Here is an 89,070-nt window from a genome sequence, read left to right as displayed (position 1 = left end):
ATTCCCGGGCATAGGCATAGATGACGATTTTGGTCATGGTTTGAGGCGGATAAGCCGGCCGTCCCACCGAAGAAGCCTGGGGATCCCAGAACCGCTCGGACAGCCGATCAATGGTGTCGTTGACGATCCGCACCAGATCCCCTTCGGGGATCATGGGTTCCAGGCTCGTTGGTATCGGAAAGCGCTGTGTGTTATCATCGGTAAACATAAGAAATCATCCTTGTCGTATGGAGGTTGTGGTGACTTAACCATATCATCGAAGGATGATTTCTTTCTTTATTTGCGCACAGAAAAGGGGGGCTGTCCTATTTTTGGGACAGCCCCTTCGTATATAATATTCAATTTGGCTTTTTATCTTCCGCCTCATTCTTATTCAGGCAGCGGTTCCCGCGCAGGCATGGCACCTGCCTCAATATATTCAGCCATTCCACGCACGATTTCCTCTGCTCCATATTGCTTCGCCTCTAATGGGTACATCTCCTCGACCGTTTCCAAATAAAAGGAAAGGTCTTTATTACGGAGAAAATGGGAATAGTATTCGCGTTCGCTCTGGAATTCGTGTCTTGATCTCGTTTGAGCAACAGACTGCATTTCAATGTCCGCTAAAGTACGGACCACCTCTTCAAATGTTTTCATGTCTTCACTCCTTTTCATAGGATCAATGACACGTAAAAGTACAATGCATGGATAGAATTATATTATAACATGAACTAGCCTATGAAACATAGCGGGGACTGCATCAAGCGTTGAAATAATTATCTCCACCACTCAGCTTCCGCCTATTTCACGCAGAATATCAAAAGTTGACAAACAAAACTGTAATATTTATAATTACAGTATAAACATTAATAATCCTTTTCACTCGGAGAGATAAGTATGAACAGTCATTTTTCTTTAGCTGTACACAGTTTAACCCTGCTTGCCTTCCAGCCGGACAGGGCCGCTTCAAGCACTTTCATTGCTGAAAGCGCCTCTGTGCATCCGGTACGGATAAGGAAGGTGTTAAGCCTGTTAAAGCAGCATGAGTTGATTCAGTCTAAGGAAGGAGCGGGCGGAGGTTTCGTTCTTTCCCGACCGCCGGAGGCCGTTACCTTGTGGGATGTGTACCAGGTCACGTCAAAAGGGACACTGCAGCCCCGGTGTCCTGATGAAAACCCTGACTGCTCTGTCGGGGCTAACATGAAGCATGTGTTAGGCAGTGTTTTTTCAGACGGGGAAGACGTATTTGGAGAACACCTTGATCAGTTTACTATTGCTGACATGCTGAAAAAATGTATCACAAATTGACTGAGCAATGTTTTTGCATTACAAAACAGGGAAATGTATAGTTATAGATAATTCAGATTACAACACTATTAATTAATAGGTAATCCTTAGGAGGTTACGCGAATGTTACCAACAAACGATATTATTTCGGTAGGAGATTGGGTTCGAGGAACCACCATTTATGGTGAATTGGTTGTAGGTTATGTAGAAGCAATTGAAGAATCTTATCAAACAATTAAAGTTAAAGTTATTTCTTCAGATAATCAGGAAATTATGGAAAAATCAACTGAGCTGCTGCTTCACAAAGTAAGCAAGCTGAATACCGTTCAGCCTGTTTCAGAAGAGGAGTTGTATGACCTGATTGATCTTGCACTGGTTACTAACGACAAACAGTGGTTTCTGGAACTCACTTCCGAATTGAATAATAAAGCAAATGTCCGGTCATCCAATGATTCTTCCTACGCGCTGTCGAATTATAGCGAGTACTAAGAATCTCCGGCATAATTTACTACAAAAGCCCTTTGCAGATTTACTGCGAAGGGCTTTTTTTACTGGGTGCTTGTTATTCCTTAATTTGAATATTCATCTTCTGTTCGAGGGCCTGCTGCAGATGAGCAAAGGTTTTTACCTTACTAAAATCAATGCCGAGCCGAACGGCCGTTTCTGCAATTTCCGGACGAATGCCGGTAATAATAATTTCTGTGCCGATTAAACTGAGGCCATGATGCAGGTTGAATAACTGCTGGGCTACCATTGTATCGATGATTGGCACCCCGGACATATCAATAATCAGTACATCAAGTTCAAGCTTTGCCACCTCGGTTAGAGTTACATCTTCAATCATCTTTGCCCGGTGCGTATCAATATCTCCGACAAGCGGAAGGACACCGATATCCCCTATTAATTTAATGATCGGTACGCTCAGCTCCACCATCATCTGCTGCTGCGCCTCCAGCTGGGCTTCGTTCATCTGATAGTAGTACTGGTTCACAAGCTCCAGTCCCTTTTCAAATACTGACTGAATTTTCTCGGCCCACTCGGCTACCTGCAACGGGGAAATTTCTTCCTCCCGCTCTTTAAAATAGGCAGACAGACGATTCCAGAGATCAACACGTCCGACCCTGAAAAACTCTACCGAGTAAAACCTCGGGCCCTGGTTTTCAAGCCCGTCCATCGCCGTTAGCTGCGCCCAGTCAGTAAGTAACGGTTCTTCATCTATCACTGCTTTTGCCGTTTCCTGAATGAAGCCCTTAAGTCTTCCCCGGAAGGCTTCCCTCCGTTCGGCATCATTTGGGTAAATGGCTTCCGACTGGGCTTCGATGTCTTCCATCCATGTAGTCACGATCTCTTCAGCATGATCTAACATAAAATTGTGCAGTTGTTTACTCAACGCCAATAATCCTTTCTGTCATTTCCTGTATTTAATATATTTTAAAGTACGTAATCAAAAAAATAAAGCGTCTTATTTATTTTCAAGCTTTAATCTATTGCTCCACTCTGCTTCCATCAGTCGTTCAACATTCGTCTGGTCCATGCTCCATTTCCATACCTTTTCCTGGAGCTCCCTGTCGCGGGCATGCGGCGCAGTATCTTCTTCAAAAGAATCAATAAAGTATCTGCCGTGTACACCGTCCACTTCAGCAGAAGCGGCAAGATAAACCGAAGTTTCCGCCCCTTCCGCAGCTGTGCGCAGCATTGGGCGGATAGCCTGGTGGATACGGCGCCCGAAGCCGGTAGACCGGTCCACTCCAAGCATAGTACTTACTCCTCCGGGATGCAGGGCATTAACACGAATATCGGTCCCTTCGAGACGGGAAGCAAGAGCATATGTAAATAAAACGTTCGCCAGTTTGGACTGGGCGTACCCCTTCCATGTGCCATATCCCCTCGTTAAATGAGGATCCGGAAAATGAATGCTTCCATATTTGTGTGCTCCTGACGAAACGTTCACGACCCGTGCTTCTTCTTCAGAGCATTCAAGAAGAGGAAGAAGCTGCAGAGTCAGGGCGAAGTGCCCCAGATGATTCACGCCGATCATACTTTCAAAACCATCTTCGGTCAGTTCTCTTTTGAGCGACACGACGCCGGCATTGTTGACCAGCACATCCACGCATGGAACAATCTGTTCTAGCTGTCGCACAAAGGTATGTATGTCCTGAAGAGAAGACAGATCACAGCGCATCACCCGCACACGCGAGGCCCCAGTACCAGCCTTTATCTGCCTCATGGCTTCTCCCCCCCGCTTTTCGTCCCGGACGGCCATGATGACATTAAATCCTTTCACGGCAAGCTGTTTCGCTGTTTCGAATCCCATTCCGGTATTTGCTCCGGTAATAATGGCTGTTTTCTCCATAATTAATTCTCCTCTGGAATAGTATTGTTGCTTTTCCTATACCCATTGCTGCTGCTGTTCACTCTTTGTGAAGTATATTTTCTGAAAATTATTCTGCTTCCTTTTGCATAAACAGGAATAAAAACTAGAGGGACAAGCGTATACCGCCCAGTAAATCTTTTGTCATATTATCTTCCAACCCTATTGAAGTTTTGTTTATTCCCCGGTACGATGCAGGTATTACCACTTACCCTTCGTATATATTCAACAATTGGGTTGAACGTTTCTACTGGGAACCGTAATTTCCAACTACGAAGAACGTCTCTTAGGGCGTTCTTCGTTTTTTTATGCTTATAAAGGGGTGTTTACAATGACAACAATCTTAATCCGGCAGGCTGAAATTATGACGATGAATGAAAACAATGACATTGTACACGGAGACATACGTATTGAAAATGAATACATTAAAGAAATTCGCCCTTCTTTAACTCCCTATCCGGGAGAAAAAGTGATCGAAGCTTATGGACGAACCATACTTCCCGGCTTTATCCATACCCATATCCACCTGTGCCAGGCGCTGTTTCGCAGCCAGGCGGATGACCTTGAGCTGATGGATTGGCTGAAGGAACGAATATGGCCGATGGAGGCCGCCCACACTCCTGATTCCATCTATGCCTCAGCGATGCTTGGCATTGGAGAACTGATACGAAGCGGCACGACAACAATCGTCGATATGGAAACAGTACATCACACAAATGCTGCCTTTGAAGCCATTGAAGCATCCGGCATCCGGGCTTTGTCTGGGAAAGTAATGATGGACAAAGGGGATGAACTGCCCGCCCCCCTGCTTGAAACCACGAGCCGGTCCGTCCAGGAAAGCGCCGATTTGTATGAAAAATGGAACGGCCGGGATAATGATAGAATACGATACGCGTTTTCCCCCCGGTTTGTTGTTTCATGCTCTGAACCGCTGCTTCGCGAAGTTTCCCGGCTGTCCGGCCATTACGGAGCGTACGTGCACACCCACGCTTCAGAAAGCCAGGGAGAAATAGAAATTGTTGAAGCTGATACCGGTATGCGCAATGTAATGTATCTGGATCACCTTGGCCTTGTGCACCCGCGCCTGATTCTTGCCCACTGCGTCTGGCTCGATGAACGCGAAAAAAAGATTATTAAACAAAAGGGCGCCCATATCAGTCACTGCCCAAGCTCCAACATGAAGCTTGCTTCCGGATTCGCAGATATTCCGGACCTGCTTGATCACCATCACAATGTCAGCCTCGGCGCCGACGGCTCCCCGTGCAACAACACGCTCGACATGTTTCAGGAAATGAGGATGGCTGCCCTCATTCACAAACCCTCCTATGGTCCGACAGCCATGAACGCCAGACAGGTTCTTCGCATGGCGACCATCGAAGGCGCGAGAGCGGTCGGTCTCGACCAGGAAATTGGAAGCATCGAAATTGGCAAAAAAGCGGATTTGTCCATCCTCAATCTTTATGATTTTCATACGTACCCGAGTGAAGGAGCAGATCCATACTCGCGTATCGTGTATGCTGCTTCCAAAGATCAGGTGGAAACCACCATCGTGAATGGCCGGGTTATAATGGAAGACCGCATTATGCAGACCATGAATAAGGACCACGTGCTCAGTGAGGCAAACAAAGAAGCAAAGCAGTTGTTCCGCCGGGCTTCCCGGTATATGTCTAATTCTTTTGCATAAATTATGAGCAATCTCCTCCCTGCCGGCTGGAAATTCTGATATGCTGATGACGGAATAATAGCGCAGAAGAAAGGAAGAGAAAATATGCTTAGTGCAAAACGAGGAGATATTACCACTGTCACCAATGTCGATTATATTTGCAATGCTGCCAACGGGCAGGGAACGATGGGCGGCGGCGTCGCTGCTGCGATCAAAAAAGCTGGCGGCAAAGCCATCGAACAGGAAGCAGCAGCCTACTGTAAAAAGAACGAACCGAAGCGCGGCGAGCTTTACACGACCACGGCTGCCGGTCTTCCGTATGAAGCCATCCTTCATTTAGTGACAATGGATACCCCGGATGAAAAGTTAAACTACGATGTGGTTTATTCCTGTCTGCAGTCGTTAATACGCTACTGCCAGGAAAATCATATCTACCGGGTCGCCCTCCCAGCGCTTGGAACTGCCACCGGCGGCCTTGACCCCGATACAGTCGCAATTTATTACCGGGAGCTGCTGCACAACGTAAGAGAAATTCAATTTATTGCTGTTGATATGGACGAAACGTTCATCCAGGCGCTCGAAGCCGAATAGCACAAACGCAAGCCCCGGGATAAAAACCCCCGGGGCTTTTTATAATTTCCCAGACCTGCAATCTACTTGACTGTTTTCTCTGCTTCCTGCCGGCCTGCCACCTGTACCGCGTGGACGACAGCAATTGCAGCCACAAAAATGGACGGCACATACACCGTAACGAGCAGACTCACATACAGCACAAAAAACACTACAGCCCAGAGATATTTTTTAACATACACCTGTCCCGCCCCTGGAATGAGAAGCGACAGCAGCCCCGCTATCCACATTTTTTTATTTCTCATATTCTATCCTCTCCTTCTAAAAATTTTTAGTTCTCCATGAATATTAATATTTCTTAAGCCGATATAAGAATTACTGTATTACACATACTTTTATTACTTCAGGAGGCTATTAATATGCTGTTTTCAGCAAAACCATCATCTGCACCAGCTTCACAATTTCCAGGGGACGCCCATTCTGGCAGCCGGATCAGGCTTTCCCCCGGGAGCGACCTGCACCGCCAGCTTCAGCTGATACATCTAACCGACCACGACCTCTATATATTGTCCGAACTTCAGCCGGTAATTGCTGAAAACATCGAAGCTATTGTGGAGGCCTTTTACCGTAATCTTAAGAATGAAGCAGATCTGTGTGCGATCATTGAAGAGCACAGCTCCGTCGAACGCTTGAGCCGGACGCTTGCAGTGCACGTGCAGGAAATGTTTCAGGGAACGATGGATGATACTTTTATTCAAAAGCGGCTGAAAATTGCCCAGGTTCATTTACATATCGGCCTTCTGCCAAAATGGTACATGTCCTCATTTCAAGACATGGAGCAGTCTATTCTTTATTTTGTCGACCAGCACCTTACCAGTCGGGCGGACCTCCTGCCGGCTGTCCTCGCAGTTACGAAAATCATTAACCTCGAGCAGCAGCTTGTGCTTGAAGCCTACGAGGAGGCCCACCTTACGCTTCACAAAGAACAGCAGGCTGTGAAGGATCATCTGTACGAGCAGATTTCTGTCACTACCCGCTCGCTCCGGAAGGTTTTTAACCAGACAAATACCTCTGTGGCTTCGCTTACTGCTACGTCCAACAGGGTCGTTACCATTTCAAAAGAAAACGTTCAGAGCAGCACCGGAGCCGCTTCCCATTCTGAGGAAGGCAAGCACGAGCTCGAACAGCACGGAAAGCATATGAAAAGCCTCCAGGAGCTTATGGATTTTATGCGCACCGAAACGGCTGAACTCAAAGCAATTGCTGCTAAAATTGATGATATCACAAACATCGTCACAGGGATTGCCGAGCAGACGAATCTTTTGGCTCTGAACGCCTCCATTGAATCTGCCCGGGCCGGTGAACACGGAAAAGGCTTTGCGGTTGTGGCTACAGAAGTCCGCAAGCTTTCCGCGGAGACAAAAAAATCAGTGGACACCGTATCTGAACTTGTCCGGAAAACAAATGACCAAATTCAGCTTGTGAGCAATCATATCGAAAACGCAGACAACCAGATTAGCGACGGAACAAAAAAAGTCAACGAAATTAACAGTATGTTTGACGGCATCGTGCAGGAGATGGCAAAAAGTCGAAAGCAGAGTAATGATACCGAAGTGGAAGTTCATTCACTTATCCAGGAGCTGCGTGAAGTCGAGCGGGCTATTTCCCAGGTAGGCAGTACTGTTTCCTCCCTCCATGATTTAACACAGGAATAATAGTCTGGGGTTCTCGTGCTATACTTACACTATAGCAAGGCAAAAAGGAGGCCCTCAGATGGCAACTCACGAACAGCTTACAGATATTACAAAACAGTATTTGCACACCTATGAGGCACTAAAGAAAAAATACCCGTGGCATCATTCGGATGCCCGCATGTTCATGCTGATGGCTTCGATGTATTCCCTGCACCAAAAGTCGTTTGACATTGATCGGTTTGACCGTCTCCAGCAGACGATTAAAAAGAAAAACAGCTGGTTTTCACCGCTGCGGTCCCACCAGCGCTTTCCAATTGCTGGTATACTTGACTGTCTGGCTGAGAACCCCGAAGACAGCTGGACCGGTTTTAAGCAGCTGTACAGCCAGCTGGTCCAGGGGCCATGGGGACGCGGTACTTCTACGTACGCTGCCGCTTTATCCTATTACACATTCTTTCGGGACGACTTTTCAGCTGTGCCGGCATTTACTGCCTGGTACGAATTTTTGCAGGAATCCTTTCCGGACTTAACGAGTGCGGATTATTACCCTCTGCACGCGCTTTACATTCATCAGTTCCCTGGCAATAAGGAACAGATGATTGAGCATATGAACAAAGCCCATCATCAGCTGCTGCAGCGTGATTTTAAAAAGGGTCCCCAAACCCAATACCTTTCGTTCTTAGTCGCTTTGAACCTTGAGTCCATGAATGAGTCTGCATACTTTGAACGTTTTGATGAAATTCTCGATCAGTGGCAGTCCAGCCAGTGGCACGTACGCCCGTTCTATTATTCGCTCCTGGGAGTACTCGGGTTTACAGCATCTTTTTCTTCTATTATTGATGACGCCCGGAGTATCCATGACCTATTAGCTGAGCAGAGCGAATTCCGGAGATTTAATTATTTTGCGGTTCATATCTCCATACAAATTGCCGCAGCCCATCAAGCTTCTGTACAAGGCAGCAGCCTGTCTACAGCATTAATTGAAGCGCAACGGGCCATCGCCCTGCAGGCACTAAATTCTTCAACTTCTGCTTCCGCGGCGATAACGCTGTAAAGCAGACTGAAGGCGCACAATATCCGTGCGCCTTCTTCCATATTATAACTGTTGCAATTATTACAATTGTGCTACGATAGTTTCTGCTTATTTACATATGCTCAACGCCTTATCAGTTCACGGGGAGGGATTTACATGCCACGCTTTTATTCAGTTATTATAATGCTTTCTTTATTACTATTCATTAGCGGCTGCGGCATGCTCCCTTTTTCTGCTGATTCCGGCGAGAGCGATGAGGGGATATTTGTTGCCCCGTCAGGAAGTGATGACCAAAACGGCACTATCGATGCGCCTTTTCAATCTGTTCAAAAGGCTGCTGACACTGCGGAAGCTGGAGACACTATTTATTTACGGGAAGGCACCTACCAGGAAAATGTAAAAATGAGTCAGCAGGGCGAAGAACAGCTTCCCATCACTATCCGTCCGTTTGAAAGTGAAGACGTCCATTTAAATACAGCTGGTGAAAAGCCGTTTTTCTCGTTAGAAGATACCGAATACATAACAATTAAAAAATTTACCTTTCACCAGAAGAATACGGCTTCTGTGATCACTTCCTCCGGGGAAACCCGAAACCTTCACATACTTGATAACCGATTTTTATCGTCTCAAAAAGCGGAGGAAGAACCTGGTTCGGCAATCCATATAGCAAGTTCCGACGAAGACAGCATTCATGAGGACACGATCATAAGCGGTAACACTGTCGAAAGATGGAAGCACTCCCCCGCCTTTTCACTGATCGGCAACGTCACATCTTTTACGGTTTCCCACAACCGATTTGAGAAGGCCTTCGGAACGTCGCTCGATTTCCAGGCAGTTCCGGGAAAAGTGAACGGCCGCGTGCCGTCCGGCGGCAACGTAAAAAATAACATTATTAATTCTTCGAGCAGCAGCCCCGCTCCGGGCATCGCTGTCGAGGGCGCTCATACAATCGCTTTTTCACACAATACTATCCGCGGGGGATCGGTTGGCACGTTTATCCGCAATACTTCCTTTGCGGAAACAGAGGACCTTTCGTTCAAAAACAATGTATGGCGGGATCAGACGTCGGCCGGAACAGCGCTGGTTCAAGGTCCGGAGGAACGCCCTATCAGTCGTGTCTCTTTTTCAAAGAACACCTGGAAAAACGAGCACGGCAGCCGGGATTCCGCCCAGCTTCGTATCCAGTCCTCCATACGGCATTTAAGCGTCATTAACAATGATTTTAAAGGAAATTCGTTTAATGGATTTTATATTGATGCCACCGAGGATATCAGCACCTATGTTACCCTGAAGGATAATTCCTTCCCTTCTTCTTCCAAAGCCGAATGGAAATGGGAGGGGCGTAAATTCCGGGATCTTGTTACCTTCCAGCAGTATATCGAACAGGACGCCCCGGCCTCTTCTTCCGCAGAAACTGAGTAGGGGCTGCGCCCGCTTCGGAGTCCAATGATTATAACCTGTGCAGCAGCTGTGCACAGGTTTTTTCCTTTCTATTCCCGCCTCTTGTATAATGACAGAAGGACAGTTCGAAGGAGTGATAGTATCAAAAGCATAACTGCTTTTATTCAAAATCTTTTTTCAGAATTAATGAAGGACAACGCTGCCGGCCTTGCTGCCCAGCAGGCGTTTTATTACCTTTTATCCATTTTCCCGCTGCTTATTTTGTTTCTATCGCTTCTTCCCTACTTTAATATCGATGCTGACCGCGCTGTTTCGCTTTTATACCAGTTCGTTCCTGCAGAGGCTGCCTCCCTGTTTCAGGACACGATTGAGGACACGATAAACAGTTCGAGCAACGGTCTGCTTACCCTCGGGATCATTGGCACAATATGGACAGCGTCTAACGGACTGAATGCTTTCATCAAGGCAGTGAACGGGGCTTATGATGTGCCGGAGACGCGCTCCTTTTTTAAAGTGCGCCTGTTATCTCTCGGCTTAACCTTCGGATTAATGCTTTCCGTCATTATCGCACTCTTTCTTCCCGTCTTCGGCAATTTGATTTTATCAGCGGTACAATCATTTATTTATGTCCCGGAGGATACTGTTTTTCTTGTGCAGCTCCTTCGCTGGCTTATTACTATTTCGATCACTTCCATCATTCTTGCTATGCTCTACCATTTTGCACCAAACAACAATATGCCGTTTTGGTCTGTTTTGCCGGGGGCAATGACAGCGACACTGCTCTGGCAGGTAATTTCCCTGGGTTTTTCCTTTTATGTCAACAACTTTGCCAATTATGCCTCCACGTATGGCAGTCTTGGCGGTGTCATCGTGTTAATGCTGTGGTTGTTTCTGGTTGGACTGATTCTTGTCATTGGCGGAGAAATTAATGCTCTTGTCTTCCGCCGGAGGCAGAAAAAGCATCCGGCTCCCCTGCTTCATGATTACTATTAACCTCTTGTGACTCTGCATTGGTAGAACGCAGATGATTGTAGTATACTAAACGGGCAAAAGTGTAGAAAAGGAGAGCCCATACATGAGTAAAAAAATGATTTTTTTCGATATCGACGGTACGCTGTACGATGAAAACAAACAGCTTCCGGACTCCACCAGAGATGCTATTCAAAAACTCCGGAACAAGGGCCATGAGATCGCTATATCCACCGGGAGAGCCCCTTATTTGTTTGACGATCTCCGCGAAGAGCTGGATATTCACACGTTTATTTCCTTTAACGGCCAATTTGTGAAATTTAATGGAAATGCTATTTATCAAAACACGATTCCTACCGAAAAACTTCAGTCTCTGCAGTCCTTCGCTGCTGAAAAAGAACATCCGATTGTATTTATGGGCAGCAGCGCCATGAAAGCGAATATTGAATTTCACCATGACATTCATGACAGTATCACCACACTCGGCGTAGAGCATCCGGAATTTGATGCTTCGTTTGCAGAACAGAATAATATTTACCAGGCCCTTCTGTTTGCCCGCGAAGATGAGGAAGACCGTTATGTAGATCAGATGCAGGATCTTCGGTTTGTGCGCTGGCATCCGTATTCGCTCGATGTTATCCCTCCAGGCGGGTCCAAAGCAAACGGCATTAAAAACTTAATCGCCGAAGCCGGTATTGAGCTTGAGGACTGCTATGCCTTTGGGGACAATTACAACGATGTGGAAATGCTTCAGTACGTGCCAAACAGTGTTGCCATGGGTAACGCTCCGGACGAGGTTAAAAGCTATGCACGCCATATTACGGCTGACGTGGGCGATGATGGTATTGCGCGCGGTCTTAAAAAAGTAGGACTGCTCTAGCGAACCAGCTGCCTTCGTATAGTATAATGCATTATCAAGAAGCCCCTTTATAAAAAAGGCGGCTTTTTTCTGTCTGATTTAATATATAGGGATACAAATTCGGTAAATGAAATTTAAAACAGATACAAAAAAGGAAGCTTCATTCTTTGGAAGGTTCCTTTTGATTTGATGGTTCTGTCGGTTCTGTCGGTTCTGTTGGTTTTGATGGTTTTATTGATTCTGATGGCTTTGTTTGTTCTGAAGACTTTGGTTCCTCTGGCGGTGCCTGCTCAGGGGGGTACAAATACTGCTGGAGGGCCTTTGGCTTATTAGTAATAATTCCCGTGACGCCGGCATCTATTGCTTTTTTCCACCCACTTTTTTTATCAATAGTGTAAGGAATGACTTCGAGTTCTGCATTAATAGCGTCGTCAATCCAGGATTTATCGATTGTGCGGTAATGAGGATGAAGCTCTGTCGCCCCGACGATTTTAGCGTATTCGCACGGCCGGTACAGGTGTACCGCGTAAAGAATAGCGATATTGACCTCTTCTGACAGCTCGCGGGCATAGGCCATCGACCTGTGGTTAAAGCTTGATACCGTAGCTGATTCTATTTTTTCATAGTCATTCAGCAGGTTAATCACAGCTTCTTCAAGCCCTTTATGAGCAATGTTGGAATTTTTTAGTTCAAGCACAAGCTTTGTCTCTTCCGTGCTTGTCTCCTGCAGCAGACGCTCCAGGCTGACGATTTTTTCCTTGCGGTATCGTTTATGCATCCATGCCCCAGCGCTTAAATCCTGCAGTTCTTTGTATGTATATTCATGAACACTTCCGGAAGCGCCGGTCGTTCTTTTCAACAGCGTATCATGGATTAGTACCGGGACCCCATCCTTTGACAGCTGCACATCTGTTTCAATTGCGTCTGCCCCGTCTGTGACAGCCTGGCGGAAAGCCGACATGGTGTTTTCCGGGCGGCGGTCTGAAGCTCCCCGGTGCGCTATAATTGAAGTCAAAATATCTTTCCTCCCTGCACATGACCGTACAGAACCTACTCTGTGAGAGCGGGTCCCGGTCGATGCCCTGCTGTCGGTTATAATCTTTCTTTTCAGCTCTATCGCCTGCTTTTCATAAACCCATCTGCACTCTAAGCTTCTCTTAATTATATATTCACATTACGGGCTTTGAAAATCAACCATTAACGTTTTTCCCTAAAAAACAGTACGGCGTTTGAACCAACTGCCTTTTCCGGTTATCTCCAGGTGAAGTCAAACAGACAGCTGCAGATACAGCAGATTTATTTTAATTATTCCTCTGCGTTTTTTGAGAGAATATGTCTTTCGCTGACCCCAAAAAAACGCAATTCCCCGCTTTCGTTAGACGAAACGGAAGACGGTTCCGAAGACACATTTGTTTCTTTTGACAAGCTATTTACCTCTTCGTGCATCTGGATTGTCTGAATGCTCGATTCTGTATCATACCAATGGTATCCGAACAGACCGGCAATCCCCAGACCGATCAACGTAATGATTGTATAGAATTTCCCCATGTCCCCCACTCCAATTGCGTTTCATTTGATAAATAATGACAGGCCTGCAGCCCCCTGCCGCAGCTCCATCCATTTATATAATTCTCTAGTGTTCACCCTATATTATACACCTCAAAGATGCTACAGGCTTGACTCATTTTTCGTTTAATTATGAGCTTAGCCCTACAAACTACAAAAAAACTCCGCCAGGGCGAAGTTTTATAAAAGCATAGATGTATTTAACAGCACAAGCGCAAACAGCGAGCTTCCGTATAACAGGGAACACAGCTGCCGGGTTTCTTTTGTATCTGCATTCGTGGTCCACAGTCCATAAAACAGGTAAGTGAGCACGGCAAACAACATCAGGGATAAAACAATAATAATCATTTTAACTCCCTTCCCGCTTTTTGTCAGAATCTTTAATTTAATTTTAAAGTATACGTTCGCGCATTTCAAACCTTTTTCACTTTCAGACACATATTTTCTCTAAGGCAACTTCTATACCGGGCCCGGCTTAAACAACAAACCCCCGGGCCAAGGCCCGGGGGTGACTTATATATTATGGCGCCCTAGGCAGGATTCGAACCTGCGACCTACAGCTTAGGAGGCTGTTGCTCTTCCCCTGAGCTACTAGGGCTTATGTGAACTACTATAAATACACGGATCTTTGCTGTAACGAACAAAGACAAATGTAAGAATACGTGTAAATACGCTTATTGTCAAGATTTCCTTTCGAAAGCGTACATGAAAGAAAGCACCCAACCATCAAGTTGGATGCTTTTTGTTATTTCGTTACTCTATATTCCCGGAGCATGTGAGCGAATACCTGCTCGATATGCTTTTTCTCAAGCTTCGTGCAGTCTTTTGGCTTTTTGCCGGCTTCGGCAATTACCCACTGGTTGCTGCGCGTGTCGATCAGGTACAGTTTATCGTTTGGAAGAAACACCTGGCTGAGCGATTTCTTTTTCGGTTCATCCAGTGTCAAATCGACCATGACGTCGATGTTACGGTCAAAGTGACCACTGACGGAGCCTTTTAATTCAGACTCCAGAAGTTCAATGGTGAACGTTTCATCCCTGAACCTTTTTCTGTAGTCTTCTTTTTCCAGTTCACCCTGTTCTACAATTTCCGTTAATACTTCGTCGAACTCTCCCCAGAGCTTATCAATACATTTGCTGATGCGCTTCATTTTTTCTGCTGTTGTGTCTTCCGTGTCGTTTTTATGAAAATCAAATTCTTTTGACCAATCCATCTAATCCCTCCTAGAACTCTTAACAGTTTTCCTTCCCGTTCCCGGAAAAGCTCACACTAGCATTTTATCTTGTTGACTCCCCCATGACTATAGCTTCATGCAGAATTTGTTAATTTTTTATATCCAGCCCCGGTACTCCATTGCTTCCTGCAGCCGGGTCATGGCAAAAATCATGGCACCGTTTCTGTTGGTTGTATTGTGTTCGTAGGCCGATTTTTCCGTTTGTTCGTACGCTTCTAGTATAAATTCCTTCATCCGTTCATTAATTACATCTTCAGACCAATAGTAGTTCATGTGGTTCTGAACCGATTCCAGATACGACACGATAACGCCACCAGCGTTCACTAAAATATCGGGATAGACTGCCTGTCCCTGATCCTTTAAAATATGATCCGCTTCCGGGGTCGTTGGCCCGTTTGCAAGCTCCATTATTTTCGGGGCTTTCACCCGATTGGCATTATCTTTTGTAATAACGCCCTCCATGGCAGCCGGTATTAAAATATCCGTATCTGTATAAAGGATGTCCATGTTGTTTTCGAGCAGATTATTTTCTCCGTAATCCTGCAGGCCGTTATTTCCTGCTTTTGCCTGCTGGGCTCTCGGAATATCAAGACCGTCTTCTTCATAAAGAGCTGCTTTGGAATCACTGACGCTGACGATTTTACATCCTAAATCGTACAGCAGCCTTGCAGCGATCTGGCCGGCGTTACCAAAACCCTGCACGGCTACTCGTACGTCCTCAGCACGTTTGTTTTCCTGCTCAAGCATTTTTTCAATAATATATACCGCGCCCCGGGCCGTTGCTGACTCTCTTGCTTTTGAACCACCGACAAGAGGCGGCTTGCCGGTAATAATACCGGGCTCGTGACCGCCAGCCATCCGCGAATACGTATCCATCATGACGCTCATGATCTTCGGATCCGTATACACATCGGGAGCCGGCACATCTTTATTGGGTCCAAGAAGATCAAACAGTGCCTCCGTGTACCCTCTGCTTACCTGGCGAAGCTCCCGGTCACTCAGCATGGAAGGGTCACAGACGACACCACCCTTTGCTCCGCCGTGCGGGATCTGCACAAGTGCGCACTTAAATGTCATCCATGCAGCCAGCGCTTCTGTTTCCTCTTCATCTGTCTGTGGATGAAAGCGGAGACCGCCCTTCACCGGACCGAGCACATCATTGTGCTGCGTCCGGTATCCGGTAAACATCTGGGTATGACCGTCGTCCATTTCCACCGGGAACTGAACCTCCACTTTTCTTTTCGGGTATTTCAGTATCGTTTCTACAGTGTCTGGCAGTTGAATAAGCCGGGACGCTTCAGCGATCTGCTGGTGCACAACGCCAAGCGGCCCCTGGTTGTTTTGTCCGGTCATGATGCTCTTCCTTTCTATTGGACTGATGCCCCTAAAATGTTTTCTGCGTGTTTTAGCGCAAACGTGTGTCCTTCCTCGTCAAAGCTTGCTACAGCGTCCTGATGAATGATGATCTCAAAGCCTTTATTGTAGGCATCCACTGCTGTATGAAGAATGCAGATATCGGTACAGACTCCGACAAGATGAAGCTCGATAATGCCCCGTTCTCTTAATTTCAGTTCCAGATTTGTTCCTGCAAATGCACTATACCTTGTTTTGTCCACCTGCCAAACATTTGGCTGGTATCGTATAGATTCATACAGGTTCTGAATGCTCCTATACAGGTCTCTTCCCTTCGTGCCTGCTATGTTATGAGGCGGAAACAGCTTCGTTTCCGGATGATAATCATCTCCTTCTTCGTGGCGGTCGAGAGCGAATACGACAAAATCGCCTGCGGTCTGATACGTTTCGATTAATTGATGAATGGCGCCTTCGATTTTTTGGCCCGGCTCCCCGCAGGTAAGTGCACCTTCCTCTGCCACAAAGTCCATCGTGTAGTCAATCACAATCAAGGCACGCGAATAGCCCATCAGCCTTCCCATTCCTTTTTATGAATGCCGCACCAGCGGATTAAAAAGTCTGCGTACACTTTCGTTACGTTTTTTACACTTTCAAGGTCCACCCACTCATCCGGCTCGTGCATTTTCGCACCTGATGGACCGTAGCATGTAACCGGAGTATTATAATAAAGGCCGTAATATCGGGCGTCTGTCGTTACCGGAATGGCCTGTCTGCCGCATTCTTTCCCGGTCACCATTTCGTGGGCTTCGTCGAGCTTTGCAAAAAGCGGGTCTTCCTCGGGCATCACCATCCCCTCCGCATGAAATCCAAAGGATTCAAAAGAAGGCGGGTGTTCACGAAGCCACTCATCATCTTTCGTTTTATCGAGCACCCAATCGATTAAATCCTGCTTGCCTTCAGCCGGATCCTTGCCCGGGTAAACCGCCGAACGCACTTCAAGGGTGGCTTCTACGGGTATATTGGAGGCAAAGTCCCCGCTGTGCATCGTTCCTACCTCTACGTCGATAGGTTCTTTCATATGGGCAAATTCCGGCGGCTTTTGTTCATCCCGGTTGACGTATTCCCGGTAGCTCTGCAGAGCTTCAATCACGCTCTGTGCTTTTTCGATGGCATTCGCTCCTACACCGGTTTGATCCGACTGGAGGTTGCTGCTTGTATCAATATGAATACGAAGCCAGATGCTTCCGAGCTGGGCGGTGGATGGACACTGCCCAAACGGCTCCGGAATGAGAACAGCATCAGCCAGATGCCCGGCATTTGCTGCCGCGAGCGTTCCATTGCCTGTTGCTTCTTCTTCGATAACCGTTTTGATGGAAAAATCAGCTGCCGGTTCATAGCCTGCCTTCTGTATGGCTTTATAGGCATAAATCATCGCGGCAACTCCGCTTTTCATGTCGAGTACCCCGCGTCCGTACAGACGGTCACCAATACGATGGGCTCCCCACGGATCCACACTCCATTTGTGCTTTGGCTCCGGGCTCACGACGTCCACATGGCCCTGAAAAAGCAGGCTGCTGCCTTTGCTCTCCCGGGAACCGGCACTGCGCGGGGCTTTTGCCACCACTACCGGCCTTCCCGCATAGGACCACTCACTTGGGGCATACCCTGGAAGAGAACTGATTTCTTTTTCATCGACTTCCACTGTCTCGACGTTCATCTGCAGATCGTTCTGAAAAAAATTCTTTAAGTATAATTGAAGTGATCCTTCATATTCGATCGTACTCGGAAACCGGGCGATCGTCTGTAAAAATTCTACTTCCTCCTCCCAAAGCTCATCCACTGAAGCGAATACTTTTTGACTCGGATTGACTGTCTCAGTCACTCGCTCTCCCTCATTTCTAAAAAATCTCTTTTTCTCTTCGCCTTTTCCCATTTTTCTTTAAAAGTATGCTTCCGGTTTCAAAGTACTTGCTCGGCTAAAAGCGGAGCTTTACTAATAATGCCGGCTATTTATGCACATTAAAAAGGAGAAAACGACTGAGCGTTTTCTCCCTGAATCAATACGGAACTGTCCCACTGCAGCCAAAACCCTGCCGAAAACCAGGCAGCTGCAAGTGCCAGTGTAAAAAACAGCACGCCCCACACCTGCGCGGGGATGCGGCTCACCCGTTGCATTCCGGTAGCATCTCCGGCGTCTCCTGGCATCTGCAGACTCCGCTGCAGAATGATCCAGGCCGAGCGGACCGACTGAATAACCAGAAGCACGCCGAGAATGAACATAATCCACATCATAAGCATAGCCATATTTTCAATAAGCAGATACAGGCCCCCGCCCGAAACTGCCAATCCCCAGATTATCCCGGCAGGATTGCGAACCCAGAGAAGCGTGTTCCAAATGAGCAGGCCTGTGAGGCCGATCATGAGTCCGCTGTACCAGCCCGAGGTATATACCCAGCTGTAAAGAAGAGCCATCCCGCTTGCAAACGGGTAGCCGGCAAACGTTGTAAGCGCCTGGCCAAGCCTGCCCTTATGGCCGGTCTCAGCAAGTCCTTCTCTCGTATAAAATAAAGAGATCGAACGTACTCTACCGCCGGTGGCGAGTGCCATAAAGGCATGCCCGTTTTCGTGCACCATTGTTTGAAACAACGATAGATAGGTGCCGAGCACAGGAATGTACGTGAGCGCCGTTAACACCACAGCTGCTGTCAGAAAAAACAGGATCGTTTCTATCATGACTCCTCTTCCCGGGCATGAAGCGGGAGCGGCCGATGACTTGCTACTGCCTGCTTTAACGCCTGCTGCATGTACCCCATCCCACGGTATTCCCGGAGCGGAAAAACGGTTCTTTCCATCGGCAGGATCCTTGTTACGACCGGGTCGTATTTTCTGCCGAGGAGCACGACATACCGGCCGTACTCATTCATCTGCTTTTCCCGCCACCGCCGCGTGCAGAAAGACCGTGAAACCTCCTCCTGCTGTCCTTTTCCAAATGTAACGTCGTAATTTGTATCAATAAGCTCCTGCGGGTACATAAAACCGTGTTTGCCGGAGAGCACGGCCCACTGGTCAGTGAACGCCTCTGCGTAAGCCCGGCACAGCTGATGAAACGTGCTCTGGTACACGTCCTTTACAGGGAGCGGGCCGAGAGCCGGCTCTGTGTCCCAGGCTTTTTTCGCCCCACAGGGAATTATAGCGAGCTGTTTCAATGCCATTCACCTTATTTCTTTGATTTTCGCGCACGCCGTTTTTGGTCGCTTTCCGTTTTCCAGGTGTACAGGGCCGGAACCAGTAAAAGCGTCAGCATTGTGGAAAAGACAAGCCCTGTCACAATGGCTGTTCCGAGCGGCTGAAACAGTGGATTGTCCCCAAGAGCGATCGGAAGAAGGCCGGCAATGGAGGTCAGACTTGTTAAAAGAATCGGCCGGAACCGTTCTTCCCCGGCTGCCACGACGGCTTCTCTTACGCCTTCACCGCTCCTTATGCGCTGTTCCATAAATTCTATCATAACGACCGCGTTTCGTACGACGATACCGGCGAGACTGACTGCCCCCATCATCGACATGAATCCGAGTCCCGTCTGGGTTAAAAACAGCCCGAGAATGACTCCCGCGATGGCTACATACACCGCGCTCAAAACAATAAACGGAATACGAAGCGAGTAGAACTGCAGCGCGAACAATATGAGCAGCAGGAACACTACTACAATAAAGATCTGTCCGATATCAATAAATACATCGTTTCGTTCGGACGTTTCTCCCCCTACCTGGACGTTGACGCCGCCGTATTCATTTTCAATGGAATCAAGAGAATCCCCGGCCGCTTCTAAAATCTCATCCTCGGAAGCGTCTCCCGGATAGGCGCGTACCGTAATGGTCCGCTCTGTGTTTTCATGCGGAATAGCGGAAGTCGTCGCTTCCTCCGCACCTTCACCCAGGTCATTTAAGGTAACTGCTTCTCCGTCTTCGTCTCTGGCCATAACGATTTGGTCCAGATCGCTGTTAGTGACCTGTTCGCCGTTATCATACATTATTTGGACCGGTACGACTTCATTCTCTGCGTTCCACTGCCCAAACGGCACTCCTTCCCCGAGCAGACGGAGCTCTGTACTTATGGCTTCATTGGTTACACCTGTCCCTCCCCGGGCTTCCCTGTCCTGCTCAAACCGCCACTGATTTACGTTCTGATTGGCATTTGAAACCGCTAAGTCCACACCTTCCGTTTCTGCAAACAACGCTTCCACCTCCGCCGCAGCAGAAAACAGTTCATCTGTTTCTTCTCCGGAGAGCTCGACTGCAATCGGGGCTCCTACGGGAGGGCCGGATTCGACGATCGACCCCTGAGCTTCCACGTTATCAAAGGTGCTTCGGATCTCTCCCGGCCATCTTTCGCTTGCTTCTCTCGCCGGAATTTCTTCAGGATTTACATAAACGAGAAAATTCATATCATTCGGGCCGGCAGCGCCGCCTCCCGATCCCCCAGAAAATACGGTAGGAATTTCTGTGCCTGCGTATGAAGATACCGACGTTACGCCCTCTCGTTCCTGAAGCCAGCTGCTGACTTCCTCTGCCTCAGCTTCCGTTTCTTCAAGCGGAGTATTTTCCGGTACAGATGCTTCGATAAATACTTCCTCCCGCTCCGTGTCCGGGAAGAATTCGAGCGGGGTGTAAGGAACGAGCGCAAATGCCGAGGTTCCGAGTATCAGGCCGGCAAGCGACACAAGAACCGGCCGCTTCACCACACGCGTCAGCACCCGTTTGCTGTACCACCTGGCTGAGCGGTCAAGAAATGACCCCAGAAATCCCGGCGACGGGCGCTTGTCCTTCTTTTTTCTTCTTGTTTCTACAATGCCCCGGTAAATAGGGATAAAAAAGATCGCCAGCAGCGTAGATGAAATCAATACTGTAATCAGTACAACAGGCAGCGGACGAATAAATGAACCCGCCGCGCCCGGAAGAAATAAAAGCGGGAAGAAGGTGAATACGACGGCAAGCGTCGACACGATAACGGAAACAAGCACTTCCCGCACCCCGTTGGCGGCTGCTTCAACGGGGCTGTCGCCCATCCGGAGCCGGCGGTCAATGTTGTCATTTACCACAATTGCGTCATCTACAAGAATCCCGAGCGAGATGATAAAAGCAATTAAAGAAATTTGATTCAGGCCAACATCGGTAAATGGAAGAGGAATCATCCCGATTGCAAGCGCCGCCGGGATCGATATGGCTACCGACAGCGCTGTCCGCAGCCGCAGACCGATGGAGCATACAATTAATACCGATACAAATGCCACCACAAAGGAGATGGCCAGACTTGAAAATAAATCATCCACGACATCGCCCTGTGTATAGAGCTGGGTCAGCTCCATCCCTTCAGGCAGCTGCTGCTTAAAATCCGCTATCACTTCATCTAAATTGCTTTGTGCCTGTGGCACGCTCGCATTTTCCGCGAGAAAGAATGTGACCGACAGGGCCGACTGCTGATTATACTCTACCTGTTCTTCAATCGGAGCATATGTGTTTTCCACGGTTGCGACATCGCCAAGCACAGTGCTTTCCCCATTGCTCTGCTGCCCCGAACTTATTTCAATGTTTTCCCAGTCTTCCACGTTTTCAAGCGCTTCAAGCTCTACCTGATACAGCTCTCCGTCCCGCTGCCATTCGCCGGGCGGAATGACTTCCGAAGCGGAAGAAAGCGCCCCGATAACCTGGCCGGACTGCAGCCCCTCCTCTTCCAGTGCTTCACTGTCGAGACGGACCTGCAGCTCACGCTCCACGTCGCCAGTGATTTCCAGGCTGTCGATATCAGGTATTCCGGTGAACCGCTGCTTCCAGCTCTCAATCAGCTGTACCGCCTCCGGCACCGATTCTTCCTCTACCGTCAGCTGATAAATAGCGAGCCCCTGCTGGCTCAGTTCACTATTGATGGACGGCTCTTCTGCATCATCCGGAAACGAGGTGCTCACCTGCGACAGTCTCTGCTCGAGGCTGTTCCACACTTGCTCCGGATTTTCCGTGTTCTCATCGAGCTCTACAGTGATGGACGACAGCCCGGGCGAGGAGACCGAAGAAATCGAAGCTGTGGCCGATTCGTTATCAATTTCTTCTTCAAGCTGGTTCGTGACCGTCGTTTCCACTTCTTCGGCCGAGGCACCAGGGTACACCGTCGTCACCTGTCCCACCGGTGGGTTGGTTGATGGAATTTCTTTTTGCGGCAGCTGGAAAAAAGACAGCGTACCGACGATGACAAGCATCGCAATAAACAATAAAATCAGCTTTGGTTTTGCAATTATTTTTTTCACGTTTCTCCCCCCAGTATCATTACCTCCAGTATACTTTGTTTTGAATGAAAATGACACTAGTGTCATTTAAATTTAAAAATTATTTACGGGCGCTTGATACCATTTAAAAAAATATTATAAATGGTATCCACCCATTCCTCCTCACTCAGAGACGGATCCGGCGCCTGCACGGCTACCATAAGCATCCGTGTGATGCCATGCGTCGGAAGGTCCCCGCGGATGGCCCCTTCCCTTTTGCCGGCTTCGATCAGCGTATACGCCCGGCTCCCGAGCTGCCCCAGGTACTGCTGGAGCTGTTCTACGTTAATTTCCACCTGGGCCGAAGCATGGTGGTCCATGACCGGAAAAATGTCAAAGGCCTGATGGACCGATGCCTGCTGTACCCACACCCGGATATAGGCCTTCATCCGTACTGAAAAATTCGTCTGCCGGTCGGCTTCGTCAAGCTGGGCAAATACCTGCTCCAGCTTGTCGAGCATGTAGGCTGTCACTAATTCTTCCTTTTTAGCGTAATAGTTGTAAATAGTGCTTCTCGCCACCCCGAGGCGCTCCGACAGGGCTTTGAAATGAAACGAATGGTAGCCTTCGTCCATGATTAACTTTTCGGTTTCCTGAAAAAGCGTTCTGCGGTCAATTGTTCGCTGCCTCGGCATCAGGCAATCCTCCTTTTCAGTTTAGTTTTAAGCAAAAAACAGCATATTAAGGCCTGCTACGCCAATAATGACGGCCGTGAGCGTACGAATGTGCTTTTGCGGCAGCTTTTCGAAATAGCGGATACCAATTCTTGTGCCAAGCAGCACGCACGCAACACCTGTAGGAATATAAAGCAGCAGCTCCCTCGAAAAGTCGCCGGCGCCTGCGTGGGCAAAGACAGTCAATAGACCTCCGATTAGAAATGTAATCTGCAGGTTCGCTGTGTAATGATACTTGTTGGCTGTTGTTAATAAAAAATAAACAACAAAAAAAGGACCGCCGACGCCAAACACTCCTCCTACCAGCCCACCGCAGAAGCCAAGCGTAAGCGGCACCGCCTTTGGCACCGGCCGCAGCTTTTTCTCCGGCTTTTGGGCAAAGGTGTACACGACCATGCCGAGAAGCACGAGGCCGAGCACTTTTTTCAGAATGTCCATTTCCCCGAAGTTATGTAGTATAAAAAAAGCTGCAAGCCTCCCTGCCGCGGTAGCTGCCAGCAAATATCCGAGCTGGGCCCACTGGATGTGCTTATACACCTTGCCTATAATGCTCAGTGCGGTAACCACGGATAGCGAAATAACGAGGAGTGAGCTGAACTGCAGCGTAAAGAAAAACGGCACAAAGCTCATCACGAACAGCCCGAAACCAAAGCCGCTGACTCCCTGAATAAAGCTTCCGGTAAAAATGATTACCGCGATTAATATAAATTCCACCATGGCACTCATGTTGTCAGAACCCTTCATTGCATACTTATGCTATTATATCACGCTTTAAATAAAGATAAAAAAACGGGAGCGACTTGTGTCACGCCCGCTGATTCGCTGCAAAATAAATCATAAACTCATACAGATGCATCGGCCACTCCCGTTTAGGATGATCTGCCGGCCAATGCTGCTCAAGGTATTTGGGATATGCCCCCATCCAGTCGTATGCCACCAGATCGATCAACTCCGGCGTATGCGATTTCATTCCGTTATAGTACCGGTATTTGGCTTCCTTCTCCTCTTCAAGCGGAGATTTCCGCTTCGGCCACCGCCATTTTTTCTTTTCCTCCTGCTGGAGGAATACATATCGCTGGGACAGATGGAGCCGAAAGTCCTGCAGACGCTTGCGGTAGTAATCATCGAGCTCGTACAGCTCCGGCCACGGCTTACGGAAATAGTGCATCCAGGCCTTCATAAACGGGGCAAGCACATCTCCTTCCACGATTACCGGCTCGCCTTCCTCTTCCCACTGCTTCGCCTCCCGGTTCCGCTGTCGTTCAGCTTCGACCCACTCCCACGGATCCTCAGGAATTTCCGCAAGTCGCTCGATCAGCCTGGCTTCGGGAAAATAACGCTTAAGCCGTTCGGACATATCCGGTATCCACGCATTGTTTTCTGCTTCCACCGTAATAATAGTCATTGGTTGTCCTGCCCGGCGCCAAATAAATATTTCATGCTTTCCGTACTGTGCACAGGCGCATGGCAGGAAAAGTCCCGGCAGACATAGATAGTGGTCTTTCCGTTTTGCACCGGATAATCCTCTGCAAACGGGGCCGCCCGGCTGAGATCAGTGTTCTCTTCGGCGACCAGGCTCGTCACTTCGGGATGAAATGCGCGCTGAATGTAGGTTTTTACCCGAAACGCTTCATCATCCTGGGCAGGACGGATAACTACTTCCTTTCTGTCTCTGTGAAAAAGCACCAGCCCCTGCATAAGATGCCCAAAGGCAGTCGGCGCCTGTTCGATTGAAGCCGAAAAAGCTTCCCACGTTTTTTCAGCCGTTCGTTCAAATTCCATGTTGCCGGCAAGACGGGCGAGCCTCATCAGCTGTACCGCAGCTACACTGTTGCCGGAAGGAGCGGCTCCGTCAAACGCTTCCTTCGGCCGGAACAAAAGGGGTTCCCCGTCGGATGCTGTCAGAAAGAACCCGCCGTTCTCTTGGTCGTAGTAGTAGCTAATCATCGTTTCTGCCCAGGCAGATGCATTTTCAATATACTCCGGCTTCCACGTCGAGGCGTAAAGCTCGGTGCTGGCCCAGATCATATTGGCGTAATCATCCACGTACGCATCATACTGCACGTCGCCATCCTTCCAGCGGGCTTTGAACCGGCCGTTTTGATCCTGAAGCCGGGTTTCAATAAAACGGTACGCCTCCTCAGCAAGCTTCGTCCATTTTTCTTCCTGGAACACCCGTCCTGCTTTAGCCATCGAGGCAATCATCCAGCCATTCCAGGACGTAAGTATTTTTTCATCCCGGAACGGGCGAACCCGCTTTTCCCGATGTTCATATAAGGCGCGCAGCGCCTTACGGCGTTCGGCATCGCTCCATCCTGCAGTCGGACGGTTGATCCGGTTGGGAATGCTTTTTCCTTCAAAGTTTCCGGCGGGGTCGATACCATACTCAATCGCAAACTGTTCGCCGCGCTCCTCCCCGAGCACGTCTTCAATCTCTTCCGGGGTCCAGACGTAAAATTTGCCCTCTTCCCCTTCGCTGTCAGCATCTTCTCCGCAAAAAAACGCCCCTTCTTCATGCGTAAGGTCCCGGTGGACGTACTCAATAATTTCCTCCACCACTTCTTTATATCTCGTTTCGCCTGTCAGCTGGTAGGCCTCCGTATAAGCCATCAGAAGCAGCGCGTTATCGTACAGCATTTTTTCAAAATGGGGAACCAGCCACGCCTGATCTGTCGCGTAACGGGAAAAACCACCGCCAATATGGTCTCTGATGCCTCCAGAAGCCATCGCATCGAGCGTGGAGGTGGCCATGTACAGCGCACCCTCGCTTTCAAACTGATGATAGTAATGCAGCAGATACATCACGATATGCGGGCTTGGAAATTTCGGGGCAGAGCCGAATCCGCCGTAGGAGGAATCAAACTGCTGTGTAAAGGCCCGGAACGCTGTATGCACGTTGTTAATATTCAGCTGTCTCGTTTCCACAGCCCGCGGCTCGAGTGCTTTGGAAATATCATTTCCCACCTGCGCCACCCGCTCGGGATCGTCACGGTAAATATCTGAAAGCTGACTCAGGACGTCCATAATCCCCGGCATACTGCCCATCTGATTTCTCGGGATATAGGTAGCCGCATAGAAAGGCTTCTGATCCGGTGTAATGAACACGTTCAGCGGCCACCCGCCGTGACCGTTCATAGCCTGGCATGCTGACATATAGATGGCATCCACATCCGGGCGCTCCTCCCGGTCTACTTTCACTGGTATAAATTTTTCATTTAATATCGCAGCCACTTCTGCATTTTCAAAGCTCTCCTGTTCCATCACATGGCACCAATGACAAGTTGAATACCCAATAGACACCATTAGTGGTTTGTTCTCTGCTTCTGCTTTCTCAAAAGCCTCTTTACCCCAAGGATACCAGTCCACCGGGTTGTTTTTATGCTGCTGGAGATAGGGCGATTTTTCGTATTGTAGACGGTTCAACCAATCACGTCCTTTCTTACTAGTATTTATTCACGAAAAAGAAGCCGCCCAAACAAGGACAACGTTTTTATCGCATACGGTCCAACGAAGTAATCAATAAACATTATATTTCCTGAACCAAATAGGAAGGACATAAAGGTTTATTCGTTAATGGCTCTTTCCATTTCGTCAATATTATCGACGCCTTTCTTATAATACTCATACGCTTCTTTCCATTCGTCTTCGTCATACGATCCAGCTTCTTCAAAGTAATAGATCGTTTCTGTCGTCCAGTCGTGAACAGCGTCGAATTGTTCAATGTAAGGTTCAAGCTGATAAAGTTCGCTTAAAGAATTACGTGAACCTTCTTCAATAGCTTCATAACCTGTTGGATTATTCCCTTCTCCTTCTTCTAAAAGTTCCCCTGATTCAATTTGAGATTTTTTAACGCCTTCATATTCGTCTAAATCTTTCAAAGGCGTACCGCCGTTTTCTTCGAATATAGAAGGGTAAATTGAAATAGTATGGTTAATTCTATATTTTAATGCCCCTAACGCTTGTGTTCCATACGGTTCAGGCTTATCCTCCTGCGATAATGTATCGTAATTAATCCAGGAATAAGTATAAGTTTCTTTCGTATCTTTATAAAAAATCATCGAATTATCATAAACAATTACATCTTCATAACCATCTTCAGGTCGCAAAATTTCCCCAAACCGTAATTCTGCTTCTTCGTTACTTAAACGCCCCTTTTCGGGAAGGCTGAACGTGGTCATAGTCTTGTGTAACTTTTCATAACGATCTGACGTTTCTTCAGAATCCGTTTCCGGCGTTTTCCCTTCTGCGTTACTGGAAGAATCGTTTGAAGACGCCTGTGTTTCCTTCTCATTGTTTTCGCTTGAATCGCTGCCAGCTTCTTCCGGTGTTCCACAAGCGGACAATGCTAAAATGGATGACAATCCAACTGCCACTAATTGCTTCTTCATGTAATGTAACCCCTTTGTACTAACTTTTTTAATGCTTTCTACGATCTAATGTATGGTAATTGTGTTTAACATTACCATATCGATTTGTCTTCTTTAAATGATAAATCACCTGGCTTATATTCAGTTTTTGCTGCCACTTTCATAATGAGGATTTTTTCATCGCCCAGGCAGCTCCCCTTAAATTTTTTATGATAGAATCTAAATGAAATGATTAACATAAACTGTTTAAAAAGTGAGGATACACAATGATTGCAAAAACAGAAGAGGATTTTCAGGGATTACGGGAAATTGGTGAAATTTGCGGAGCGATTCGCGACAAATTAGTCCATGCGGCTGAACCGGGGATCACTACAAAAGAACTTGATGACATGGCAGAAGAGCTTTTCAACCAATCAGGAGCTCAGTCTGCACCAAAGGGCGTATACGATTTTCCCGGGCAGACGTGCATCAGCATTAATGAGGAAGTAGCTCACGGAATTCCGGGCGAACGGACCATTCAGGAAGGCGACCTGGTCAATATTGATGTTTCCGGTTCGAAAAATGGTTATTTTGCCGATACCGGGGTTTCTTTTGTGGTCGGTAAAGCCGACCCCGTTTTACAGAAACTATGCGAAGCTGCTAAAGAAGCGTTTGACGCCGGACTTGAGAAGGCAAAGCCGGGGTCGAAAAAAAGTGCTCTCGGAAAAGCTGTGCATAACGTGGCAAAACAGCACGGCTTTACTGTTATCAAAAATCTTACCGGCCACGGTATTGGACGCTCGATTCATGAGCCGCCAGAGCATATTTTCAGCTATTTCTCCCGCTGGGACGATGAAATTTTAAAGGATGGCACGGTTATTGCCTTTGAGCCGTTTATCTCTACATCTGAAGAGGAGGTCTTCCAGTCTGACGACGGATGGACCCTTTTGACTGATGACAGCTACGTAACTCAGTACGAGCATACAATTATTCTCACTAAGGACGGCCCGATTATTACCACATTGTAAAAACGGTTCTTTTGTATTTATTTACTGCTGCAGGTAATTACCCTCCTGGTTTATGTCTAAATTCCTGCTGATACGGGAACAGCCTACTATTATCCAGTTCAGGAGGTACATTATGGCAGCACAACAAACAGTCAGTTCTTTTTTATACGACTGCCTTGAAAAAGAAGGCATTACAGAAATATTCGGCGTACCGGGCGACTATAATTTCGCCCTGCTCGATGAACTTGAAAGCTACAGCGGCATACGCTTTGTCGATAACCGGAATGAGCTGAATGCCGGCTACGCCGCTGATGGATACGCACATGTTAAAGGGCTCAGCGCTATGATCACCACGTTTGGCGTCGGGGAATTGAGCGCTTCAAACGCTGTCGCCGGTGCCTACAGTGAACACATACCGTTAATCCAAATTGTCGGATCACCGGCCTCTTCCATGCAGGAAAATGGCGTTAAAGCCCATCATACCCTGATGGATGGCGACTACTCGGTATTTCTCCGCATGCACAAGGAAATCACGAGCTATGCGGTGAAAATCACCGCAGAAAACGCCACCGAAGAAATTCCGAAGGCTATCGCTTCCGCTGTCCGTGAACGAAAACCAGTCTATATTGATGTTCCCCAGGATGTGGCAGCCACCTCCATTGAAATGCCGGGGGTGCAGCAGGAGCTTTCCTATATGAGCGACGAGCTCGTCGTCCAGGAAACCGCCCAGCTGATGAAAGAAACAATTGATCAGGCAGAAAAAGCAGTGCTGCTGGTGGATATTTTTACGTCCCGCTACCATATGGAGAACAGCATCTTGCAGCTCGCAGAGCACTTAAACATTCCGACAGCCCAGATGATGCAGGGAAAAAGCGGATTTAATGAACAGCACCCGCTGTATATCGGCATATACGGCGGTGCCTTTGGCAGCCAGCAGGTGCGCGATTATGTAGAAAGCGCCGATTTAATTATTACTGCCGGCCTGCTTGAATCCGACTTTAATATGGCGAAATTCACCGCCGATCTGCCCGCGGAGAAGCGAATTGATATTCAGCCGCAGAGTGTTTCCGTCCAAAACAAAGCTCGTTATAATACAGTGGTTGGGGAAGTAATTGATGCTCTTACTCTAATGGAATGCCGTACATTTGAAGGGCCGGAATATTTTCCGTCCTTCTATGATTTTCCGTCTGAAAACTATTCCGAACGGCTGCTGGCAGAAACGTACTATCCTATTATCCAAAAGATGCTCCGCCCCGAGGATATCGTTGTCGTTGAAACCGGCACCTTTTCCTACGGTCTGCCGCATGTACGTCTTCCGGAGAATACACTGTTTATTTCCCAGGGCTCGTGGCAGAGCATCGGGTACGCCCTGCCGGCAGCCTTTGGGGCCCAGCTTGCAGCCCCGGAGCGGCGCGTGCTTTTATTTATTGGAGACGGGTCTTTTCAGCTGACCGCCCAGGAGCTGAGCGCAATGGCCGAACAGAATCTTAAGCCGGTGATTTTCTTTTTAAACAATGACGGCTACACTGTAGAACGTTATTTAAATACAGAAAATACACATGCCCGCTACAACGACATCCCGCGCTGGGACTATATTCAGCTCGTCAAAAGCTTTTATCCGGACGCCGAGACGAGGAGCGTTTCCTCTTCCACTGAATTTGAGGAGGCTGTTGCCCATCTCGACCGGAAAGATACACTTCATTTTATTGAAATGAACGTTGATGACCAGATGGATGCCCCGATTCACCTAAAGCGGCTCCGCGAATTTGCCGAAGGCAGCAGCTCATAGCAAATGCGAAAAAGCCAGCCCTTTCATAATAGTGGGCTGGCTTTTCTATTATGGTATTAACGCTTAATCAGCGCGGACAATTCACTCTCAAACACCTTTGTATCCTTTTGATTGTACGTTCTTAGCATGACCGTAAGAATACCTTCCGTTTCCTTCTTCGCTTCTATCTTCGTCACCTCAGCATACGCCCGCAGCTCGTCGTCCGGGTAGACCGGCTTCATGAATTTAATATGGTTCATTTCCGTACCTGCTACGACATCATCTCCGTACATCCCTGTTTCCACCCAGAGTTTAAATGTGATGCTGATCGTATGAATACCCGAGGCAATAATACCGTTGAATCTTCCCTCGGCAGCTTTTTCTTCATCTATATGCATATACTGCGGGTCAAATTCACGCGCGAACCGCAGGACATCCTCCTTTGTCACCCTGTATATATTTGTTTCAAATATCTGTCCCAAAGTAAATGTATCAAGCTGCATTTTTCCCCTCTTCCTCTGTATCCCAAATTAAATCACTTATAAAAACAGCATACTTATATTAGCATACTTCCACCTGGCTTATAAAAATACTCGCAGCTCTAAAAATTCTGCAGGCTTTTAAAATAAATAAAGGGTCTATGTTTAAACCCTTCCATTATTGGCTATAACATAAGCAGTACATCATATTGCATGGCGGGAATAACCAGATAAAAAGCTGAGTTATGAGCCAGAGAAAGGAGAGGCCTCCTTTTTCTGGCTCTTTTTTTATGATTATGGAAAGGAGGGCGGCTTACCAGGCGCTATTGCGGTATGTTGTTTTATATAAGAAATGGACGACAACTATCTAATCAGATAATCTAACTATCCACTACGAAAAAGGGGTTATTATTTATGTTTTTCCATCGTAAAGAGCTTCAATTTCACGCGAAACCAGATCGTCCGGATCCCGTCTATGCCAAAAAACTTCAGGAGATTCTCGGCGGTCAGTTCGGGGAAATCTCTGTCGCGATGCAGTACATGTTTCAGGGGTGGAATACCCGTGGCAACGAGCAGTATAAAGATATGTTGATGGATACCGGCACGGAAGAATTCGGCCATATCGAAATGATCGCGACCATGATCGCCCAGCTGCTTGACGATGCGCCGGTCGAAGAACAGGAAGAAGCAGCTAAAAATCCAATCGTCGAATCCATCATGGGCGACATGAATCCGCATCATGCGATTGTTTCCGGCCTTGGCGCTGTACCTAAAGACAGCAATGGTGTCCCTTGGAACGCCGGCTATATTATTGCGAGCGGCAATGTTCTCAGTGATTTCCGAGCAAATCTTAACGCGGAATCGCAGGGACGTCTCCAGGTGGCCCGCCTGTACGAAATGACCGAAGACAAAGGCGTCCGTCAGATGCTTTCCTTCTTACTCGCCCGGGACACGATGCACCAGAACCAGTGGGCCGCAGCGATTAAAGAACTCGAGCAAAAAGAAGGCTTCACGGCACCATCCACCGTACCGGAACAATGGGAAGCAACCGAGTTCTCCCACCAGCTGATGAACTTCTCCGAAGGAGAGCAGAGCGCCAGTCTCAACTGGCTGAAGGATAAAGCGCCGGACGGCCACTCCTTTGAATATGTATCCGAGCCAAAGGCTCATGGCGGCAAACCTGAGCTGAAGCCTGCCCCTGACTATATGCACAACACCCTTCCAGACATGGATAAGAAATAAACAGAGGCAGCTGTTCTTTACACCTGCAGTTCCGTCTGCTTTATAATTTTTAACGATAATGATAAGGAAGAGAGCTGCTTCTCTTCCTTATTTATTTATCACCACACCAATCTTTCATTTAATTTCAATTTAAAGGAGGGCACTAATGACAAATACGTCTAAACAAAACATCATTCCGCTTGTAGTTTTATCTACGGTCATTGTTGGCAGTGGCATTGCCTGGCTTACAGTGAAGTCATCCAGCCCGGAAACAGGAACCAATGAAAATAAAAACTTAGGGGCCCGTGCCCGGGATGCGGGTGAAAGCATGGGTACAGAAGAAGTAAAAAATAGACTTCAACGCTCCCTCGAGCTTCTTAAAACGACAGGTGTTCAGATACAGACGATTTATGAAAAATACGGCAGGGATCTCATTCAGCAGCTTCAACAGATTCAACAGGAATCGAAAACAATCGTTGATACCGCCAAAGAAGCCAGCGAAGAGATTGAGGATACTGTACAAAAGGAAGGAAAGGAAGCAGTACAGGAAGTGCAGAAAACGAAAGACGAAGCTAAACAAAGCCTCTACCGGGAGGAAAATAATCAGAGTAACTCCTACTCCCATAATCCCCATGGGCCGTTTGGTTCCAATTAAAAACAAGTTAATGTAATAAATCGATCAGGCGATACCTGCTCCACTACCGCTCTAGTTCATCCTTTCATCTATAAACATAAACGGTCTGTTCGCCCTCTTCTTACAAACAAATAATTATAAACCAGTAATTCAAAACCGTGTTGGGCGCCCTTCACGTAATGCAATAAAAAAGAGTAACCCCGCGTATTCAACAAGGGGTTACTCTCTTTATATACAGTTACCAGCGTGCGGTGACCATTTTCTTGCGGGTGTAGAATTCCACGCCGTCCTTGCCGTTCGCATGCAGGTCGCCGTAGAAGGAATCCTTCCAGCCCGAAAACGGGAAGAACGCCATCGGGGCCGGCACGCCGACGTTGACGCCGAGCATCCCGGCGTCGATGGTTTCCCGGAATTCGCGGACGCTGTGCCCGGAGCTCGTGAACAGGCAGGCGCCGTTCGCAAAGCGGGACTCGTTCGCCCATGCAATGCCGGCGGTCAGGTCCGGCACCCGCACGATGGATAAGACCGGCGCGAAGATTTCGTCCTGCCAGATCGTCATCGTCTGCTGCACGTGGTCAAAGATCGTCGGGCCGATAAAGTAGCCGTCCTTCGCCACCTCGTCCTGGCGGCCGTCGCGCACGAGCGTCGCGCCTTCCTCGACGCCTTTATCAATGTAGGCCTTCGTTTTCTCGAGGTGGCCCTCGCGGATCACCGGCCCGAGGAAGACGTCCTTCTCGCGGCCGTTGCCGATGGTGACGTCGTCGGCATACGCCTGGATCTTTGCCACCAGCTGGTCGGCGACGCTTTCCTGCACCGCGACGACGGAGGCGGCCATGCACCGCTCGCCGGCGGAACCGAAGGCGGCGTTTAAAATCTGCCACGCCGCGTTATCCAGATCCGCATCCTCCATCACGAGGGTATGGTTTTTTGCGCCGGCGAGGGCCTGGACGCGTTTGCCGTGCGCCGTGCCGTTTTTATACACATATTCCGCGACCGGCTGGGAGCCGACAAAGGAAATCGCCGGCACGTCCTCGTGCTCCAGCAGCCCGTTGACCACGTCATGCGCGCCGTGCACCACGGACAATACGCCCTTCGGAAGCCCGGCTTCCTCAAACAGCTCGGCGAGCCGGTTCGCCAGCATCGGGGTCCGCTCGGACGGCTTCATCACGAACGTGTTGCCGCAGGCGATCGCGAGCGGAAACATCCAGCACGGCACCATCATCGGGAAGTTGAACGGGGTGATCCCGCCGACCACGCCGATCGGGTAGCGGTACATCCCGGACTCAATGTTGGTCGCGATGTCCGGCAGCTGGTCGCCCATCATGAGCGTCGGGGCCCCGGCGGCAAATTCCACGCATTCGATGCCGCGCTGCACTTCGCCTTTGGCCTCCTTCAGGTTTTTGCCGTTTTCAAGCGTAATGATCTCGGCGAGCTCGTCCCAGTGGCGGATGAGCAGCTGCTGGTAGGCAAACAGGATGCGGGCGCGCTGCGGGACGGGCTTTTTCGACCAGTCGCGGTACGCCGCTTTCGACGCCTTCACCGCTTCGTCCACTTCGTCCTTCGAGGAGAGCGGCACATGGGCGATCACCTCACTGGTGGCCGGGTTGTAGACCTTGTCGGTGGCGGACCGGGACGCCACCCATTCCCCGCCGATAAAATTTTTCAGGGTCGTTACTGCTTGTTCCTGCATATCTTCATCGTCCTTTCTATATAAACGGATATTAGAATTGCTTTTTGAAGTACTTTCATATGATTATACCTGAGCACCCTGGCCTCTTAGGACTTTATGGTACCTTTTCTCACACTTTCATCAATGAATTCCTGTACTTCTTTTGCATTCGGCATCGCTTCGGAGCAGCTGTGCCGGGAAATAACAATGGCTGCGGACGCACCGCCAAAATCCATCGCCCGGTCAACCTCCCACCCCTGCATCAGGCCATAAACAAAGGAGGAGGCGTAGGCGTCTCCGGCCCCGAATGTTTTCAGCACTTCGGTTTCAAAGGTTTTCCCGGTGAAATAGTCCCCGTCCTTCGTGTAGGCAAATGACCCTTCGGCCCCGTGCTTTATCAGCACAATTTCTGCCGAGTGGTTAAACCATTTCGCGGCGGTCTTATCGTCGCTTCCGTCCATTTCAGACTCCATGTTTTCCATCATATTGAATTCATCTCTTGTTCCAATAATCAGATGGCTTTTTTCAGCGAGCAGGTTGTAATACGTGGCGGTTTCTTCCTTTGATTTCCACGTCGCCGGACGAAAGTCAATATCAAACAGCACCTTCGTTCCATGCTTGTGCGCGTATTCCGCCGCCAGAAAGACCGCTTCCCGGGAAGGGCTCGCAGCAAGCGCCGTGCCGGAAAACATTACCGCGGATGTATTTTTAATATATTCCTCGGAAATTTCGAGCGGACTGATTTTCAGGTCCGCCACGTTGTCTCTGTACAGAAGTATGCTGCAGTCCTCCGGACTGATGATTTCCGTGAAGGCAAGCCCGGTGACCGCGCCCGTATCGTCTGTTTTTACATTTTCCGTATTAATGTTGTTTTCTTCAAAGTAGCCGCGGATAAAATTACCCATCTGATCGTCAGCTACCTTGCCGATGAACCCGGTGCTAAGACCAAGTCTCGACGCTCCGATCGTAATATTGGCCGGAGAGCCTCCCACATATTTCGTAAACGTCCGCGTTTCTTCCATCGGACGGTTGATTTCATTCGCGTTCATGTCAATCGTCAGCCGGCCCATGCCAACCAGATCCCTTGAACGGTTTTTTGGGAATTCCATTAAAACATAACCACCCTTCGTTATTTTAATCGATTTATGGTTAAGCGCTTTCCTCTTCTGTACGTTTGATTTTAAAGAAAGCGCATTCAGATGTAAAGTATTTTTTTGATTTTTCTTTAATTTCTATTTAAAGGTCCAGGACTGCTGTATGTTTTCTGAAAAATCTCATTCTTTGATTGATGTAAGCGATTCATTAATGTATAATTCACATTAAAGTTAAGCGCTTTCTTCAAACTACATTTTATGGGGGCTCCGCATATGGTTAATATAGGTGTTATCGGCGCCGGGCGCATCGGCCGGCTGCATATTGAAAACCTTTACCATCTTCCTGCCGCTGTCCTCCGGGCTGTCGCAGACATCAACACATCTGCTCTTGAAACAATTGAGCAGGCCTTTTCTCCGAAGTACGTAACATCCAGCGCCGAAGATATTCTTCATGATCCTGAAATTGATGCCGTTTTTATCTGTGCTGCCACCTCAGAGCATATCTCTCTGATTGATAAGGCCATTCAAAACAAAAAACATATTTTTTGTGAAAAGCCAATCAGCTTTGATATTAAAGAGTCACGCCGCGTCGTCACCTCGGCCAGAGAAGCAGGCCTTGTTTTTCAAATCGGCTTCAACCGGCGCTTTGATCCTTCCTTCGAACAGGTGCGGAAGATGCGCGTAAACGGCCAGATCGGCACCCCTGAGATGCTGCAGATCATCTCACGCGACCCTTCCCCGCCTCCGATGGAATACGTGGCGAACTCCGGCGGACTGTTCGTGGATATGACTATTCACGACTTTGATATGGCCCGATATATTATGGGAGAAAATATCGCAGCGATCTCTGTGCACGGCGGAGCACTGACCGATAAGCGGTTCAATGATTACGGTGACATTGATACGGCCATTATCTCTTTAACATTTGAAAGCGGGGCCGTCGGTGTGATTGAAAACAGCCGGCGGGCAGTCTACGGCTATGATCAGCGTCTCGAGCTGTTTGGCTCCAACGGGGCAGCCACGGTACCAAATCAGCCGATTCATCAGGTGGAGTGGTGGCAGGATGACTTCATTAAATCGGAAAAGCCGGTGCACTTCTTTCTGGAGCGCTATCAAACAGCGTTCGAGCGCGAGATTGCGATGTTCGCTGAATCCGTGCAGTCCGGCACCCCGGCTGTCTGCACCGGCGATGACGGCCTTGCCGCCCAGACGGCTGCCCTCGCCGCTGCAAAAGCCTGGAAAGAGAAGAAAACCGTGTATGTCGCTGATGTTGAATCCGAAATGATTGAACTCTCTTAGAAAGGATGTTTATGTATGCCAAATTTAGTTGTGAAACCAGATACTACCGCACAAAAAATCCACGATGTTACCCCGGAGAGCGCCGGCTGGAAGTATGTCGGCTTCCAGGTGTACCGTGTGCAGGAGGGCGAAAGCATTCAGGCCGACACCGGCGATAACGAAGCGTGCCTCGTCCTGTTAAGCGGCAAAGCAGACATTCAGACCAGCAATGACTCCTTTGAAAATCTCGGCAAACGGATGAGTGTTTTCGAAAAAATACCGCCGTATTCAGTATACGTTCCGGCCAGGGACCGCTTTGAGGTAAAGGCGAATACAGATATTGAACTCGCCGTCTGTAAGGCTCCGGCAACCGGGAAGTATAACGCCCGCCTGATCGGCCCGGATGATGTAGGCACAGAAGACCGCGGCTCAGGCTCCATGTCCCGGAGAGTGCATAATATCCTCCCGGATTCCGAGGAAGCCGAGAGCGTGCTGGTGGTAGAAGTGTATACACCGGAGGGGAACTGGTCGAGCTACCCGCCGCACAAGCACGATACCGAAAACCTTCCGCATGAGTCCTATCTTGAAGAAACGTATTTTCATAAGGTGGACCCGGAAGAAGGCGGGTTTCTGATTCACCGCGTTTACGACGATCCAAGAGACCTTGATGAAACGATGGTAGTAAACAGCAACGATGTCGTGATGGTACCTAAAGGCTACCACCCCGTGGCTGCTCCTGCAGGCTACCAGGCTTATTATTTAAATGTGATGGCCGGACCGGTGCGCAAGTGGAAATTCCATAATGACCCGGATCACGAATGGCTGCTGAAATAAATCTTTTCCGCTTCCAGACCTCCAAATGAATATTCATTTGGAGGCTTATTTTTGTACAAATAAGGATATATACTATACAAAGATTGTTTCACGGAAAGGAGTGTTCAGATGGCTTTTCAAAAGCTCGCACGTACGATTTTAAAAGCAAACCGTGCTTCCGGTGATGTAAAGGCAGCCAAAAATGGCTCCCTCGGAAAGCGCCTTGCGCGCCGCTCCGCAAACCGTGCGGCTCGTAAATTCATTAACCGCCTTCTGCGCTGAAAAAGTGGCTGCCGGATCATTATTCCTGCAGCCACTTTCCTTTTCTGTTTGTAAATGTATCAGTTTTCCCGTTATAAATTTCTATGCCCCGCTGCCAGACCGAATGGATCCGGTGCGGAAAACGATGCCCTTCAAACAGGCTGTGCTTGTGACGCATATGCATAGTGTCACGTGTTACTGCCGTTTCTTCATGAAGATCGACCAGCACAAGGTCTGCATCCTTGCCTTCTTCGAGGCTCCCTTTCTGATACAGGCCAAAACGCTCCGCCGGCTTCTCCGCAGTCCACGCTGCTGCCTGTTCCCACGGCAGGCCGTGCTGCGCTGTGAGCTCGAGTACACTCAACAGCGTGTATGGACCACTCGAAATACCTCCCCACGCCTGCCATAGTCCGCCGTCTTTCCACTCCTCCGGACACGGTGAATGATCGGAGGTCACCATATCTATGTCGCCCTGCTTCCATCTGGACACAAGCGCCTGCTGTACCGGGGCCTCCCGTAACGGAGGCGCGCATTTTGCTTCGGCACCGCGCGTTCGCAGCGCTTCGTGGTCAAACATTAAATAATGGGCGCAGGTTTCAAGCGTAACGTCCTGCCCGGCTGCTTTTGCGCGCTGAATTACCTGCACCGCCTCAGCAGAGCTAATATGTACAAAATGCAGCGGACAGCCTGTCTGCTTTGCAAAAACGAGGGCGCGCTGCACCGCTTCAAGCTCTGCTTCCACCGGCCTGGAGGCTAAATAATCATCCGTTTCCGTACGCCCCTCTTCCTCAAGCTGCCGGCTGAGCGTACTCACTACCGCCGCGCTTTCTGCATGAAGACCAAGCAATCCTCCGTGTTCAGCAATTATCTGCATACCCCGGAACAGCGTTTCATCATCTGCCCGTTCAAACTCCGGATTTCCACTCGGAGACATAAAGGCTTTAAACACACGTATGCCCCGAGCTGCCATAGCCGGGATATGCTCTATCCCTCCGGGCACGAGACCGCCCCAAAGCCCAAAGTCCAGGACGGATTTCTGCCGGCCGAGCGCCGCTTTTTCTTCTGCATTTTCGGTGGTGATCGTAGAAGGAATACCGTTTAACGGCATATCCATATAAGTAGTGATGCCGCCTGCTGCAAGCATCCGGGCCCCTGTTTCAAAGCCTTCCCAGTCCCGGCCGGGCTCGCTGAAATGAACGTGAACGTCTACCGCTCCCGGCATGACGAGCATGCCAGCAGCGTCTACTACGCTTTGTGCTTTAGTCTCATCAGATACGTCAAGGGCTGCTATTTTTCCGTCCGTGACCGCCACCGTGGTTACTTCTGTACCGCCCGGGCGGACGACGGTTCCATTTTTAATCAGCAGTTCATACATTCTTTATGTGTCCTCCTATACTTCAGCCGCTGCTTTTATATCTTTTTCCTGCATGTAAAAGGACAGTGCTGCCTGCTGGGAAGAGCCGGGATTCACCGGCGCTCCCGCGTATAAAAGCACTGATTCGAGCGCTCCGAGTACGGTCAGCACGTTTTCCTTCCGGCAACTGTAGCCCATGGAGCCGATGCGCCAGATTTTCCCGTGCAGCGGTCCGAAGGACGAGGCAATTTCAATTCCAAACTGCCCGAGGAGCATTTTTCGGACTTCATCTGCGTCAATGCCCTCCGGTACGTTGATGCAGGTTACGACCGGGAGCTTCGTTTCGCCTTCTACAAACAGCGACAGACCCATTGCCTGTAAACCGGCCATCAGCGCTTCCTCGTGGTAGCGGTGCCGGGCGAAACGGGCTTCAAGCCCTTCGTTGACGATCAGTCTCGCGCCTTCATGAAGCGCATAAACCATCGATGTCGCTTCGGTGTGGTGGTTCAAACGGCGCGGGCCCCAGTAGTCCTGCAGCTGGCTGAGGTCAAAGTAATTACTCCGGATCATCGGTGCCTCCGGCTGTTTGTCTGCCTCTGTCGCAATCCCCCGCTCCACTTTTTTACGTGCCTGAAAGCGGCGCTCGAGGCGGTCATTGTACGTCAGCGGAGCCATTCCGGACGGAACGCTGAAGCATTTCTGTGTGCCGCCGATAACCGCATCGAGACACCATTCATCTGTTTTGACCGGCACTCCGCCGATCGTCGCCACCGCGTCCACTACAATGTAGATTCCGCGCGCCCGGCAGGCGTGCCCGATTTCCTTAAGCGGCTGAATGCAGCCCGTCGACGTTTCCCCGTGCACCATCGCAACGATATCCGGCTGCACGCGGTCCATTTCCTCTATGACCTCTTCCGGGGAAAAGACAGTGCCCCATTCCTTTTCGAGCGTGTGGATCTCTGCGCCGTACCGTTCGGCGATCTCGGTCAATAAATACCCGAACCGACCGTAAATAGGCACGAGCACCCGGTCCCCCGGGTGAATCGCACTCGCAAGCACTGCTTCAATACCCGAACGGGAAGTACCGTCCACCGGAAAGGTCCATTCATTTTCGGTTTGAAAGATGCGGCGCAACAGCTCCATCGTTTCATTCATAATATTTGTAAAGGCCGGATCAAACTGTCCGACTACCGGGGTACTCATGGCACGGAGCACCCGGGGATCCGCCTCCACCGGGCCCGGTGTCATGATCGTGCGGAGCGGCGGCTGAATTTCCTGGTGATAGCCCATATTTACTCTCCTTTCTAATACGCTAAACGAAACAGTGTTTCTTCAAGTACTTTTACTCCCTGCTCTAAATCACTGGATTTGGTGTATTCCTTCGGCGAGTGGCTCACACCGGCCTCGCTTGGCACAAACAAAAGTGCAGTAGGATAATAGCTGCCCATGACCTGCGCGTCATGCCCGGCTCCGCTGATCATCAGCTGGGAGGGAATATGCAGGCTTTCAGCAGCTTCGTACATCGTTTCATATACCTCTTTGCTCATTGGCACCGGTTCCACTTCCATCCAGCAATTCGAAGAAACGTTCATGCCGTACTCTTCAGCCTGCGCGGTGTACAAATTTTCAAGCTCCTGCTCAAATTCTTCGAGCAGCGATTTGCTGTGGTGACGCACGTCCAGGCTGAAAACGACTTTAGAAGCGATTACGTTCGGTACGTTTGGCGTAATTTCCATTTTGCCTACCGTGGCCACCATGCTTTCGTCCCTGCGCCTGGCCATGGCGGTGATATTTGTAATCAGTTCACTGGCTAACACCACCGCATCCTTGCGTTCCGGCATTGGAGTGGTTCCGGCGTGATTGCTTTCTCCTTCCACGGTAATGTGGTACCTGCGCTGCCCGACAATATCTGACACTACTCCCACAGAAGCATTCGACTTTTTCAGCGTGCCTCCCTGCTCCACATGAAGCTCAATGAAGGAGTCTATGTCTTCACGCTTGAGCGGAAGCGATGCCGGAGCTTCAAATTCACATGCCCGCATTGCCTGGCCAATGGAAATACCCTCTGTATCCTTCAGGGCTTCTGTTTCGCCCTCTGACAGCCTTCCGGTAATATGCCCCGACCCCCAGAACGTGACTGGAAAACGACTTCCTTCCTCCTCACAGAATGATACGATTTCAATGCTCTGCTTCGGCCGGCCGTAAGCCTGCTTTAGCCTTTCTACGGCGAGTATGGCAGCAGCTACTCCGTACGCGCCGTCATACCTGCCACCGTTTACGACAGAGTCAATGTGGGAGCCTGCCATAATGACCTTATCCGTTTTTTCTGTTCCTTCAAAGCGTCCAAATACATTTCCCACGGCATCATAGCGGGCTTCAAGACCCATTGCCTCCATTTTTTCCTTTACTGCTTCCTGTGCCTGCTGCCACGATTCATCGTATAAAAGCCTCGTCACGCCGCCGTCTTCTGTTTTTCCAAAGTCCGAAAGCCATTGCAGCAGCTGATCGATTTGATCCTGAATTATGTTTGAAGAATGAACAGCCATACGTCCCCTCCTTTTCCTGCATTTTAATCAGCTTCCCCGGTACGTTTGATAGCCGTAGGGAGATAACAGCAGCGGAAGGTGATAGGACGTTTCCTCCGCTGAAAGCGTGACCCGGAGAGCCACCGTTTCCAGAAAATGCGGGTCCTCCTTCGTCCATCCTTTTTGCCGGAGATATTCCCCAGTTTGAAATTCCACCTCGTACGCTGCTGTTTGAATGGCCTCTGCCTGCAGCAGTGGTTCATCCACCCGACCGTCTGCATTGGTCACCCGTTCTGCTTCTTTAATTTTCCGGCTGCCATCCAGGCGGTACAGCGTCAGAGCTATACCTTCGCCCGGGCGGCCCGAAGCCAGATCAAGCACATGTGTTGTGAGTCCCATTTATGCTTCTCCTTCATGATCCAGATCTTCCCGGTGCACCGAAAAGCGCTGGAAGCCGTATGGCCGGCGCGGTTCTGTATACACCTTCCCATCACTTCCTGGAATATCTTCAACCACAGTATCCCATGTATGGTTCTGCGACTCGAACGACACTTCCTGAAGCTGTGCGAACCGCTCAAGCACCCGGCGGCCGATATAATAGATCAGCTGCTGGATGGAGGCCGTCTGTGTTTCGTGGAAAACGGCAGCTGCAATATCCTTCACCTGTTCAGCGGCTACGTAGCCTTCCCCGTTTTGCCCGAAAGCGATATGCGGTGCTTCATAGGTCCAGCCAATATTCAAATAAATAAACAACGGGCGGTTGGAATCCTCGGGAAGCGTTGTGTATTCATCCCGGATAAAACCGACAAATGAATTATCGACTACTTTAACGAGCTGGACGTCCTTCACGTAGCTTTCCTGCTCGATAATCTCCGGAGCCCCAAACGAGGTCCGCCCTACTTTCACCATCGCTGCAGGATTTTCATTATGCGACTTTTTAAACACTACACCGCTTTTGTATCCCGTATTATCTACATTTACTTTTTCGAAAGGAAGATGGTCAGCGTATACCTCTGCGGTTTCAACGTGATCATATTTTTCGAGAAACGCTTCTCCGACATAGGCAAGAAATCCTTCCACCGTCGCCCCCTCATAGCTGCCAAGGTGACGCTGGATAAAGTTTTTCATGGAGTCCGTCGCCACCACCATGCTGTTATCGCCCTCGGTAAAGCTCGGCAGAAAGGCCTCGCCGGTAATATTAACGGACACATTCAAGCCAAAAATTGTGTTGTTTGTGCCTTCATAAGGGGACTCCGGTATTGGGGTGATATCTGTAAATGGTATGGAAAACGTCCGGTAGGCAAATACATCGCCTTTGCCGTAGCTCATCGTTCTCCGTTTTTTACTGCTTGTCCTTGTCGCTGTCTGAGACAGGCGGGCCGGCTCTGCCGCGAGCGCTGCAGAAGCTTCCTGCTCTCCGGCTGCGGGGCTGCTGCCTGTTTCCACACTTTCGTTTGATTCAGTCATCGTTTCCGGCCGCTCCTCTTCAATGATGGCCTCAAGCCGCAGAAGAGCTATTCGGTGAATTTCCCGTACAGCCTGACGTTCTTCCTCCTCCTGGGTATGTTCCATCCGCACCTGGATGGCCTCTAGGATATCCTCTGCGGTCTTTCCTCTTACCGCCATAATAAACGGCATGCCAAACTTGTCCTGATAACGCTCATTCCATATACGCAGCTCTTCCTGCTGCTCCTCTTCCATCTCTGTTAAACCAGCGCTTTCCTGCTCGGAAGCAGATTCCCCGCTCATCGGTTTGTTTTCTCCAAGAGAAGGGTGCGCCTGGATCAGTGCACGCCGGTTCTCTTCGCCGGATGTCATAACTACGCCTGCCATCCGCTGATGCAGATCTTCAACAGATTCCATCGGTCTCACCGGCTCGACTGCTTCGGCCACCCACGGAGAATTCTCATAGACCCCTCCGAAAGTGTCGATAAATTCCCTGCGGGATAATTGGTTTACTTGTTCAATGGTCAGCATACACTACTCCTCCTTCAGGCTTTACTTTGTTTTTCTTCATTATATACATGTTCCCCCTTCCACCGTGCATTAAATAGGAGATTAATGAAAATTGCGGCTAAACTACCAGTGATGATGCCATCCCCGAAGATGATGGCGAGCCCTTCCGGAAGGCTTGAAAACAGCTCCGGTACTACTGTGGCACCGAGTGCAAGCGACACAGAACACGCCACCACCAGCTGGTTCGACTGTTCATTAAAATCGACGTCGCGGAGCATCTGCAGACCTGCAACGACGACCATTCCAAACATGACGACCGTTGCCCCGCCAAGCACCGGTGTTGGAATAATGACAACCAGGGCAGCAACCTTTGGAATCAGCCCCAGGACGATCAGGGTCATTGCGGCTGAGAAAATAACGTTTCTCGTTTTTACTTTTGAAAGCTCGAGCAGACCTACATTCTGTGCAAACGTACTGTAGGGGAAAGCGTTGAACAAGCCGCCGATAATGACTGCGAGCCCTTCGGAGCGGTAGCCCCGGACCAGATCGTCTTCGTTCAGCTCACGATCCGTAATACGGGCAACTGCGTAGTAAGCACCGGTCGTTTCAACAACGATCACGCTGCACACAATAATCATCGTGATAATCGGCCCTAATTCAAATGTCGGCATGCCGAAATACAACGGCTGAGGAAAATGGAACCACGAGGCCTCCATCACCTCTCCAAAGGAGACCTGCCCCATGACTGCTGCGGCTATCGTTCCGCCGGCAATACCGATCAGGACAGCGAGTGACCGCATAAACCCAGTAAACATCCGGAAGAAAAGAATGATCACGGCGAGTACACTGACAGATAAAAGCAGGTTAAAAAGAGAGCCGAAGTTTTCGCTTCCTTCTCCGCCGGCCATGTTTTTAATCCCGGTAGGAATCAGTGAAAGCCCGATAATCGTTACAACTGTGCCGCGCACGATCGGCGGAAACAGCTTTTGTAATTTTCCAAAAAATCTGGCGAAGATAACGACAAACAGCCCGGCCGCAAGAATCGATCCGTAAATAGCTGTCACGCCGTAATTAGTGCCGATGCTGATCATCGGTGTCACTGCTACAAATGATACGCCGAGCATGACAGGCAGCCCGATGCCGATATGTTTTCCTCTCCACAGCTGCAGCAGAGTTGCCACACCGCAGGAAAGCAGGTCAATTGCCACTAAGTATGCCAGCTGTTCTGCTGAAAGCTCCAATGCGCGTCCTACGATAAGCGGAACGAGTATCGCTCCGGCGTACATTGCAAGCACATGCTGAAGTCCCAATGAAAAAGTCCGAAGCCCGTTGGTTCCGTTAGCCATAATTAGGTGTTCCTCCTTTTATTATTACCTTACTATTCATCTTATAGGAGGCCTGGACTCGTTTCATTAGACATTTTACATAAAATTATCAAAATATTTTAGATGCTTTATCTATAATCATTAAGAAAACGAAGGGATCTGCGCAGATTATCTTACATCATTCCGAGGAAAGAACGTTCTGCACCCGCAGCGCCAGGCGCAGCCGCATCGTCGTTTCGGGGTTTTTCAGGGAAACCCCTAAGCGCTCCTCGCATTTTTCCAGGCGGTAGAGCACTGTATTACGGTGAATGTATAGCCGTTTTGCCGTATCAGCCACGTGGCAGTGCGACTCGAGATAGACAGATAACGTCTGCACAAGCCCTTGATCCTCCTGGCTTCCCTCTGTTAGTTCCTGCAGCACCGAGTGGCTGAACGAGGCCAGCTCTTCGGTGGGCAGCAGCCGGAGAAGCTGGGCAATATCCTTTGTATAATAGGTGCGGATAAATCCGCGTTCGCCGGTGAGCTGGCTGTTGTACAAGGTGTTTTCCGCCTCTTTATAGGACGCCGGTGTATCAAGAAACGACCGCGCCGTGTTTCCGATGCCAAAGGATATCGAGCGGTCAAAAAACAGCTGAATCCCTTCCTGCAGCTGCCGCAGCGCTTCTACCAAAGCTTCATCTGCTTCTCCCTGCAGCTGTTCCACCTCCCATAAAATAATACACTGCCGCTCTTTTTTGAAAAACCATGCCGGCGTTCGCCATTTGTCCAATTCGCCTTCAATGTATTCATACATGTGGTCCATTTCCCGCTGCTGCTGGGTATAGGTGACCGGAAGCCTTGGCTCGGGGTCAAGCATGCCGACTGCGCAGCCGTAATTCCGGTTGTTTGGCAGCCCCATCTCCTCCGCGCGGTTTCGTGCTTCTTCATCGGATGAATAGCCTTCATTAATGAAATTTTGAAAAAATTCATCGCGGGCTCTTCGTTCATACTGAGCGATGGCACTCTGTTTCATGCGTTCGAATCCGATCACATTTACAGCCTGGTCAATGATAAGCACAAGCCCGTTGTCATAAATGGGAATTTCGCCGCCAATCACCAGACAGCCGCTGCGTGTTTCGTGTGTCCGTACCGGGAACAGTGTGTACGTCTGCGCTGTTTCCCACACGCAGAAGCTGCTGTAGGTGCTGCCGGCTAAAAACAGATCCCGTTTCGCCCGCCGGTGCGCCTCGATCACCGCCTGCGCCGATTCCATTCCTTCGCCTGCATAGATCGGACGGTCATATGCATCGAGCAGCAGAACCGGAAAGCCGATATAGTCGCATACTTCCTCAAGCAGCGCCGTCAGGCCTTTACCGTGCATAACATAATCGGTCAGCCGCTGGTGGACGTTTAACGCTTCACGCAGCTCTCTTGTCCGCACCGAAAGCATGTCATTGAGCATATCATTAACCATCGCTCCAAGACCAATGTCCTCCGGCAGAGCAATAATAGGAAACTGCAGCTCGTCCGCTTTTTCGATGACGCTCTCCGGCAGCTTCTGCAGAAAACGATCGATTTTAAGTCCAATGCCGGCGCACCCTACGGCGTCCATCCGCTCGATGAGCACGCTTAATTCCTCAGGGCGGTCTTTGTAATGGTATCCGGTCGTCACCAGCAGGTCGTCCTCCTGCAGATAATCAACAATATCCGGTGCGTCCATCATATTCACCTGCCGGATTTCACGGATCTCTCCGTCTTTTCCCGCAAGCAGTTTTGCATCCTTCCAAACCGGGCGCTGCAGCGTTTCTCCTATGTTCACCGTTTCTGCCTCCTTGTGATACATCTCCAATCTTTTCTAACATGATTGGTTATTTTAACTTTTACTGTAGCAGAAAAAGTAATCCTGCCGCCAGTGGAAATTCCAGCAACCATAAAAAAAGCCGCCGGCAGCCGGCAGCCTTTCTGCTTATCTTTTAACGATACCGTACAAAAATAAATCATAAAAATGTGTCTGGTATTCTTCAAGCGTCATGCTGCCCGGCACGTCCTCCCCCTGCTGAATCCGGTAGGCGACCATCTGCCGGAGCGAGATCGCATATGACATGAAAAAATCAATATTTATATTTTCCCGGAGAATCCCCTGCTCTTTTGCCAGCTCCACCAGCTCCCGGAACGCCGGCATCACTATTTTCTCGCCCCGGCTGCTGTAATCGGCCAGTACATGCGGATAATCCTGCATTAATTCCGTGAGAAAGCTCGATTGAAAAAAAGATTCGTATTCCTTCATATCAAATATCTTCAAAAGCATCTCTTCAGTCATCCCGTGCTTTCTGCTTTGCTCGATCAGTTTTTCCATCTTGTCTTTGGATTCCTGCATCACGCCGTCGAGCATTTCGCTTAAAATGCCTTCTTTATCTGTAAAGTATTTATAAAATGTGGCCTTGCTTGCACTGGCTTCCGAACACAGCTGCCCGATGGTGACCGCTTTAATCCCTTCCTGCAGAAACAGACGGTGCGCGGTTTCTACCAGGTCCTTCTTTTTTCTCGTAGTCCGTCGTTTTTTGTTATATGCCACCGCTTATTTCCCCATTCCTTTCCTTTCTTTAAATGACCAAATCTCTTTTTCTAATTGTATACATTCCGACGACCGTAAAAACAGCGAATACTGCCAGAAGAATGACGGTCGACCAGACTGTCCACTCCTCTGCAGGCACGCCCGGAATCTGGGCGTATGGTGAAATATCGCTCACCCATTCCGGCAGCTGAAGCAGCGGCCCAATAAGCCCGATCAGGGTAAACGCTGTATACACAAGCCAGACGAGTGACAGCGCCTTAGGCCACAGGCCCATCAGCAAAGCCGCCAGGCCAACAAACACCCAGACAGCCGGCGTCTGGGCGATGGCAGCGAAAAACACCTTCCATGCCCCGTCTGCACTGTCAGTGTAGTAGCCGTAAAGCGCCCCGGCACCTATGCCGCTGATCACAAGCAGCATAAAACTGCCCACGCAGGAAATCAGGAGATAATCAAGCATCCACCGCGGACGCGGCACAGACTGAACCAGCAGGATTTCTCCCCGGCCGCTCTTCTCCTCCCGGAGCATTTTGGTCATCACCTGCAGAGCATAGCCTGCTGCAAGCATTGCAAGAAATGCCATATAAGTGGCAAATAGCGATTCTGCAAGCGTAGCACCCTCGGCCTGTACGAGAAAATCTTCTCCAATTGGATTATCCGCAAAAAAGTCAGCAGCTTCTTCACTTATGGCCCCCATCGCCACTCCGTACAGAGCCGCTCCGGCTGCCCAACTCAGAAAAACCCAACGAAATAAAAAGCTCTGCAGCCCAAGCAGGTGGGTCAGACCGCCCCCGGCCCGGGCTTTTCCGCCCTGTACCCGCAGCACACCAGCCCCGTCGTCCCGGCGGTAGTCTACATAAATGGCCGCCACTGCGAGTAGTATAATACCCCCGCCAAACAAGCCGAGCGGCCACCAGCGCTCGTCCACGAAGGCGCGCATGGCCTGCCCCCATCCAATTGGAGACAGCCACCGCCACGCATCTACAGAAGCCACGTCGCCGACAGCCCGGAACAAAAATGCCAGGCCAAGCAGCGCAGAGCTGATGCCGGACGCTGCTCCAGCACTTTCACTCACCTGAGCCATCAACAGGCTGATGGTGCCAAACATGATCCCGACACCGGCGACCCCGATTCCGAAAGCTGAAGCCCCTTCCCAGCTGAGTCCCTCTATCGTATAAGGCATACCGATGATGATAATGACGGCGATGAAAAGATTTGAGAGCACCATCAGTAAAAAAGCAGCGGCAGACATACTGACCCGGCCGACAGCTCCTGCTTTCACAAGCTCCGATAGTCCGCTTTCCTCTTCTGCTCTTGTATTGCGGACAATCATGAAAATACTCATAAACGCAGCTGCGACCGCCACGTATAAAAACATCTCATTTGTAATCATCGCACCGAACGTATAATTCTCAATCCCGTAGCCGGGCCCGGCCATCGCCCGGAGTGCCGGACTTTCTAAAAGAAGCGCCCGGCCCTGCCGGTCTTCCTGTGTCGGATACGTTTCCGGAAAGCTGAGAATACTGAGCAGAAACAGCACCGAAATCGAAACGATCCAAATAGACAGCCGAACTCTTTCTTTCCGGATCATTATCCGAAACAGAGTGCCTGTTCCTGTGAACACTGACATGTTCATCCTGCTTCCCCTGCCTTCGATTCATAATGGCGAAGAAAAATCTCTTCAAGCGTCGGCGGCCTTGATTCCAATGAAACCACGCCTGCTGCCGCGAGCTTCTGCATGACCGGCGCCAGCCCTTCCACGTCCACGTAAAAGTGCACCTTCGAACCGTCTGCTTCCCACTGGTGAACATCGCTCCGTTCCACTAAAGAAGCGACCGTCTCCTTCGTTTCTGCCGTAATGGAAATACGCGTTAAATGCCGCAGCTCCTCAAGCGTTCCGGATTCAATAATTTTTCCTTCTTTAATAATGCTGACCCGATCACACAGCTCCTCCACCTCTGCGAGTATGTGGCTCGAAAGCAGTACGGCCTTTCCTTCGTGCTTTAGCTCCCGTACGCACTCCCGGAAGATGGAGGCCATTAACGGGTCCAGGCCCGAGGTCGGTTCGTCAAAAATATACAGGTCCGCTTCCGAGGCGAACGCCGTAATGAGCGCGAGCTTCTGCCGGTTTCCCTTCGAATACGTTTTGCTTTTTTTCCGCGGGTCGAGTTGAAAGCGTTCAATCAGCTGCTGGCGTTTCTCCTCATTAAATTTACCGTGCAGCTTCCCGAGAACATCAATCACCTGGCCGCCGGTTAAATTCGGCCAGACGTTCACATCACCCGGTACGTAAGCTACCCGTTTATGGATATCTACGGCCCCGGTCCACGCATCTTTGCCAAACAGCTTCACTTCACCGCCGCTTTTTTTCAGCAGACCGAGCATTACCCGGATCGTGGTGGACTTTCCTGAGCCGTTTGGACCTAAAAACCCTATCGTTTCTCCGTTTTGGATCGTCAAATCCACATGCTCAAGCGCCGCATGCTTCCCAAAATATTTTGACACGCCCTCTAATTTCACCAGTTCATTCACGTCTACACCCCCTAAATTGAACGTTTTTATTATTATCGTTTAAACTATTTTACAATATTCGTTCAATTAAGTCACGATTTATTTAATTAATTCTCTGCTTTTAAAGACTACGCCTGCGAGTTTTTGGGTATGTGGAACAAAGAACTGAAAATGGAGGCAGTATGTATATGATGACTTTACGACTCGGATACGTATCTCAGGCTCTCGCTCTCTGGAACGCTTCCCCGGGAAAAACAATGACACTGACGCGCTGGCAGAAGATGGACCCCGAAAGCCGCGAGGATAAGCTGCGGGAGGTTACCCGTTTAAACCTGGAGCATACGATCCGCATGCTTCACTACAATATCGCCCACGACATTCCTTTGTACCGTTTTTCTTCCTCGCTTGCGCCGCTCGCTACGCATGAAGACGCCGCCTGGGATTACATAACGCCTTTTGCGGATTTATACAAGGAAATCGGCAGACTCGTGCGTGAACACAATATCCGCCCAAGCTTTCATCCGAACCAGTTTACGTTATTTACAAGCGACAAGCCGCATGTCACCGCCAATGCCGTACAGGACATGGAGTATCATTACCATATGCTCGAAGCAATGGGTCTTGAACAAAGGGCATGGATCAACCTGCACGTCGGGGGAGCCTATGGAGACAAAAAAGCGGCAGTGGCACGGTTTCACGAAAACCTTCAGCAGCTGCCCGGAAAAATCAAGGCACGGATGACGCTCGAAAATGATGATAAGACATACACTGCAGGCGACGTGCTCGCTGTCTGTGAACAGGAAAATATTCCAATGATGTTTGATTACCATCACTTCGAGGCCAACCATTCCGGGGATGAACGTCTGGAGGAGCTGCTGCCCCGGTTCATCGATACGTGGGCCCATACCGACAGCCGGCCGAAAATCCATCTTTCCTCGCCGAAATCGTCCGAGGCCTTCCGCAGCCATGCCGATTACGTGGATCCGGAGTTTAATCTTCCGTTTTTGCAGGCCTTAAAGCAGATCGGCGAGCCTATTGACGGGATGATTGAAGCAAAGCAGAAGGACTATGCGCTTCTGCAGCTTGTCGAAGACCTCGCTTCGCGGCGGAACGTGACACGCACCGGCGGGGCAGAGCTCCAGTGGAAATAAAGAGCATAAAAAAGAGCCTGGGTTCAGGCTCTTTTTTTCTACCATTCCAATATGATTTTTCCGATGTTTTTATTATCCTGCATATGCCGGTGCGCATCCGCGATCTGTTCAAATGAAAATACCGTGTCTACGATAGGACGAATGGAGCCGTCCTCAAGATGCGGCATCGCATGCTTCACAAAATCCCTGCTCAGCTCGGCTTTATATTCGTCGCTCCGCGGCGTAAGGAGCGTCCCTGTCAGCTGCACGCGCTTCATTAAAAGCTTCATCAGATTCACGTTCGGCACGTTCGCCCCGCCAAGCACGCCAATCAACACCCATCGGCCGTCAGTTTGAATGCTTTTTAGGTTCTGTTCCCAGTACGAGGCTCCGACAAAATCCAAAATCACGTTTACTCCCTGATCGCCAGTAGCTGCAAGTACCTCCTCCTCAAAATTCTGTTCTTTATAGTTAATGCAGACATCTGCGCCAAGCTTTTGGGTGAATGCCAGCTTTTCCGCTGACCCGGCGGTGGTAATTACCCGGGCCGAGGAAAGCTGGGTGGCTAGCTGTATAGCCGCTGTGCCCACACCGCTTCCCCCGGCATGAACGAGGACGGCTTCGTGCTGATTCAGGTGCCCGATCCAATAAAGCGTCTGATAGGCCGTTAAGAATACCTCCGGCACGGCCGCTGCTTCAGCATACGTGTACGCCTCCGGTATCCGCATCACCCGGTCGGCCCTCATAACAGCATACTCTGCGTAGCCGCCGCCATTTACGAGCCCCATTACCCGGTCGCCCGGCGAAAACGGGTTCTCAGTGCCTGCTTCTTCCACCACGCCAGCCACTTCAATGCCGAGCACCGGGTTTTCGATATATCCGGCCTTGCCCTCCCGGTTTAAAATATCGGTCCGGTTCACGGCTGCTGCCTTCACCCTGATCAGCACCTCGTCCATCTCCGGCTTCGGAGCCTCACGATCCTGAATCTGCAGTACCTCTGGTCCGCCGTTTTCTGTAGTAATTACTGCTTTCATTGCTATCACTCGCTTCCCTTTATTTTTCGTTTCCAGTATTCGCTTCCTTGAAGAACGTGTCAACTCGTACATTTATCTGTCATTGCCACAGCTGTTTATTTCCCGGGAAATAGCTTTTGTAAGATTGATTTTTCGATAATAGCAGTTGATACCTTTATACTGGAAAAAAGGCAAAAGCTGAGGTGCAGACAAATAATGACTAATATAGAAAAATTAAAACAGGACGCATACGCATTTTTAGAGCAGTATTACCGGGAAACAGACCAGCTAGCGGAAATTTTTCAGGCGCGCTGGGAAAACGTAGAGCAGGAGATTGAAGCTTCCGGGCATTATGAACATACGTTTGAGGAGCTGGCATTTGGAGCGAAGGTCTCCTGGCGCAACAGCAACCGCTGCATCGGCCGGTTTTTCTGGAAAAGCCTGCAGGTCATCGACTGCCGGGACGTGCGTACCGGAGAACAGGCGGCCAGGGCGCTTCGCCACCATATCCGTTACGCAGAAAACGGCGGGAAAATTATTCCCACGATCTCTGTATTTCCTTCGGTCAAAAACGGGGAGGAGCGGATGCGTATATGGAACTACCAGCTGATCCGCTACGCCGGCTACGAGCGGGACGGAGAAATCATTGGCGACCCGCAGTCTGCTGCTTTCACAAAGTACTGTGAATCACTGGGATGGAGGGGCGAAGAAACATCCTTTGACCTTCTTCCCCTGGTCGTTCAGGTAAACGAAGGCGCTCCCCAGTGGTTCCCGTTGAAGGCCGAAGAAGTACTCGAAGTACCGATTACCCATCCGGATAGCGATGCTTTTTCCACGCTCGGTTTAAAATGGTACGCCGTGCCGATTGTTTCGGATATGAAAATGGAAATCGGCGGCATCACGTATACGGCCGCTCCGTTTAACGGCTGGTACATGGAAACCGAGATTGGGGCCCGGAACCTCGCAGACGAGGATCGCTACAATATGCTCCCGCAGGTTGCAGACGCGCTTGGCATCGACCGGACGTATGCGGGAAGTTTATGGAAGGACCGGGCGCTTGTCGAACTGAACCGCGCCGTGCTGCATTCGTATAAAAAAGCAGGCGTCAGCATGGTGGATCATCACACGGCTGCTTCGCAGTTTGGCCGGTTTGAGCAGCAGGAGCAAAAAGCAGGCCGGGAAGTAACCGGTGACTGGACATGGCTGATCCCGCCGGTATCGCCGGCCGCTACTCATATTTTTCACAGCTCCTACCGCAATATCATGCACACCCCGAATTTCTTTTACCAGCAGCATCCCTATAAATAATGATACAAAGAAGCAGGTGAAGCCTTCCTGCTTCCACATATTTTACGTTTGAATAAATACCCCTGCCGGGAACCCCTATACCAGCACCTAATATGAGAAAGGATGATGAGTGTGAACGCTGCACAGAAGGAATGCCTCGAAGCCTGCATCGAATGTATGAAGCAGTGCAATCAGTGCTTTAACGACTGCCTGCAGGAGGACGACGTGAAAATGATGGCCGAATGTATACGTCTTGACCGCGAATGCGCGGACATTTGTGCCCTGACGGCTAAAGCCATCCAGTCCAACAGCCCGTTGATGAAAGAGACTGCTCAGCTTTGTGCAGAGGCGTGCAAAGCATGCGGGGATGAATGCGCCAAGCACGATCATCAGCATTGCAAAGACTGCGCAGATGCCTGCTACCGCTGTGAAAAAGCCTGCCGGGAGCTTGCCGCATCATAATTTCTGCGCTAGAAGCCCCCTCCTAAAAGCGGAGAGGGCTTCTTTTTTATGAAAATTTCACCGGTACACCGGCTGCTTCAAACAAGTCATAGAAGGTTGGACACGTTTTTGACACGCATCCCGGATCTTCAATATAGATTCCGGGCACCTTCGCCCCAATCAGCGAAAGGGCCATAGCCACCCGGTGATCATCGTACGAATGAAGCGATACGCCAATCGGCGTTCCCGGGTATATTTTCAGGCCGTCCGAGTATTCATCCACCCGGATGCCCATTTTCTGGAGCTCTGTACACGCTGCGTGAATGCGGTCTGATTCGTGATGACGGATATGCTCCACATCCCGGACCGTAATCGGGGCGTCGGCAAACGGAGCCAAGGCAGCAACGGTCAGCGTCTGATCAGACATTTCCTTCATGCTGAGCTCAAACCCGCCCGAAAGCTGTTCCGGACCTGTGACTTCAATGTAGGTGTCACCCTTTTCCACGCGGCAGCCCATTTTTTCGAACACATCCACCATTCCTATATCCGGCTGATTGGTGTCCATTGTTAAATTATTAATACGGACCGTTCCGGCCGTGAGTGCCGCCAGTGCCATAAAGTAGCTGGCTGTCGACGCATCTGCTTCAAGCGCCATGCTCCGGCCCTGAAAGCTCTTTGCCGGTACCTGCATGTCGGTTAAATCCTCGTTGTATGTAACCGGCACCCCGAACTGATTCATTAAATCGAGCGTAATGTGTACATACGCATGCTGCACAATGTAATCCGGAATCCGGATACGCAGGCCTTCCTCTGTATAGGCACCCGTCAAAAGCAGCCCGCTGATAAACTGGCTCGATAATTTGCCGGAGATGGTCACTTCTTTACCGGGGAGCCCGCCCGCATGGATTTCAAGCGGATAAAATCCTTTTTTATCTATGTAATGAACATCGGCTCCGAGCGTTTCCAGGGCTTCCATTAACGGCTCCACCGGACGTTCACTCATTCGTTTGCTCGCTTCCACTTTGTAAACTCCGCTCCCGGCTGCTGCAAGCGGCCCCGGAAGGAAACGGGCCGTAGTACCGGCAGCACCTATGTAAAGCTCTGCGTTCTCCTCCGGCCACCGGCCCCCACATCCGTGGATCGTCACCGTATCACCCTCTACTTCGGACTTTACGCCAAGCGCCCGCAAAGCGCCAAGGCACCAGTACGAGTCGTCGCTTTTTAAAATGCCTGAAAGGGTGGACGTGCCTTCGGCGAGAGCAGCCATAATTAGTGCCCGATTCGTAAAGCTTTTGCTTCCCGGCACCGTCAAAGAGGTCTGAATCGATCCAGGTGAAACTGGAGAAACGTGTACTTTGTCTACATCTGTTAATGATGCCCACGGCGAGCGGGCCCGAAAATCTGGTGTACTCATAAAACATCCGTCCTCTGCATCTTTTTCTACATTACACCACGAACCAGTACTGCGCGCAACCAGCGTTTTTCGAAGGCTTATACTATCCCGGTAAGTGCCGGACTGACCATAAACCAGAGCAGAAGCACCGCCATAACAATCCAGCCGCTCAGCTTCATCCATCCCGGCTCGCGGCGCGAAAAAGCAATCATGCTCATAAATGCACTGAGCGCCAGCAGCAGAATCCCGATCGTCAGCAGCGATCCGAATAACGGCACGAAGGGACTGCTGTCAGGAAGGGAAAAAACGGCTGAAACAATGACAGATACAGCAATCAGCCCGACACCTCCCAGGGAAGACGTTAAGGAAATTCTGCTGAATTTTTTGTCCTTCATTTCATTCGCTCCCTTTTGGGTTCTTTTCTTGCCTTTCTTTCCCTCAGGTATATTTTAAAAACATGCTTTTACGTCTCCAGGTCCATAATGTCCTGCACACCAATATGCCGGACGTCCCCGCCTGCTTCTATTTTAATTGTTTTGTTCAGCTCGTCCAGATGCAGAATTTTTCCGGTCATCTTTATTTCTGCATAAGGATCAAACACATGAAGCGTTACTTCCACTCCAGCCGCCGCAGCTTCGTGAAGGCGGTGGGAAAACTCCTCAAGCTGCTGCTCGTCCCAGAGGGGCCTGAATTTCATCCGGTCCTCTTTTTGGTGACGCAGCCACATTTCCCGGTGCTCCGGCAGAATCATCCGGCTGGATTCCCATCGCATATTCGACCCCGGGGTTAATTTGTTTTCTTTCATCCGTAACGCCTCCTTTCGCTTTAGTATACACGAACGTTTGTTCTTTTTGTGGTTTATCTTTAAAATATGGAAATTTTTTTCTGACAAAAAGGCCTCCTGATTTAGGAGACCTTCTTCGTTTTAAGCCTTTTCTGTCTGGAAAAACTGCGGCAGATGCTCCCGATGGGCTTCGAGCATGTCATCAAGCATCTGTTTTGCTTTTGTGTCAGACGGAACGAGAGGATTAATAGTCATCGCCAGAAGAGCCGTCCCGTAGTTTCCCGTCACCGCTGCTTCAGCAGCTACCCGTTCAAACGACTTGATCTGTTGCACGAGTCCCTGGACTGCCACCGGAAGCTCTCCGACAGCCACGGGCCTCGGACCGTCCTTTGTGATAACGGAGCTGATTTCCACCGCCGACTCTGCCGGAATCCCGGCAATAGCGCCGCGGTTTCTCGTGCTGACCGGCTGGATATCCCGGGTGTCATTATATATCGAATTGATCAGGCTGCATGCCGCTTCGCTGTAATAAGCCCCGCCGCGCTGCTCCAGCTGCTCCGGCTTCGACCTGAGTGCTTCATCGCCGTAGAGGGCAAAAAGCTCCTCCTCCACCCCCTGGACGACTTCCGCCCGGGTGCCGGTCTCCCCGGCGGCCGCCTGTTCCTCGGCCAGCATTTCTTCTGTTTTGTAGTAATACCGGTGATACGGGCAGGGCAGCACCTGCAGAGCCCGGATGAAATCCGGCTCCCATCCGAGCGCTGCGATATTTTTCATGGTGGCGGCATTCGCAGGATCTGCCACCGCTTCGAGCGCCTGCTGTTTTACATCTTCGCCGTCGAGATAAATGTTCAGCCCGTACACCATGTGATTCAGCCCGGCAAAGTCAATGTGTACGCGACTGCCGTCCACTCCAAGTGCTTCAGCCACGCCCATCTGCATTCCTACCGGCACGTTGCAGAGGCCGACAATACGTTCATGGTTCGTATAGCGCAGCACCGCTTCTGTCACCATGCCGGCCGGATTCGTAAAGTTTACAAGCCATGCGTCCGGACACAGCCGCTCGATGTCATGGACAATGTCAATAATAACCGGAATGGTCCGCAGTCCTTTAAACAATCCGCCCGGCCCGTTCGTTTCCTGGCCGATCACGCCGTAGGACAGCGGAATCCGCTCGTCCTTCGCCCGGGCTTCAAGCATGCCGACCCGAAACTGAGTGGTGACAAAATCCGCCCCCGGCAGCGCTTCCTCCCGGCTGTAGGAAAGATGCACTGTCATATCGATACCTGCTTCAGCTGCCATACGCTGGGCGAGTTTTCCTACGATCTCCAGCTTTTCTTTTCCTTCCGGAATATCCACGAGCCACAGCTCCTTCACCGGCAGTTCGTGATGCCTTTTAATAAATCCCTCCACAAGCTCCGGCGTATAGCTCGAGCCACCGCCAATTGTTACAATCTTAATGCCTTCCTTCATCGTCTCGCTCCTTTTTTTCTGCGTGTCTTTATACAGACCAGGCCGCCTGCGTGTAGACAGACGGCCCCGTAATGCTATTTTTCGAATCCGTTATTTTTGTGGACGGCAGTGATCCAGTAGGCGCTCTTTTTCGGCGTGCGCTCCTGCGTGTCGATATTGACGGAAAAATAGCCGTAGCGGTTTTTGTAGGCATTCATCCACGACCAGTTATCGATAAACGACCAGAGATGGTACCCTTTGGCGTTAGCGCCTTCTTCGATTGCCCGGTGCAGCCATTCGAGATGATCCTGGATGAACTCAATGCGGTAATCATCCTGAATCATGCCGTTTTCCATAAAACGGGCCTCGTCCTGAACCCCCATGCCGTTTTCAGAAATGAACGACGGAATATTTCCGTAGTTATCCCGGAGATTCATCATGATGTCGTATACACCCTTCGGATAAATTTCCCATCCGCGGTACGGGTTCATTTTCCGGCCGGGCATTTCGTAATGGTCGAAAAACCACTCGGGCAGTATTGGAGCGCCCGGGTTCGGAAGGTTTTCCTTTGCTTTGACCCGGCGCGGCTGGTAGTAGTTCACGCCCAGTAGGTCGACTTTTCCTTCCTTAATCAGCTCTTTGTCCCCGCTCTCGGTATCCGGAAGCACCCCGTGCTCCCCGAGCAGTTCAATCAGCTCCTGCGGGTATTCCCCGAGCACGGTGGGATCGAGAAAGCTCCGGTTAAAAAATAAATCTGCAATCCGGGAAGCCTTCAGATCTGCCGGATGGCTGCTTCTTGGATAGGAAGGGGTCAGGTTCAAAATAACGCCGATTTCTCCTCCGGCGCGGTCCTTTTCACGAAAAGCTTTCACCGCAAACACGTGGGACAGGAGCGTATGATAGCCCACCTGAGCCGCCCGCTTCATATCGACGACGTTAGGATAGTGAAAGTCATACATGTAGCCGCCCTCCACCGGAACAATTGGCTCATTGTGCGTAAACCATTTTTTCACCCGGTCGCCGAACAGATCAAAGCAGATGCCGGCATAGCGGCCAAAGTGCTCCGCTGTCTCCCTGTTTTCCCAGCCGCCAATCTCCTGCATCGCCATCGGCATATCAAAATGATATAAACAGACAAATGGCTCCACGTCCTGCGCAATCATTTCGTTGATAACATTGTTGTAAAAGTCGACCGCTTCCTGGTTCACTTCCCCGGAGCCGTCCGGGATCAGGCGGGACCAGGAGATCGACAAGCGAAAGGAATTAAAATGAATATCCTTCATCCGGGCGATGTCGTCCTTGTACTGGTGGTAAAAATCGGACGTGACGCCAGGGCCCACCCCGTTAAAAAAGCGATTCGGCTCTTCTTCGAACCATTGATCCCAAATATTTTTCCCTTTGCCGCCTTCAGTTGCGGCGCCTTCGATCTGAGTGGCGGATGTGGCCGCCCCCCACCAGAATCCTTTTGGAAACGTGAACTGCTCTGCCATAGTGGTACCTCCTAAAATGGTTGTGCCTGTATATGTTTTACAACAAGCAGGGCCCCGGCTCGTTTTTTCTTTTTGCCGGGTCCCTTTTTATGCTTAACGGGTGCGGTACACTTCCACGATCTCTCCCGCCAGGTCTCTGACCGTCATGGAGGTCATCAGATGATCCTGTGAGTGAATCAGCATGACATTCACGGAAAAGTCTTCACCGCTCGCTTCTTTCGTGAGCAGGTCTGTCTGATAGGAATGTGCTTTTCCGAGCTCTTCTCCTGCTTCCTTGATCAGTTCTTCTGCGCGGTCGAAATTTCCAGCCTTCGCTTCCTGGATCGCTTCCATGGCGTTTGCTTTGCCGTTGCCAGCGTATAATATAATCTGAAACGCTGTTTCTGTTAACGCTTCCATATTCTCCACTCCTATCTTGATTTAACCGCTTTTTTGCTTGTTTTCTGCATTTGTCGTTTCTTTTTCTGCTTCTACTTCGTTCCGGAAATACTGGCGGTCCAGAATCCGAAGGAACGGAAACCATATGACAAACACCACGGCCAGGTTAAACAGCTGCAGGACCGCTCCCTGCCAGGCGTTCCCTGTAGCCAGAAATCCACTTAAGAAAATCGGGGTGGTCCACGGAACAATGATTCCTGCCGGCTTTGGCACCAGGCCGATTGACATCGTTACGTACGTTATGACTGCAATCACGACCGGAGCCACCAGCCACGGGATTAATACCAGCGGGTTCATGATGATCGGCAGTCCGAAAATAATCGGTTCGTTGACGTTGAAGAACCCTGGAGGACCGCCGACTTTGCCGAGCTGCTTCGCCTGTTTGCTGCGTGCGAGCATGAAAAGCCAGAGCACGATCGCAAGCGTCATGCCGGAGCCGCCCATCCCTACAATAAAGGTATCAATAAATTGTTTGGTTACAACATTTGGAAGCTCTTCTCCTGCCTGGAAGGCGCTCAGGTTCTGCTCGTTCAGCGCATACCAGATTGGGTCGAACACGGAGTTGACCAGAATCTGCCCGTGCAGGCCGAAAAACCAGAATACCTGAATCATCAGAACCGCAATGATCGTAGCCGGAAGCCCGCTTCCAAGCGCGGTTAACGGCTCCTGTAAAACGGTATAAATAAAGTTCTGAGCAGATTCAAACGGGGTGAAGCTGAACAAAATGCGGATGGCAAGAAATACTGATAAGGTCAATGACACTGGAATTAAGGCACTAAACGATCTCGACACAGCGTCCGGAACCCCGGCCGGCATTTTAATCGTCAGGTTTTTCTGTACAAAGTAGCGGTACAGCTCGGCCGCGAGAAACGCGGTCAGTATACCGACAAACATGCCTTCCGCCCCGAGGGTGGATGTCGGGATGACCCCTTCCACACCCTCGAAGGTCTGCGGTGTTAATATGATAAAACCAGCCAGAGCAACAACCCCGCCGTAGAGTGCTTCCACGCCGTAAGAGGCTGTTAATTTATACCCTATACCGACGATAACAAAAAGTCCCATAATACTAAGCGTGGACGCCGAAGCCGGTCCAAGTGCCGCCTGATAGGCTGCATAGGCGTCTTCGCCAATCAGTTGGTCCAGAAAAGGAAAATTGGCGAGAACAACTAAAATGGAGCCAAAAATGATTAACGGCAGGGCAATCAAAAACCCGTCGCGCAAAGCCGTCAGATGACGGTTGTTGTTTAACTTCTCAGCGATCGGCATCAGAATATTTTCCAATACCTCCATAAAACGATTCATGTGTCTCCCCCCTATTTTTGCTCGTTTAACAGCTTCATGGCGTGATCAAGTACAGCTTTTCCGTCTACACGTCCGTAAGCAACGGAATCAATAATATCAAGCGGAATTCCCTGCTCATCAGCAACCTTGCCGAATTTTTTCTTCATAAAGCGCATCTGCGGGCCGATCAAAAGCACATCTGCCTTTTTGATTTCTTCCGGTGCTTTATCCTGGGCTGCTGCCCATATTTCTGCCTGAACCCCCTGCTCATCGGCTGCTTCTTTCATTTTTGACACAAGAAGGCTTGTCGACATTCCAGCGGAGCATGCTAATAAAATATTCATTGATATTCCTCCAATTAAAATAAAATGATGTGCGGTTGATATATTCAATATAATAAAATAGCGCTTTCATAGATAGAGAATGTTCTTCCGTTAGGAAGCGGAAATGATTTGCACTTCTTTCCTGCTTCTTTTGTGCTACTTTTATAGTATCCCTAATTACGCACTGTAGACTATGCATTTTTTCTACAGCGCTTACATACGTGTTCACCTTTAAGGGGGGGAAGAAATATGACTACACGCAGCAACAGCATTTTAAGAGAATTAGTTGCGAGCGGCGTCCCGGTGACCGGAAGCTATCTGGCGTCTTTGCACCAGGTGTCGAGCCGGACCGTCCGGGAGGACATCAAAGAACTTCAGACAACGCTCCAGTTGCACGGAGCAGAAATTGAAGCCATTAAAGGAAAGGGATACCAGCTGAAAATCATCGACAATGATAAGTTCCGGGCATATGTGAAGGAGTATCTGCAGCCGGCAGCCCCTGATTCCCAGGCTCTTCCCAGCCTGCCCGAAGAACGGGTTTCGTATCTGATCCAGCGGCTTCTTCTTGCCAGTTCCTTCATCAAGCTGGATGAGCTTGCCAATGAAATGTTTGTAAGCCGTTCTACGGTACAGAACGACCTGAAAAAGGTAAGGGAGATTTTAAAGGAGTATAATATTGCTCTCGAACGTACTGCCAATGACGGCCTGCACCTGCAGGGAAGCGAGATGCGCCTGCGTTTTTGCATCGCTGAATATATCTTCGACCGGCAGAATGAGCAGCCGCGCCACGATCAGTCGCTGCCTTTTCTGCACCTTTCCGAACAAGAAAGAAAAAGCATCTGGAGCATTATTTTAAGGCAGATTAAAATTCAGCATATTTCTTTATCTGATATTGCCCTGCACAATTTATTTAACCATATTCTGATTGCCTACCAGCGCATTCAGGACGAGTATTACGTATCGATGTATCACGCAGAATTTGATGAGCTGACACAAAAGCGTGAATACCAGGTGGCCAAAAATATTGTTGAAGAAATCAACCAGACCTGGCAGGTATCGTTCCCGGAGGAAGAAATTGCCTATATTACGCTTCACCTGCTCGGCACCCGCCTGTTCGACAATGAAGATGACACTGTTGAAACAGTAAAGAACTCTCTTGATTCCGATACGTACGATATGGTCACTTTTCTGCTCGCTCATATCGACAAGGAGCTGCATCTGAAGCTCCAGCACGATCAGGAGCTTATCGTTGCCCTTGCCCTTCATCTGCAGCCGGCCATCAGCCGGTTCCGTTACAATATGAACGTGCGCAATCCGATGCTTGCCGATATTAAGGCTAACTATCCGCTCGCCTTTGAAGCCGGAGTCGTCGCCGGCATCGCTCTTGAAGAGCACTACGATATACGTATTGATGAAAACGAAATCGGTTATCTGGCTCTTCATATCGGTGCCGCTCTTGAGCGCAGTAAAATGGAAACGACGCCTGCCCGCTGCCTGATTGTCTGTGCCTCCGGCCGCGGCAGCGCCCAGCTGCTCTACTACCGGCTCCAGGCAAAATTTGGAAGGCGTCTTCACATCCAGGGAACAACAGAATATTACCGTCTGCGGGAGATGAATTTTGACCATATCGACGTTATTATCAGCTCGGTCCCGATTTACGACGATCTGCCTGTCCCGGTTCTTCAGGTAAATACGATTTTAAGCGAAACTGATCTTCGCACCATTGAGGGATTTATTTCCAAAGAGCCCGCCATCCGTACGTATTTACGGGAGTCTCTCGTTTTTTTACACCAGCCGTTTTCCACCACTCGGCAGATACTCACGTTTTTCGAACAGGAGCTGTCTGCCCGGCACTTAATTGATGATGGTTTTCTCGACTCTGTCCTTGAACGGGAGAACGTGGCTGCCACTGCCTTTGGCAACCTTGTCGCCATCCCCCATCCGGTCACGCCAAAGACAGAGGAGACCTTTTTAGCCTTCTGTACGCTCGATAAACCTGTTCGCTGGGGCGAGCGTCCTGTCCAGCTTGTGTGCCTGTTAAATGTCAAAAAAGACAGCACCGAAGACCTTCAGGAGATGTATGAGCTGCTCGGCCGGGTGATTGAACAGCCGAAATTAATTCAAAGGCTGTTAAAAGCAGAAACTGCTGAAGGGTTTCTCCAGCTCCTTGCATCCTCCTGATTTGATCAGACAGAGAGAACGACCCCTCTCTGCCTTTTTTCCTTAAAAACGATTTTCGTAAATTATTCACATCCTTTCCTCCTTTTCGAACGTATTCTTTTTTATAAAGGAAGAAGACGTCTATAATCACGTTTTCGTTCATATAAAAGGAGGAAAAAACTTATGCGCCGTTTAATCGCCTGCTTAGCCGCAGGTTTCCTGCTTTCGCCCGCAGTGGCTGAAGCACATACACACCTCGAAAGCTCCGATCCTGAAGACGGAGCCACAGTGGAAGCACCCGAAGACATCACGTTTTATTTTGACGGTCCTATTGAAGACTACAACGGGGTTACGGTCAAAGATGCAGAAGGAAATGACGTGGAAACTGCCGATGTTTCCATCGAGCCTGAAGACCAATTGAATGTGGCAATGGAAGAGCCGCTCGAGGCTGGAGAATACGAAGCCTCTTTTGATATTGTCAGTGAAGACGGCCATATTATGGAGGACAGCTCTTCCTTTACTGTAGAAGAAGCAGCCGAAGAAGAAACATCCGAAGAAGAAGCAGCGACCTCCAATGACAACTCCTCTTCTGAAAACAACGCGGAAGGAGCGGAGGAAAACGCCGACGGTGAAACCGAAAGCGCCATTAATGAAGAAGAAGCCGGCTCCGGGTTCGGCATAACCATTGGAGTGATCGGCCTCGGTCTCGTAGTTGCCATTGTGGCCCTATTCCTGTTCCGCCTTAAGCGCCGGACATGATTCTTGCAGCAGGTAACGCTCTGCAGTATTTGTTTTTTGCTGTGCTCGCCGGTACGCTTGTGCTTCAGCTTATCCCTGCCACGCACCGGCCGACGCTTTCTATCCCGTTTTTCGTTCCGGCAGCAGCCGCAGCCCTCCTGCCCCTCGTTTCCTTCGTGCCCATCGCCCAGCTCACCCGCACGATAGCTTCTGGCAGGGATATGCCTTTTTTCGGCGCCCTTGAACGCATATTGTTCCAGTACGAAGTAGGCCAGAGCTGGGTAGTGCTGTTTGTCCTGAGCTTTTTTCTGCTCGGGATATTTATTCTTTTCTTTCATTCCACCGGCATGCCGCGCGCTGCTGCCGTCGTCGGCCTCGTTCTTATCATGGGTATGATTGGTGCTCTGGGAGCATCCGGCCACGCTGCCAACGCGATTCCGCTCATTGGCGGAACGCTTCACTTTTTCCATCTGCTTGCCGTGAGTCTTTGGATCGGCACGCTGTTGATGGTCAGCTGGTTTGGCGTTTCCTATAAGCAATGGGCTTCTTTTCTGGAATGGTTCACCCTGATCGCCGTCATGTGTGTCATCATTATCGCCTTTACCGGCGTCATCATGGGTCAGCTGCTGACAGACCCATTTATCGGTTCATGGGCTCTTCCATACGGCGAAGCGCTCATATGGAAGCATTTGTTTTATATTGTTATTCTCATTTTTGCGCTTTTTAACGGAATATTCATCCGCAGACGCCTGCAGCAGGTCACAGATTATAATCCGCGGCCGTGGCTGCGGGCGGAAAGCCTGACCGCCGTACTTATCTTTGTCATTACCGCTTTTATGACCGAGCAGGAGCCAGGCGGCAGTCTGCACTATGAAAACCCGGCCTTTTTGTTTCATGTGCTCTACCCTGCGTCCATGCCGGATAGTGCTTCCTTTCAGCTGCAGCTGCATCCCATCACCATTTTAAGCGTGCTGTTATCCATTGGATTTTTATACCTGATGGTACAGAGCTTTCACCGCGGACGCTCGCCGTTCAGCGTTTTCGTTCTCGGCTGTATGTTTGTGCTTAGTGCATATACCGGTCTCGTATATATTCTCGATTTCGCCTGAGCAGGCATTCTGCCCAAGCGCTCATGGAAATGTTCATGAGTGCTTTTTTATTTTCCTATCGGTTATTTCCGGGTAATAATTTTAATGAAAGGAGCCGTTTTATGTTTCAGTTAAACGACGTAAAGTATAAAAGCATTATTAACACGAAACAGCTGACCATCCCCGCCGATACTGTCACTGCTGTCACGGGGCCAAGCGGCTCGGGAAAATCAACTCTTCTGCGTCTGCTCAATTATCTGGTCACCCCGGAGAGCGGCGCCGTTTCCTACCAGGGAAAACCATACACCGACTGGGAACCAACAGAGCTGCGCAGGCAGGTGATGATGCTTCCGCAGCAGCCCGTGCTGTTTGGGGAAACAGTAGCTGAAAATCTTCGGGCTGGAAGACTGTTCAGCGGCAGAGAGGAAGCTTCTGAGGAAAAGCTCGTCGCTGCGGCGCAGCAGTGCATGCTTGATAAAAATCTCCGTGACCCTGCCGAAAATCTGTCCGGCGGGGAACAGCAGCGCCTCTCTCTCGCCCGCCTGCTTCTTGCAGGCCCCGATGTCTATTTACTCGACGAACCGACATCAGCGCTCGATGAAGATATGGAATGGAACGTCATGGAACGGTTTCTGGCTGAAGCACGACGTTCTGCCAAGGGAGTTATTTTCATCAGCCATGCGACCGCCATGGCCGAGCACTTTGCCGACCATATCGTTCATGCAGATTCATTTACCAGCGGGGGAGGGCTGAAATCATGACTGAAAACACCTCGATTATCGAGCTGTCGTTCTGGCAGATTCTTGCCGCCTACGTATTTATCGTTCTTCTGCTTGCGATTGTGCGCTGGCGGAAAATCCCACGGGAAAAAGAAATACTCATTTCTTCGCTCCGTATGACGTTTCAGCTGCTGTTAATGGGCTACGTGCTCATGTTTTTATTTGAAAACCCGAGCCCCTGGCTCACGTCGCTGATCGTGCTTTTTATGCTCGGCTTTGCAATCTGGAACATTTTTCAGCGCGTTCGTGGTCCCCTGACCCGGGAAATGAAGCGGGCAATTGCTGTATCAATGAGTATCGGCACCATCCTGAGCCTGCTGTATTTCAACTTTGTAGTCATCCAGTTTGCTCCTTGGTTTAACCCGCGCTATTTCATTCCAATTGCAGGGATGATTATCGGCAATTCCATGACTGGCATTACCCTTGGGGTTCAGACGCTGACAGAGCACCTGCACAGCCAGCGCTCACGGGTGGAAGCAGCACTCATGCTCGGAGCGACACCAAACCAGGCTACCCGGAAGCTTGTGAATCAATCCTTCGATGCCGCCATTCTTCCCACGATTAACAGCATGGTCGGCGCAGGAATCGTATTTCTGCCCGGAATGATGACCGGACAGATTATTTCCGGCGTTAACCCCGTGACAGCAATAGGCTACCAGATTGCTATTCTTCTCGGCATTACCGGGGCCGTCGCTCTGAGCGTTATTTTATTTACCCAGCTCGGCTACAAGACATATTTTAACGAACGTATGCAGCTGAAGGAGTAACCGGACGACTTCTTTATCTGCATGTCAGCGATATATATTCTTTGCAGCTGCTTTTTTGAAAAGCTTCACTTTTTTTCCATTTACCCGATATGAATAAAAGAAGGTATTCGTTTACATATTGGGGGAGTGGATGAACGTGAAAGAAAAATTATTACAGCCGAATCTTCGAAAAAAATTACTCATATGGTTTTTAGTGATCGGCCTGCTTCCAGCTGCGGCTGTCGCTTTTTTTGTCTTTCAGGAAAGCAGCAGTGTCGTAGTAGCCGAGGAAGAAGAAAAGCTGACCATGACTTCTGAAGCTGCGGCAGAGGAGATGGACCGCTGGCTCGTCAAACGGCTGGATGAAATTGCGCTCGCTGCGGGAACGCAGGATATGAGCAGCGGTGATACCGATACCCGCCTCACTCTGATGAACCAGATCATTGAACGCGATGAAACGTTTGAAACGGTCGTATTTACCGGACCGGACGGCATCGTGGAAGCGCACACCACTGAAGAAAACATCGGGGAGCTCGACCTCGGTGACAGGGACTACTTTAAGAATGGAATGAGCGGCGAGACTACTATCTCAGACGTTCTCACCTCCAATGCTACCGGTAACCGCATTGTGGTCGTGGCTTCTCCGGTAACAGCTTCAAATGGTAATATCACCGGTGTCATGTCTGCCTCTGTTAATTTTGATGCTTTAATGGAGCGTTATGCAGGGGGCGGAGAGAAAAACAGCGCTGTACCTATTCTCGTGGATAATCAAAACGTCATCCAGCTTCATCCGCAGGAGGACCTTATCGGCCAGCCGGTCGGCCAGGCTGATATCAGCAGTGATTGGCAGGCACTGCTTGCCCAGGATCAGGAGGAGGCCTCATCCACGACAATAGAAAACGACAGTGAACAATTGCTCGTCTCCGCTGCCCCGGTTCAGGAAGCAGGATACAAAATTTTCTTTCTGACGCCGATGGAGGAAATTCTCGCAGCAACAAACAGCCTGAAGTGGACGGTGCTTGCCATTATTGGCATGGCAGCTCTGCTGATTATTGGTGCTGCCGTTTTGATCGCCAGCCGTATTACAAAGCCAATTCGTTTAATTACCGATCGGGTAAAGCAGGTAGCCGATGATGATTTAACCGGTGAGGACATCCAGCTGAACCAGCGGGATGAAATCGGTCAGCTTGCCATGCATTTTAACCGGATGAGCACCAGGCTGAAGGAGCTGATCGGCCAGTTTGATATGAGCTCCCGTCTTCTTCAGGACTCATCGAAACAGCTTTTATCAAATTCCAGTAAATCCAGCCAGGCCATTACCGAAGTGAACGCCTCCCTGCAGCAGGTAGCCTCGGGCTCGGAGCAGCAGTCAGTAAGCATTAAAGAAAGCGCCGGTGCCATGGAGGAAGTCTCCAAAGGCGTTCAGGAAGTGGCGGGCAGTACGACCTCCATTTCCGAGCATGCAGCCTCAACGACAGAAAAAGCGAACGGCGGTCTCGTAACGATGAGTGAGGCGCTGGAAAAAATGCGCTCCATCCATACCTCCGTCGAACGTTCCAATGAAGTGAACCAGACGCTGAGCGCCCGCTCCCGGGAAATTGAAAATATTTTAAATGTCATTACGGCCATTTCAGAGCAGACCAATCTGCTCGCCTTAAACGCTGCTATTGAAGCGGCGAGGGCAGGAGAGCACGGGAAAGGATTTGCTGTCGTCGCCGAAGAAGTCCGCAAGCTCGCCGAGCAGTCCCGGGACTCTTCCTCCCAGATCGCTTCGATTATTACTACGATTCAAACAGAAATCCAGGAGTCCGCCGTCTCCATGGAGCAGGTAACCGGCGAAGTTCAGGACGGCCTGCAGATGACTGAGCAGGCGAAGGCTGCTTTTCAGGAAATTTCTGATTATACGAACGAAGTCAGCGTGCGCCTTGAAAGTGTAGCAGCTACTTCGGAGCAAATGGCGGCAAGCTCTCAGGAAATCACTGCTTCCTTCGACGAAATATCGGCAATTTCTGAACACAATGCCGGCACTTCCCAGAGCGTAGCCTCAGCCTCGGAAACGCAGCTTCAGGCGGTAGAAGAAATCGACGCTCTCGCAGAAGCACTGAATATGATGGCCGGGGAATTAAATACCATCGTTTCCCATTTCCGCACGGAAGACGACCAGTAAAACAGCACAAAAGAACCCGGCTCGATACACGAGCCGGGTTCTTTTTATGAGCTTCCGAAAATCAGTCTTAACGAAACAAAGACGAGGCTGACGGCAAGCACGCGCAGAATAATAGCCCCCGGCAGCTTCGCCGCAAGCGCAGAACCAATCTGGCCTCCGACTACAGCCCCAATCGCCAGCCAGAGCACGCTCTCCCACTGCACGTGACCGAACCAGGCATGTGCGGCCGTTCCTACCGCGGCTGACAGGACCATCAAAAACATCGAGGTCGCCGTTGCAATATGGGGCGGGAAAGCAAGCAGCATCACCATGGTCGGCACCATGACAGAGCCTCCCCCAACACCAAACGACGTTGAAATAACACCGACAGCCAGCGCAATCGACAGGCCGATCCACCGATTGTATGAGTATTCATATGTATGGCCGGTAAGATCTGTAAATGTCCGCCTGGTGGTCGGTCTGCCGGCGCTTTGCTGTTTGTTTTTCGGACGGAACAAAAGAAACAGGGCCATGCAGAATAAAAAGATGCCAAAAGCGGTATAAAACGTATCCGTATCAAAAAACTGGGTCAGCCACGCGCCAAAGACTGCACCCGGCATCATGGCAAGCGCAAAATAGATGCCGCTTTTATAATCAATACGTTTTTGCTTTGAATACGTCCACGTGCTTGAAATAGCAGTAAACAAAAGCACAGCCATCGAGGTTCCTGCAATATCCGAGGCCGGCATCGGAAAGAAAAGCGCAAGGATCGGCACAATAATAAACGCCCCGCCGAGGCCGACCAGCGAACCACATGCAGCGGCAAAGATGCCTGTAAGCAGCAGTAAAACAGCTTCCATCATTTCCAGTCCTCTTTTCTTCTATGTAATCCATCTCCATTTTAGCACGGAAAGCCATCAAAAAAGCCGGCTTAAACAGCCGGCCGGCTTGAGCCCCGCCTTACGTTGTTACCGGGGCATCGTTCACCTGTTTCACGAACTCCCGCATAATGGCAGGCAGATCCGGCCATGCGTGCCCGGAAACCAGGTTTTTGTCCACATAATCCATTTCATTGATATATTCTGCACCCATGCTTTCCACTTCCGGCTTGCAGGCCTGGTAAGCGGTCATTTTTCTTCCTTTTGCCACCTCTGCGATTGGGGTCAGCACAAGGCTTCCGTGGCACATAATCGCAATCGGCTTATCCTTTTCAAAGAAATGCTTCACGATTTCAAGCAGGTCATTGTTCATCCGGATGTGCTCGGGTGCTCTTCCTCCCGGAATAATCAACGCGTCGTAATCAGAGACATTTACATCTTCAAAAGCGACATTCGCTTCAATGCCGTACCCCGGCTTCTCCGTATACGTTTCCCAGTCCTCAAAGTCGTGAATTACCGTATGCAGCTTTTTGACACTGGCTGCTGCCAGATCCACATGAAACCCTTCCTCCATGCACCGAAAATAAGGGTAATACACCTCCAGCGCTTCCACGGCATCACCCGCCACGATCAATACTCTTTTCGCACTCATCGTACACGCTCCTTTTCTGATTGATGGAAAGCTTACTTACATTTTATACCTCTTTTGATGCAATAGAAATATGTTTTCTGTATAAAAAATTTAAGCCCTGCCGCAGCTTTCTCTTTTCTGCAGCTCGGTAGCCACAAGCACCGTTTTAGGAACCGTTCTCCGGCCGTCGAGCCGCTCAAGCAGAAGATCCACGGCCGTTTCTCCCATTACCTCTGTGTAAACCTTCACCGACGTAAGCGGCGGATAAACAAATTTCGCCACACTGACGTCATTGACGCTCGCTACACTGATATCGTCCGGCACTTTGATCTGCGCTTCATGAAGCGCACGCAGACATCCGACTGCCATCGTGTCATTTGCCACAAACAACGCTGTCGGTCTCGTTTCTGCGGTCTCAGCGGCCAGTTCATTCTTTGTTAATTCGTAGCCGTCCTGAACAGTAAACCGGCCCGTCCGCATCCACGGGGATATGCCATCGTTTTTTTCAGCCATCAGCCGGCGGAAGGTTTCCTCCCGTGCATCCGTAATCGTCGTTGTTTCCGACGGGTAGGACTCCCTCCCGCCAAGATAGCCGATGCGCGTATGGCCAAGCTCCCAGAGATACGAAAGGACTTTTTCTGTCACACGCTGAAAATCAGCAATAACGGAGTCAAATGTCTCTTCATCGGGAGTGGAATCCACAAATACGAGCTGCGAGCTCACACGCTGAAGACGCTCCGCCTGCGCCGGGCTGAATTTGCCTACGGCGATGACCGGCTGGCTTTCCGCACTCTCCTGCTCGAGAAACTCTTCAAGCAACAGGCGCCGGGCCCGGATGCCCAGCTCGTCGCAGCGTTTTTCAATGCCCAGGCGGATCGACAAGTAATACAGGTCCTCGAGCTCTTCCTGTTCGGTATACCAGTAAACGATGGTAACCGCCTGTACAGCCTGCTTGCGTTTGGCGTGTTTCTTATAGTTCAGTGCTTCGGCGGTCTGGAAAATACGCTGCTTTGTGCTTTCCGCTACCGACAGCGTATCATCGTAGTTCAGCACCCGGGAGACGGTCGCTATCGACACGCCGGCTTCTTTTGCAATGTCCTTTATCGTTGCCATGTCATCAGCTTCCTTTTATTTTTCTTTGAGCGCGAAGGGAAGTGCTTGTAGAAAATGGAGAAATCCGCGGCGCCCGGCAGCGTCCTGCTTGAACACGCCCGCATGATGCAAAACCTCCATAAATTTTTTGCCCACGGCCTGTTCGACTTCCTGCTGCACTTCGGCCTTCGGCTGTCCCAGCAGCCTACTGCGCAGCTCCTCAGCCCACGCCTCGTGCTGGGCGGGCACCGTCTCTTCAAGCCCGGCGGCAAATTCAGTGATCTGATCGAGTTCACCGAGCAGCCTTGCCGGAAGAACAGCCAGTCCCATGACTTCGATCAGTCCAATGTTTTCTTTTTTGATATGATGCACTTCCCCGTGGGGATGAAACAGGCCATACGGGTGCTCTTCTGTCTTCCGGTTGTTGCGCAGCACTATATCCATTTCCCAGGCCCTGCCGTTTTTCCGTGCAATCGGTGTTACCGTATTGTGCGGTTCTCCGCCGGAGTAAGCTTTTATCTCAAGCTCCGTATCAGTATAATCCTGCCACGCTTTCCGGACCGCTTCTGCAGCCTCAATGACGCTTGTCTGCTCCTCTGAGCGCAGCCGCAGAACGCTCATCGGCCAGTGAACAATTTCCACAGTTAAACCGGGATAATCCGGTACGTCAAAAACGGTTTCCGGCTCTGCCTTTTCCAGGGCAAAGGTATACCTTCCCCCCTGGTAGTGATCATGGGACAAAATAGACCCGCCCACGACCGGAAGATCGGCATTTGATCCCATGAAATAATGCGGAAACTGTTCTACGAATCCTAGCAGCCGGATAAAGGTTTCCCGGTTGATTTTCATATCCCGGTGGTATTCGCTGAGAAGAATGGAATGCTCCGGGTAATATATATACGGAGAGTACTGCAAATACCAGGTTTCCCCGTCAAGCTCTGTCCGGATTAACCGGTGATTCGACCGGGCCGGATGGCCGATACGTCCCGGATAGCCTTCATTTTCTTTACACAGGACGCATTTCGGGTACGAAACCGATGCACTCTTCTGCTTTTGTGCTTCAATATCGCGCGGATCTTTTTCCGGCTTGGATAAATTAATTGTAATATCGATCGTCCCGTAGGAAGACGCGTACGGGAAATGAACGTTTTTGGCCACCCGGTCCATCTGAATATAGTTGGAACACCGGCTCAGCCAGTAAAAATAATCGGTTGCTTCAACCGGACCCCGGCGGTACTTTTCTTTAAAGGTCCGCTGGATATCGGAAGGCCGGGGAAGGAAAATATTCATAAGGTCTGCCTTAGCCTGTTCCCGCTTGTCGAGCAGATCCTCCACGAGCCCTGTCTCCACCATATAGGAGGTGAGCTGCCCGAGCAGTTCTTCAAACGGCTTTGGTTCGACAGCTGCATTTTCATCAATCGCTTCGAGATGAAGCTCCCGCAGCAGCTGATTACGTGCATACACCTTATCCTCTGCATGAATTAATTTATTTTTTTCTGCCCAGTCGACGATCGACATGATGACTGCATCCACCTGCATGGCCATAGCACCTCTCCTTTTCCTTACTTCTGCCCTGCCCGTGCGAGCTCCCGGGCGCCCTCACCGGCGGCAGCTTTGTAGAACGAAGGCTTGAAGCCTGTCGCTTTTTCATAAACTGCTGCGATATTCTTCTCTGCCTCCTCCGCCTGTCCATGCTCCACAAAAGCGATTGCGCAGCCGCCAAAGCCCGCCCCGGTCATCCGGGCCCCGATGACGCCGGGCTGCTTCTGGGCAGTTTCGGCCAGCGTGTCGAGCTCCAGGCCGGTCACCTCATAATCTTCCTTTAACGACCGGTGCGACTCATTGAGCAGCCGGCCAAACGCTTCATAATTTTCCGCTTCCAGCATTTTTGCTGCCTGCTTTGTCCGGTCGTGCTCGTAAATAACGTGCCGGGCTCTTTTTCGGACCGTTTCATTTTTAATCTCCCCGCCGAGCTCGTTCCATTCCTCTACCGATAACTCACAAAGGCTTATGACATTCAGGTGCTTCTGCATTTCGGCCAGTGCTTCTTCACACTCGGACCGGCGCTCATTATAGGCTGAACCTGCAAGCTCCCGGGATTTGTTCGTGTTCATAATCAATATGGTATATTTTTCTGTTGGAAGCGGTGCGTATTCATATTCAAGCGTTCCACAGTCAAGCAGCATGGCATGTCCGTCTTTGCCAAATCCGATCGCAAACTGGTCCATGATACCGGTCTGAACGCCGATGTATTCGTTCTCCACCCGCTGGGCATACTGGACAAGGGTTTTGATGGAAAGTCCCCACTCTTCCCATTCGTTTAGCAGCACAGCTGTGGCCAGTTCAATTGAAGCTGACGAGGATAGGCCGGCCCCGTTTGGGATATTGCCGGAAAAATAAATATCATAGCCGGTTTCGCATTGATAGCCTTCTGCAGCCAGAACAGCAAATACCCCCTTCGGATAGTTCGCCCAATCATGTCCCTGCTGGAACGAAAGATCATCCAGCGAAAGCGTTATCATTCCTTCATTTAAAAAATTACCGCTCACTAACCGCAGCTGCCGGTCGCTTCGTGCCCCCGCTGCTGCATATGTCCCGTTTGTAATCGCACACGGGAAAACAAACCCTCCGTTATAATCTGTATGTTCACCGATGACGTTAATACGGCCGGGGGCAAAAAACAGTCGTTCCGCCTGGCGGGAAAACTGTTGTTCAAACTCCTTCATTACCACTGCATCCATGGGACAGCCTCCTTCATTCTTTTCATCAGTATAGCGGAAAACTAAGCATAAATAAAGTTTTTACTAAAATTTTTACTTTGAACTTTTAGATTTTTAAAGCTTTAATACGGGTAATAGTACTTTAGCAGGAAGGGGTGTCCAGGATGTTTTTTAATAAGCTGTTTGAACGTCTGGTTAATGTGAATACAGCCGTTATTTTTATGATTACTGCTCTGGTGATCGGGGGCAGCTCCTTTGCCATTTATTACATAGAGCCTGAAGAATTCGGCAGTCCCTTCAACGGCTTCTGGTGGGTGATGACTTCTGTAACCACTGTCGGCTTCGGCGATTACGTGCCGGATACCGTGCCTGGAAAATTATATGGTATTTTTCTTTATTTAGTCGGCATCGGCCTGATTTCTATCGTGATCAGTAAAATTATTGATTTTATATATGTGTACAACCGCCGAAAGGAGCGGGGAAAATTGGAGTATAACGGAAAAGATCATATTGTAATTGCGGACTGGAGCAAGCACGCGAAAATTGCGATCCAGGAAATTTTAAATACAGAAAAAAATATTGAGATTGTGCTCATCGACCAGTATGAAGAAACCCCTTATCACCACGACCGCCTGTTTTACGTCCGGGGCAACCCCGTTGATAAAGAAGTACTCGAGCAGGCAAATATCAGTGAAGCCCGGGCGGTATTTGTTTTCCCTAATGAAATTACCATTAACGGGGAATATATCCATGATCCTTCATACATCGACGGGAAATCATTATTAATTGCCACAAGCATCCAACGACACTTTAAAGACATATACACCATCGTAGAGATCAAAGAACGAAATAATATTCACAACTTCACCCATGTGGACGTGGATGAATTTATCGTCAGCTCAGAAATGATTTCACAGCTTGCCGTCCGTTCTGCCTTCAGCCGCGGCACCTCAAGGATTGTCTCCCAGCTTTTGTCGAAGAGGCACGGGGAGGACTTGTATGAAATACCTAAACGCCCCTCCTGGAAGACGTACCGCGAAGCTTATATGGCCCTGCTCGAAGAAGGGGCCACTCTCGTATCGGACCACGATGACTTAAACATCAATCATAAGCTCGACGAACGTATTCCGGAGGATGCGAAGCTTTTCGTCATCTGCCAGGAGGATACGTACCATAAAATCAGCGGTAAAGAGGCAAATTAACATTCTCCGGCTGCGGTATAATAGCCGGGTAAACCACTAAACGAAAAGGTGTGAAGCACATGGGCTTTAACTGGGGCATTATCGGCACTGGCAATATCGCCGGGAAATTTGCTGAAGCATTAAACGATGAGCACGGCGGAATTCATTCCGTCTGCTCCCGCACGATGGAGAAAGCTGAAAGCTTTGCAGGCGATTTTAACGCCGGGCATCCGTTTGACTCGCTGGAAAAATTCCTCGAAGACGAAGCGCTTGATGTCGTCTATATCGCCACTCCTCATACGAATCACTATGACATCGCCAGGCAGTGTCTCGAAAGCGGGAAGCATGTTTTTTGCGAAAAGGCCATTACCGTTAACAAGCAGCAGCTCGATGACCTGACGGCGCTTGCCTCAGACCGGGACCTGGTGCTGCTCGAAGCAGTGACGCTGTATTACCATCCGCTTCACCGGGAGCTTCAGCAAAAAATCACGGCTGGGGTAATCGGCAACGTGCACTCTATTAACATCACATTTGGTACTGTTAAAGAATATGACACCACCAATCGCTTCTTTAACCCGGACCTGGCCGGGGGCGCGATGCTTGATATCGGTGTCTACGCCCTGTCGTTTGCCCGTTTTTACCTGCAGGAGCAGCCGCAGCAGGTAACAACCATTGGAGAAATGGCCGAAAGCGGCGTCGATGACCAGTCGGGCATTATTTTAAAAAACAGCCGGGGCCAGATAGCGACAGTCCAGCTTTCCTTCAGCTCAAGGCTTCCCAAAAGAGGGATTATTGGCGGTGATAAAGGCTCAATCACAGTCGACAACTTCCCCCGTGCCGACGAGGCGGTCATCGAGTACACCAACGGAGAAACTGAGCGCATTGCCGAGGGCGAGACATCAAAAGCTCTGCATTACGAAATCCGGGAAATGGAACGCTTTATCTCCAACCGGGAACATGCCCCTCTTCTTCAACTCTCCTCCGATGTGATGGCACTGATGGACGAATCGAGGCGGCAGTGGAACTTCCGCTACCCGTTTGAATAACCGGGATTTCCCGGGAAATACAAGTAAAGCCTTTATCCCAAGCGGAATAAAGGCTTTTTGCTTAACGGGATTGCAGCAGCACATTATTGATTGCCTCTGCCACCCCGTTTTCATTGTTTGTAGATGTAATAATATCAGCTGCTGCCTTGATTTCCGGAATGGCATTTCCCATCGCCACCCCGCACCCTGCTGCCTCTATCATAGATAAATCGTTGCCGTTATCCCCGATGCACATTACTTCCTCCCTGGCGATGCCGAGCCGGGCCGCGAGATCCATCACTGCGTTGCCCTTACTTGCTTCTGGATGAAGGAATTCCAAAAAATGCGGCGTACTGCGCATGATTTCATTTCGGGCTTTAATTTTCTCCGGCAATAAAAGCTCTGTCCGGTCAATGTCTTCTTTATCACCGACAAACATCACCTTCGGCAGTGCCACAGACGGCCCGACCTCTTCAAGCGTACGTACGCGCAAAGGAATATTATTCAGATAAGCGTCGAGCACCGTATATTTATCAATATCTCTTTGCGGGGTATAAATATGCTTTTCACTAAAGTACTGCATCGCTATGGGCAGCTCCCGGCTCAGATGTTCGAGCTCCATAACGTCTTCGTACAGCATATCAAGCTGGCTGATCACCCGGCCTGCGAATGTCTCCTGGACAAGCGCGCCGTTAAATACAGCAATATAGTCCCCCTCTTCCCGAAGCGACAGCTGATCAACATAACGCTGGACGCCCGGGAGCGGCCGCCCCGTACACATTACGATTTTGATGCCGGCTGCTTTTGCCTCCCGGACCACCTGAACCACCTCCGGCGTCAGGGCGTGCTGGTCATTCAGCATGGTTCCATCCATATCTACGGCTATTAGTTTGTACATACCCATCCTCCTGGTGTATTTAAATATGCCCTGCCGGTCCCCAGAGGAAATGCTCCTCCAGATAGGCGAGCAGCTCTTTTTTTCGGTGCTGAAGGGTCCTGCATACCTGCTGGCCCACCGGCACCTGCAGTACCTTTTTCCCGCACTGGCCGCATACATCTTTTTCAGCAAACGTATGGAGGACATTTAACGGAAATAACGGCCTCCCGTCGGCTATTAAAAATTGAAAGCGCTGGCCGTGGATCGAAAATAAAACAGTATACCCCTGGAATTCTGCTGCTTTGTGAACAATCACATTTTCTACTTCCCTCATATCCGTGTTTTTCCGCACAACGGACCTCCTTTTTTATCGGAGACTGATTTTTTCTTTATGAAAGGCAATAAAATTCTATTTTTCAAAGAAAAACATCCGGTCATGTTTTCAGTATAACTTTTTGCTTAAAATCACGCCCGTCTCTTTTAAAAAATCGTCCCCCCGGGAATGAACAGTAAGGAGTACAAACATCCAAGGAGGCTATACAATGGCACCAGCACAAAACCGGGCTTTTCGGCTTCGTGAGCCGAGAAGCATAGAAAATTTAGAAATGACAGAAGAATCCTTGCCGCAGGTGCAGCGGGGAGAGGTGCTTGTCCGGGTGAAAGCCACTTCCTTAAACTACCGGGACCTCGCTATGGTCGAAGGTGATTACCCTGGGGAGCTGCGGGAAAATCTCGTGCAGCTGTCAGACGGCGCCGGTGAAATTGTTGAAGCAGGTGAAGATGTGCGCCGCTTCCGCGTAGGAGACCGGGTAGCCGGCAACTTCACCCGGGAATGGTTCGGTGGCAAGCGCCCTTCCTATATGGAGCCGTATGGCACACACAGCGACGGCTGGCTGACAGATTATAAAGTAATCAATCCGGAGGAGCTTGTGCGTCTGCCTGATCATCTTACGTACGAGCAGGGAGCAACGCTTCCTTGCGCGGCGGTGACTGCCTGGAACGCTCTGCACGGTCCTTCCCCGGCCGGCCCGGGAGACACGGTGCTGACGCTTGGCACAGGGGGCGTTTCCGTTTTCGCCGTGCAGCTCGCTAAAATTCTCGGGCTTCGCGTTATCTCCACCACTTCGAGCAGCTGGAAAGAGGAAAAGCTGCAGGAGCTCGGATCTAATGACATCATCAACTACAACGATACACCGGAATGGGGAAAGCGGGCGGAAGAGCTTTCCAACGGCGGCGTAAACCGTGTCGTTGAAGTAGTCGGTCCTGCTTCGTTTCATCAATCGATTCAAGCAGTCGCCCCCGGCGAGGAAGTAGCTTTAATCGGCGTGCTCACAAGAACCGGGGACAAAATCGATTACTATGACCTGTTCGGAAAAGCTTCCACAAGAACGATTGGCGTTGGCAGCCGGGATATGTTTGAATCGATGAACCGAGCCATTGCTGCCCATCAGCTGACGCCGGTGATCGACACGGTCTATCCATTTGAACAGGCCCAGGAGGCTTACCGTCACCTGAAAAGCCAAAATTTCTTCGGCAAAATTGTTATTTCCCACGACCAGCAATAAAACAAGCGGAGCGCTTCTGTTACGCGCTCCGCTTCATTTTTTCTTCATCCACCCGGAGAGTAAGGAGAGGATCACTTTGACAGACATCACTGTCGCTTCCCCGTTTACCTTACATAATAAAAATGTGACATTCAAAAACCGCTTCGTTAAATCGGCCATGAGCGAAGGACTTGCCACAAAGGCTCATCTTCCGGACACCAGCATCTTCCGGCTGTACCATACCTGGGCCAAAGGAGGCGCGGGGTTACTCATTACCGGGAACGTGATGATCAACCATCAGGCGCTTGGGGAGCCGGGCAACGTCGTGCTTGAAAGCGAAAAGCAGCTTGGCCTGTTCCAAGCCTGGGCCCGTGCCGGCACACATAATGACACCCATTTATGGATGCAGATCAATCATCCGGGCAAGCAGGTACCAAAAGGCGTCTCCCGTGAAACCGTCGCCCCTTCTGCTGTACCTTTTGAATCAGGGCTTCAGCGCTTCTTTCCCAATGCCCGGGCGCTCACCCATCCAGAAATAGAAAAAATCATCCGGCAGTTTGCCCATACCGCCTCCCTGGCCAGACGTGCCGGCTTTACCGGCGTCCAGATTCACGCCGCCCACGGCTATTTAATCAGCCAGTTTCTCTCGCCCCGCCATAATCAGCGAACCGACGAATGGGGCGGTTCGATTAAAAACCGCTTCCGCTTTTTACGTGAAATTTTTAACGCTGTCCGTGAAGCCGCAGGGCCGGAGTTTCCTGTTGGAGTAAAAATTAACAGCGCGGATTTTATGAAAGCCGGCTTCTCCGAGGAAGAATCCCAATATGTGATTAAAGAGCTCGAACGCCTTGGAGCCGATATGATCGAAATCTCCGGAGGTACTTACGAACGTCCGGAATTATTCGGAAAAAATGCCTCTGCCTCTACGCTTCAGCGTGAAGCTTATTTCCTGGAATATGCTGAAAAACTGAAGCAGACCACAGAGGTTCCGGTGATTTTAACCGGAGGGTTCCGCACCCGTCCGGCGATGGACAGCGCGCTCGAGTCAAGAGCAGCCGATTTTATTGGCCTCGCCAGACCAATGGCTGTGTACCCGGATTACCCGGACTGGCTTCTTTCAGAAGCCCCGGTCCCACGAATGACTCCTGTCAAAACCGGCCTTGCGTTTATTGATAATGCCGGTGTTATGGAGCTTGCATGGTACAATCAGCAGCTTGCCCGGCTGAGCAAAGGCCGGAAAGCTGCACCCGGTTTTCCTCCTGTTTTATCTTTAGGGCTTCTTCTGGTGAAAAATGGCCTGAGCGTTATCCGGCAGCGAAGAGGATAGGCTTCTCCGCTTTACAGCGCTTTTACCAGACCGCCATCCACGAGCAGTGTCTGGCCGGTTACGTAGGTGTTGGCGAAGGAGCCGTAAAAAACGATCTGCGCCGCAAACTCCTCCGGAAGTCCGTAGCGTCCAAGCGGAATCGCTGCCTCCGACTCTCTCTGCACATCCTCAGCATTTTTATTTGTTTGTCCGGCCTTTCTTTCATCGAGCTCTGCTACCCGGTCCGTCGCTATCTTTCCAGGGCCAATGGAATTGATGAGAATACCGTGCGGAGCAAGCTCCTGGGAAAGACTTTTGGCAAGGCCCATCAAACCGGCCCGGAATGTATTCGATAAAACCAAATTGTCGAGCGTCTGCTTCATCGAAGAAGATGTAATGTTAACAATCCGGCCGCCCCCGCTCTGCTTCATTGAAGGCAGCACTGCGCGTATTGCACGTACGAAGCTCATCAGGTTTAAGTCAAACGCCTTCTGCCAGTCCTCATCGTCAAAATCATCAAATGTGCCGGCGGGAGGACCGCCGGCGTTATTTACGAGTACATCGACCCGGCTAAATTTCTCTAAGGTATATTCGACAAGCTCCTTTACCTCTGTCTCTTTTGTAATATCGCACACATAATAACTCACCCGGCCGCTGGCGCTTAAAGACAGAAGCTCTTTTTCCGCCTCTTTCAAGCTCTCCTCCGAGCGGCCCGTAATTACGATATCAGCACCTTCCTTCGCAAATGCGGCAGCCGATGCTTTTCCAAGCCCCCGGCTTGATGCCAGCACAAGTACCGTCTTTCCTGCAAGCTTCAAATCCATGCTTTGCACTCCTTTTTTCTGCGGACCGGCTGCATTTATACCGGCGGCTGCAGCTGTTTTGTTTCTTCCTTCAGCTCTTCGGTGTCAAATTCGTCCTCTACTTTTCGTTTAAGTATATAGCCGAGCACCGCTATTACAAGCGCTACCGCTCCTAAAATAATCATTTTCACCGGCTCGAAGGAAAGAATACTCGAACCGAAAAAACCCAGCAGAATAGCCCTTGGTATAGTTCCGATCACGGTAGAGCCCAGGTACTGCCGCCAGCCTACGTCCATACGGGCGCTGAGAGACGTTAATAAATCATAATGAAGCACCGGGATGAGCCGGAGCATTAATAAAAATTTGAAACCGTGTTCCTCAAGCTCTTCCTTGATCTTGTCCAGTTCTTCCATATTTTTCTCATCTAAATTTAAGTCTCCCGCCCTGCGTCTTTTCGTGAAAAAAGAAACGGAAGCGCCCAGAACGGCTCCAAGAAAAATAAGGAGAGCGCCCAGCCAGTGCCCAAACAAAAACCCGGCAGCTATGGCAACAACGGGCAAAGGGATCAGCAGGTACGGCCGGACAGCAAATACCAGCAGCAAAACGACAGGTCCTAAAAAACCGATGCTTTCCATCCACCCCTTTACCTCTTCAGGACTCAGATGCAGGTAAAAGCGGGAAAGCACCAGAATCAAAATGGCGGCACTAACCGTAATCGTGAGCCTAAGAGCATAGTGTTTTAATTTTGCTTTCATGACGCCTTCCTCCTCAATATCTATCTTTATTATAACGGAGAAGCGTGATAATACGCTTTATTTTTCCAAAAATCTTATCTATAAAAAATATTTTATTTTTAAGTTGTGAGCAAAAAACTTTCCATCTTTTCTCTTTTTAGTTAAGCTGAAGCAGATTTGAGCAATTTCATCTATTTCATTTTCAGCTTAGAAAGGCGGCTTACATATATGAACCAATTAACCGGCTTCAAGCGGGCCCGTTTTGTTGTCCTGCTCGGAGCACTTGCAGCACTGATCCCTTTGACCATTGATATGTACCTTCCTGCCCTTCCTGATATTACCGATTCCTATGAAACCAGCGCCTCTACTGTACAGCTGAGTTTGACAGCCTGTCTGCTCGGGCTCGGGGTTGGCCAGCTCGTTGCAGGGGCTCTAAGTGACGTGTACGGCCGGCGCCGGCCGCTCATCGTCGCTCTAATCGTTTATATTGCTGCCTCAGCCGCCTGTATTTTTGCACCGAATATTTTTATCCTGATCGCCGGGCGTTTTATACAGGGCTTTGCCGCCTCAGCCGGCCTCGTTATTTCCCGGGCAATCGTCCGGGACGTCAGCAGCGGGGCCGAACTCACAAAGCTGTTTGCCCTGTTGATGCTAGTAAACAATCTCGTGCCGCTGCTCGCCCCTTCTATCGGGAGCGGGGTACTCCTTTTCACCAGCTGGCCCGGCATCTTTTTAACGCTTTCTATCCTCGGTACTATTCTGCTTTTGATCACAGCGTTCCGGTTAGGTGAAACCCTTCCAGTAGACGACCGGGTGCCGAGCAATCTTGGAACTACCTTCAGCAATTTTCTCTCTCTTCTTAAAGACCGGCAGTTTTCGGGATACGCTCTGTCCCAGGGCTTTATGATCGGCGGGATTTTTGCCTATGTGGCCGGCACCCCTTTTATCTATCAAAATATATACGGCGTGTCCCCGCAGGTATTTAGCATTCTGTTTGGGTTAAACGGCCTCGGCCTTCTACTGGGAACGTTTATGGTTGGCCGTTTTGCTTCTGTGATACCTGAAAAAATATTTCTTGAATCCGGACTTGTGATGGCCTTTTTCGCCGGTCTTGCTCTACTTGTGGTCGTTATTTTTGAAGGACCGCTCTGGGGCATTGTGCTGCCTATTCTATTTTTTGTTACCTCCATCGGTTTTGTCGCTACTTCTTCGTTTTCCCTTGCGATGGAAACCCAGAGCCATATCGCCGGCAGCGCATCAGCGCTCTTAGGTCTTCTTCCCTTTGTGCTCGGTGCTGTTACCGCCCCTATGGTTGGCATTGCCGGTGAAGACACAGCGATCCCTATGGGACTGACTATCTTTTTGATGAGTGCGTTAGCTCTCGCAACATACGTATTCATGGCTAAACGCGGCGGCCCCACAGAAAAGCCGGCTTAATAAGCTAAAAGAATCACGACTTTAGATGCGAAAAATAGAGAGGACAGGCGTAAATTTTTCCAAAGACTGCAGTATGAGTCTGCCGAAGCCTGGGTATTTCCTCTCTATTTTTCCCTTTGTTTACAAGCAGTAATTCCTGCTTATTGGCAAAAGATCAAAATTTTCTTACGTTTTAATTGGTTTTTTTATACATATCAGGGGGGATTACATGAACAATTCATACTTACGGTGGGGGATTGCCGCCGGCGCTTCTGCCACTATTTTTGCGCCGCCTGCAGCTAATGCTGGTGCTGCCGCGGGGGAAACGGAAGTCACGGTCATTCACGCCAATGACATCCATTCATCCATCGAGGATATGGGAAAGCTTGCCGGCTACATTGACGAGAAAAAAGCGGAATCTGATCACGTGGTGTTTGTCAGTCCCGGAGATATTTTCAGTGGAGACCCGGTAGTCGATTTACAGGACGGAGCGCCGATGGTTGACTTGATGAACGATGTCGGACTTGAAGCGATGACGATCGGCAACCATGAATTTGATTACGGCCAGGAAGTCTTCGCCCAGAATGAAGCAGACAGTAATTTCACCTGGATCAGTGCCAATACATCCATTGAAGACAGCTCGATTCCTATCGAAGAGCCCGCCGCCTATGATGAAATTAACGTTAACGGCATCGACATCGCTCTTCTTGGATTGACCCAGGCACCGCCTGCCACAGCGCCGGACGGCATCGACGGCCTCGGCTTTGACAATGACTACGCAGGGGTGGCGGAGTCATACGAAAGCATTGGAGATGACGCCGACCTTTTTCTTGCCCTCACCCACATAGGCTACAGCGAGGATGAGCAGCTCGCAGAGGACGTGGACTTTTTTGACGCCATTATTGGCGGCCATACGCATACTGTCCTTGAAGAGCCAGCCGTCGTGAATGGCACACCTATTGCCCAGGCAGGCTCAAGCCTCGACTTCATCGGAGAAATGACCTTTACCCTCGATGATGAAACCAGAGAAGTAACAAATACTGAAGGGCAGCTGCACGATATCGATAACATAGAAGCGGTGGATGAAGACGTTCAGGCGAAGGCGGATGATTATATCGCAGAAGCCGATGAACTGCTGGGAGAAGTCATCGGGGAAACAAATACCGGCCTGTCGAGAGACAGCCGCTATGAGGAAGACGCCCCGCTTGGGAACTTCTGGACCGATTCCATGCGCTACACTACGGATACAGACGTGGCTGTTTATAATAACGGCGGCCTGCGGGCTGGCATCGCCCCTGGTGAAATTACTGCAAGAGATATTTATTCCACTGAACCATTTGGGAATAATATCGTTGAGATGAATATGACAGGGGAAGCTCTTGAGGATGTAATTGAGCAGTCCTACAATCGCGGTGAGCAGGTGGACCTGCAGACGTCCGGGCTGAACTATACTATTTATACAACCGAAGACGGGGCGTTTAACGGAGCCAGGCTCACTATTGACGGAGAACCGATCGAAAGCACGGAAACCTACTCGGTCGCTCTGCCAAACTTCCTCGCGGATGGCGGGGACGGCTATAATTTCGAAGGGGAAATTGTCCAGCCTGATGCCGGACTTGTGACCAACAGCATGATCACCTATGCTGAATTCTTAATGGAAACAAAAGGCGCTGTGGATTATGAAACACAGGGACGGATCAGCCTTGAGGTCGGAGAACCGGCCGTTGAAGAACCGGAAACTCCCGTTGAGAACGTCACAAAAGAATGTATTATCGATGAAGTCCACGAGCTGGTGCCAAACGGCAATCCAAATAAAAATGACTCCGGCTTTAACCGCGGTCAGATGATTTCTATACTTCAAAAGTATAAAAACGGCAAGGACGTAGAAGTACCTGCTGCGGCAGAGCCGGCAAAGGAATGCATCGATCAGGCCCAGGCAAAGGAATAATGCAACACGCTTCAGGACCGGGAAGACCCGGTCCTGATTTTTTATTGTACACTGTTTATGATGGACGCTAATTCATATTAAATATATTTTAATTTTGTTTTCGGAGGTGATATTTATGGTTCAAAGACTTCATTCTCTGGGATTTTCGCTCATTATTATCAGCCTCGTGCTTTTTGGGTATCTATTTACCCAGCACGGAGATGGTTATATTCTTGCTATCTTAGTATTTATCATTGGATTGTTGCTGCTTTTGTTCACTTCCAATGAAACGAACAAAGAAAGAAGCTTGCTTTGCCGCATTCAACTGCATAAATACCAGGCCGTGGGCCAGGACTCGGATATTAATTCCAAATTTATTTATGAGTGCATGCGGTGCAGACGGCGCAAAAGTGTATTTCGGGCATTTTAAAGCCTGCATCGCTTTGCGATACAGGCTAATTTACTTAGATAACACCAAAAATATTTAAAAATACACGAATAGCTAAAAAGCAAACCATTAACATTACTAAACCATAAATAATATTTTGCGGAGTATTATTAGCTAATTCACCTAAATATTTGCGTTTATTACATAAAACCCATATAGAACCAACAATAGCTGGAAGCAATAATCCATTTAAAGCCTGAGCTGTCATAATTAACTGAATCGGCGTCTCTCCAAACAAAAAAATGATCAAAATTGGAGTCACACCAGCAATCAACATCACAAAACGATTTGCAATAGCGTTAGATTCTTCTGAACGGCCCAGTGCCTGACCAAGAAGCGCTGGCTGCACAGAAATGTTAAATAAACCTGAAGAGAAACCAGCTGCCCAAAGACCAACTGCAAATAGTACACCTGCATATTGACCGAGTAGTGGCGTTAGCTGGTAAGCCATATCTCCAGCACCTTCAATTACAGCACCTGTGCCGTATATGACCCCACCAGCACAAATTAATATAGAAATAGCTACTACTGCAGTTATTGTTACATTAGTACGAAGATCAAAATAAGAAAGAGTCATCTGTTTTGCCCGCGGAGTCACATAGTCATTTTCATATTTTTTCTTAATAAATGCTGAAAGCCCAAGAGCTGTGTTTGGCGGTAAAGTTGTCGCAATTAAGGCTAAAATTAACCAATAATTGCTTTCCGGGATTTGAAAAGAAAACCCAGTGGTAAATATATCAGTAATGCTTGGTCCTGAAACAAAAACGGTCAATACAAATGCTCCCACCATCAATCCGATGAAAACTCTATTAATATTTTCTAATAGTTTATAAACGCCAACCCAGGAAATAGCTAAAGCCATTAAAGCCAATATACTAACCCAAGCGACTACGGATATAGAAGGAAGGAAAAAATTTAATGCGAGAGCTGCACCAGTAAAATTTCCAGCCTGAAATGCGATGGCTCCTAAAAGAAGAGCTAGGTAAAGAATCACTGTCCATCCTTTTCCCATATATTCACGAATACCTTCCATTGCCGCCATTCGAGTTTGTACCGTAAATTTCACTACTGGTCGCTGAAAAAAATAAGCTGCTAAGGAAGCTATGACCAAAATCCACATGACTTGGAAACCATAACTCGCTCCTGCCACAGAGACAGTAGTAATCGTTCCTGGTCCTAAAATACAAGCTGCTACAATAGCAGCCGGGCCCAAAGCTCTCAATTTTTCTCCCCAGGTTACAGAAGCTTCTTCTGTACTATCTGTTGGTATTGGCTGTTGTAAATCTTTTGGTTCTTTCATTTCCCCACTCCCATTTTCTTTTTATATGTTATATAAAACCATATAAAAATTACTGTGTTTATTTTTATGGGAGAGAACCTTACATTCTTTTTGTATATCTGAACTTAACTCCTAAATTCAATTTATCCTATTTTGGTTTACTTTCTCCTTTGATCATGCCTTTTTATATCAGGTCACGCTAATACATCCTGATGAGGAGGCATTTTTATGAGTTATGTATCTCTAGTTCCATTCCGAAAAGAAAGCGGTGTTTCTGCCACATCCTACGTCCCGGCTGGAGTGGAAATGATCGAAGCACCTTCCCAATGGGAGGAAACGTCCCAGGGGGCGGGTAATGTTATCGCGGTCATTGATACCGGCTGCCAGACGGACCATCCTGATCTGCAGCATCAAATTGTCGGCGGGCGCAATTTCACCAGGGACTACCGGGGGGACCCAGCGGTTATTGAAGACAATAACGGGCACGGCACCCATGTAGCTGGTACTATCGCCGCTGCAGACAACGGCTTCGGTATAGCCGGTGTCGCCCCAAAAGCCAGGCTGCTGATTTTAAAAGCACTGAACGAAGCAGGAAGCGGGAGCATGCAGGGAATTATCGAGGCTGTCCGCTACGCGGTTTCCTGGCGAGGCCTCAACGGAGAACGGGTGCGTGTGATCAGTATGTCTCTCGGCGGTCCCCAGGATGTTCCTGAACTCCACGAAGCCATTAAAGAAGCCGTGGCAGTCGATATTGCTGTTGTCTGCGCCGCTGGAAATGAAGGAGACGGGGACGCCGATACTGAAGAGTTTGCCTATCCGGGCGCTTATAATGAAGTCATTCAGGTCGGGGCGGTGAACTTTTCCAGTGAGTTGACCCCGTTTACCAATACCAACGACGAAATTGATCTCACAGCGCCAGGAGCTTCGATTTTATCTACTTATATTGGGAGCTCCTACGTCCGGCTGAGCGGCACTTCCATGGCAGCCCCTCACGTTTCCGGTGCCCTTGCTCTGGTAACCAACTGGGCGGAAGCAGGCTTTGGCCGGCGCATTTCCGAGTCGGAGATGTATGCCCAGCTGCTCCGCCGCACTGTTCCTCTCGGCTATCCATTGAGCGCAGAGGGCAGCGGCCTGCTGATGCTTGGCACGGTCGAACGTCTTGCCCAGACAGTCCAAAACGAAATCGTCGTCCGCTAACCCAGCGGTTGTACAAAAAAGCCAGGCCGATAATCGGCCTGGCTCAGATTGTAGACAAAGGCCTCCGAAAATGAATTTCGGAGGCCTTTGTTTGTGCCATTGAGGGAAAAAGAAGCATCCAACGGCCGGCGCACGTCTGTCGCCACCGCCAGGTGGCGAGTTTTTTGAGGTTCATCACCGCATAAACAAGCATCGCCTGCGCGGTGTTTCGTGCCCCTCCGGCGAGGAGCGTCCAGCGCAAGCCATGCTTTTGTTTGAGATCCGCAAAAATACGTTCGATGGTTTCTTTTCGTTCCGCATAGGTCTTCCGGTTCCACGGGGTGTGCCGAAGGTGTTCGGCTTCGTCCAGGTCGTCCTGCCAGACGTGGCGGAGGATCACCTTCCGGTGATCCCGGCTTTGGGTACAGGTCTCGAGCAGCGGGCAGGACTGACAAATGACGGGATCTGAGACATACTCCTGATAACCGTCCCGATTCGTGGTGCGGTAGCGCAAGGCCTGATGCTCGGGACAGAGATACGCGTCCAGATAGGCATCATACACAAAGTCCTGTTTGCGCAAGCGTCCCGGCAGGCCTTTGGGCCGGGTATAGGGCATGACCGGGCGAATGGCCTGCTCGCGAAGCAGATGAGCAATGGCCGGGGTTTTGTAGCCGGCATCCACCGCAACGGCGTACGGACGGCCCGCCCGGGCCATCACCTGCGCCAACAGCTCATGAAAGATCCGGCTGTCATGAACATTGGCTCCGGTCACGATCGCTCCGAGCACAAACCCGTGCCGGTCACAGGCGGTATGCCAGCTGTAGGCAAACATCTTCTCCCGTTCATCTTTGACGTAATAGCCACTGTCAGGATCCGTCGTGCTTTGTTTGACCTCCCGTCCGCCCGGTTCGCGGCGGGCGGGAGGCAGGGGCTTTTTTCCGTGGACCTCGCGGTCCCGGTGAATTTCGGCGTCCAGTTGATCCTGGTAGGCCCGGGCTTCGGCCGCCAACTGAACCCGATCAAATTTTTTCTTGTTGGCGTTTGCTTTCACATGGGTGGCATCGATATAAAAGACAGACGGATCCACAAAGCCGGCGGCCACGGCTTCTCCCAGCACCCGTTCAAATATCGCTTCGAACAACCCGCTGTCCCGAAACCGGCGTATGTAGTTCTTGCCGAAGGTGGAGAAATGCGGCACGGGCTCCAGGAGGTCCAAACCGAGGAACCATCGGTAGGCCACATTCGTTTCGATCTCCCGAACGGTCTGACGCATGGAGCGAATGCCGAACAAATACTGGAGCAGCACCATTTTCACCAGCCGGACCGGGTCAATACTCGGCCGGCCGATGGGGGCATAGAGGGACGCAACTTCGTCGTAAATAAAGGAAAAATCCAGCGCGGCCTCGATCTGGCGGACCAGGTGGTCCGCAGGCACTAACTGATCCAACTGAATGGTGGCTTCCCGGTAACGAGCTTCTTCCGTATCCCGCCTCATCATGCGCCATAACCCCTTTCCAGGCTATTTCTTTTTATCATAGCATAAAAAACTGCCGACACGCTCTAAAATGAGAGCCATTGTCGACAGTCTG

Annotated in this window: 86 protein-coding genes, 1 tRNA gene and 1 riboswitch; of the genes, 33 read left to right on the top strand and 54 right to left on the bottom strand. The window is 49.9% G+C overall.

Annotation, left to right across the window (positions count from 1 at the left end; translation table 11 throughout):
• Positions 1 to 208: transposase (locus G548_RS0111070; protein WP_022794229.1), on the bottom strand; the 208-nt coding region annotated here is incomplete at its 3' end.
• 161 nt (positions 209 to 369) lie between these two features.
• Positions 370 to 636, bottom strand: coding sequence for a hypothetical protein (locus G548_RS0111065; protein WP_022794228.1), 267 nt, complete (start codon positions 634 to 636; stop codon positions 370 to 372).
• Positions 637 to 876: 240 nt separating this feature from the next.
• On the opposite strand from G548_RS0111065, the gene G548_RS0111060 reads away from it, so the two are divergent.
• The gene (locus tag G548_RS0111060) at positions 877 to 1,287 is read left to right on the top strand and encodes an RrF2 family transcriptional regulator (RefSeq protein WP_022794227.1); all 411 of its coding nucleotides are present in this window, start codon (positions 877 to 879) and stop codon (positions 1,285 to 1,287) included.
• Between the two features lie 102 nt (positions 1,288 to 1,389).
• A complete protein-coding gene (locus G548_RS17975; RefSeq protein ID WP_022794226.1) occupies positions 1,390 to 1,755 on the top strand; it encodes an IDEAL domain-containing protein in 366 nt (121 codons plus the stop codon).
• 73 nt (positions 1,756 to 1,828) lie between these two features.
• On the opposite strand, the gene G548_RS17970 is transcribed toward G548_RS17975, so the two are convergent.
• Complete coding sequence (locus G548_RS17970; RefSeq protein ID WP_022794225.1) at positions 1,829 to 2,656, bottom strand: STAS domain-containing protein; 828 nt, start codon at positions 2,654 to 2,656, stop codon at positions 1,829 to 1,831.
• Between the two features lie 72 nt (positions 2,657 to 2,728).
• Complete coding sequence (locus tag G548_RS0111045; RefSeq protein ID WP_022794224.1) at positions 2,729 to 3,619, bottom strand: SDR family NAD(P)-dependent oxidoreductase; 891 nt, start codon at positions 3,617 to 3,619, stop codon at positions 2,729 to 2,731.
• A 213-nt stretch (positions 3,620 to 3,832) separates the two neighbouring features.
• Positions 3,833 to 3,930, top strand: a riboswitch (purine riboswitch).
• A gap of 38 nt (positions 3,931 to 3,968) precedes the next feature.
• On the opposite strand from G548_RS0111045, the gene G548_RS0111040 reads away from it, so the two are divergent.
• Positions 3,969 to 5,321, top strand: a complete 1,353-nt coding sequence (locus G548_RS0111040; protein ID WP_022794223.1) for a 5'-deoxyadenosine deaminase — start codon at positions 3,969 to 3,971, stop codon at positions 5,319 to 5,321.
• Between the two features lie 84 nt (positions 5,322 to 5,405).
• Positions 5,406 to 5,891 carry a macro domain-containing protein gene (locus G548_RS0111035; protein ID WP_022794222.1) on the top strand — a complete coding sequence of 162 codons (486 nt, stop codon included), beginning with the start codon at positions 5,406 to 5,408 and terminating at the stop codon, positions 5,889 to 5,891.
• A 62-nt stretch (positions 5,892 to 5,953) separates the two neighbouring features.
• Here the strand turns inward: G548_RS0111035 and G548_RS0111030 are convergent, their stop codons facing one another.
• Positions 5,954 to 6,175, bottom strand: coding sequence for a hypothetical protein (locus tag G548_RS0111030; protein WP_022794221.1), 222 nt, complete (start codon positions 6,173 to 6,175; stop codon positions 5,954 to 5,956).
• Positions 6,176 to 6,289: 114 nt separating this feature from the next.
• Here G548_RS0111030 and G548_RS0111025 point away from each other — a divergent pair, with 114 nt between their 5' ends.
• From G548_RS0111025 to G548_RS0111005, 5 genes are all read left to right on the top strand, one after another.
• Entirely contained in the window at positions 6,290 to 7,585 is a 1,296-nt protein-coding gene (locus G548_RS0111025; protein WP_022794220.1) for a globin-coupled sensor protein, read from the top strand.
• Between the two features lie 58 nt (positions 7,586 to 7,643).
• Positions 7,644 to 8,618: a DUF4003 family protein gene (locus G548_RS0111020; RefSeq protein WP_022794219.1), complete on the top strand. Its 975-nt coding sequence runs from the start codon at positions 7,644 to 7,646 to the stop codon at positions 8,616 to 8,618.
• 135 nt (positions 8,619 to 8,753) lie between these two features.
• Positions 8,754 to 10,019, top strand: a complete 1,266-nt coding sequence (locus tag G548_RS0111015; RefSeq protein WP_022794218.1) for a DUF1565 domain-containing protein — start codon at positions 8,754 to 8,756, stop codon at positions 10,017 to 10,019.
• 81 nt (positions 10,020 to 10,100) lie between these two features.
• The gene (locus G548_RS0111010; RefSeq protein ID WP_281163404.1) at positions 10,101 to 10,991 is read left to right on the top strand and encodes a YihY/virulence factor BrkB family protein; all 891 of its coding nucleotides are present in this window, start codon (positions 10,101 to 10,103) and stop codon (positions 10,989 to 10,991) included.
• Positions 10,992 to 11,073: 82 nt separating this feature from the next.
• Positions 11,074 to 11,847 carry a Cof-type HAD-IIB family hydrolase gene (locus G548_RS0111005; RefSeq protein WP_022794216.1) on the top strand — a complete coding sequence of 258 codons (774 nt, stop codon included), beginning with the start codon at positions 11,074 to 11,076 and terminating at the stop codon, positions 11,845 to 11,847.
• A gap of 139 nt (positions 11,848 to 11,986) precedes the next feature.
• Here G548_RS0111005 and G548_RS17965 read toward each other — a convergent pair whose 3' ends face one another.
• The 16 genes from G548_RS17965 to G548_RS0110925 form a co-directional block, all read right to left on the bottom strand.
• Entirely contained in the window at positions 11,987 to 12,841 is an 855-nt protein-coding gene (locus G548_RS17965) for a glycerophosphodiester phosphodiesterase (RefSeq protein WP_022794215.1), read from the bottom strand.
• A 290-nt stretch (positions 12,842 to 13,131) separates the two neighbouring features.
• Positions 13,132 to 13,374: a hypothetical protein gene (locus G548_RS0110995; protein WP_022794214.1), complete on the bottom strand. Its 243-nt coding sequence runs from the start codon at positions 13,372 to 13,374 to the stop codon at positions 13,132 to 13,134.
• A 198-nt stretch (positions 13,375 to 13,572) separates the two neighbouring features.
• Positions 13,573 to 13,740, bottom strand: coding sequence for a hypothetical protein (locus G548_RS0110990; protein ID WP_156847937.1), 168 nt, complete (start codon positions 13,738 to 13,740; stop codon positions 13,573 to 13,575).
• A 175-nt stretch (positions 13,741 to 13,915) separates the two neighbouring features.
• Positions 13,916 to 13,990, bottom strand: a tRNA-Arg gene (locus G548_RS0110985).
• A gap of 147 nt (positions 13,991 to 14,137) precedes the next feature.
• Positions 14,138 to 14,605: a hypothetical protein gene (locus G548_RS0110980; protein WP_022794212.1), complete on the bottom strand. Its 468-nt coding sequence runs from the start codon at positions 14,603 to 14,605 to the stop codon at positions 14,138 to 14,140.
• Positions 14,606 to 14,722: 117 nt separating this feature from the next.
• The gene (locus G548_RS0110975; protein ID WP_022794211.1) at positions 14,723 to 15,979 is read right to left on the bottom strand and encodes a Glu/Leu/Phe/Val family dehydrogenase; all 1,257 of its coding nucleotides are present in this window, start codon (positions 15,977 to 15,979) and stop codon (positions 14,723 to 14,725) included.
• 14 nt (positions 15,980 to 15,993) lie between these two features.
• The gene (locus G548_RS0110970; protein WP_022794210.1) at positions 15,994 to 16,548 is read right to left on the bottom strand and encodes a cysteine hydrolase family protein; all 555 of its coding nucleotides are present in this window, start codon (positions 16,546 to 16,548) and stop codon (positions 15,994 to 15,996) included.
• A complete protein-coding gene (locus G548_RS0110965; RefSeq protein ID WP_022794209.1) occupies positions 16,548 to 17,861 on the bottom strand; it encodes an ArgE/DapE family deacylase in 1,314 nt (437 codons plus the stop codon). The genes G548_RS0110970 and G548_RS0110965 overlap by 1 nt, the downstream gene beginning before the upstream one ends.
• Positions 17,862 to 17,998: 137 nt before the next feature.
• Positions 17,999 to 18,712 carry a M50 family metallopeptidase gene (locus G548_RS17960; RefSeq protein ID WP_022794208.1) on the bottom strand — a complete coding sequence of 238 codons (714 nt, stop codon included), beginning with the start codon at positions 18,710 to 18,712 and terminating at the stop codon, positions 17,999 to 18,001.
• Positions 18,709 to 19,191 carry a DUF6884 domain-containing protein gene (locus G548_RS0110955; RefSeq protein WP_022794207.1) on the bottom strand — a complete coding sequence of 161 codons (483 nt, stop codon included), beginning with the start codon at positions 19,189 to 19,191 and terminating at the stop codon, positions 18,709 to 18,711. Before G548_RS0110955 ends, G548_RS17960 begins: the two co-directional genes overlap by 4 nt.
• 5 nt (positions 19,192 to 19,196) lie before the next feature.
• Complete coding sequence (locus G548_RS0110950) at positions 19,197 to 22,274, bottom strand: efflux RND transporter permease subunit (RefSeq protein ID WP_022794206.1); 3,078 nt, start codon at positions 22,272 to 22,274, stop codon at positions 19,197 to 19,199.
• An 83-nt stretch (positions 22,275 to 22,357) separates the two neighbouring features.
• Complete coding sequence (locus G548_RS18815; RefSeq protein WP_022794205.1) at positions 22,358 to 22,927, bottom strand: TetR/AcrR family transcriptional regulator; 570 nt, start codon at positions 22,925 to 22,927, stop codon at positions 22,358 to 22,360.
• Positions 22,928 to 22,954: 27 nt separating this feature from the next.
• The gene (locus G548_RS0110940; RefSeq protein ID WP_022794204.1) at positions 22,955 to 23,692 is read right to left on the bottom strand and encodes a TSUP family transporter; all 738 of its coding nucleotides are present in this window, start codon (positions 23,690 to 23,692) and stop codon (positions 22,955 to 22,957) included.
• A gap of 79 nt (positions 23,693 to 23,771) precedes the next feature.
• A complete protein-coding gene (locus G548_RS0110935) occupies positions 23,772 to 24,371 on the bottom strand; it encodes a hypothetical protein (protein ID WP_022794203.1) in 600 nt (199 codons plus the stop codon).
• Complete coding sequence (locus G548_RS0110930) at positions 24,368 to 26,389, bottom strand: thioredoxin domain-containing protein (protein WP_245558598.1); 2,022 nt, start codon at positions 26,387 to 26,389, stop codon at positions 24,368 to 24,370. Before G548_RS0110930 ends, G548_RS0110935 begins: the two co-directional genes overlap by 4 nt.
• A gap of 140 nt (positions 26,390 to 26,529) precedes the next feature.
• Positions 26,530 to 27,354, bottom strand: a complete 825-nt coding sequence (locus tag G548_RS0110925) for a hypothetical protein (RefSeq protein WP_022794201.1) — start codon at positions 27,352 to 27,354, stop codon at positions 26,530 to 26,532.
• Positions 27,355 to 27,599: 245 nt separating this feature from the next.
• On the opposite strand from G548_RS0110925, the gene map reads away from it, so the two are divergent.
• The gene (gene map / locus G548_RS0110920; RefSeq protein WP_022794200.1) at positions 27,600 to 28,340 is read left to right on the top strand and encodes a type I methionyl aminopeptidase; all 741 of its coding nucleotides are present in this window, start codon (positions 27,600 to 27,602) and stop codon (positions 28,338 to 28,340) included.
• A gap of 112 nt (positions 28,341 to 28,452) precedes the next feature.
• Entirely contained in the window at positions 28,453 to 30,108 is a 1,656-nt protein-coding gene (locus G548_RS0110915; RefSeq protein WP_022794199.1) for an alpha-keto acid decarboxylase family protein, read from the top strand.
• A 56-nt stretch (positions 30,109 to 30,164) separates the two neighbouring features.
• Here G548_RS0110915 and G548_RS0110910 read toward each other — a convergent pair whose 3' ends face one another.
• The gene (locus tag G548_RS0110910; RefSeq protein ID WP_022794198.1) at positions 30,165 to 30,590 is read right to left on the bottom strand and encodes a MaoC/PaaZ C-terminal domain-containing protein; all 426 of its coding nucleotides are present in this window, start codon (positions 30,588 to 30,590) and stop codon (positions 30,165 to 30,167) included.
• Between the two features lie 390 nt (positions 30,591 to 30,980).
• Here G548_RS0110910 and G548_RS0110905 point away from each other — a divergent pair, with 390 nt between their 5' ends.
• Both G548_RS0110905 and G548_RS0110900 read left to right on the top strand, forming a co-directional pair.
• Positions 30,981 to 31,808: a manganese catalase gene (locus tag G548_RS0110905; protein ID WP_022794197.1), complete on the top strand. Its 828-nt coding sequence runs from the start codon at positions 30,981 to 30,983 to the stop codon at positions 31,806 to 31,808.
• A gap of 145 nt (positions 31,809 to 31,953) precedes the next feature.
• The gene (locus tag G548_RS0110900; RefSeq protein ID WP_022794196.1) at positions 31,954 to 32,442 is read left to right on the top strand and encodes a hypothetical protein; all 489 of its coding nucleotides are present in this window, start codon (positions 31,954 to 31,956) and stop codon (positions 32,440 to 32,442) included.
• Between the two features lie 217 nt (positions 32,443 to 32,659).
• On the opposite strand, the gene G548_RS0110895 is transcribed toward G548_RS0110900, so the two are convergent.
• Positions 32,660 to 34,111 (bottom strand): CoA-acylating methylmalonate-semialdehyde dehydrogenase, encoded by a 1,452-nt coding sequence (locus G548_RS0110895; protein WP_022794195.1) that lies wholly within the window; start codon positions 34,109 to 34,111, stop codon positions 32,660 to 32,662.
• Positions 34,112 to 34,197: 86 nt separating this feature from the next.
• On the bottom strand, positions 34,198 to 35,199 hold the full coding sequence (gene iolC / locus G548_RS0110890) for a 5-dehydro-2-deoxygluconokinase (RefSeq protein WP_022794194.1): 1,002 nt from the start codon (positions 35,197 to 35,199) through the stop codon (positions 34,198 to 34,200).
• Between the two features lie 258 nt (positions 35,200 to 35,457).
• Here iolC and iolG point away from each other — a divergent pair, with 258 nt between their 5' ends.
• The 3 genes from iolG (at position 35,458) to G548_RS19470 (ending at position 37,557) form a co-directional block, all read left to right on the top strand.
• Positions 35,458 to 36,483: an inositol 2-dehydrogenase gene (gene iolG / locus G548_RS0110885; RefSeq protein ID WP_022794193.1), complete on the top strand. Its 1,026-nt coding sequence runs from the start codon at positions 35,458 to 35,460 to the stop codon at positions 36,481 to 36,483.
• Positions 36,484 to 36,498: 15 nt separating this feature from the next.
• Positions 36,499 to 37,296, top strand: coding sequence for a 5-deoxy-glucuronate isomerase (gene iolB / locus G548_RS0110880; protein ID WP_022794192.1), 798 nt, complete (start codon positions 36,499 to 36,501; stop codon positions 37,294 to 37,296).
• Positions 37,297 to 37,404: 108 nt separating this feature from the next.
• Positions 37,405 to 37,557: a hypothetical protein gene (locus G548_RS19470; RefSeq protein ID WP_022794191.1), complete on the top strand. Its 153-nt coding sequence runs from the start codon at positions 37,405 to 37,407 to the stop codon at positions 37,555 to 37,557.
• A 19-nt stretch (positions 37,558 to 37,576) separates the two neighbouring features.
• On the opposite strand, the gene allB is transcribed toward G548_RS19470, so the two are convergent.
• The 10 genes from allB to G548_RS0110825 form a co-directional block, all read right to left on the bottom strand.
• Entirely contained in the window at positions 37,577 to 38,911 is a 1,335-nt protein-coding gene (allB, locus tag G548_RS0110870) for an allantoinase AllB (protein ID WP_022794190.1), read from the bottom strand.
• A gap of 15 nt (positions 38,912 to 38,926) precedes the next feature.
• Positions 38,927 to 40,180, bottom strand: a complete 1,254-nt coding sequence (locus G548_RS0110865; RefSeq protein WP_022794189.1) for a pyridoxal-phosphate-dependent aminotransferase family protein — start codon at positions 40,178 to 40,180, stop codon at positions 38,927 to 38,929.
• Between the two features lie 14 nt (positions 40,181 to 40,194).
• Positions 40,195 to 41,436 (bottom strand): allantoate deiminase, encoded by a 1,242-nt coding sequence (gene allC, locus G548_RS0110860; protein WP_022794188.1) that lies wholly within the window; start codon positions 41,434 to 41,436, stop codon positions 40,195 to 40,197.
• 27 nt (positions 41,437 to 41,463) lie between these two features.
• Positions 41,464 to 41,814: a hydroxyisourate hydrolase gene (gene uraH / locus G548_RS0110855; protein ID WP_022794187.1), complete on the bottom strand. Its 351-nt coding sequence runs from the start codon at positions 41,812 to 41,814 to the stop codon at positions 41,464 to 41,466.
• The gene (gene pucL / locus G548_RS0110850) at positions 41,815 to 43,392 is read right to left on the bottom strand and encodes a factor-independent urate hydroxylase (RefSeq protein WP_022794186.1); all 1,578 of its coding nucleotides are present in this window, start codon (positions 43,390 to 43,392) and stop codon (positions 41,815 to 41,817) included.
• Between the two features lie 14 nt (positions 43,393 to 43,406).
• On the bottom strand, positions 43,407 to 44,717 hold the full coding sequence (locus G548_RS17950; protein WP_022794185.1) for a nucleobase:cation symporter-2 family protein: 1,311 nt from the start codon (positions 44,715 to 44,717) through the stop codon (positions 43,407 to 43,409).
• Positions 44,718 to 44,874: 157 nt separating this feature from the next.
• Positions 44,875 to 46,494, bottom strand: coding sequence for a PucR family transcriptional regulator (locus G548_RS0110840; RefSeq protein ID WP_022794184.1), 1,620 nt, complete (start codon positions 46,492 to 46,494; stop codon positions 44,875 to 44,877).
• Between the two features lie 147 nt (positions 46,495 to 46,641).
• On the bottom strand, positions 46,642 to 47,250 hold the full coding sequence (locus G548_RS0110835; RefSeq protein ID WP_022794183.1) for a TetR/AcrR family transcriptional regulator: 609 nt from the start codon (positions 47,248 to 47,250) through the stop codon (positions 46,642 to 46,644).
• Between the two features lie 28 nt (positions 47,251 to 47,278).
• Entirely contained in the window at positions 47,279 to 48,883 is a 1,605-nt protein-coding gene (locus tag G548_RS0110830) for an ABC transporter permease (RefSeq protein ID WP_022794182.1), read from the bottom strand.
• Positions 48,880 to 49,779, bottom strand: coding sequence for an ABC transporter ATP-binding protein (locus G548_RS0110825; protein ID WP_022794181.1), 900 nt, complete (start codon positions 49,777 to 49,779; stop codon positions 48,880 to 48,882). The genes G548_RS0110830 and G548_RS0110825 overlap by 4 nt, the downstream gene beginning before the upstream one ends.
• Before the next feature lie 170 nt (positions 49,780 to 49,949).
• Between G548_RS0110825 and uvsE the strand changes: the two genes are divergently transcribed.
• Complete coding sequence (gene uvsE / locus G548_RS0110820; RefSeq protein ID WP_027847352.1) at positions 49,950 to 50,909, top strand: UV DNA damage repair endonuclease UvsE; 960 nt, start codon at positions 49,950 to 49,952, stop codon at positions 50,907 to 50,909.
• Positions 50,910 to 50,947: 38 nt separating this feature from the next.
• Here uvsE and G548_RS0110815 read toward each other — a convergent pair whose 3' ends face one another.
• On the bottom strand, positions 50,948 to 51,922 hold the full coding sequence (locus tag G548_RS0110815) for an NAD(P)H-quinone oxidoreductase (protein ID WP_022794179.1): 975 nt from the start codon (positions 51,920 to 51,922) through the stop codon (positions 50,948 to 50,950).
• Between the two features lie 195 nt (positions 51,923 to 52,117).
• On the opposite strand from G548_RS0110815, the gene G548_RS0110810 reads away from it, so the two are divergent.
• Together G548_RS0110810 and G548_RS0110805 are read left to right on the top strand one after the other, a co-directional pair.
• Complete coding sequence (locus tag G548_RS0110810; protein WP_022794178.1) at positions 52,118 to 53,209, top strand: nitric oxide synthase oxygenase; 1,092 nt, start codon at positions 52,118 to 52,120, stop codon at positions 53,207 to 53,209.
• A gap of 111 nt (positions 53,210 to 53,320) precedes the next feature.
• Positions 53,321 to 53,650: a four-helix bundle copper-binding protein gene (locus G548_RS0110805; RefSeq protein WP_022794177.1), complete on the top strand. Its 330-nt coding sequence runs from the start codon at positions 53,321 to 53,323 to the stop codon at positions 53,648 to 53,650.
• A 46-nt stretch (positions 53,651 to 53,696) separates the two neighbouring features.
• Here G548_RS0110805 and aroA read toward each other — a convergent pair whose 3' ends face one another.
• The 8 genes from aroA to G548_RS0110765 all read right to left on the bottom strand — a co-directional run bounded on the left by aroA (position 53,697) and on the right by G548_RS0110765 (position 60,808).
• A complete protein-coding gene (gene aroA, locus G548_RS0110800) occupies positions 53,697 to 55,043 on the bottom strand; it encodes a 3-phosphoshikimate 1-carboxyvinyltransferase (protein WP_022794176.1) in 1,347 nt (448 codons plus the stop codon).
• A 77-nt stretch (positions 55,044 to 55,120) separates the two neighbouring features.
• A complete protein-coding gene (locus G548_RS0110795; protein ID WP_022794175.1) occupies positions 55,121 to 55,417 on the bottom strand; it encodes a DUF3995 domain-containing protein in 297 nt (98 codons plus the stop codon).
• A gap of 68 nt (positions 55,418 to 55,485) precedes the next feature.
• Positions 55,486 to 55,827, bottom strand: a complete 342-nt coding sequence (locus tag G548_RS0110790; protein WP_022794174.1) for a YolD-like family protein — start codon at positions 55,825 to 55,827, stop codon at positions 55,486 to 55,488.
• 120 nt (positions 55,828 to 55,947) lie between these two features.
• Positions 55,948 to 57,276 carry a 6-phospho-beta-glucosidase gene (locus G548_RS0110785; protein ID WP_022794173.1) on the bottom strand — a complete coding sequence of 443 codons (1,329 nt, stop codon included), beginning with the start codon at positions 57,274 to 57,276 and terminating at the stop codon, positions 55,948 to 55,950.
• A gap of 74 nt (positions 57,277 to 57,350) precedes the next feature.
• Positions 57,351 to 58,745 carry a glycoside hydrolase family 1 protein gene (locus tag G548_RS0110780; RefSeq protein ID WP_022794172.1) on the bottom strand — a complete coding sequence of 465 codons (1,395 nt, stop codon included), beginning with the start codon at positions 58,743 to 58,745 and terminating at the stop codon, positions 57,351 to 57,353.
• A gap of 93 nt (positions 58,746 to 58,838) precedes the next feature.
• Positions 58,839 to 59,144, bottom strand: a complete 306-nt coding sequence (locus G548_RS0110775) for a PTS lactose/cellobiose transporter subunit IIA (protein WP_022794171.1) — start codon at positions 59,142 to 59,144, stop codon at positions 58,839 to 58,841.
• A gap of 21 nt (positions 59,145 to 59,165) precedes the next feature.
• Entirely contained in the window at positions 59,166 to 60,485 is a 1,320-nt protein-coding gene (gene celB, locus G548_RS0110770; RefSeq protein WP_022794170.1) for a PTS cellobiose transporter subunit IIC, read from the bottom strand.
• 11 nt (positions 60,486 to 60,496) lie between these two features.
• Entirely contained in the window at positions 60,497 to 60,808 is a 312-nt protein-coding gene (locus G548_RS0110765; RefSeq protein ID WP_022794169.1) for a PTS sugar transporter subunit IIB, read from the bottom strand.
• A gap of 228 nt (positions 60,809 to 61,036) precedes the next feature.
• Here G548_RS0110765 and G548_RS0110760 point away from each other — a divergent pair, with 228 nt between their 5' ends.
• The 6 genes from G548_RS0110760 to G548_RS0110735 all read left to right on the top strand — a co-directional run bounded on the left by G548_RS0110760 (position 61,037) and on the right by G548_RS0110735 (position 68,465).
• The gene (locus tag G548_RS0110760; RefSeq protein ID WP_022794168.1) at positions 61,037 to 62,968 is read left to right on the top strand and encodes a BglG family transcription antiterminator; all 1,932 of its coding nucleotides are present in this window, start codon (positions 61,037 to 61,039) and stop codon (positions 62,966 to 62,968) included.
• A 162-nt stretch (positions 62,969 to 63,130) separates the two neighbouring features.
• Positions 63,131 to 63,706: a copper resistance CopC family protein gene (locus tag G548_RS17945; RefSeq protein ID WP_022794167.1), complete on the top strand. Its 576-nt coding sequence runs from the start codon at positions 63,131 to 63,133 to the stop codon at positions 63,704 to 63,706.
• On the top strand, positions 63,703 to 64,794 hold the full coding sequence (locus tag G548_RS0110750) for a copper resistance D family protein (protein ID WP_022794166.1): 1,092 nt from the start codon (positions 63,703 to 63,705) through the stop codon (positions 64,792 to 64,794). The genes G548_RS17945 and G548_RS0110750 overlap by 4 nt, the downstream gene beginning before the upstream one ends.
• Before the next feature lie 101 nt (positions 64,795 to 64,895).
• Complete coding sequence (locus G548_RS0110745; RefSeq protein WP_027847351.1) at positions 64,896 to 65,534, top strand: ABC transporter ATP-binding protein; 639 nt, start codon at positions 64,896 to 64,898, stop codon at positions 65,532 to 65,534.
• Positions 65,531 to 66,319 (top strand): ABC transporter permease, encoded by a 789-nt coding sequence (locus G548_RS0110740; protein WP_022794164.1) that lies wholly within the window; start codon positions 65,531 to 65,533, stop codon positions 66,317 to 66,319. The genes G548_RS0110745 and G548_RS0110740 overlap by 4 nt, the downstream gene beginning before the upstream one ends.
• A gap of 136 nt (positions 66,320 to 66,455) precedes the next feature.
• Positions 66,456 to 68,465, top strand: coding sequence for a methyl-accepting chemotaxis protein (locus G548_RS0110735; protein WP_169435244.1), 2,010 nt, complete (start codon positions 66,456 to 66,458; stop codon positions 68,463 to 68,465).
• 44 nt (positions 68,466 to 68,509) lie between these two features.
• Here the strand turns inward: G548_RS0110735 and G548_RS0110730 are convergent, their stop codons facing one another.
• From G548_RS0110730 to G548_RS0110710, 5 genes are all read right to left on the bottom strand, one after another.
• The gene (locus G548_RS0110730) at positions 68,510 to 69,307 is read right to left on the bottom strand and encodes a sulfite exporter TauE/SafE family protein (protein WP_022794162.1); all 798 of its coding nucleotides are present in this window, start codon (positions 69,305 to 69,307) and stop codon (positions 68,510 to 68,512) included.
• Between the two features lie 97 nt (positions 69,308 to 69,404).
• Positions 69,405 to 69,974, bottom strand: a complete 570-nt coding sequence (locus G548_RS0110725) for a DJ-1/PfpI family protein (protein WP_022794161.1) — start codon at positions 69,972 to 69,974, stop codon at positions 69,405 to 69,407.
• Positions 69,975 to 70,064: 90 nt separating this feature from the next.
• A complete protein-coding gene (locus G548_RS0110720; protein ID WP_022794160.1) occupies positions 70,065 to 71,066 on the bottom strand; it encodes a LacI family DNA-binding transcriptional regulator in 1,002 nt (333 codons plus the stop codon).
• A 15-nt stretch (positions 71,067 to 71,081) separates the two neighbouring features.
• Positions 71,082 to 72,590, bottom strand: a complete 1,509-nt coding sequence (locus G548_RS0110715; RefSeq protein WP_022794159.1) for a UDP-glucose--hexose-1-phosphate uridylyltransferase — start codon at positions 72,588 to 72,590, stop codon at positions 71,082 to 71,084.
• A gap of 17 nt (positions 72,591 to 72,607) precedes the next feature.
• Positions 72,608 to 73,786 (bottom strand): galactokinase, encoded by a 1,179-nt coding sequence (locus G548_RS0110710; protein ID WP_022794158.1) that lies wholly within the window; start codon positions 73,784 to 73,786, stop codon positions 72,608 to 72,610.
• A gap of 143 nt (positions 73,787 to 73,929) precedes the next feature.
• Here G548_RS0110710 and G548_RS0110705 point away from each other — a divergent pair, with 143 nt between their 5' ends.
• Positions 73,930 to 74,967, top strand: coding sequence for an ion channel (locus tag G548_RS0110705; protein WP_022794157.1), 1,038 nt, complete (start codon positions 73,930 to 73,932; stop codon positions 74,965 to 74,967).
• 59 nt (positions 74,968 to 75,026) lie between these two features.
• Entirely contained in the window at positions 75,027 to 75,992 is a 966-nt protein-coding gene (locus tag G548_RS0110700; RefSeq protein ID WP_022794156.1) for a Gfo/Idh/MocA family protein, read from the top strand.
• Between the two features lie 61 nt (positions 75,993 to 76,053).
• Here the strand turns inward: G548_RS0110700 and yidA are convergent, their stop codons facing one another.
• Both yidA and G548_RS0110690 read right to left on the bottom strand, forming a co-directional pair.
• Complete coding sequence (gene yidA, locus G548_RS0110695; RefSeq protein ID WP_022794155.1) at positions 76,054 to 76,869, bottom strand: sugar-phosphatase; 816 nt, start codon at positions 76,867 to 76,869, stop codon at positions 76,054 to 76,056.
• 19 nt (positions 76,870 to 76,888) lie between these two features.
• The gene (locus G548_RS0110690) at positions 76,889 to 77,200 is read right to left on the bottom strand and encodes a hypothetical protein (protein ID WP_022794154.1); all 312 of its coding nucleotides are present in this window, start codon (positions 77,198 to 77,200) and stop codon (positions 76,889 to 76,891) included.
• 190 nt (positions 77,201 to 77,390) lie between these two features.
• Here G548_RS0110690 and G548_RS0110685 point away from each other — a divergent pair, with 190 nt between their 5' ends.
• Positions 77,391 to 78,413 carry a zinc-dependent alcohol dehydrogenase family protein gene (locus tag G548_RS0110685; RefSeq protein WP_022794153.1) on the top strand — a complete coding sequence of 341 codons (1,023 nt, stop codon included), beginning with the start codon at positions 77,391 to 77,393 and terminating at the stop codon, positions 78,411 to 78,413.
• A 76-nt stretch (positions 78,414 to 78,489) separates the two neighbouring features.
• Complete coding sequence (locus tag G548_RS0110680; protein ID WP_022794152.1) at positions 78,490 to 79,719, top strand: NADH:flavin oxidoreductase/NADH oxidase family protein; 1,230 nt, start codon at positions 78,490 to 78,492, stop codon at positions 79,717 to 79,719.
• Positions 79,720 to 79,730: 11 nt separating this feature from the next.
• On the opposite strand, the gene G548_RS0110675 is transcribed toward G548_RS0110680, so the two are convergent.
• Together G548_RS0110675 and G548_RS0110670 are read right to left on the bottom strand one after the other, a co-directional pair.
• A complete protein-coding gene (locus G548_RS0110675) occupies positions 79,731 to 80,522 on the bottom strand; it encodes an SDR family oxidoreductase (protein ID WP_022794151.1) in 792 nt (263 codons plus the stop codon).
• A 35-nt stretch (positions 80,523 to 80,557) separates the two neighbouring features.
• Positions 80,558 to 81,256 (bottom strand): TVP38/TMEM64 family protein, encoded by a 699-nt coding sequence (locus tag G548_RS0110670; RefSeq protein ID WP_022794150.1) that lies wholly within the window; start codon positions 81,254 to 81,256, stop codon positions 80,558 to 80,560.
• Between the two features lie 207 nt (positions 81,257 to 81,463).
• Between G548_RS0110670 and G548_RS0110665 the strand changes: the two genes are divergently transcribed.
• The 3 genes from G548_RS0110665 (at position 81,464) to G548_RS0110655 (ending at position 85,008) form a co-directional block, all read left to right on the top strand.
• Positions 81,464 to 82,672, top strand: a complete 1,209-nt coding sequence (locus G548_RS0110665; protein ID WP_022794149.1) for a multidrug effflux MFS transporter — start codon at positions 81,464 to 81,466, stop codon at positions 82,670 to 82,672.
• Positions 82,673 to 82,880: 208 nt separating this feature from the next.
• Entirely contained in the window at positions 82,881 to 84,599 is a 1,719-nt protein-coding gene (locus G548_RS17940; protein ID WP_022794148.1) for a bifunctional metallophosphatase/5'-nucleotidase, read from the top strand.
• Positions 84,600 to 84,714: 115 nt separating this feature from the next.
• A complete protein-coding gene (locus G548_RS0110655; RefSeq protein ID WP_022794147.1) occupies positions 84,715 to 85,008 on the top strand; it encodes a hypothetical protein in 294 nt (97 codons plus the stop codon).
• Between the two features lie 34 nt (positions 85,009 to 85,042).
• Here G548_RS0110655 and G548_RS0110650 read toward each other — a convergent pair whose 3' ends face one another.
• Positions 85,043 to 86,326, bottom strand: coding sequence for an Nramp family divalent metal transporter (locus G548_RS0110650; protein ID WP_022794146.1), 1,284 nt, complete (start codon positions 86,324 to 86,326; stop codon positions 85,043 to 85,045).
• A gap of 207 nt (positions 86,327 to 86,533) precedes the next feature.
• Here G548_RS0110650 and G548_RS0110645 point away from each other — a divergent pair, with 207 nt between their 5' ends.
• Positions 86,534 to 87,502, top strand: a complete 969-nt coding sequence (locus G548_RS0110645; RefSeq protein WP_022794145.1) for a S8 family peptidase — start codon at positions 86,534 to 86,536, stop codon at positions 87,500 to 87,502.
• Positions 87,503 to 87,545: 43 nt separating this feature from the next.
• On the opposite strand, the gene G548_RS17935 is transcribed toward G548_RS0110645, so the two are convergent.
• Complete coding sequence (locus G548_RS17935) at positions 87,546 to 88,979, bottom strand: IS1182 family transposase (protein ID WP_022794144.1); 1,434 nt, start codon at positions 88,977 to 88,979, stop codon at positions 87,546 to 87,548.
• Between the last annotated feature and the right edge of the window lie 91 nt (positions 88,980 to 89,070).

The sequence above is a fragment of the Marinococcus halotolerans DSM 16375 genome, from assembly GCF_000420725.1.
Taxonomy (GTDB): Bacteria; Bacillota; Bacilli; order Bacillales; family Marinococcaceae; genus Marinococcus; species Marinococcus halotolerans.
This window is presented reverse-complemented; position numbering and strand designations above follow the sequence as displayed.

What these genes read in the sequence shown, in the direction of transcription:
- G548_RS0111065 (WP_022794228.1), bottom strand. Translation starts at nt 636, where the DNA reads ATGAAAACATTTGAAGAGGTGGTCCGTACTTTAGCGGACATTGAAATG.
- G548_RS0111060 (WP_022794227.1), top strand. Translation starts at nt 877, where the DNA reads ATGAACAGTCATTTTTCTTTAGCTGTACACAGTTTAACCCTGCTTGCC.
- G548_RS17975 (WP_022794226.1), top strand. Translation starts at nt 1,390, where the DNA reads ATGTTACCAACAAACGATATTATTTCGGTAGGAGATTGGGTTCGAGGA.
- G548_RS0111045 (WP_022794224.1), bottom strand. Translation starts at nt 3,619, where the DNA reads ATGGAGAAAACAGCCATTATTACCGGAGCAAATACCGGAATGGGATTC.
- G548_RS0111040 (WP_022794223.1), top strand. Translation starts at nt 3,969, where the DNA reads ATGACAACAATCTTAATCCGGCAGGCTGAAATTATGACGATGAATGAA.
- G548_RS0111035 (WP_022794222.1), top strand. Translation starts at nt 5,406, where the DNA reads ATGCTTAGTGCAAAACGAGGAGATATTACCACTGTCACCAATGTCGAT.
- G548_RS0111030 (WP_022794221.1), bottom strand. Translation starts at nt 6,175, where the DNA reads ATGAGAAATAAAAAAATGTGGATAGCGGGGCTGCTGTCGCTTCTCATT.
- G548_RS0111025 (WP_022794220.1), top strand. Translation starts at nt 6,290, where the DNA reads ATGCTGTTTTCAGCAAAACCATCATCTGCACCAGCTTCACAATTTCCA.
- G548_RS0111020 (WP_022794219.1), top strand. Translation starts at nt 7,644, where the DNA reads ATGGCAACTCACGAACAGCTTACAGATATTACAAAACAGTATTTGCAC.
- G548_RS0111015 (WP_022794218.1), top strand. Translation starts at nt 8,754, where the DNA reads ATGCCACGCTTTTATTCAGTTATTATAATGCTTTCTTTATTACTATTC.
- G548_RS0111005 (WP_022794216.1), top strand. Translation starts at nt 11,074, where the DNA reads ATGAGTAAAAAAATGATTTTTTTCGATATCGACGGTACGCTGTACGAT.
- G548_RS0110995 (WP_022794214.1), bottom strand. Translation starts at nt 13,374, where the DNA reads ATGGGGAAATTCTATACAATCATTACGTTGATCGGTCTGGGGATTGCC.
- G548_RS0110990 (WP_156847937.1), bottom strand. Translation starts at nt 13,740, where the DNA reads ATGATTATTATTGTTTTATCCCTGATGTTGTTTGCCGTGCTCACTTAC.
- G548_RS0110980 (WP_022794212.1), bottom strand. Translation starts at nt 14,605, where the DNA reads ATGGATTGGTCAAAAGAATTTGATTTTCATAAAAACGACACGGAAGAC.
- G548_RS0110975 (WP_022794211.1), bottom strand. Translation starts at nt 15,979, where the DNA reads ATGACCGGACAAAACAACCAGGGGCCGCTTGGCGTTGTGCACCAGCAG.
- G548_RS0110970 (WP_022794210.1), bottom strand. Translation starts at nt 16,548, where the DNA reads ATGGGCTATTCGCGTGCCTTGATTGTGATTGACTACACGATGGACTTT.
- G548_RS17960 (WP_022794208.1), bottom strand. Translation starts at nt 18,712, where the DNA reads ATGATAGAAACGATCCTGTTTTTTCTGACAGCAGCTGTGGTGTTAACG.
- G548_RS0110955 (WP_022794207.1), bottom strand. Translation starts at nt 19,191, where the DNA reads ATGGCATTGAAACAGCTCGCTATAATTCCCTGTGGGGCGAAAAAAGCC.
- G548_RS18815 (WP_022794205.1), bottom strand. Translation starts at nt 22,927, where the DNA reads ATGCCGAGGCAGCGAACAATTGACCGCAGAACGCTTTTTCAGGAAACC.
- G548_RS0110940 (WP_022794204.1), bottom strand. Translation starts at nt 23,692, where the DNA reads ATGAGTGCCATGGTGGAATTTATATTAATCGCGGTAATCATTTTTACC.
- G548_RS0110935 (WP_022794203.1), bottom strand. Translation starts at nt 24,371, where the DNA reads ATGACTATTATTACGGTGGAAGCAGAAAACAATGCGTGGATACCGGAT.
- G548_RS0110925 (WP_022794201.1), bottom strand. Translation starts at nt 27,354, where the DNA reads ATGAAGAAGCAATTAGTGGCAGTTGGATTGTCATCCATTTTAGCATTG.
- map (WP_022794200.1), top strand. Translation starts at nt 27,600, where the DNA reads ATGATTGCAAAAACAGAAGAGGATTTTCAGGGATTACGGGAAATTGGT.
- G548_RS0110915 (WP_022794199.1), top strand. Translation starts at nt 28,453, where the DNA reads ATGGCAGCACAACAAACAGTCAGTTCTTTTTTATACGACTGCCTTGAA.
- G548_RS0110910 (WP_022794198.1), bottom strand. Translation starts at nt 30,590, where the DNA reads ATGCAGCTTGATACATTTACTTTGGGACAGATATTTGAAACAAATATA.
- G548_RS0110905 (WP_022794197.1), top strand. Translation starts at nt 30,981, where the DNA reads ATGTTTTTCCATCGTAAAGAGCTTCAATTTCACGCGAAACCAGATCGT.
- G548_RS0110900 (WP_022794196.1), top strand. Translation starts at nt 31,954, where the DNA reads ATGACAAATACGTCTAAACAAAACATCATTCCGCTTGTAGTTTTATCT.
- G548_RS0110895 (WP_022794195.1), bottom strand. Translation starts at nt 34,111, where the DNA reads ATGCAGGAACAAGCAGTAACGACCCTGAAAAATTTTATCGGCGGGGAA.
- iolC (WP_022794194.1), bottom strand. Translation starts at nt 35,199, where the DNA reads ATGGAATTCCCAAAAAACCGTTCAAGGGATCTGGTTGGCATGGGCCGG.
- iolG (WP_022794193.1), top strand. Translation starts at nt 35,458, where the DNA reads ATGGTTAATATAGGTGTTATCGGCGCCGGGCGCATCGGCCGGCTGCAT.
- iolB (WP_022794192.1), top strand. Translation starts at nt 36,499, where the DNA reads ATGCCAAATTTAGTTGTGAAACCAGATACTACCGCACAAAAAATCCAC.
- G548_RS19470 (WP_022794191.1), top strand. Translation starts at nt 37,405, where the DNA reads ATGGCTTTTCAAAAGCTCGCACGTACGATTTTAAAAGCAAACCGTGCT.
- allB (WP_022794190.1), bottom strand. Translation starts at nt 38,911, where the DNA reads ATGTATGAACTGCTGATTAAAAATGGAACCGTCGTCCGCCCGGGCGGT.
- G548_RS0110865 (WP_022794189.1), bottom strand. Translation starts at nt 40,180, where the DNA reads ATGGGCTATCACCAGGAAATTCAGCCGCCGCTCCGCACGATCATGACA.
- allC (WP_022794188.1), bottom strand. Translation starts at nt 41,436, where the DNA reads ATGGCTGTTCATTCTTCAAACATAATTCAGGATCAAATCGATCAGCTG.
- uraH (WP_022794187.1), bottom strand. Translation starts at nt 41,814, where the DNA reads ATGGGACTCACAACACATGTGCTTGATCTGGCTTCGGGCCGCCCGGGC.
- pucL (WP_022794186.1), bottom strand. Translation starts at nt 43,392, where the DNA reads ATGCTGACCATTGAACAAGTAAACCAATTATCCCGCAGGGAATTTATC.
- G548_RS17950 (WP_022794185.1), bottom strand. Translation starts at nt 44,717, where the DNA reads ATGGCTAACGGAACCAACGGGCTTCGGACTTTTTCATTGGGACTTCAG.
- G548_RS0110830 (WP_022794182.1), bottom strand. Translation starts at nt 48,883, where the DNA reads ATGAACATGTCAGTGTTCACAGGAACAGGCACTCTGTTTCGGATAATG.
- uvsE (WP_027847352.1), top strand. Translation starts at nt 49,950, where the DNA reads ATGACTTTACGACTCGGATACGTATCTCAGGCTCTCGCTCTCTGGAAC.
- G548_RS0110815 (WP_022794179.1), bottom strand. Translation starts at nt 51,922, where the DNA reads ATGAAAGCAGTAATTACTACAGAAAACGGCGGACCAGAGGTACTGCAG.
- G548_RS0110810 (WP_022794178.1), top strand. Translation starts at nt 52,118, where the DNA reads ATGACTAATATAGAAAAATTAAAACAGGACGCATACGCATTTTTAGAG.
- aroA (WP_022794176.1), bottom strand. Translation starts at nt 55,043, where the DNA reads ATGAGTACACCAGATTTTCGGGCCCGCTCGCCGTGGGCATCATTAACA.
- G548_RS0110795 (WP_022794175.1), bottom strand. Translation starts at nt 55,417, where the DNA reads ATGAAGGACAAAAAATTCAGCAGAATTTCCTTAACGTCTTCCCTGGGA.
- G548_RS0110790 (WP_022794174.1), bottom strand. Translation starts at nt 55,827, where the DNA reads ATGAAAGAAAACAAATTAACCCCGGGGTCGAATATGCGATGGGAATCC.
- G548_RS0110785 (WP_022794173.1), bottom strand. Translation starts at nt 57,276, where the DNA reads ATGAAGGAAGGCATTAAGATTGTAACAATTGGCGGTGGCTCGAGCTAT.
- G548_RS0110780 (WP_022794172.1), bottom strand. Translation starts at nt 58,745, where the DNA reads ATGGCAGAGCAGTTCACGTTTCCAAAAGGATTCTGGTGGGGGGCGGCC.
- G548_RS0110775 (WP_022794171.1), bottom strand. Translation starts at nt 59,144, where the DNA reads ATGGAAGCGTTAACAGAAACAGCGTTTCAGATTATATTATACGCTGGC.
- celB (WP_022794170.1), bottom strand. Translation starts at nt 60,485, where the DNA reads ATGAATCGTTTTATGGAGGTATTGGAAAATATTCTGATGCCGATCGCT.
- G548_RS0110765 (WP_022794169.1), bottom strand. Translation starts at nt 60,808, where the DNA reads ATGAATATTTTATTAGCATGCTCCGCTGGAATGTCGACAAGCCTTCTT.
- G548_RS0110760 (WP_022794168.1), top strand. Translation starts at nt 61,037, where the DNA reads ATGACTACACGCAGCAACAGCATTTTAAGAGAATTAGTTGCGAGCGGC.
- G548_RS17945 (WP_022794167.1), top strand. Translation starts at nt 63,131, where the DNA reads ATGCGCCGTTTAATCGCCTGCTTAGCCGCAGGTTTCCTGCTTTCGCCC.
- G548_RS0110750 (WP_022794166.1), top strand. Translation starts at nt 63,703, where the DNA reads ATGATTCTTGCAGCAGGTAACGCTCTGCAGTATTTGTTTTTTGCTGTG.
- G548_RS0110745 (WP_027847351.1), top strand. Translation starts at nt 64,896, where the DNA reads ATGTTTCAGTTAAACGACGTAAAGTATAAAAGCATTATTAACACGAAA.
- G548_RS0110740 (WP_022794164.1), top strand. Translation starts at nt 65,531, where the DNA reads ATGACTGAAAACACCTCGATTATCGAGCTGTCGTTCTGGCAGATTCTT.
- G548_RS0110730 (WP_022794162.1), bottom strand. Translation starts at nt 69,307, where the DNA reads ATGATGGAAGCTGTTTTACTGCTGCTTACAGGCATCTTTGCCGCTGCA.
- G548_RS0110725 (WP_022794161.1), bottom strand. Translation starts at nt 69,974, where the DNA reads ATGAGTGCGAAAAGAGTATTGATCGTGGCGGGTGATGCCGTGGAAGCG.
- G548_RS0110720 (WP_022794160.1), bottom strand. Translation starts at nt 71,066, where the DNA reads ATGGCAACGATAAAGGACATTGCAAAAGAAGCCGGCGTGTCGATAGCG.
- G548_RS0110715 (WP_022794159.1), bottom strand. Translation starts at nt 72,590, where the DNA reads ATGGCCATGCAGGTGGATGCAGTCATCATGTCGATCGTCGACTGGGCA.
- G548_RS0110710 (WP_022794158.1), bottom strand. Translation starts at nt 73,786, where the DNA reads ATGGATGCAGTGGTAATGAAGGAGTTTGAACAACAGTTTTCCCGCCAG.
- G548_RS0110705 (WP_022794157.1), top strand. Translation starts at nt 73,930, where the DNA reads ATGTTTTTTAATAAGCTGTTTGAACGTCTGGTTAATGTGAATACAGCC.
- G548_RS0110700 (WP_022794156.1), top strand. Translation starts at nt 75,027, where the DNA reads ATGGGCTTTAACTGGGGCATTATCGGCACTGGCAATATCGCCGGGAAA.
- yidA (WP_022794155.1), bottom strand. Translation starts at nt 76,869, where the DNA reads ATGTACAAACTAATAGCCGTAGATATGGATGGAACCATGCTGAATGAC.
- G548_RS0110685 (WP_022794153.1), top strand. Translation starts at nt 77,391, where the DNA reads ATGGCACCAGCACAAAACCGGGCTTTTCGGCTTCGTGAGCCGAGAAGC.
- G548_RS0110675 (WP_022794151.1), bottom strand. Translation starts at nt 80,522, where the DNA reads ATGGATTTGAAGCTTGCAGGAAAGACGGTACTTGTGCTGGCATCAAGC.
- G548_RS0110670 (WP_022794150.1), bottom strand. Translation starts at nt 81,256, where the DNA reads ATGAAAGCAAAATTAAAACACTATGCTCTTAGGCTCACGATTACGGTT.
- G548_RS0110665 (WP_022794149.1), top strand. Translation starts at nt 81,464, where the DNA reads ATGAACCAATTAACCGGCTTCAAGCGGGCCCGTTTTGTTGTCCTGCTC.
- G548_RS17940 (WP_022794148.1), top strand. Translation starts at nt 82,881, where the DNA reads ATGAACAATTCATACTTACGGTGGGGGATTGCCGCCGGCGCTTCTGCC.
- G548_RS0110655 (WP_022794147.1), top strand. Translation starts at nt 84,715, where the DNA reads ATGGTTCAAAGACTTCATTCTCTGGGATTTTCGCTCATTATTATCAGC.
- G548_RS0110650 (WP_022794146.1), bottom strand. Translation starts at nt 86,326, where the DNA reads ATGAAAGAACCAAAAGATTTACAACAGCCAATACCAACAGATAGTACA.
- G548_RS0110645 (WP_022794145.1), top strand. Translation starts at nt 86,534, where the DNA reads ATGAGTTATGTATCTCTAGTTCCATTCCGAAAAGAAAGCGGTGTTTCT.
- G548_RS17935 (WP_022794144.1), bottom strand. Translation starts at nt 88,979, where the DNA reads ATGATGAGGCGGGATACGGAAGAAGCTCGTTACCGGGAAGCCACCATT.